This is a genomic window from Streptomyces dryopteridis (genome assembly GCF_049606955.1).
Classification (GTDB): Bacteria; Actinomycetota; Actinomycetes; order Streptomycetales; family Streptomycetaceae; genus Streptomyces.
On the sequence record NZ_CP187113.1, the window covers coordinates 3261650 to 3376992 of the forward strand.

A 115343-nucleotide genomic window follows, 5' to 3' on the forward strand; every position below is an offset into this window, starting at 1 on the left:
GCCCCTTTTCGGTCGCCGGTCGCCCCGCCCGCCTTTCCCCGTAGCCCCTTTCGGAAAGCCGCGCCGGGCGCGTTCCGTTTCACCCCCTCCCGCACACCCGTTCGCCCGGCCCGTCGCCACGCCAAGAGCCGTCGGGGACGGGCGGATAGCATGGCGACGTATCGTCCGGTACCCCTCGCGGACTGGAACGGAAGGTCCCGCCTCACGTGAACGCACCCCACCGGACGGAGCCGGGCGACGTATCCGCCCGCCCCGCCCGTCTGACCGTCGGCGTCGTCGGCACCGGTCGGGTCGGCCCGGCCCTCGCCGCCGCCCTGGCCCTCGCCGGGCACCGTCCCGTCGCCGCCTCCGGCGTCTCCGACGCCTCCCGCCGGCGCGCCGCCGCCCTGCTGCCCGACGTGCCCCTGCTCAGCCCGCCGCAGGTGCTGGAACGGGCCGACCTCGTCCTCCTCACCGTGCCCGACGACGCCCTCCCCGGGCTCGTCGCGGGCCTGGCCGAGACCGGCGCGGTCCGCCCCGGGCAACTGCTCGTCCACACCTCCGGCCGCTTCGGCACCGCCGTGCTGGACCCCGCCACCCGCGCGGGCGCCCTGCCGCTGGCCCTGCACCCCGCCATGACCTTCACCGGCACCGCGGTGGACGTGCAGCGACTGGCCGGCTGCGCCTTCGGCGTCACCGCCCCCGTCGAGCTGCGGCTCGCCGCCGAGGCCCTCGTGATCGAGATGGGCGGCGAACCCGAATGGGTGGAGGAGGAGGCCCGTCCCCTCTACCACGCGGCCCTCGCCCTCGGCGCGAACCACCTCGTCACCCTCGTCGCCCAGAGCATGGAACTGCTCGCCGCCGCCGGGGTCGCCCGCCCCGACCGGATGCTCGGCCCCCTCCTCGGCGCGGCCCTCGACAACGCGCTGCGCTCCGGCGACGCCGCCCTCACCGGCCCCGTCGCCCGAGGCGACGCCGGCACGGTCGTCGCGCACGTCGCCGAGCTGCGCGCCCACGCCCCCGCCATGGTCGACGGCTACCTCGCGATGGCCCGCGCCACCGCCGACCGGGCCCTGGCCAACGGCATGCTCCGCCCCGGCCCGGCCGCCGAGCTCCTCGGCGTCCTCGGCGCCGCCCCGACCGGCCCGGCCGCCCCGACCGGCGACGCCCCCGACACCCCCGAAGCACCCGAAGAAGGAGACGGCCCCGCGTGACCGCGCTGCTGCACACCGCCGCCGACCTCGCCGCCCTGCGCCCGCCCACCGGGCCCGCCGGCTCCGCCGACCGCGCCCGCCGCGCCGTCGTCATGACCATGGGCGCCCTCCACGAGGGCCACGCCACCCTGGTGCGCACCGCCCGCGCCCGGGTCGGCGCCGCCGGGCAGGTCGTCGTCACCGTCTTCGTCAACCCGCTCCAGTTCGGCGCCGGCGAGGACCTCGACCGCTACCCCCGCACCCTCGACGCCGACCTGGAGATCGCCCGCGCCGCCGGCGCCGACGTGGTCTTCGCCCCGGCCGTCGACGAGGTGTACCCCGGCGGCGACCCGCAGGTGCGGATCACCGCCGGCCCCATGGGCACCCGCCTGGAGGGCGCCACCCGCCCCGGGCACTTCGACGGGATGCTCACCGTCGTCGCCAAACTGCTCCACCTCACCGCCCCCGACCTCGCGCTGTTCGGGCAGAAGGACGCCCAGCAGCTGGCGCTGATCCGGCGGATGGCCACCGACCTGAACTTCCCCGCCGAGATCGAGGGCGTGCCCACCGTCCGGGAACCCGACGGGCTCGCCCTGTCCTCCCGCAACCGCTACCTCGCCGCCCCCGAACGCGACACCGCCCTCGCCCTGTCCCGGGCCCTGTTCGCGGGCCGCGACCGGCTCGCGGCCCCCGCCGCGCCCGAGGACGCCGACCTGCCGGGCGCCGTCCGCGCCGCCGCCCTGCGGGTCCTGGCCGACGCCGCCCACGCCGAGAGCCCCCTCGCACTCGACTATCTCGCCCTCGTCGACCCCCGGGACTTCACCGAGGTCCCCGCCGGTCACACCGGGCCCGCCGTGCTCGCCGTCGCCGCCAAGGTCGGCACGACACGGCTGATCGACAACATCCCCTTGGAGTTCGGAGCACACCCGTGAGCACCACCGGCAGAGCAGCGACGCCCCCCGACACCCGCATACGCCTGCACGCCCCCGCCCCCGGCTGGGCCGTCGAGGCCGACGTGGTCGTCGTGGGATCCGGCGTCGCCGGACTGACCGCCGCCCTGCGCTGCGCGGCCGCCGGCCGCCGCACCGTCGTGGTCACCAAGGCCCGCCTGGACGACGGCTCCACCCGCTGGGCCCAGGGCGGCATCGCCGCCGCCCTCGGCGAGGGGGACACGCCCGAACAGCACCTCGACGACACCCTCGTGGCCGGCGCCGGCCTCTGCGACGAACGCGCCGTCCGCCTCCTGGTCACCGAGGGCCCGGACGCCGTGCGCCGGCTCATCGACACCGGCGCCGTCTTCGACACCTCGCCCACCACCGGCGAGATCGAACTGACCCGCGAGGGCGGCCACCACCGGCGCCGCATCGCGCACGCCGGCGGCGACGCCACCGGCGCCGAGATCTCCCGCGCCCTGGTCGCCGCCGTCCACGAGGCCGGCATCGAGACCGTCGAGAACGCCCTCGTCCTCGACCTGCTCCAGGACGCCGAGGGCCGCACCGCCGGCGTCACCCTGCACGTCATGGGGGAGGGCGAACACGACGGGGTCGGCGCCGTCCACGCCCCCGCCGTGGTCCTCGCCACCGGCGGCATGGGCCAGGTCTTCTCCGCCACCACCAACCCGGCCGTCTCCACCGGCGACGGCGTGGCCCTCGCCCTGCGCGCCGGCGCGGAGGTCTCCGACCTCGAATTCGTCCAGTTCCACCCCACCGTCCTCTTCCTCGGCCCCGGCGCCGAGGGACAGCAGCCGCTGGTCTCCGAGGCGGTCCGCGGCGAGGGCGCCCACCTCGTGGACGCCGACGGGGTCCGCTTCATGCTCGGACAGCACGAACTCGCCGAACTCGCGCCCCGCGACATCGTCGCCAAGGGCATCACCCGCCGGATGCGCGAGCAGGGCACCACCCACATGTACCTCGACGCCCGTCACTTCGGCGCCGCCATGTGGGAACAGCGCTTCCCGACCATCCTCGCCGCCTGCCGCGCCCACGGCATCGACCCGGTCACCGAGCCGATCCCGGTCTCCCCGGCCGCCCACTACGCCTCCGGCGGCGTGCGCACCGACCTCTCCGGCCGCACCACCGTGCCCGGGCTCTACGCGTGTGGCGAGGTCGCCTGCACCGGCGTGCACGGCGCGAACCGGCTCGCGTCCAACTCCCTCCTGGAGGGCCTGGTCTTCGCCGAGCGGATCGCCGCCGACATCACCTCCCGCCCCCCGACCCCGGTCGGCCCGCCGGTGCCCGTGCCCGGCACCGGGCCGCTCCAGGACCCCAAGGCCCGCGCCACGGTGCAGCGCACCATGACCGACGGGGTCGGGGTGCTGCGCTCGGCCGGCTCCCTGCGGACCGCCGCCGAGGCCCTGGAGACCCTGCACGCCGACGCCGTCGCCGAACTCGACGCCCGGGGCGCCACCGCCGACCCGTGCGTGGAGACCTGGGAGGCCACCAACCTGCTCTGCGTGGCCCGGGTGCTGACCGCCGCCGCCCTGCGCCGCGAGGAGACCCGCGGCTGCCACTGGCGCGAGGACCGGCCCGACCGCGACGACGCCGACTGGCGCCGACACCTCGTGGTCCGGCTCTCCGACACCGAACGCCGCGCCCTCGTGGTCACCCGCACCGACACCGCCGATCTGCCGCCCGTCCGTCCCGCCCGTCCCCGAAGCCAGGAGCGCACCCCGTGAGCACCACCCCCGACCACACCCACGCCGACCTCCCCCTGATCCCCGCCGACTCCGAGCCCGGCGGCTGCGGCGACGGCTGCGGCTGCGGCGGCGCGGAGGAGGAGAGCGGCCTCGACCCGGCGCTCGCCGCCCTCCTCGTCGAGGCCGGCCTCGACCCCATCGAGGTCGAGGACATCGCGCACATGGCCCTGGCCGAGGACCTCGACGGCGGGGTCGACGTCACCACCGTCGCCACCGTCCCCGAGGACGCCGTGGCCACCGCCGACTTCACCGCCCGCGAGGCCGGCACCGTCGCCGGCCTGCGGATCGCCGAGGCCGTGCTCTCGGTGGTCTGCGAGGACGAGTTCGGCGTGGAACGGCACGTGGAGGACGGGGACCGGGTCGAGGCCGGCCAGGTGCTCCTCTCCGTCACCGCCCGCACCCGCGACCTGCTCACCGGCGAGCGCAGCGCCCTCAACCTGCTGTGCCGGCTCTCCGGCATCGCCACCGCCACCCGCCGCTGGGCCGACGTGCTGGAGGGTACCTCCGCCACCGTCCGCGACACCCGCAAGACCACCCCGGGCCTGCGCTCCCTGGAGAAGTACGCGGTCCGCTGCGGCGGCGGCGCCAACCACCGCATGTCCCTGTCCGACGCCGCCCTGGTCAAGGACAACCACGTGGTCGCCGCCGGCGGGGTCACGGAGGCGTTCAAGGCCGTCCGCGAGGCATTCCCCGAGGTCCCGATCGAGGTCGAGGTCGACACCCTGCACCAGATCCGCGAGGCCCTGGACGCGGGCGCCGACCTGATCCTGCTCGACAACTTCACCGTCCCCGAGACCGAGGAGGCCGTCGCGATCGTCGCCGGCCGCGCCGTGCTGGAGTCCTCCGGCCGGCTCACCCTCGACAACGCCGCCGCCTACGCCGCCACCGGCGTGGACCACCTGGCCGTCGGCGCCCTCACCCACTCCTCGCCGATCCTCGACATCGGCCTGGACCTGCGCGCCGCCGAGGACGCGGACGGGGCGGCGTAGGTCATGCTGCTCACCATCGTCGTCGGCAACAGCCACACCGTCCTCGGCCTGTTCGACGGGGAGGAGCTCGTCGAGCACTGGCGGGTGTCCACCGACGCCCGCCGCACCGCCGACGAACTGGCCGTGCTCTTCCAGGGGCTGATGGGCACCCACCCCATGCTCGGCACCGAGCTCGGCGACGGCATCCACGGCATCGCCATCTGCTCGGCCGTCCCGGCCGTCCTGCACGAACTGCGCGACGTCTCCCGCCGCTACTACGGGGACGTGCCGGCCGTGCTCGTGGAACCCGGGGTCAAGACGGGGCTGCCGGTGCTCACCGACAACCCCAAGGAGGTCGGCGCCGACCGCATCACCAACGCGGTCGCCGCCGTCGAGCTGTACGGCGGCCCGGCCGTGGTCGTGGACATCGGCTCGGCCACCACCTTCGACGCGATCTCCGCGCGCGGCGAGTTCGTCGGCGGGGTCATCGCGCCCGGCGTCGAGATCTCCATGGAGGCCCTCGGCGTGCACGGCGCCCAACTCCGCAAGATCGAACTGGCCCGGCCCCGGCACGTGATCGGCAAGAGCACCGTCGAGGCCATGCAGTCCGGCGCCGTCTACGGCTTCGCCGGGCAGGTGGACGGGCTGGCCCGCCGGATCGCGCGCGAACTCGTCGGCCCCAAGGGCGACCCGGACGCGGTGAAGGTCATCGCGACCGGCGGCTCGGCGGCGATGGTCCTCGGCGAGTCCGAGGAGATCGACGAGCACGAACCCTGGCTCACCCTGATCGGCCTGCGGCTGATCTACGAGCGCAACGCCCCCCAGTTCGACTGACCGGGCGCGCGGACGGGCGCGGTCGGGTGGTTTCGGAAGCGGTCGCACCCTTTCCGAAAACACCCGGTCGCGCCCGTCGCGCGTTCGGTCGAAACCGGCCAATCCCGGTGTGGGGCGCGCCCGTTGGACCTGATGGGTTAGCTTTGTCGTCCTTTCCCCATTCGAGCGAGCACGAGATCAGGGCGGGACGAATGCCTCGTGACACCGCGTACATGAAAGTCGCCGACGCCCTTCGGGACCGCGTTCAGGCCGGCGAGTGGAAGGTCGGGGAACGCCTCCCCTCACGCTCCCGCTTCGCCGAGGAGTACGGCGTGGGCCAGTCCATCGCCCAGCGCGCCATGGAACGCCTCATCATCGACGGCCTGCTGGAGGGCCGCGCCGGCTCCGGCACCTACGTGCGCCGCCCCCGCGAACGCCTGCGCATGTTCCGCTCCCGGGGCCGCGGCCTGTCCGGCCCCTTCCACGCGGGCAAGGCGGTCCGCGCCGAATCCCACTCCCGGGCCCGGGTCCCGGCCCCCGAACACATCGCCCACCGGCTCGCCATCGCCACCGGCGACCCCTGCGTGGTCACCCACTACGAGTTCCTCGCCGACGGCCGCCCGGTCGAGATCGCCGAGTCCTGGGAACCCATGGCCATCACCGACGGCACCCCCGTGGTGCTGCCCGAGATGGGCGTCCTCAAGGGAGCCGGGGTGATCAAGCGGATGCGCTCGCTGGGCATCGCGGTCACCCGCGTCCTCGAAGTGCCCCGCCCCGCCCGCGCCGACCAGCGGGCCGCCAACCTGCTCGGCATCAGCGTCGGCGACCTCGTCACCCGCATCGAACGCACCCACTACGACAAGGGCGGCCGGCCCGTGGAGACCGCCGACCTCGTGGTCGCCGACCGGCGCGCCGAACTCGCCTACGAGACCACCATCAAGGACTGAACGCCGCGCGGGGCGGGCGGGCGCCCGATCGCGCGCCCGCCCGCCCCGCGCGGTCCTCGCGGCTCAGTCCTTGCGGTACGGCCGGTACACCGTGAGCGCGCGCGGCACGGTCGACAGCGTCAGCTCCTCCGGCGCCATCGCGTACTCCCCGTCGAAGGCCAGCGGGGTCCCCGCCGGGATCCCCGAGACCCGCAGCGAGGCCAGCCGCGTCGCCAGGTGCGCCGGCGACCGGGTCAGCGGCCCGGCCAGGGCCGCCGCCAGCAACCGACTGCCCGGCCGCGCCCCACCGTGCACCAAGCGCAGGTCCATGCCCTCCTCGCGCAGACTCAGCCGCCGCCGAGGCGTCGGCCCGCTGCCGTGGTACGTCCCGTTGCCCGCGAACAGCATCCACACCGACCGCTCGCGCCCCGCGATCGTCAGGCGCAACGGGCGCTCCTTGCGCAGCACCTTCGCCGCCGCCAGCACCGCCGCCGGCCCGCCCCCGATCCGGGGCGCCCACCGCAGCCGGTGCCCGAGCAGCTCCGGGTACACCCCGATGCTGAAGGTGTTCAGGAACCAGCCCTGCTCCGCGCCAGAGGGCCCCGGCCGGAACCGGCCCGCCGCCACCCGCACCGCCTCCCCGCGCGCCACCGCCGCGCACGTGTCCTCGATGCCCGTCAGCCCCAGATCGGCCGCGAAGTGGTTCAGCGTGCCGCCCGGGAACACCGCCAGCGGACGCCCGGCCGCCAACGCCGCCGTCGCCGCCGCGTTCACCGTGCCGTCCCCGCCGCACACCCCCAGCACCGCGCACCGCTCGGCCGCCGCCGCCAGCTCCTCCGTCAGCTTCTCGCCCTCGCACTCGACGATCTCCGCCTCCGGCAGCCGCTCGCGCACCACCCCGAGGTCCACCTCGCCGGCCGAGCCCCCGCTCGTGTTCAGCACGAGCACCAGCCCGCGCCCCTCCGGCAGGGCGGGCGCGCCGAACTCCGGATGCGCCTCCCCGGGCGCCGTGCGCGCCCGGTCCGCCTCCCGCGCGATGCGCCGCACCACCCACGCCGCGCCCAGCCCGAGCGCGGCCCCGGCCGCCACGTCCGCCGGGTAGTGCACGCCGGTGTACACCCGCGAGAAGGCCACCGACCCCGCCACCGGCGCCAGCACCGCCCCCAGGGCCGGCGACTCCAGGGCCACCCCCGTCGCGAAGGCGAACGCGGACGCCGAGTGCCCCGAGGGGAAGGAGGTGGTCCACGGCTGCCGCTGCGGCCGCCGCGCCTGCGGTACCCCGTCGAAACCGGGCCGCGGCCGGCGCACCGACCACTTGCCCACCGTGTTGATCGTCGCCGAGGCCAGGGCCAGCGAGGCCGCGCCCCGCACCACCGCGCGCCGGGCCCGGGGGGTGCCGAAGACCAGCGCCCCGGCCGCGATCCCGCCCCACAGCACCCCGTGGTCGGCGGCCCGGCCCAGCCGGGGCAGCACCCGGTCCGCCCCCGGCCAGTGCCGACGGGCGACCTCGTCGAACAAGCGCCGGTCCCACCGGCCGATCGGACCCCGCCACACCGCGACCACGTACGTCCTCCTGACGACTCACGACCGAAAAGACGACCGAAGATCATCGGGCCGCCGCAGCGCACCTACCCCGTCGTCCCCCCTCTCAACGCGCGAGCCCCCCGACCTCGCTCCCGGGTACCGCCGTCCGGACCCAATGCACCCTCCCCACCGGCCACAACACGGCGGTTTTGTCCGATTAGCGCGTACCTTCGCGTCATGCCCACGCCCTACGGATCCCGCGGCGGAATGGCGTTCAGCGCCGCCGAGCTGCACGTGCTCCGGCGTTCCCTCGCCCACGCCCTCAGGCCCGACCCGGCCCCGCTCCCCGCCCCCGAGGTGCGCGAGACGCTGAGCCTCGCGAGATCCGTGGACGACGCCCTCGGCGAGGCCGAACGGCAGCGGGCCTTCCTCCTCGCCGACCTCGCCCGCTACCGGGCCGCCCTCCCCGGCAGCCTCAGCGGCTGGCTCACCCTGCTCCGCGAGGCCCTGGACAGCGGCTGCGAACCCGTCCCCGACGACCTCGCCGCCCTGCGCGCCCTGCGCGGCAACCCCGAGGCCGCCGCCCTCCTCGACCGGGTCCGCGCCGTCGCCGAACGCTCCGTGCGCCGCCGGCTGGCCACCGGCACCCTCGCCGTCGGCGCCCCCCGGGCCCGGCTGCTCGCCCTCACCGGCGGCCGCGAGGAGGCCGCCCCCGGCGTCGGCCCCACCCCCGGCCCCGGCGCCCCCACCCCCGCGCCCACCCCGCACCGCGAGCCCCGCACGCCCCGGGGCGCCGCCCGGGGGACGGCCGGCCCCGAACGCGCCCCCGAGCGCCCCGAGCGCCCCGTGCCCACCCCCGGCGAGGTCTTCCCGCGCCGCCGCCCGCAGGACCCCGGGACCCCCGAGGCCCCGCTGCCCGAGACCGCCGACCCGCGGCCCGAGCGCGGCCCCGAGGCCGTCGCGGCGGGCTGACCGGCCGCCCCGCCGCGCGGCGCCCCCACCGCCGCCGCGCCGGAGCGCCGGGACTACCCTGAGCCCCATGGACTACGTATCCGCGCTCGTTCCGCCGTTCGTGATGGCCGTGTTCTTCATCTTCCTGGTGCGCACCATCGTCAAGACCCAGGGCGGCGCCAACAAGAACAAGGAGGACGCGGCGGTGGACGCGGCCCTCGCCCGCGCGGAGTCCGCCCGCCAGTCCCAGGGCTGAGCCCCCCCCGGGGCGCCCCGACGCCCCCGACCCCCGCGCGCGGCGGCCCCGCCGGCCCCGCGCGCGGTTTTGTCGCGCGTTGCCCCCGAATGGACGGGCAATTCGCCTCTCCCGGCTCTATCGTGCTCATGTGCCTCGCCCCTTGGGAGAACTCGAAGACGCCGTCATGACGCGGGTGTGGCAGTGGAACCGCCCGGTCACCGTTCGGGAAGTGCTGGAGGATCTCCAGCGGGAACGGTCCATCGCCTACACCACGGTGATGACCGTCCTGGACAATCTCCATCAGAAGGGCTGGGTCCGCCGCGAGGCGGAAGGCCGCGCCTATCGATATACCGCCGTCTCCACCCGCCCCGCCTACTCGGCCGCACTCATGAACGAGGCGTGGGCGACCAGCGACAACCCGGCCGCCGCCCTCGTCGCGTTCTTCGGCATGATGTCGCCGGAACAACGCGAGGCGCTGCGCGACGCGGTCCGCATCGTCCAACACGACGAGGAGACGGAAGCCCCGGAAGCGCCCCCGGGACCTCCCGGGGAACTCGCGCCCGGACATCCGCCGGAACCCCCGCTCCCGGATCCGCCGGCCGGCGAATCCGAGACCGCCCCCGATCCCGTTCCCGAGCCCGGTGCCGAAGGGCCCCCGGAAGGGCGATAGCGTCCGCGCATGGAACCCAGTCAAGCGCCCGAATCGCGGATCGGTGCAGATGCAAAAGCGTTGGTGGTCCGCCGGGCCCGCACCGGAGATGTCACCGCGTTGCGCCGGCTCCTCGACCAGTACGTGGGGCAGCGGATCCTCCTCGACAAAGCGCCGGTGACGCTTTACGAGTCGATCCAGGAGTTCTGGGTCGCCGAACGGGTCGCGGACGGTACCGTCGTGGGCTGTGGCGCCCTGCACGTGATGTGGGAAGACCTCGCCGAAGTGCGCACGCTCGCGGTGGACCGGGAGCTGAAGGGCGCCGGCGTGGGACACCTCATCCTCGGACGCCTGCTGCGCACGGCCCGGGATCTCGGGGTGAGCCGGGTATTCTGCCTGACCTTCGAAGTGGACTTCTTCGCGAAGCACGGGTTCACCGAGATCGGCGAGAGCCAGACCCCGGTGGGCGCCGAGGTCTTCACGGAGCTGCTGCGTTCCTATGACGAGGGCGTCGCGGAGTTCCTCGGTCTCGAACGGGTGAAGCCGAACACCCTGGGCAACAGTCGGATGCTTCTGCACCTCTGAGCGGCCCGGAAGAGCGGCGATCGGAAGCCGTTCAGACCTCGATCGCGACCCGCCGGAGCACCTCTTTTCCCGTGGTCCCCCGGCCTGCTACCTATGTCCGAATCGCGTATGTTTCCCATCCGGTTGTGATCCTGAACCTCTCTGTGGGGTTTGTGTTTTCCCCGCGAAAGCGGTTTCCTTTCCGCGTACTGCATTTTCGATGAAAGGAAATCCGGTGGCACAGAAGGTTCAGGTCCTTCTTGTCGATGACCTCGACGGCGGCGAGGCGGACGAGACCGTGACGTTCGCGCTGGATGGCAAGACCTACGAGATCGATCTCACCACCACGAACGCGGAAAAGCTCCGCGGTCTGTTGGAGCCTTACACCAAGGGCGGTCGGCGTACCGGGGGCCGTGCCTCCGCGGGCCGTTCCAAGGCCGGTCGCGCGGCGTCCGCGGGCAGCCCGGACACCGCCGAGATTCGCGCGTGGGCCAAGGCCAAGGGCCTCAATGTGAACGACCGCGGCCGTGTTCCGCAGGAGATCAAGGAACAGTACGAGGCCGAGGTCAAGGGCTGATGTCGGAGCCGTCGGCGGAGTGCGGCGGCCGGGGGACGGCCGTCCGCGCGCCCCGACGTCCGGCCCACAGCCGGGCCCGGTGACATTCCCCGGCCGCCGCTCCGATCAGCCGCACCAGGTCGGGTCCGTCGGCAGCTCCCGGTCCCCGGGGGCCGGGCGAGGGTCGACCGGGTCCGGGCAGGGCGGGGAGCGCGTCCGTCAGGTCGCGCGGGTCGCCCGCGGGGGCCCGCAGCCACACGGCCCCACCGGCCGGCGCACGCTCCGGCCCGGGGCCCGTCGGGGCGGGCCACTCGATCCGGTCGCCGCGACCGCGGCCGATCAGGTCGAGACCCAGGCCGCCCCACTCCAGCCAGTCCAGCACCGCGCCGAGCTCCTCGGCCACCCCCGGCGCCACCAGGAACCAGATCCGGTCCCCGGCGCCGGACCGCACCACCGGCCCGGTGAGCACCGGGCGGCGCAGCAGGGCGGTGCCGGCCTCGGCCGGCAGCTCCAGGGCGTCGAAGAGGGTGCCGGTGGCCGCGGTGGGCCCTTCGGGGCCCGCGGGGGCGTTCGGCACGGGCGCGTCCGGCCGCACCGCCGGTCGGGTGATCCGCGTGACGGGCGGGCCGGCGGGTGGCGTCATGCCCGGAGCAACCGCGACGGGCGCCCCCGGGTTACGCCGCGGGGTGACGGTCCGCTTCCGTTCCGTGGCGGAATGTCGCGACGCGCCGCGGCGGGTTGTTCGCCCTCAGCGGAGAGGGGGTGGGAAGGGGGCATGGATTGTCCGCCCTTTCGGGTAGGACAGTCCCAGCGGATGCGGCCGACACGCTGATCCGAGAACGACCCGGGACGGTTGCCGTTCGCCATCGGCGTACACCTGAGATGGGTATCTGCTTGGCCTGCGGGAACATCGTCTCGCACCATCGGGTTGGAGCAGTTGTCGGCGGTTCGCGCCGGTTTTCCTCACCGACGTGGGGGTGAGCCGTGAACGGATGTCGGCAGTTGGAATGAGCTGTCCCGCCCCGCGGGACTAGCATGCGGAAGGACAGGGAGGGGACACGCCCCTTACTGCCCGACCGCTCTGAGGAGCGATTAACGATGTTCGAGAGGTTCACCGACCGCGCGCGGCGGGTTGTCGTCCTGGCTCAGGAAGAAGCCCGGATGCTCAACCACAACTACATCGGCACCGAGCACATCCTTCTGGGTCTGATCCACGAGGGTGAGGGTGTCGCCGCCAAGGCCCTGGAGAGCCTCGGCATTTCGCTTGAGGCGGTCCGCCAGCAGGTGGAGGAGATCATCGGCCAGGGCCAGCAGGCCCCGTCCGGTCACATTCCCTTCACCCCTCGTGCCAAGAAGGTGCTGGAGCTCTCGCTCCGCGAGGCCCTTCAGCTCGGCCACAACTACATCGGCACCGAGCACATCCTGCTCGGGCTGATCCGCGAGGGTGAGGGCGTCGCCGCCCAGGTCCTCGTGAAGTTGGGCGCCGACCTCAACCGGGTGCGGCAGCAGGTCATCCAGCTGCTCTCCGGTTACTCGACCGGCGGGAAGGAGGCGGCGACCGCGGGCGGTCCGGCCGAGGGCACCCCCTCGACCTCCCTCGTCCTCGACCAGTTCGGCCGCAACCTGACGCAGGCGGCCCGCGAATCCAAGCTCGACCCGGTCATCGGGCGCGAGAAGGAGATCGAGCGGGTCATGCAGGTGCTGTCCCGCCGCACCAAGAACAACCCGGTGCTGATCGGCGAGCCCGGCGTCGGCAAGACCGCCGTCGTCGAGGGCCTGGCGCAGGCCATCGTCAAGGGCGAGGTGCCCGAGACCCTCAAGGACAAGCACCTCTACACCCTCGACCTCGGCGCGCTGGTGGCCGGCTCCCGCTACCGCGGTGACTTCGAGGAGCGCCTGAAGAAGGTCCTCAAGGAGATCCGCACCCGCGGCGACATCATCCTGTTCATCGACGAGCTCCACACCCTCGTGGGTGCGGGCGCCGCCGAGGGTGCGATCGACGCCGCCAGCATCCTCAAGCCGATGCTGGCCCGCGGTGAGCTCCAGACCATCGGTGCCACCACGCTGGACGAGTACCGCAAGCACCTGGAGAAGGACGCCGCGCTGGAGCGCCGCTTCCAGCCCATCCAGGTCGCCGAGCCCTCGCTGCAGCACACCATCGAGATCCTCAAGGGTCTGCGCGACCGGTACGAGGCCCACCACCGGGTCTCCATCACGGACGAGGCCCTCGTCCAGGCAGCGACCCTGGCCGACCGGTACATCTCGGACCGCTTCCTCCCGGACAAGGCGATCGACCTGATCGACGAGGCCGGCTCCCGGATGCGCATCCGTCGGATGACCGCGCCGCCGGACCTCCGCGAGTTCGACGAGAAGATCGCGGGCGTGCGTCGGGACAAGGAGTCCGCGATCGACTCGCAGGACTTCGAGAAGGCCGCGTCCCTGCGCGACAAGGAGAAGCAGCTCCTCGCCGCGAAGGCCAAGCGCGAGAAGGAGTGGAAGGCCGGCGACATGGACGTCGTCGCGGAGGTCGACGGCGAGCTGATCGCCGAGGTCCTCGCGACCGCCACCGGCATCCCGGTCTTCAAGCTGACCGAGGAGGAGTCCTCGCGTCTGCTGCGCATGGAGGACGAGCTGCACAAGCGGGTCATCGGCCAGAAGGACGCCATCAAGGCGCTCTCCCAGGCGATCCGCCGCACCCGTGCCGGTCTGAAGGACCCCAAGCGTCCCGGCGGGTCGTTCATCTTCGCCGGCCCCTCGGGCGTCGGCAAGACCGAGCTGTCCAAGACCCTCGCCGAGTTCCTCTTCGGTGACGAGGACGCGCTGATCTCCCTCGACATGTCGGAGTTCAGCGAGAAGCACACGGTCTCGCGGCTCTTCGGTTCGCCCCCCGGCTACGTGGGCTACGAAGAGGGCGGTCAGCTGACCGAGAAGGTGCGGCGCAAGCCGTTCTCGGTGGTCCTCTTCGACGAGGTCGAGAAGGCGCACCCGGACATCTTCAACTCGCTGCTGCAGATCCTGGAGGACGGTCGCCTGACCGACTCCCAGGGCCGGGTCGTCGACTTCAAGAACACCGTCATCATCATGACGACCAACCTCGGCACGCGGGACATCTCGAAGGGCTTCAACCTCGGCTTCGCGGCTCAGGGCGACGTCAAGACCGGGTACGACCGCATGAAGGCCAAGGTCAACGAGGAGCTGAAGCAGCACTTCCGCCCCGAGTTCCTCAACCGTGTCGACGACACGGTGGTCTTCCACCAGCTCAGCCAAGAGGACATCATCCAGATCGTCGACCTCATGGTCGCGAAGGTGGACGACCGTCTGAAGGACCGCGACATGGGCATCGAGCTGAGCACCGAGGCCAAGCTCCTGCTCGCCAAGCGCGGCTACGACCCGATCCTGGGTGCCCGACCGCTGCGTCGGACCATCCAGCGCGAGATCGAGGACATCCTCTCGGAGAAGATCCTCTTCGGCGAGCTGCGTCCGGGTCACATCGTCGTGGTCGGCAAGGAGGGTGAGGGCGAGGAAGCCAAGTTCACCTTCCGCGGCGAGGAGAAGGCCGCGCTGCCGGACGCCCCGCCGATCGAGCCCGCCGCGGGCTCGGGGCCGGACCTCACCAAGGGGGCCTGACCCCCGGCCGCGCGCGGGAGACCGCGCGCGGCGCGCGTGACGACCACAGGGCGCCGCCCTTCGACCTCAGGGTCGGGGGGCGGCGCCCTGCGTCGTGCCCGGGGGCCGGTGCGCGGGGCCGGCTCCGGGGGCGGGATGGACCGTGGCGGGGGCGCGCGGGGACGAAATCCGGACTCCGGCAAAAGTCCCAAAGCGGATATCCGCAGGTCCCTCGGCGGTGACAAGCCGCACAGGGCAAAACGGGCCTACTACCGGCTCTCGTAGATCGAAAGGGACCTTCGGCACTGCTCTTCGCGCAGGCCGGCGCCCCGTCAACGGGTCGAGGACCCGGGACCCCGCTACGAGTCCGGGTAGTAATGAGGGGGTTTGGGAAGTCGGCGGGGCGCGGGTTACCAAAGATGAGCGCTCGGCACGCCACTGACGGTGCCGGGCGAATCCTTGCCCCCGAGCGAAGAGGTTCCCCATGTCCGCGAAGAGCCGCACCCCCAAGATCCGTACCGCCGTCGTCGCCGCCGGTCTCGGCGCCGCCGTGGCGCTGGGCACCGGGACCGCCGCCTTCGCCGACGCGAACCCCACCAACGTCGTGACCGCCCCCGCGGGCCTCGTCGCCGCCCAGGCCCAGGCCCAGGCCGCCGCCGCGGCCGGCGCCACCGGCGCCTGGATCAAGCCGGTCGCCCGCTACACGCTGTCGGCGACCTTCGGCAAGGGCGGCTCCATGTGGTCGCACAAGCACTCCGGCCAGGACTTCGCCGTCCCCGTCGGCACCCCGGTCAAGGCCGTGGCCGCCGGCACCGTCGTGAAGGCCGGCCCGAACGGCGGCGGCGACGGCCCCGCGTACGGCAACGCCATCGTCATCAAGCACGGCCCGAACACGTACTCCCAGTACGCGCACCTCTCGAAGATCCAGGTCCGGATCGGCCAGAAGGTCTCGGCGAACACCCAGATCGCCCTGTCCGGCAACACCGGCAACTCCAGCGGCCCCCACCTGCACTTCGAGATCCGCACCACCGCGAACTACGGCTCGGCCGTGAACCCGGTCAGCTTCCTGCGCAAGGCCGGCGTCACCGTCTGACCCGAGCAGGCCCCGCGGGCCGCCCTCAGGGCAGCCGGATGACGGGGAAGCTCCCGGTGCTGGTCGGGGCGTGCTCCGGCAGCCACAGCACCGCCACCGCCCCCGCCGCCTCTCCGGAGCGCCCGCCGGGGGCGGCCACGTTCCGGAAGGTCAGTCGGGCCCCCAGGACCCGTGCCTGGCCCGCCGCGATCGTCAACCCCAGACCGTGCCCCACCCCGGCCCGGTCCGAGGATCCGGTGCGAAACCGGCTCGGTCCCTCCCGCAGCAGTGCCTCAGGGAACCCCGGTCCGTGATCGCGGACCCGGACCACCCGGCCCTCCACGTCCACCATGACCGGCGGCCGGCCGTAGCGGGCGGCGTTCGCCAGCAGGTTCCCCAGGATCCGCTCCAGCCGGCGCGGATCGGTGGCCACGATCTCGTCCGCGACGATCCGCACCCCCGCCTCCGGCATCAGCGCGGCCACCCGCCGGCCCACGAACTCCCCGAGCGCGATCTCCTGGAGCTCGGCCCGTTCCGAGGCCCCGTCCAGCCGGGCCACCTCCAGCACGTCCTCCACGAGCACCCGCATGGCCTGGGCCCGGTCCCGCACGAGTTCGGTGGGCCGGCCCGGGGGCAGCAGCTCGGCCGCCGTCAGCAGGCCCGTGACCGGGGTGCGCAGCTCGTGCGCGATGTCCGCCGTGACCCGCCGTTCCGCCTCCAGCCGCTGCTGGAGCGCGTCGGCCAGGGCGTCCACGGCCCGCGCCAGGTCGTCGGTCTCGTCGCGGACCATCCCGCCGACCGCGTCCCGGACCCGTACGTCACGGTCCCCCTCGGCCATCCGTCCGGCCGCCGCCGCGGCCTTGCGCAGCCGGCGCGAGATCTGCCCGCCGATCAGCACCCCGAGCGCCGAGCCGCCGACCACCACCGCGACCGACCCGATCACCAGGGCCCGGTCCAGATCGCGCATGACCTCGGCGCTCTCGCTGAACTGGCTGTGCAGGGAGAGCACCTGCCCGTTGCCGAGCGGCACCGCCGCCCACACCTCGGGCAGCTTGGGGTTGCGCCCCTCCTGCACGAAGGTGCCCCGACGCCCGGAGCGCGCGGTGTCGCGCAGCTCGGCCGGCAGGTCCGGGTCGTTGACCTTGGCGCCCATCGGCGGCTTGCGGCCCACGTCCACGTTCCGGGCGATGAACTGCACCCGGTCCAGCTGCATGGTCCGCTGGCTGTTCAGCATCGAGACCCGCGCGGCGCTGTGCACGACCAGGCTCAGGGCCAGGGTGATCAGGGCGCCCACGGCCGCGATGGCGATGGCGATCTTCCAGCGGATCCCCGTACGCAGCGTGAAACCGCCAGGAGCGCCGCCACGTGGAGGCTTCATGCCTTGAGTTTGTACCCGAACCCGCGGACCGTCTCGATCCGGTCCTGGCCGATCTTGGACCGCAGCCGCTGCACGTGCACGTCGACCACCCGGGTGTCGCCGCCCCAGTCGTAGTCCCACACGCGCTCCAACAGCCGATCCCGGGAGAGCACGGTACCCGGCGCCGAGGAGAACTCCAGCAGCAGCCGCATCTCGGTCGGGGTCAGGGCCACCGGCGCGCCCGCGCGGCGGACCTCCATGCCCTCGGTGTCCACCTCCAGGTCCCCGAAGCTCAGCACGCCCCGGTCGACGCCGTCGAGCCCGTCGCCCGCGCCGCCCGGCCCGCCGGCCGCCCCGCCCGCGTGCCCGAAGCGGCGCAGCACGGCCCGGATCCGGGCCACCAGCACCGAGCCGTCGAAGGGCTTGGTGACGTAGTCGTCGGCGCCGGCCTCCAGGCCCAGCACCACGTCGATGGAGTCGGCGCGGGCCGACAGCATGATCACCGGAACGGTGGACTCGTCCCGGATCCGCCGGCACAGGCTCACGCCGTCCATGCCGGGCACCATCACGTCGAGCAGCGCGATGTCGGGCCGGTCGGCGCGGAAGGACTCCAGGCCCGACAGCCCGTCGGGCATGGCGGTGACGACGAAACCGTCGCGTTCCAACGCCAGGGTGGTCGCCTCGCGGATGACGTCGTCGTCCTCCACGAACAGCACGTGCGTCTCGGCCATGGGTCAGCCTCGTCTCGATCCGTCGGACAGGGGGTGCGGGAGATCCGCCGGGCCGGGGCCGGGGCGGGCAGGGGCGTGGTCAGCCCTTGGGGGTCGCGACCGCCGTGGGGGCGGGCCCGCCGTCGACCACGTTGCTGTAGTCGGTGTGCACCCGGTCCTGCTCGGTGAATTTCTCGCCACTCCAGTGATACGTGATCACATCCTCCCCGGAGGGGAAGGTGAGCGCGTCGCTCTTGGCGTACACCTGCTTGGTGAGGACCAGGGCCCCCCGGTCGATCTCGGCGTAGACCGGCGGCTGCTCGTCGGCGAACACGTTGACGTACCGCCCGCCGTCGGCGCGGTACACGTACGTGCCCACCCCGATCGCGTCGGCGCAGGACAGCACGTTGACGACCACGTCGTCCGTGCCGTTGTCGGTGATCTTCCCGTAGCTGACGTCCACCGGGAAGTCCTTGCCCGCGCAGGGCTTGAGGTCCCGTTTGACGGCGCCGCTGACCTTCGGGTCGGCCTTGAGGAGGGCGACGGCGTCCACCCGTTTGACGGGGCCCTGCGAGGAGGGGACCGAGGCGGCCCCGGGCCCGGGGGTCGGCGCGCTCTTGGCCGTCTCGCTCCGGGCCGGTCCGCCGTCGCGCAGCCCGGTCCCGCCCTGGGAACACCCGACCGCGAACAGCGCTGTGCCCACGAGGACGACCGTCCCCGTGGACATCAGCACCAGCGAACCCCTGTCGTTCAGGCCGCGCACCGCTCCCGCCCCTCGTAGCGCAAGGTGTGGTCACCGCGCTCCAACGCCCGCATGTCGAGGTCCCGGCTCTCCAGCTCCTGCCGGAGCCGGGCCAGGGCCCGATGCAAGGTGCTCTTCACGGTTCCCGCCGACATTCCGAGCGCCGCCGCAGTCTCCTCGGTGCTCATCTGTTCCCAGTGTCGCAGCACCACGACACTGCGCTGCTTGGGCGCGAGAACCTTCAGGATGTCCATGAGCAGGGCGCGGTCGGCGCGCTGGTCGGAGCCGTCCTCGACGCGGGCGTCGGGCAGCTGCTCGGTGGGGACCTCCTCCAGCTTGCGGGCCCGCCACCACTCGGTGCGCGTGTTGATCATGACGCGGCGGAGGTAGGCGTCGGCGAGGGACTTGTCGGCGATGCCGTCCCAGCGGCCGTAGGTGCGCACGAGGGCCGTCTGGAGCAGGTCCTGGGCGTCGGTGGGGTCGGGAACGAGCCGGCGCGCGCTGCGCAGCAGGGCGTCCTGTCGGGTACGGACGTACTCCTCGAACTCCAGCACCTCGCCGTGAGCCATTTCCGACCGCCTCCCGTTGTCCCGCCCGTTCGCCGGCGGCACCCGTGCCGCCCTTGCGGATTCGAAGGTACGGAGGGCGTGTCACGGGGCTGTGCGGTCTGGACTGCGGTGGGCGCACGGACGCCCATAGATTGTGTAACAGCCTCCCGAGCCCTTCTCGGGCCAGGGTTTCGAGGGTTCGAACGCCGACCGGCCGAAGAATGTCCGGCCGGCGTCCGTCCGGCTGCGGAATCAGTCGTTCACGGGGCCCTGGGGGAGTCGGTGGGTGCCGTCGGCGAGGGGTTCGACCAGGCCGTCGGCGACCAGTCCGTCCAGGGCGCGGGCCCGTTGCACCGGCTCGTCCCAGACGGCGTCCAGCGCGGCCGCGGGCACCGGCCCGGGGGCCTCGCGCAGCACGGCGAGCAGGCGGCCGCGGACCTGCCGGTCGGTGCCCGCGTAGGTCTGGCCGCGTCGGGCCGGGCCGGTGTGGGCGGGTTTCCCGGCGAGCCGCCAGGCGCAGGTTCCGGCCACCGGGCAGCTTCCGCAGTCGGGGGTGCGGGCGGTGCAGACCAGGGCGCCGAGCTCCATGGAGGCGGCGGCCCAGCGGGCGGCGGTGGCCTCGTCCTCGGGCAGCAGGGCGCGGGCGAGCCGGCGTTCGGCGGCGGTGGTGGCGTCGGGCGGGTACTCGATCCCGGTGCGGGTGCGGGCGAGGACCCGGCGCACGTTGGTGTCGAGGACGGGGTGCCGGCGGCCGAAGGCGAAGGAGGCCACGGCGGCGGCCGTGTACTCGCCGACCCCGGGCAGGGCGAGCAGGGCGGCGTGGTCGTCGGGGACGCGGCCGGCGTGCCGTTCGACGATCGCGGTCGCCGCGCCGTGCAGCCGCAGGGCGCGGCGCGGGTAGCCGAGCCGGCCCCAGGCGCGGACGGCCTCGCCGGGGGGTTCGGCGGCGAGCGCGGCGGGTTCGGGCCAGCGCTCCGTCCACTGCTCCCACATCGGCAGCACCCGGGACACGGGGGTCTGCTGGAGCATGAACTCGCTGACCATCACCCCCCAGGGGCCGGCTTCCGGGCGGCGCCAGGGCAGGTCGCGCGCGTGGACGTCGAACCAGGCGAGCACGGGCAGGTGCAGCTCACGGGCGTCGTCGCGAGCGTCGGAGCGGTCGTCGGAGGGGCCGGCGGGGGCGGCGGAGGTGTGGTTCATGGCCCCGGCATCCTGACACGTCCGGCCGGGTCGGTGCCGGGCCCGGGCGGGGGCGGGGGCGAGAACGAGCCGACCGCCGGTCCGTGGGGGGCCGGCGGTCGGGAGGGCAGGAGGGGCGTGCGGGGCTCAGTGCCAGGCGGGGGGCTGCTGCTGCGACCGGTAGGGGTTCGGCTCCTCCTGGGCCTGGCCGGGGAACGGCACGGGCGCCGGGCCCGCGAGCGGGCCCGCGAAGGCGCCGGGGGGCGGGCCGGCCACGGCCGGGGCGGCGACGGCCGACACGCGCGGCCCGGGGCCGGTGAACCACCTCAGCACCCCGACCCGACTGCCCCGCATCGTCTCCATCAGCCGCGCCCCGGGGCCCGTGAGCAGCACCATCAGCAGCGCGGACAGGGAGCCACCGAGCAGCAGGCCCATGGCCACGTCGTGCGGGTAGTGCACGCCCACGAAGACCCGGGAGAAGGCCATCACCAGCGCCATCGGGATGGTCAGCAGCGCGAGCCGGGGCAGGGCCACGGCCAGCGCCATCGCGGCGGCCCCGGCGATCGCCGAGTGGTTGCTGGGGAAGGACCAGTCCCCGGGCGGCGGGCAGGGCACGAGGGAGGCGGCCGCCCCGGCCACCGCCCGGCACGGGCGTTCCTCCGTGACCGTCGACTTCACCGCTTCGGAGGCCACGTAGCCGATCGCGGTGACCAGCGGGGCGAGCACGGCCAGGGCGAGCTGCCGGGACCCCTGGGTCCGGGCCCGCCACCACAGCACGATGTAGAGCGCGCCGAACACGAGCAGCCCCGCCTCGGTCCACACCTCGAATCCGGTCTGCACCCAGGCGGGGGTCGAGTGGGCGAAATCCAGGATGTCGCGATAGAGGTGGGAGCTGTCCATGGTGACCGACAGTACTCAAAGCGAAATGAGGGTTTCGTCAGCCCCTTGGCCTGTTCGGCCCCCGGCAGGTGCGACTCCGGGATGATCATCGGCACAGTGGGGCCCGGGATCGGCCCGGTGGGCGGCGTCCCGGCGTCCGGTTCTCGTAGAGTTCACGTCGTGGGATCTCTGCGCAATCCGGTCGGTCCGTTGCCCTCCACCATCTATTGGCGTCGGAGGGCCATTCTGGCGTCCGTCGCCGCCCTCCTGGCCCTGTTGATCACATGGCTCGTCAGTTCCTCGGGCGGCAGCGGCGATCAGGACGGGAAGAACGCCGACGGGGGCCCCGCCCCGGTCGCGTCCATCACCCCCGGGGCGCCCGGCAAGGGGCCGGCGATCAGTCAGGCCCCGGGCGGGCGGGACGAGTCGGGCGGCGGCGGATCCGGCGGATCGTCAGGAACGGGCGCCGGCGCGGGTGGTGACACCGGGTCGACGGGCGGCGCGGGCACGGGCGGCTCCGGCGGCGGCGCGGCCGACGAGATCGACCCCGGGGTGGTCGCCGCCGACCGGGTCCCGGCCAACCACCCGCTGCCCACCTGCCTGGCCTCCTCCGTCGACTGGGAGGTCCGCAGCGTGAAGAACGACTACGAGCCGAACGAGCGCCCGAAGCTGGAGCTGCTCGTGCGCAACAAGTCGGCCTCCCCCTGCAAGTTCGACCTCGGCCCCAAGCACGCCGTGGTGACGATCCTGCGGGCCGGTTCGGGCGGCGCCGAGGACGCGAAGGCGGTGTGGTCCTCCGACCACTGCCCGAAGAACCCCGTGCAGCTGTTCCTGAAGGTCGCGGGCAACGCGGAGACCAAGCGCACCCTGGACTGGGACCGCACCCCGAGCACCGCCGACCGCTGCACGGGCCCCTCGCCCTCGCCGCTGCCGGCCGGGGACGCGGACACCACCTACCTGGTCGAGGTGAAGGCCGGCGGGATGCCCGTGGCCCGCACCTCCTTCGTCCTGAAGAAGGACTGAGCCCCGACGCACCGCCGCCGCCCCTCCCGGGAGATCCGGGACCGGGCGGCGGTGTCGTGTCCGGCCGCCGGGAACGCGGGCCGGGCCGGGCTCAGACGTAGCGTTCGAGGATCGAGGACTCGGCCAGCCGCGACAGCCCCTCGCGCACGCTGCGGGCCCGCGCCTCGCCGACCCCGTCCACGGTCTGCAGGTCGTCCACGCTCGCCGCGAGCAGCTTCTGCAGGCCCCCGAAGTGCTCGACCAGCCGTTCGATGATCGCCCCGGGCAGCCGCGGCACCTTCGCCAGCAGCCGGTGCCCGCGCGGGGAGACCGCGGAGTCCAGGGTCTCCGGCGCCCCCGTGTACCCCAGGGCCCGGGCCACGATCGACAGCTCCAACAGCTCCGGGTGGGTCAGCGCGTCCAGCTCGGACAGGGCCTCCTCCACCGTGCGGGAACGCTTCGCCGTGGGCTCGGGCACGTAGTCCCGCAGCACCAGCTCCCGCTCCTGCTCGATGCCCACCGTCAACTCGTCCAACTGCAGGGACAGCAGTCGACCGTCCGTGCCCAGTTCGACCACGTACTCGGCGATCTCCGTCGCGATCCGGCGCACCATTTCCAGCCGTTGCGCCACGGCCGTCACGTCGCGGACCGTGACCAGGTCCTCGATCTCCAGCGCCGACAGCGTGCCCGCGACCTCGTCCAGCCGCAGCTTGTACCGCTCCAGCGTGGCCAGCGCCTGATTGGCCCGGGACAGGATCGCCCCCGACTCCTCCAGCACCCGCCGCTCCCCGTCCACGTACAGGGCGATCAGCCGCATCGACTGCGAGACCGAGACCACGGGGAACCCGCACTGCTTGGAGACCCGGTCGGCGGTGCGGTGCCGGGTGCCGGTCTCCTCGGTCGGAATGGACGCGTCCGGCACCAGCTGCACGCCGGCCCGCAGGATCTTCGTCAGGTCCTTGTCGAGGATCAGCGCCCCGTCGAGCTTGCACAACTCCCGCAGCCGGGTCGCGGTGAACTCCACGTCGAGCACGAACCCGCCGGTGCACATGGCCTCGACGGCCTTGTCCATGCCGAGCACGATCAGGCCGCCGGTGTTGCCGCGCACGATCCGTTCCAGACCGTCGCGCAGCGGTTGACCCGGGGCCACCGCGCTGAGCGAGGCGCGCACGAGCGCGTCGTGTCGGGAACTCGCGCCGGACTTTCCGGATGCTGCTGCCCCGTCCTTGGCTGCCACTGCACTCCTCCGGTCGCGGGTGGGGGTACCTCCCAGCCCCCTGGGGCTGGGGGAGTGCCGCCCTCGGCCGCGGGCACGAGGTGTGGCGGCGGCCCGGCGGACCAGCCCGAAGTCTACCGGCGCCACCCGTGCCCCCGCCGGGCTCGACCGCGACGGGCCCGTGCCGGCAAGGGCCCGGGAGCCGTGTGCCGACCCGACGACGGCCCCGGACACCCCGTCCCGCCCCCGGGGCACGCCGGTCGCGCGCCCCCGACCGGAACCCTCCCCACCGGGCGCGTCCCGTACTCCCCGGCCCCCGCACCGAGTCCGGGGCCCGGCCGCGAAGCCCCACGCCGGCGCCGGGGCGGACGGGTCCGGACGGTCCGGAAAACCGGCCGCGTGACGCCTTCGAGGCCGCACCGACACCGAACCGTCGCCGCACCGCGACCCCCGCGACCCCCGAAGAGGGCGCTCCGAGGGGTTCAGCCCCGCTCCACGCGCTCCCGACCGCCGCCGCCCGCGCCGTTCGCGGCGCCGTTCGCGCCGCCCGCCGCGCCGTTCGCGGAGCCGCTCGCGCGGCCCCGTCCGCGCGGCAGCACCCGCAGCGCGTCCCCGATGTCCGCGACCTCCAACACCTTCATCCCCGCCGGCACCTTCCCCGGGTCCGCCGGCACCAGCGCGTGCGTGAACCCCAGCCGGTGCGCCTCCGCCAGCCGGCGCTGCACCCCGGTCACCCGCCGCACCTCCCCGGCCAACCCCACCTCGCCGATCGCCACCAGGTTCTTCGGCAACGGGGTGTCGCTCGCCGCCGAGGCCAGCGCCAGCGCGATCGCCAGGTCGGCCGCCGGCTCCGACAGCCGCACCCCGCCCACGGTCGCGCTGTAGATGTCCCGCTTGCCCAGCGCCGTGATCCGCCCCCGCTGCTCCAGCACCGCCAGCATCATCGAGACCCGCGAGGTCTCCAGCCCCGAGGTGGTCCGGCGCGGGGACGGGATCTGCGAGTCCACCGTCAGCGCCTGCACCTCCGCCACCAGCGGCCGGCGGCCCTCCAGCGTCACCGTCAGACAGGTCCCCGGCACCGCCTCCGAACGCCGGGTCAGGAACAGCCCGCTGGGATCGGCCAGGCCCGTGATCCCCTCGTCGTGCAGCTCGAAGCAGCCCACCTCGTCGGTGGCCCCGTACCGGTTCTTCACCCCGCGCACCAGCCGCAGCCGCGCGTGCCGGTCGCCCTCGAAGCTCAGCACCACGTCCACCAGGTGCTCCAGCAGCCGGGGCCCGGCGATCGCCCCGTCCTTCGTCACGTGCCCCACCAGCAGCGTGGCCATCCCGCGTTCCTTCGAGGCCCGGATCAACGCCCCGGCCACCTCCCGGACCTGCGCCATCCCGCCCGGCGCCCCGTCGATCTCCGGGGAGGCCACGGTCTGCACCGAGTCCAGGATCAGCAACGAGGGCTTCACGGCGTCCAGGTGCCCGAGCACCGCCGACAGGTCAGTCTCCGCCGCCAGGTACAGGTGGTCGTCCAGGGCCTTGATCCGGTCCGCCCGCAGCCGCACCTGGCTCGCCGACTCCTCGCCCGTCACGTACAGGGTCGGGTGCGCCCGGCTCGCCGCCTTCGCCGCCACGTCCAACAGCAGGGTCGACTTGCCCACGCCCGGCTCGCCCGCCAGCAGCACCACCGCGCCCGGCACCAGCCCGCCGCCCAGCACCCGGTCCAGCTCGGGCACCCCGGTGGAGCGCGCCGTGGCCTGCCGGCCGTCCACCTGCGCGATCGGCAGCGCGGCGGTGGAGACCCGGCCGGCGGCCGTGGTCCGCACGGCCGTCACCCCGACCTCCTCCACCGTCCCCCACGCCTGGCACTCCGGGCAGCGGCCGAGCCACTTCGCGGTGGACCACCCGCATTCGGTGCAGCGGTAGGACGGGCGGTCCTTGGCGGACGAGCGAGAGGTACGGGCAGCCATGCGGCCAACGGTAACGGCCGCCGCCGACACCCCCGGCCACGTCCGGCTCCCGCGCAGGTCACGGGCCGTGCCGCCGGTTCACCCTTAAGGAGTAAATGTGCCCAGGGCATCACGGTCCGTCCCGGAGCGCGGCCTACGGTCGCCGAGTGAGCAGCAGCCAGCACGGCCCCACCGTCGACCCACACCCCGGCGCACGCCGGGCGCACGGACGCACGTCCCCCGACGGGACCCCGCCTCCGCCCTCGCGCCACGAGCCCTATCTCGACGGCCTGTTCACCTACTGCCTCTCCGTCCTGTGCGATCACGACGAGGCCACCCGCGTCCTCGGTGACGTGCTCGCCGTCGCCGAACGCCACCCCGGCCGCTGCCCCGACGAGAACGACCGCCGCGCCTGGCTCTACGCCCTGGCCCGCTGGGCCTGCCTGCGCGCCCTCGCCGAGCACCGACCCGCCGGCCGGGCCGCCCGTTTCGGCCGGACGCCCCGGCACGCGCCCGGCGCGCACGGCCCCCGCCGCCCCGCTCCCACCACCGCCCCGGGCACCCGTTCGACCGCGCTCCACGTCAACGCCGCGACCGCCCCCGACCCCGAGCTCGACCGCGCCGCCGAGGCCGAGGCCCGGGACCGGGCGGCGGCCGCCCTGATCGCCGCCGCCCCCCTCGACCCCTACGCCGAGGAGCCCCCGCCCCCGGACCCCGCCGCCGACGCGGCCCGCGCCGCCGCCGTCGACGCCGAGCTGCGCCGCGTCGAACTGGCCCGGCTGGCCTGGCCCGAGGCCGCCGGCACCAGCCCGCAGCAGCGCGAGGCCCTCGAACTCGCGGTCCGCCACCGCCTCGCCGTCCCCGAACTCGCCGCCGTGCTCGCCACCACCCCGGCCGCCGCCCGCGAGCTGCTCTCCGCCGCCGCCTGCGAGGTCGAACGCACCCGCGCCGCCCTCGCCGTGGTGGAGACCGGCGGCTGCCCGACCGTCTCCCGGCTCACCGGCGACAGCCAGGTCCTGCTCTCGGCCGCCCTGCGCACCGAACTGGTCCGGCACGTGGACGACTGCCCCCGCTGCCGCAAGGTCGCCGAACGCGTCGGCGCCGGCACCCCCTGGCCCGGCTCCGGCTCCACCGCCACCACCACCCTGCCGCTGGTCCCCGCCCCCCGTCCCGCCGTGCACGCCGCCCTCCTCGACGCCCGCCGCACCCGAGGCCAAGGCCCCCGCTTCACCCGGGGCGGCTTCCCCATGGACCCGCGCGACCGCGCCGCCCGCCGGGAACGGATCCGGGCCCGCGCCGTCACCACCACCGTGGTCGCCACCGTCGTCGCCGCCCCCGTCCTCGCCCTGTGGGCCGCCTACCGGGGCGACACCGGCCCGGTCCACCCCGCCGACACCGCCCGCGTCTCCGCCGGCGAGGCCGAGATCCCGCTGCGCGCCAACGGCGGCCCCTATCCCGCCTACGAGAACGCCGGCGCCGCCCGCACCGGCGTCGCCGGGGACCCGCTGCCCGACCCCGAGGTCTCCGTCCAGGTCCTGCGCCAGGCCGCCCCCGCCGAAACGGCCGCGGACGACACCCCCGGCAGCCCCGGCCGACTCCTCGTCGAGGCCGACACCGAGGGCGCCGTCACCCTGCTGCGGCTCCGCGCCGAAGGCGGCACCCCCGTCTCCTGGCACCTGTGGTCGGACGGCCCCTGGCTGCGCGCCGACCGCACCTCCGGCACCCTCGACCCCGGCGAATCGACCACCCTGCGCATCACCGTCGACCGCGCCGGTCAACCCGCCGGCCCGTGGACCGCGCACGTGGGCGTCGACCCGGCCGGCGCCGTCGTCGAGATCCGCGGCCGGGGCACCACCGCCCGACCCCCGACCGTGCGACCGCCCTCGCACCCCGGCGGCCGGCCCACCCCCACGGCCGACCGCCCCACCGACCCGCCGACCCCCACCGAACCCGCCACACCCCCGGCGAGCACCCCGCCCCCGGACCCCGAACCCACCACCGCGCCGCCCACCACGCCGCCGGCGGCCACGGACCCGCCGCCCACCCCCACCGAACCCCCGCCCGCCGGCACCCCCTGAACCCCGACCGGGCCCGCGCACCGGCCCCGGACTCGCGAACGGGCGGGACGCGCACCCCGTGGTGCCCGTCCCGCCCGTCCCGCCCGTCCCCGCGCTACGCCTTCGGCTTCGCCTTCTTGACCGGCACCGACACCGGCACCGGGTCCGCCGGGTGCGGAGCCATCGGCAGCAACGAGGCCAACCGCGCCTCGCACAGCCCCACCAGCACCTCGTACCCGGCCTTGCCCATCAGCTCGGTCAGCTCGGCCCGGTAGGACACGTACACCGGCTCCCCGGCCCCGTGCGCCGAACGCGCCGAGGTGCACCACCAGTGCAGGTCGTGCCCGCCCGGACCCCAGCCGCGCCGGTCGTACTCCCCGATCGACACCTGGAGCACCCGGGTGTCGTCCGGCCGCTCGATCCAGTCGTAGGTGCGCCGCACGGGCAACTGCCAGCACACGTCCGGCTTGGTCTCCAGCGGCTCCCGACCCTCCTTCAGCGCCAGGATGTGCAGCGAGCACCCGGCCCCGCCCGCGAACCCGGGACGGTTCTGGAAGATGCACGAGCCCTTCCACCGCCGCGTCTGCCGGTCCCCGTCGTCGTCGAGCTGGGTCCAGCCCCGCTCCGAGGAGCCCTCGTCGTGGAACTCCCACAGGTCGGGAGTGAGCCGCGCCACGTGCCCGGCGACCCGGGCCTCGTCCTCCTCGTCGGAGAAGTGCGCGCCCAGGGTGCAGCAGCCGTCGGCCGCCCGACCCGCCTTGATGCCCTGGCACCCGCTGCCGAACACACAGGTCCAGCGGGAGGTCAGCCAGGTCAGGTCGCAGCGGAACACCTGCTCCTCGTCGGCCGGATCGGGGAATTCGACCCAGGCCCGGGGGAAGTCCGTCCCCACCTCGTCGGGCAGCGCCGCGCCGGCGTCGGCCGCCGCGCGACCCTCGCCTTTACCAGCTTTGTCGCGCTTCGTCTTGGCCTTCGTCGTCTCTGGCACGAAACCAAGCGTATGCGTCCCTGGCCCCTCACCCGCCCGCAGCGCGCAGTAGCGTTTCGCACATGAGACTCGGTGTCCTCGATGTGGGTTCCAACACGATCCATCTGCTGGTGGTGGACGCGCACCCCGGCGCGCGCCCGCAACCCGCGCATTCGCACAAGGTGGAACTCCGCCTCGCGGAACTGCTCGACGCGGACGGCTGCGTCACGCCCGCCGGCGTGGAACGACTGGTGCAGACGATCGCCGGCGCCGTCCAGGCCGCCGAGGACAAGGGCTGCGAGGACGTGCTGCCCTTCGCGACCTCCGCGATCCGCGATGCCGGCAACGCCGACGAGGTCCTCACCCGGGTCAAGACCGAGACCGGCGTGGACCTCACCGTGCTCAGCGGCGCCGACGAGGCCCGCCTCACCTTCCTCGCGGTCCGCCGCTGGTTCGGCTGGTCCGCCGGCCGCCTCCTCGTCCTCGACATCGGCGGCGGCTCCCTGGAGATCGCCCACGGCATCGACGAGGAACCCGACGTGGCGGTCTCCCTCCCGCTCGGCGCCGGCCGGCTCACCGCCGCCCGCCTCCCCGGCGACCCGCCCGCCCCCGAGGACGTCCGCGCCCTGCGCCGCTACGTGCGCGCCGAGATCGCCCGCACCGTCGGCGAGATCACCCGGCTCGGCGCCCCCGACCACGTCGTCGCCACCTCCAAGACCTTCAAGCAGCTCGCCCGGATCGCCGGCGCGGCCCGCTCCGCCGACGGCATCCACGTCCACCGCGGCCTGAGCCGCAAGGCCCTGGAGGAATGGGTCCCGCGCCTGGCCGCCATGACCGGGGCCCAACGCGCCGCCCTGCCCGGGGTCTCCGAGGGCCGTGCCCCGCAACTCCTCGCCGGCGCCCTCGTCGCCGAGGCGGCCATGGACCTGCTCGGCGTGGACGACCTGGAGATCTGTCCCTGGGCCCTGCGCGAGGGCATCATCCTGCGCCGCCTGGACCACCTGCCGATCTGAGCGCGTCGGGGCGCGCGGACCGGGCGGGTTGTTTCACGTGAAACACGACCCCGGTCCGCGCGGCCGACCCGAACCCCGCCACGGACCCGACGGAGTGCCCGGTGTCCCGAGGGCCGGCCCCGTACCCTTGCTTCCGTGCCCGAACCCGTCCGGCCGAGGATCCCCGCAGCGAAGGTCGCGCTGTCCACCGCCTCCGTCTACCCGGAGACCACCGCGACCGCCTTCGAGATCGCCGCGCGCCTCGGGTACGACGGCGTCGAGGTGATGGTGTGGACCGACCCGGTCAGCCAGGACGTGGACGCGCTGCGCCGGCTCTCCGACCACCACGGCATCCCGATCCTCGCCGTGCACGCCCCCTGCCTGCTGATCACCCAACGGGTCTGGTCCACCGACCCGTGGACCAAGCTGGTCAAGGCCCGGGCCGCCGCCGAACGCCTCGGCGCCTCCACCGTCGTCGTGCACCCCCCGTTCCGCTGGCAGCGCCAGTACTCCCGCGATTTCGTCTCGGGGATCTGGCGGATGTCCGAGGAGACCGAGGTCCGCTTCGCCGTGGAGAACATGTACCCCTGGCGCTACCGCGACCGCGAGATGCTCGCCTACGCCCCCGAGTGGGACGTGACCAAGGACGACTACCGGCACTTCACGATCGACCTCTCGCACACGGCGACCGCCCGCGCCGACGCCCTCGCGATGATCGACCGCATGGGCGACCGGCTGGCCCACATCCACCTCGCCGACGGCTCCGGCTCCGGCAAGGACGAGCACCTCGTCCCCGGCCGGGGCACCCAACCCTGCGCCGAACTCCTCGAACGCCTCGCGACCACCGGTTTCACGGGACACGTGGTCGTCGAGGTGAACACCCGCCGCGCGATGTCCGTCGCCGAACGCGAGGCCGACCTCGCCGAGGCCCTCGCCTACACCCGGCTGCACCTGGCCGCCGCCCCCGCCGTGGACCTCTCCCGCCCCCGTTCCGCCGAGCACCGGCGCACCGGCCCGGCCCCCGCGCCCGACCCGCGATGAGCCCGGCGCCCGAGCCCCGCGAGGCCGCCCCCGCCGCCGGCCGGCCCCGGCGCGGCCCCGGCCGGCCCTCCCGCGCCGAGACCGAGGAGGGCCCGGGCACCCCGGAGCGGATCCGGCTCGCCGCGCGCGCCGAGTTCGCGGCCCGGGGTTACGACAAGACCTCCGTGCGCGGGGTGGCCAAGGCCGCCGGCGTGGACCCGGCCCTGGTGCACCACTACTTCGGCACCAAGGAGGACCTGTTCGCGGCGGCGGTGGAGACCACCATCGACCCGAACCTGCTGGTCCCCGCCGTGCTCGCCGGGGGACCGGACGGAATCGGTGAACGGCTGGCCCGCCAGTTCCTCGCGGTCTGGGAGAACCCCACCGCCCGCACCCCGCTGCTCGCCGTGATCCGCTCCGCCCTCACCCACGAGGCGGCGGCCGCGGCGCTGCGCAAGCTCGTGCTGCGCCGGGTGCTGGAACGGGTCGCGGCCGACCTCGACGTGCCCGACCCCACCCTGCGGGCCGAACTGGCCGCCTCGCACATGGTGGGCATCGCCGTGCTCCGCTACGCCCTGCGGATGGAACCGCTGGCCTCGGCCGATCCCGAGACCCTGGTGGCCCTGGTCGCCCCCACCCTCCAGCGCTACCTCACGGACCCGGGCGATCCCACCGCCCCGATCCGGCCGTCCCCCGTACCGCCCGTGCCCGAGGACTGAGCCCGCCGTCCCGGCATGCGGACACCCTGTCCGTATCCCGATCAACAGGCGTAGCCTCGACAGCGCAGAACGCACAACCCTCTTCGCACCGCGACTCACCGAAGGAGTGGCCTCCGATGCCCGAGCTGAGGTCCCGCACCGTCACCCACGGCCGCAACATGGCGGGCGCGCGCGCCCTGATGCGCGCGTCGGGCGTAGCGAGCGAGGACATCGGCAAGCCGATCATCGCCGTCGCCAACTCCTTCACCGAGTTCGTCCCCGGGCACACGCACCTCGCGCCCGTGGGCCGCATCGTCTCCGACGCGATCCGCGCCGCCGGCGCGATCCCCCGCGAGTTCAACACCATCGCGGTCGACGACGGCATCGCCATGGGCCACGGCGGCATGCTCTACTCGCTGCCCTCCCGCGACCTGATCGCCGACTCGGTGGAGTACATGGTCGAGGCGCACTGCGCCGACGCCCTGATCTGCATCTCCAACTGCGACAAGATCACCCCCGGCATGCTGATGGCCGCGATGCGCCTCAACATCCCGGTCGTGTTCGTCTCCGGCGGCCCGATGGAGGCCGGCCAGGCCACCCTCGTGGACGGCACCGTCCGCAAGCTCGACCTGGTCAACGCCATCGTCGACGCGGTCGACGAGTCGATCTCGGACGAGGACGTGCTCCGCATCGAGGAGAACGCCTGTCCCACCTGCGGTTCCTGTTCCGGCATGTTCACCGCCAACTCGATGAACTGCCTCGCCGAGGCCATCGGCCTGGCCCTGCCCGGCAACGGCTCCGTCCTCGCCACCCACACCGCCCGTCGCGGCCTGTACGAGGACGCCGGCCGCACGGTCGTGGAGATCACCAAGCGCTACTACGAGCAGGGCGACGAGTCGGTCCTGCCGCGCAACATCGCCACCCGCCAGGCATTCGAGAACGCCATGGCCCTGGACATCGCCATGGGCGGCTCCACCAACACGATCCTGCACATCCTCGCCGCCGCCCTGGAGGCCGGCCTGGAGTACGACCTGAAGGACATCGACGAGGTCTCGCGCCGCGTCCCGTGCCTGGCCAAGGTCGCCCCCAACGTGGCCCCCGGCGGCACCTACTACATGGAGGACGTGCACCGCGCCGGCGGCATCCCCTCCATCCTCGGCGAGCTGTACCGAGGCGGCCTGCTCAACAAGGACGTGCACTCCGTGCACTCCCCGAACCTCGACCAGTGGATCGCCGACTGGGACGTCCGTTCCGGCACCGCCACCCCCGAGGCCACCGAGCTCTGGCACGCCGCCCCCGGCTGCAAGCGCTCCGCCACCGCCTTCTCCCAGTCCGAGCGCTGGGACACCCTCGACCTGGACGCGGCCGGCGGCTGCATCCGCTCCGTCGAGCACGCCTACAGCAAGGACGGCGGCCTGGCCGTGCTGCGCGGCAACATCGCCGTGGACGGCTGCGTCGTGAAGACCGCCGGCGTCGACGAGTCCATCTGGACCTTCGAGGGCCCGGCCGTGGTCTGCGAGTCCCAGGACGAGGCCGTCGAGAAGATCCTCACCAAGCAGGTCACCCACGGCGACGTGGTCGTCATCCGCTACGAGGGCCCCAAGGGCGGCCCCGGCATGCAGGAGATGCTCTACCCCACCTCCTTCCTCAAGGGCCGGGGCCTGGGCAAGACCTGCGCGCTGATCACCGACGGCCGCTTCTCCGGCGGCACCTCGGGCCTGTCCATCGGCCACGCCTCCCCGGAGGCCGCGTCCGGCGGTGACATCGCCCTCGTCGAGGACGGCGACCGGATCCGCATCGACATCCCGAACCGCTCCATCGAGCTGCTCGTGGACGAGGAGACCCTCGCGGCCCGCCGCGCGGCCCTCGGCGGCGTGTACGCGCCCAAGAAGCCCCGCGACCGCAAGGTCTCGGCGGCTCTGCGCGCCTACGCGGCCATGGCCACCAGCGCCGACAAGGGCGCGGTCCGCGACGTGAGCCTCCTGGGCTGAGCGCCCCCGCGCGGCCCGCTGTTTCACGTGAAACGGGCCGCACCCCGCACCACCCGCACCCCGCCGGCCCACCGCCGGCGGGGTGCGCCGCGTTCGACCCCGGGCCCGGCCCGGCTCACCACCCGGCCGGATCGGCCCCGTCCACGGCGAACACCGAACCGTCCGGCGCCCCGCCGAACACCCGCCCGCCACCCGTCACCGGCGCCGGCACCGTCCCCGCGTACCGGTCCCCGGCCCGCCCGAGCCGCGGATCGGTCTGCCCGACCAGCCGGCCGTCGGCCACCGCCAACAGGCGCCCGTCGGCGGCCCCGAGGAAGACCCGGCCCGCGTCCCACACCGGCCGCGAACCTCCCGCGGCCCCGGTCTCCAGCCGCCACAGCTCACGTTCGGGCCCGACCGCCGCCACCGTCCCCCCGGCCCCGACCAGGTACGCGATCCCGTCCGCCCCCACCGTCGCCTCGCCCTGCGCCACCGGCACGCCGAGCAGCACGCTCCGGACCCCCGACCCACCGGCCGCCCCCGGCACCCGCAGCACCGCGTCCACCGCGCCCGCGCCGTCCCGTCGGGTCAACACCAGGGCCCCGCCCGCGACCCCGATCGGCCGCACCCGTCCCGAGACCGTCGAGGACCGCGACACCCGACCGTCCGCGAGGTCCACCACGGCGAGCGCGAGCCCGCCCCCGCCCGCCGCCGGCGTCCCGGTCCACGCGGTGCCCGCCGTCGGCCCCGGCAACCACACCGTCCCCGGCCCCCCGACCCGCCGCGTCCACAGGCTCCGCCCGCTGCCCGCGTCCACCGCCTCGGTCCGCCCGTCCGCCCCCGACACCAACACGACCGCGCCCACCGCCGCGACCCCACCGCCCACCGGCACCGGCCGCCGCCACCGCTCGGCCCCGTCCGCCGGCGCGAGCGCCCGCAACTCCCCGCCGCCGCCCGGCACCGCCAGCACCGACCCGCCGGCGAACAGCGGAGCCGGAGCCCCCGCCGCCCCCTGCGCCCCCGACCGCTCCGGACCCGCCGGCGCCGTCCACCGCACCCGCCCGTCCACCGGCTCCAGCCGCGACACCGCCCCGCCCGCCCCGGCGCAGAACAACCCGCCCTCGAACCACCCGCACGCCGGCGTCGACACCGGCCCCGACGCCCCGCCCCGCCCCGTCGTCCCCGCCCCGGGCACCACCGCCCACGGCACCACCGCCGACGCCGAGGGCCCGGCGGTCACCCCCACGCCCCGCCCCGAACCGCCCTCCGCCGACCCGCCGGTCCACACCAGGGCCCCGGCCACCGCGCCCACCGCGAGCACCACCCCGACCGCGCCCGCGACCAGCCGCCCCCGCCGGCCCCGCGGCCGGGGAACCGGAGGCTCGGCCGGGGACAGCGCCGGCCGCCGGTGCGTGTCCACCTCGTCGGCCGGCGGCGGAAGCGGCGGGGCCGGGGTCGCGGCCCGGGCCCCGAAGGCCCGGGTCTCCTCGTCGGTCGGGTACCCCAGCCCCCGGAACGCGGCGATCAGCTCGTCGGGGGTGGGCCGGTCGGCCGGCTCCTTGGCCAGGCACAGCTCCAGGATCCCCGCCACGTCCTCCGGCACCCCGGACAACTCGGGCTCGTCGTGCACCACTTGGTAGGCCACGATGTACGGGCTCTCCGAGTCGAAGGGCCCGCGCCCGGTCGCCGCGTAGACCAGCACCGCGCCCAGCGCGAACACGTCGGCGGCCGGCCCCACCTCGCGGGGCCGCTGGAACTGCTCGGGGGCCATGAACGGCGGGGTCCCGATCAACTTGCCGGTCTCGGTCCGCAGATCGCTGTCCCAGGGCCGCGAGATCCCGAAGTCGATCACCTTCGGCCCGTCGGCGGCCATCATCACGTTGCCCGGCTTCAGGTCGCGGTGCACGACCCGGGCCCGGTGGATGTCCCGCAGCCCCTCGGCCAGCCCGGCCCCGAGCCGCGCCAGCTCCCGCGCGTCGAGCACCCGCTCGCGGACCCGCGCCGAGAGGGTGGGGCCCTCGATGTAGAGGGTGGCCATCCACGGGCGGTCGGCATCGGGGTCGGCGTCGACCACGGGGGCGGTGAACGCGCCGCTGACCCGCCGGGCCGCCGCGATCTCCTGCCGGAACCGGGCCCGGAACTCGGGGTCCACGGCGTGCTGGGCGTGCACCACCTTCACCGCGAGCCGCAGCCCGGACGCGGACACGGCCAGGCGCACGGTGCCCATGCCGCCGGTCCCCAGCACCTCAGCCAACCGGTACTGGCCCGCGTACTCCGGTGTGGTCCGCCCGGCCCGCGTGGAACGCATCCCCCGATCACCCCCCGTCGGGGAGCCTAGTGGACAGATCCGGCCGGCTCCGAGGCCCCTGCTACCCTGCGCGAGTCGCAGAGCGCGACGCTCAAGGGGGAGCTTTCCGATGACCGCGCAGAACGCCGAACAGAACACCGAACAGAACGCGCCGCAGAACCTCGTCGCGGCCTCCGGGTCCCCGTACCCGACCTTCCCGATCGCACCCGGCACCTCGCTCAACGTCCGCAGCGGTCCGGGCACCAACTACGGCATCGTCGACGTCCTGCCCGCCGGCTCCACCGTCGGCATCCGCTGCCAGGCCCCCGGCACCACCGTGACCGGCCCGTACGGCACCAGCAACATCTGGGACTGCGTCGGCAACGGCCAGTACGTCTCCGACACCTACGTCAAGACCGGCCGCGACGGCTACGTCACCGCCCGCTGCGCCTGACCCGCGCCACCCCGGCCGTCGATGTTTCACGGGAAACACCGTTCGGCCGCAGAACGTGCGGACCGGGGTGACACGGGCGCGTCGCCCCGCCCCGCCCCGGCCCGCCGCCCACCCGCCGGGGGATAATCGCGGATGTGAGCGAAGAGCAGCAGAACGACCAGGCCCCGACCGAGCCGGCCCCGGCTGCCGCCACCGGCACCCCGCGCCCGGCCCCCGAGCGCCCCACCCCGGCCCCCCTCCGGTTCTACGGAACCACCTGGGTCGACCACAGCGGTGGATACGCCCTGCGCCGCGTCGGCCTCGCCCTCGGCTCCCTCGTCACGGCCTTCGCCGCCGCCCTGCTCCTGCGCCTCTCCTACCAGGGGCTGGAGATCGGCCAGGTCGGCCCCTTCCTCAGCATCTCCGTCGTGATCCTCTTCGCCATCGCGAGCTCGATCGCCTTCGGCAAGACCTGGGAGTCCTTCACCCGCCCGGTCCGGCCCTCCTCCGACGAGACCGCCCTCAAGGGCCTGAAGATCGTCGGCTTCATCGGCTCCCTCATCGCCTACTTCCTGCGCACCCTCATGGAGGCCCCGGGCGAGAAGCTGGCCCGCACCCAGTGGGAGAGCGCCGTCGCCGAGTTCGACCGCCGGCGCAGCAGCCGGACCGGCAACCCGGCCGCCCGCCGCCCCAAGCGCAAGCGCTGACCCACACGCACCACCACGCACCCAGCGGGGCCGTCCCACCGGACGGCCCCGCGGTCGTTGACGGGGCACCCGCGACGGGAGCATTATTCATCACATGATGAATAACCCTGAGAAGGGTGCCGTCGCCGCGATCCACGCCCACGCCCTCACCGTCCGCCGTGGCCCCCGCACCGTCCTCCACACCCTCGACTTCACCGTCCCCACCGGCCGCGTCACCGGCCTCCTCGGCCCCTCCGGCTGCGGCAAGTCCACCCTCCTGCGCTCCGTGGTCGGCACCCAGGCCCATGTCACCGGCACCCTCGACGTCCTCGGCCGCCCCGCCGGCCACCCCGCACTCCGCTCCCGCGTCGGCTACGTCACCCAGGCCCCCTCCGTCTACACCGACCTCACCGTCCGCCAGAACCTCGACTACTTCGCCGCCGTCCTGCGCCCCGGCCGCGCCGCCGCCCCCGCCCGCCGCGCCGAGGTCGACCGGGCCCTGACCGACGTGGCCCTCACCGACCACGCCGAGGCCCTCGCCGGGAACCTCTCCGGCGGCCAGCGCAGCCGCGTCTCCCTGGCCGTGGCCCTCCTCGGCGCCCCCGAACTCCTCGTCCTCGACGAACCCACCGTCGGCCTCGACCCCGTCCTGCGCCGCGACCTGTGGACCCTCTTCCACTCCCTCGCCGAGACCCGGGGCACCACGATCCTCGTCTCCTCCCACGTCATGGACGAGGCCGAGCGCTGCCACGACCTCCTCCTCATGCGCGAGGGCCGCATCCTCGCCCGCGACACCCCGGCCGCCCTGCGCGCCCGCACCGCCGCCCCCACCATCGAGGACGCCTTCCTCCGCCTCATCGACGAGGCCGCCGACGCCCCCACCGGCACCACCCCACGGGAGACCCGGTCATGAACGCCGCCCGCACCGCCGCCACCGCCGCCCGCGTGCTGCGCCAGCTCCGCCACGACCCCCGCTCCATCGCCCTGATGCTGCTGGTCCCGGTGCTGATGCTGGTCCTCCTGCGCTACGTCTTCGACGGCAGCCCCCGCACCTTCGACACCGTCGGCGCCTCCCTCCTCGGCGTCTTCCCCCTCATCACCATGTTCCTGGTGACCTCGATCGCGACCCTGCGCGAACGCACCTCCGGCACCCTCGAACGCCTCCTCGCGATGCCGCTGGGCAAAGCGGACCTGATCGCCGGCTACGCCCTGGCCTTCGGCGCCGTCGCCGTGGTCCAGTCGCTCCTCGCCACCGGCACCGCCCTGTGGCTGCTGGGCCTCGACGTCATCGGCCCGCCCTGGTTGCTGCTCCTGGTCGCCCTTCTCGACGCCCTGCTCGGCACGGCCCTCGGCCTGTTCGTCTCGGCCTTCGCCGCCTCCGAGTTCCAGGCGGTCCAGTTCATGCCGGCGGTGATCTTCCCCCAGCTGTTGCTGTGCGGGCTCTTCGCGCCCCGCGGCACGATGCAGCCGGTGCTGGAGGCCCTCTCGAACGTGCTGCCCATGAGCTACGCCGTCGACGGCATGACCCAGGTGCTCACGCACACGGAGATCACCGGCACCTTCGTCCGGGACGTGGTGGTCGTCGCGGGCAGCGCCGCCCTCGTCCTGGCCCTCGGGGCCGCGACCCTGCGCCGTCGCACGCCGTGACCCCGATGGGAGGATGAGGCCCCGCGACCGCGCGCACCGGCGCGCCGCACATGTTCGGCGAGGTGGAAGCCATGACCCAGACAGTCGCAGTCCTCGGCACCGGAAAGATCGGCGAGGCCCTGCTGAGCGGGATGATCCGCGGCGGTTGGCCGGCCGCCAAGCTCCTCGTCACCGCCCGCCGCCCGGAGCGCGCCGCCGAGCTGCACGAGCGCTACGGGGTGGAGGCCGTCCCCAACGACGAGGCCGCCAAGCGCGCCGACATCCTCATCCTCACGGTGAAGCCCCAGGACATGGGCAAGCTGCTGGACGAGCTGGCCCCGCACGTGCCCGCCGACCGTCTCGTCATCAGCGGCGCGGCCGGCATCCCCACCTCCTTCTTCGAGGAGCGCCTGGCCCCGGGCACCCCGGTGGTCCGCGTCATGACGAACACCCCGGCCCTCGTGGACGAGGCCATGTCCGTCATCTCCGCCGGCAGTCACGCCACCGCCGAGCACCTGGCCACCGCCGAGGAGATCTTCGGCGGGGTCGGCAAGACCCTCCGCGTCCCCGAGTCCCAGCAGGACGCCGCGACCGCCCTCTCCGGCTCGGGCCCGGCGTACTTCTACTACCTGGTCGAGGCGATGATCGACGCCGGGATCCTGCTCGGCCTGCCCCGCGCCCAGGCGCACGACCTGATCGTGCAGTCGGCGATCGGCGCGGCCGTGATGCTCCGGGACAGCGGCGAGCACCCGGTGAAGCTCCGCGAGGCCGTCACCTCCCCGGCCGGCACCACCATCAACGCGGTGGTGGAACTGGAACGGCACGGGGTGCGCGCCGCCCTCATCTCGGCCCTCGCCGCCGCCCGCGACCGCAGCCGCGAACTGGCCAACGGCAACGGCTGACCGAGCCCCGCACCCACGAAGGGGCGCCCCGCACGGCGCCCCCGTGAGGGCCGGGTGGAGGGGGGTTGACACAGGCGTGCGAACTCCGTAATGTTCTCCGAGTTGTCCGACGTGAGCGCCGACCCCGGTCGGTCCCCGGACAGCCATTCCGCACCACACATTCGAACGCACGGCCTTGGCGCCGTTCCGTTTTCATGCGTGCTTGCGAATGAGGGTTCCGCACTCGCGAGAGCGCGGCCGCCGATTAGGTTCGGGGGTCGGGAATCCGCTAGGGTCTCACTCGTCGGAACGGCCCAACAGCCGGAAAGACAAGCCCCGCTGACTGGGAGTCAGGCCGGAAACGGTCTGATAGAGTCGGAGCCGCCGGAAAGGAAATCGCGAAAGCGAGGAACTGGAAAGCGCCGAGGAAATCGGGCCGGAAACGGTGTGATAGAGTCGGAAACGCAAGAACGAAAAACAAGAGCAAGAACGAAGGAAGCGCCCGGAGGGCCCGGAAACGGGAACGAAGGAAGCGTCCGCACCTTGAGAACTCAACAGCGTGCCAAAAATCAACGCCAGATATGTTGATACCCCGTCTCTTCGGAGACGAGGTTCCTTTGAAAAGTCCTCGGACGATCCTCTTCGGATCGTGTGAGGCAACCACACAGCGAGGACGCTGTGAACAGACGGCCACATTCCGGCTTATGTCTGTTCCGCTCAACGCGAGTGGGCACCGGATTACCGGTAAACATTCACGGAGAGTTTGATCCTGGCTCAGGACGAACGCTGGCGGCGTGCTTAACACATGCAAGTCGAACGATGAAGCCCTTCGGGGTGGATTAGTGGCGAACGGGTGAGTAACACGTGGGCAATCTGCCCTTCACTCTGGGACAAGCCCTGGAAACGGGGTCTAATACCGGATACGACTCGGGAAGGCATCTTCTCGGGTGGAAAGCTCCGGCGAAGGATGAGCCCGCGGCCTATCAGCTTGTTGGTGGGGTGATGGCCTACCAAGGCGACGACGGGTAGCCGGCCTGAGAGGGCGACCGGCCACACTGGGACTGAGACACGGCCCAGACTCCTACGGGAGGCAGCAGTGGGGAATATTGCACAATGGGCGAAAGCCTGATGCAGCGACGCCGCGTGAGGGATGACGGCCTTCGGGTTGTAAACCTCTTTCAGCAGGGAAGAAGCGAGAGTGACGGTACCTGCAGAAGAAGCGCCGGCTAACTACGTGCCAGCAGCCGCGGTAATACGTAGGGCGCAAGCGTTGTCCGGAATTATTGGGCGTAAAGAGCTCGTAGGCGGCTTGTTACGTCGGATGTGAAAGCCCGGGGCTTAACCCCGGGTCTGCATTCGATACGGGCAGGCTAGAGTTCGGTAGGGGAGATCGGAATTCCTGGTGTAGCGGTGAAATGCGCAGATATCAGGAGGAACACCGGTGGCGAAGGCGGATCTCTGGGCCGATACTGACGCTGAGGAGCGAAAGCGTGGGGAGCGAACAGGATTAGATACCCTGGTAGTCCACGCCGTAAACGTTGGGAACTAGGTGTGGGCGACATTCCACGTCGTCCGTGCCGCAGCTAACGCATTAAGTTCCCCGCCTGGGGAGTACGGCCGCAAGGCTAAAACTCAAAGGAATTGACGGGGGCCCGCACAAGCGGCGGAGCATGTGGCTTAATTCGACGCAACGCGAAGAACCTTACCAAGGCTTGACATATACCGGAAACGGCCAGAGATGGTCGCCCCCTTGTGGTCGGTATACAGGTGGTGCATGGCTGTCGTCAGCTCGTGTCGTGAGATGTTGGGTTAAGTCCCGCAACGAGCGCAACCCTTGTCCTGTGTTGCCAGCATGCCCTTCGGGGTGATGGGGACTCACAGGAGACCGCCGGGGTCAACTCGGAGGAAGGTGGGGACGACGTCAAGTCATCATGCCCCTTATGTCTTGGGCTGCACACGTGCTACAATGGCCGGTACAATGAGCTGCGATACCGTGAGGTGGAGCGAATCTCAAAAAGCCGGTCTCAGTTCGGATTGGGGTCTGCAACTCGACCCCATGAAGTCGGAGTCGCTAGTAATCGCAGATCAGCATTGCTGCGGTGAATACGTTCCCGGGCCTTGTACACACCGCCCGTCACGTCACGAAAGTCGGTAACACCCGAAGCCGGTGGCCCAACCCTTGTGGAGGGAGCTGTCGAAGGTGGGACTGGCGATTGGGACGAAGTCGTAACAAGGTAGCCGTACCGGAAGGTGCGGCTGGATCACCTCCTTTCTAAGGAGCACAGTACCGATTGCAGGCGAATGTTCTGCACGGTCAGCTCATGGGTGGAACGTTGATTAGTTGGCACGGTCCGGATGGATCCCTCATCAGTACTGCTTCGGCGTGGAACGTGATGTGATTCGGAAAGATCGTGCTTGGCACGTTGTTGGGTCCTGAGGGTACGGCCACTTGTTGGTCTGCCTTCGGATTCCGGCCCCAGTGAACTCGAACCGTTTGGTTCGGGGTGGTGGGTGGCTGGTCGTTGTTTGAGAACTACACAGTGGACGCGAGCATCTGTGGCCAAGTTTTTAAGGGCGCACGGTGGATGCCTTGGCACCAGGAACCGATGAAGGACGTGGGAGGCCGCGATAGGCCCCGGGGAGCTGTCAACCGAGCTTTGATCCGGGGGTGTCCGAATGGGGAAACCCGGCAGTCGTCATGGGCTGTCACCCGCTGCTGAACACATAGGCAGTGTGGAGGGAACGAGGGGAAGTGAAACATCTCAGTACCCTCAGGAAGAGAAAACAACCGTGATTCCGGGAGTAGTGGCGAGCGAAACCGGATGAGGCCAAACCTGTGATGTGTGAGACCCGGCAGGGGTTGCGTCATGGGGGTTGTGGGAATGAGCTTTCACGATCTGCCGGTCGTGAGGCGAGTCAGAAACCGTATGGATAGGCGAAGGACATGCGAAAGGTCCGGCGTAGAGGGTAAGACCCCCGTAGCTGAAATCTGTACGGCTTGCTTGCTCATCTCCCAAGTAGCACGGGCCCCGAGAAATCCCGTGTGAATCTGGCGGGACCACCCGCTAAGCCTAAATATTCCCTGGTGACCGATAGCGGATAGTACCGTGAGGGAATGGTGAAAAGTACCGCGGAGCGGAGTGAAATAGTACCTGAAACCGTGTGCCTACAAGCCGTGGGAGCGTCGGAACGAGGCTTGCCTTGTTCTCGTGACTGCGTGCCTTTTGAAGAATGAGCCTGCGAGTTAGCGGTGTGTAGCGAGGTTAACCCGTGTGGGGAAGCCGTAGCGAAAGCGAGTCCGAACAGGGCGTTTGAGTTGCACGCTCTAGACCCGAAGCGGAGTGATCTAGCCATGGGCAGGTTGAAGCGGAGGTAAGACTTCGTGGAGGACCGAACCCACCAGGGTTGAAAACCTGGGGGATGACCTGTGGTTAGGGGTGAAAGGCCAATCAAACTCCGTGATAGCTGGTTCTCCCCGAAATGCATTTAGGTGCAGCGTCGTGTGTTTCTTGCCGGAGGTAGAGCACTGGATAGGCGATGGGCCCTACCGGGTTACTGACCTTAGCCAAACTCCGAATGCCGGTAAGTGAGAGCACGGCAGTGAGACTGTGGGGGATAAGCTCCATGGTCGAGAGGGAAACAGCCCAGAGCATCGACTAAGGCCCCTAAGCGTACGCTAAGTGGGAAAGGATGTGGAGTCGCAGAGACAACCAGGAGGTTGGCTTAGAAGCAGCCACCCTTGAAAGAGTGCGTAATAGCTCACTGGTCAAGTGATTCCGCGCCGACAATGTAGCGGGGCTCAAGCGTACCGCCGAAGTCGTGTCATTGCAGCGTTAAGCCCCAACGGGTGTTGTGATGGGTAGGGGAGCGTCGTGTGCCGGGTGAAGCAGCACCGGAAGGTAGTTGTGGACGGTTCACGAGTGAGAATGCAGGCATGAGTAGCGATACAAGAGTGAGAAACTCTTGCGCCGATTGACTAAGGGTTCCTGGGTCAAGCTGATCTGCCCAGGGTAAGTCGGGACCTAAGGCGAGGCCGACAGGCGTAGTCGATGGACAACCGGTTGATATTCCGGTACCCGCTTTGAAACGCCCAATATCGAATCCTCTGATGCTAAGACCGTGAAGCCGTCCTGGAGCCTTCGGGCAAAGGGGAGTGGTGGAGCCGTTGATCCAAGGTGGTAGTAGGTAAGCGATGGGGTGACGCAGGAAGGTAGTCCAGCCCGGGCGGTGGTAGTCCCGGGGTAAGGGTGTAGGACGCACGGTAGGCAAATCCGTCGTGCACATAGTCTGAGACCTGATGCCGAGCCGATTGTGGTGAAGTGGATGATCCTATGCTGTCGAGAAAAGCCTCTAGCGAGTTTCATGGCGGCCCGTACCCTAAACCGACTCAGGTGGTCAGGTAGAGAATACCGAGGCGTTCGGGTGAACTATGGTTAAGGAACTCGGCAAAATGCCCCCGTAACTTCGGGAGAAGGGGGCCACGTCTGGTGATGAGTCTTGCACTCTGAGCTGGGGGTGGCCGCAGAGACCAGCGAGAAGCGACTGTTTACTAAAAACACAGGTCCGTGCGAAGCCGTAAGGCGATGTATACGGACTGACGCCTGCCCGGTGCTGGAACGTTAAGGGGACCGGTTAGTGACCTTTCGGGGTTGCGAAGCTGAGAACTTAAGCGCCAGTAAACGGCGGTGGTAACTATAACCATCCTAAGGTAGCGAAATTCCTTGTCGGGTAAGTTCCGACCTGCACGAATGGCGTAACGACTTCTCGACTGTCTCAACCATAGGCCCGGTGAAATTGCACTACGAGTAAAGATGCTCGTTTCGCGCAGCAGGACGGAAAGACCCCGGGACCTTTACTACAGTTTGATATTGGTGTTCGGTTCGGCTTGTGTAGGATAGGTGGGAGACTGTGAAGCGGCCACGCCAGTGGTTGTGGAGTCGTCGTTGAAATACCACTCTGGTCGTGCTGGATGTCTAACCTCGGTCCGTGATCCGGATCAGGGACAGTGTCTGATGGGTAGTTTAACTGGGGCGGTTGCCTCCCAAAGAGTAACGGAGGCGCCCAAAGGTTCCCTCAGCCTGGTTGGCAATCAGGTGTTGAGTGTAAGTGCACAAGGGAGCTTGACTGTGAGACCGACGGGTCGAGCAGGGACGAAAGTCGGGACTAGTGATCCGGCGGTGGCTTGTGGAAGCGCCGTCGCTCAACGGATAAAAGGTACCCCGGGGATAACAGGCTGATCTTCCCCAAGAGTCCATATCGACGGGATGGTTTGGCACCTCGATGTCGGCTCGTCGCATCCTGGGGCTGGAGTCGGTCCCAAGGGTTGGGCTGTTCGCCCATTAAAGCGGTACGCGAGCTGGGTTTAGAACGTCGTGAGACAGTTCGGTCCCTATCCGCTGTGCGCGTAGGAATATTGAGAAGGGCTGTCCCTAGTACGAGAGGACCGGGACGGACGAACCTCTGGTGTGCCAGTTGTCCTGCCAAGGGCATGGCTGGTTGGCTACGTTCGGGAGGGATAACCGCTGAAAGCATCTAAGCGGGAAGCCTGCTTCGAGATGAGTATTCCCACCTCCTTGAGAGGGTAAGGCTCCCAGTAGACGACTGGGTTGATAGGCCAGATGTGGAAGCCCGGTAACGGGTGAAGCTGACTGGTACTAATAGGCCGAGGGCTTGTCCTCAGTTGCTCGCGTCCACTGTGTTAGTTCTGAAATAACGAACTCCCGTTTGCCGGTTGAGTTCAGAATTTCATAGTGTTTCGGTGGTCATAGCGTTAGGGAAACGCCCGGTTACATTCCGAACCCGGAAGCTAAGCCTTTCAGCGCCGATGGTACTGCAGGGGGGACCCTGTGGGAGAGTAGGACGCCGCCGAACAATTATTGTGGGGGAGCCCCGCACCTTATGGTGCGGGGCTTTTCCGCGTTTAAGGTGGTTTCGTGAGCAGCAGCGATATCGACCTCGTCATCTTCGACAACGACGGCGTGCTGGTGGACAGCGAGCCCGTCTCCAACACCATCCTCGCCGGGTACCTCACCGAGCTGGGGCACCCGACCAGCTACGAGGACTCCCTGCGGGACTACATGGGCGCCGCCGTGCACCGCGTGCACGACCTGGTGTGGGAGCGCACCGGGCAGCGGCTGCCCGAGGGGTTCGACGCCGAGCTGCACCGGCGGGTCTTCGCGGCCTTCGAGCGCGAGCTGAAGCCGGTGCCCGGCGCCGTCGACGCCCTCACCGCGCTCCGCGACGGCGAGATCCCCTACTGCCTCGCCTCCTCCGGCGGCCACCGGCGGATCCGGATCGGGCACCGCAGCGCCGGACTCACCGACTGCTTCACCGACGCCACGATCTTCAGCGCCGAGGACGTCGGCAAGGGCAAGCCCGCCCCCGACCTGTTCCTGCACGCCGCCGCCCGCATGGGCGTCGCCCCCGAACGCTGCCTCGTCGTCGAGGACAGCCGGCTCGGCGTGGCCGCGGCCAGGGCGGCCGGGATGCGGGTGCTCGGGTACACCGCCATGACCCCCGCCGAGGTCCTCGCCGACGCCGACGCCCACTTCTCCGACATGGCCGCCCTGCCCTCCCTCCTCGTCGCCCTCTCCCTCGAACTCCTGGAGCCCGCCGAACTTCCTCGGTGATCGCTCTACCCACCGGTAGGGCCCGGCCCTAGGCTGTGCCGCCATGACAGCAGCGGTGGTGGGCGCGGAACTGCGCCGGGGGCGGGCCGGGCTCGCGTTCAGTTTCCTCGTGCAGGGCGTCACCTTCGCCCTGCTCGTGACGCGGATCCCCGCGATCCAGAGCCAGTACGGGATATCCAACGGGCTGCTGCCCGCGTTCCTCGCGGCCGTGCCCGTGCTCGCGGGGGTCGCCAGCATCGGGACGGAGCACCTCGTCAAACGGGTGCCGCCCCGGCTCGTGCTGCGGTGGGCCCAGCCGCTCGTGCTGCTCGCCCTGCTCGGCGTGGGCGCCGGCCGGACCATGCTGCACGTGGCGCTCGCGCTCGGCCTGTTCGGGCTGGCCGTCGGGGCCCTGGACGCGTCCATGAACATGCTCGGGGTCTCCCTCCAGCGCGCGCACGGCCGCAGCATCATGCTCGGGTTCCACGCGGCGTACAGCCTCGGCGGGATCATCGGAGCGTCCGCGGCCTGGGCCGGCGCACACTGGGAGCTGTCCCTGTTCGTCTCCTACCTGCCGGCCGTGGCCCTGCTGCTGCCCGCGGCGTTGATCGGCAGCCGGTGGTACACGGACCCCGTGCGCGACGGGCGGGTGCCCGCCGAGGCGGAGGGCGCGGCGGCGGGCAAGGGCGCGTTCCGGGCCCTGTGGCCGCTGTGCCTGGTCATGGCGTGCGCGTACATCGGGGACTCCACCGTCTCCAACTGGAGCGCCACCTACCTGCACACCGTCCTGGGGAGCTCCGAGGCGCTCGCGACGGTGCCGTACAACGTGTACATGGTGACCACCCTGCTCGGGCGGGCCGCCGGGGACCTGGGGGTGCGCCGGTTCGGGGCGCCGGCCGTGGTGCGGGTCGGGACGGTGCTGGCCGCGCTGGGGTTCGGGGTGGTGGCGCTCGCGCCGGGGGCCTGGGTGGGGATGCTCGGGTTCACGCTGCTCGGGTTCGGGCTGTGCGTGATCGTGCCGCAGACCTTCGCCGCCGCCGGGCGGCTGTTCCCCGGGCGGGCCGACACGGCCATCGCCCGGCTCAACGTGTTCAACTACGTGGGCTTCCTGGTGGGCTCGCCGCTGGTCGGGGCGATCGGCGACGCGTGGAACTACCGGGGGGCCATGGTGGTGCCGATGCTCCTCGTTCTCGTCACACTCGGGTACACCCGCTCGTTCGGCGCGGAGGGCGGTCGGTACGGTGGCCCGCATGAGCGGCGGGCGAGCGTTGGTGATGTGGGACCGGGCGGTCACCGGGTATGACTTCGGGCCGGGGCACCCGATGGCCCCGGTGCGGCTGGAGCTGACCATGCGGTTGGTGCGGGCCCTGGGGCTGGACCGGGAGGTGGAGCTGCGGGCGGCGGCGCCGGCGGGTGACTCCACGCTGGCGCTCGTGCACCGCCCCGAGTACGTCGAGGCGGTGCGGGCGGTCTCCGCGGACCCGGGCTCGGCCGACGGGACCTGGGGGCTGGGCACGGTGGACGATCCGGCGTTCGCGGGGGTGCACGAGGCGGCCGCGCTGATCGCCGGGCAGTCGGTGACGGCGGCCGAGGCCCTGTGGGCGGGACGGCACGCGCACGCCGTGAACTTCGCGGGCGGGCTGCACCACGCGATGCCGGGCGGGGCCGCCGGATTCTGCGTGTACAACGACGCGGCCCTGGCCGTGGCCCGGCTGCTGGAGCTGGGGGCCGAGCGGGTCGCGTACGTGGACGTGGACGTGCACCACGGGGACGGGGTGCAGGCCGCGTTCTGGGACGACCCGCGGGTGCTGACGATCTCCGTGCACGAGCACCCCCGGACGCTGTTCCCGCAGACCGGCTGGCCGGAGGAGACCGGGGGGCCGGGGGCCGAGGGTTCGGCCGTGAACCTGGCGCTGCCGGCCGGGACCGGGGACGCGGGCTGGTTGCGGGCCTTCCACGCGGTGGTGCCCGAGCTGCTCGCCGAGTTCCGCCCCCAGGTGCTGGTCAGCCAGCACGGGGCGGACACGCACGTGGAGGACCCGCTCGCCCACCTCGCGGTGTCCCTGGACGGGCAGCGGGCGGTGCAGGAGGCCGTGCACGGGCTCGCCCACGCGCACGTGGAGGGGGCGAGGTGGCTGGCGCTGGGCGGCGGCGGGTACGCGGTCGTGGACGTGGTGCCCCGGTCCTGGGCGCACCTGGTGGGGATCGCGGCGCACCGGCCGGTGCCGGCCGAGACCATGCTGCCGGGGTCCTGGCGGGAGGAGGCGTACGCGCTGACCCGGCAGGCGGCGCCGTACCGGATGACGGACGGGGTCGAGGTGTCCTGGCGGGACTGGGAGGCCGGCTACGATCCCGAAAGCCGCCTGGACCAGGCGGTGTTGGCGACGCGGCGGGCGGTCTTCCCCTCGCTTGGCCTGTTGCCCTGAGCGGGGTGGGGGCGGGCCGGTGGGTCGGTCGGCGACAACCCGGCGTGCGGGGAACCGTGCCTTCGAGGGGTTTCTTTGGGCCAACCGTGCGCGAGCCGACCGGTTCTCGACCGCGGGCTCTCCCGATGCGGCAGCATCGAGGGCGTGTTGAGTGCCGACGCGTTGCGCGCGCATCTGCTGGCGGCCGGGCTGGCCGGATCGGTGCGGACCTCCCGTGAGGTGAGCCTGCGGCGCTACCGGCATTTCGCGGCCCGGGACCCCCGGGTGTTGCTGGGCCTGGACCCGGACCGGGACTGGCCGTTGGCGGAGGTGGTCGCGTTGATGGCGCGCCGCTGCGGGGGGTCGGCGGATCCGGCGGTGGCGGTCGGGGGCGCGACGATCGATCCGGACCGCACGATCGCGGGCCTGGACGCGCTCGCGGGCCGACTGCGGAAGGTGGCCGACACGGGGGGAACGGTGCTGTTCGGGACGGGGCACCCCGATCGACTGCTGGATTTCTACGCCGTATTGGCAAGGTCGGTCTCGGCGGCGGGGGGAGTGGTTCTCACCCCGGCACGGGGTCGGGATGTCGACATGACGACCCGGTTCGGCGTACGCACGCATCGTCTGGACTACGTAGGAGGTGTCGCGTTGGTGCAGGAAGGCGGCGCGCGACCGCGCGCGAGTCTCACCGGCGTACACTCCCACTCCCCGCTGCCGGTTCGACTCGTCCTGGGGGCGGCCGCGGAGGCCGGCGGGCCGCTGCCGGAACTCGTGGTCGGGGACCACGGATGGGTCTGCGGGGCAGGTCAGCTGGGTTTTGAGGCCGTCGGGCTGGCCGACGTGGACGATCCGGCGGTGTTCGTCGGCGTGGCCGAGGGGCGGGTCGCGGCGGTCGTTCCGGTTGAGGACGGGGCGGAGCCGGGGGCGTATCTGCCGCTCGCCGGCTATGTCCGCGGGCGGGCCGGACTGCCCGAGTGAGCCGGTGTCCGGCGCGCGGGTCGCAGCTCCCCTTCCCCACTCGTATCTTCCGCCCCTACTCTGGGGAGTGAGCGTGCGGCGACGGGCTGTAACCGGAGGGGAAGCCGGTGTCCGTCATGCGCGGAAGGTCAAGGTGTGTCATGGCAGCAGGCGATCGGCCTCTCAGCGAGGTGCAGTTTCTGACCGTGGCGGAGGTCGCCTCGGTGATGCGAGTGTCGAAGATGACCGTGTACCGGCTGGTGCACAACGGTCATCTGCCCGCGATCCGGGTGGGCCGGTCCTTCCGGGTCCCGGAAAACGCGGTTCACGAGTACCTGCGAGAGTCGTTCGTGGGGGTGGAGTCCGCGTGAGTCAGACCCCTCGGTGACCCTCGGATTACAACCACGGGCCTGCGACCGGTAGGCTAGGCCGACGTAGGTCGTGTGGGCCCAGACGCCCCGCACCGATGTTCCCGCCGACGCGGGGATGTTCCGAGTAGTGAGCGAGGGTAGTCGTGGGCTCTGTTATCAAGAAGCGGCGCAAGCGGATGGCGAAGAAGAAGCACCGCAAGCTGCTCAAGCGCACCCGCGTTCAGCGTCGTAACAAGAAGTAAACGGCGCTGTACGTGAACCATGGCAGCCCCTCCACCATCCTGGTGGGGGGGCTGACGTGCACCCGGGCCCGTTGCCGGGACACGGCAGTGTGGTGAGCCGATCGAGCGAGAGGGTGCGAGGGCGTGGGCAAGGTCGTGCTGGTGACCGGGGCGGCCCGGGAGCTGGGCGCCCGCTTCGTGCGGCGGGTGCAGCGGGACCCCGAGGTCGAGCGGGTGGTCGCGGTGGACGCCGTGACGCCGGCGTACCGACTGGGTGACGCCGAGTTCGTGCGCACCGACATCCGGCGGTCCTCGATCGCGCGGGTGCTCGCGGAGCACTCCGTGGACACGGTGGTGCACCTGGCCGTGACGGGCGGGATCGCCGGCGGCAGCGGCTCGCGCGGGGCCGTCAAGGAGACCAACGTCATCGGCACCATGCAGCTGCTGGGCGCCTGCCAGAAGACCCCGACGGTGCGCCGGCTGGTCGTGAAGTCCAGTACCGGGGTGTACGGCGGGACCGCGAAGGACCCGGCGGTGTTCACCGAGTCCTCGCAGCCGCGCGGGCTGCCGCCGGGCGGGTTCGCGAAGGACGCCGCCGAGGTCGAGGGGTACGTGCGCGGGTTCGCGCGGCGCCGGCCGGACGTGGCCGTGTGCGTGCTGCGGTTGGCGAACATCCTGGGGCCGTTCGCGGACTCCCAGCTCGCCGAGTACTTCTCGATGCCGGTGCTGCCGCGGGTGCTGGGCTACGACCCGCGGTTGCAGTTCGTGCACGAGGACGACGTGCTGGAGCTGCTGGCGCTGGTCTCCTCCGAGCGCGGCGGGCTCAACAGCGGCACGTTCAACGTGGCCGGGGACGGGGTGCTGCTGCTGTCGCAGTGCGCCCGCCGGCTGGGTCGGCCGACGGTGCCGTTGGTGCTGCCGGCGGTGACCTGGGTGGGTTCGGCGCTGCGGGTGGCGGGGCTGACGGACTTCTCGCCCGAGCAGATCCGCCTGCTGACCCACGGGCGGGTGGTGGAGACGGTCCGGATGCGGGAGGTGCTCGGATTCGTGCCCCGGTACACGACGGCGGGGACCTTCGAGGACTTCGTGGCCAGTCGGGGCCGGGGATTGTTGCCGCCGGACCGGGTGGGCCGGGCCGTGGACCGGGTGGCGGAGTACGTGGACGCGCAGCTCGCCGAGCGTGCGCACAGCCCCGAGGCGTGAGGGAGACAGACGCGGTGGCGGACGCCAAGGTCATTCCGTTCGACGAGGACCGCTCGCGGCGGGCGGCGGCCCGGCGCGGCCGGCCGGTGCCCGACGGCGGTGGTTCGGCGGCGCCGGCCGCGCTGCCGGAGGGCCCGGAGCCGGTGGCCGAGGAGTCGGCGCCGCCGGTGTCGGCGGCCGCGGCCCCGCAGGCGGCGGGGCCGGGGACGGCGGGGGCGGACGGCGGGTGGGAGCGGCGGCTCGCGGGCGGGCTGGCCTTCCTGCGGCGCCGGTTGACCGGGGACTACGAGGTCGACGAGTTCGGCTACGACAAGGAACTCACCGACCAGGTCCTGATGAGCGTGTTGCGGCCGGTCTTCGACACCTGGTTCCGGGTGGAGGTCAAGGGGATCGAGAACATCCCGGCCGAGGGCGGGGCGCTGATCGTCGCCAACCACTCGGGGACCCTGCCCTGGGACGGGCTGATGCTCCAGGTCGCCGTGCACGACCGGCACCCGGCCGGGCGCAACCTGCGGCTGCTGGCCGCGGACCTGGTGTTCACGCTGCCGGTGGTGGGGGAGGTGGCCCGCAAGGCGGGGCACACCCTGGCCTGCGCGGAGGACGCGCAGCGGCTGCTGGAGAACGGCGAGCTGGTGGGCGTGATGCCGGAGGGGTTCAAGGGGATAGGGAAGCCGTTCAGCGAGCGGTACAAGCTCCAGCGGTTCGGGCGGGGCGGGTTCGTCTCCACGGCCCTGCGGGCGGGCACGCCGATCGTGCCGTGTTCGATCGTGGGGGCGGAGGAGATCTACCCGATGATCGGCAACGCGCGGACGCTGGCCCGGCTGTTCGGGCTGCCGTACCTGCCGGTGACGCCGACGTTCCCGTGGCTGGGGCCGCTGGGGGCGGTGCCGCTGCCGACGAAGTGGACGATCCAGTTCGGGGAGCCGATCGAGACGGACGGGTACCCGGCGGAGGCGGCGGAGGACCCGATGCTGATGTTCAACCTGACCGACCAGGTGCGCGAGCAGATCCAGCACACCCTGTACAAGCTGCTGGTGCAGCGGCGCTCGGTGTTCTTCTAGGCACGCCGAAGGGCCCCCGACCCGGTGGGGTCGGGGGCCCTTCGGCGTGCGGGTCCGCTCAGTTCGCGTCGTCCACGCCGAGGCCGAGGCCGGGCAGGATGTTCGGGAGCAGGGGCGGGATGGTGATGTCCGGCTTGGCCGGGGGCGGGGTGCCGCCGCCGGGGTCGGCCGGGGTGCTGCCCGGGGCGGGCGGGTTGAGCAGGTCCTCGGCGCCGTCGAGGAGGCCGCCGCCGGTGCCGGGGGCGGCGTGGGAGGGACCGGACGGGCTCGGGGTGTCCGCCGGTGCCTGGCCGGTGCCGGGGGTGCCGGGGCGGTCCTGGGCGGTGCCGGGACGCGCGTCGGGGTGGGTGGGGGTGGCGGGGGCGGCCGGGGTGCCGGTGCCGCCCCGGGACTGCTCCGGGGGCTTGGGCAGGAGCCCCTGGAGCGGGGCCACGTCCTGGTCTATGGCCGCGAAGACCCCGGCCACCTCGTTGCCCACGTCGGCGAGCTGGACGGGGAGCTTCTCGCGCAGGGCCCCCCAGGCGTCCCGGTGGGAGCGCGCGAAGGAGGACAGGGTCTGCATGGGGCCGAGCGAGCCGTCCCGTTCGTAGGCGGCCTGGAGCAGGCGGTGGCCTTCGGCCGCGTCGTGCTTCATGCCGGCCAGGGCGCGGCGGATCTCGCCCAGGGATTCGTGGTCGAGGGCGCCGGAGCGGCCCCGTTCCATGAGGCGGCGGGCCTCGGAGAGCCGGCTGGACGCCTGGTCGAGGAAGAGTTCGCCCCGATCGGAGTCGTCGTCGGCCATGCCGAGCCGGAGGTCCTCCATGCCCCGTTTCACGGGGTAGAGGGAGTCACCCGGCAGGGCGTCGGTGCTGGCAGCGGCCACCCCGCTGAAGGCTCCCGCGGCCACACCGACCGTGAGGCCGCCGGCCGTGAGGCCCTTGGCCCAGCGGGAGCGCGGTCGCAATTTCCGGAGCGGGGTCGCCCGGTGGGCGCCGCGCCCGCGCTGCTCGGGCACCTGAGGGTCCGGGGCTGTGCCCGTGGCCCTCTCCTCCAGCACCATCGCCTCCATGGCGGCGACGAGCTGGGCTCGTTGCACCACTTTGACGTCGGCGTCCATCTGTGGGCGCGGCATGTCGCCGAGCGCACTCGCCAAGGTCAGCAACCGGTCGTGGTCTGCAGGTTCGGCAGGTGCCTCGGACTGCTCGGCCGCCGGGTCGGTTGTGGGCGGTTCGGACGGGGTCCGATCCTCCAGGGCCTGGGCGAAGGCGTTCGCCCGCCGGTGGGGAGAAACGTTGGCGATCACTGGCGGCACCTCCTCTCGTCATCACGGTCGACTCCCCAAGGTGTCCGGAAGGTTGCCGTCCTTGAGCACATCCACACGTTCGGGTGAGCGGCTTGGGGCGAGGCGTGTCCACAGGGAGCCTGCATTCCGCACAACGAGCGGCGCGGCAGTTGGGTTACGGACGAAGGATGATCGGACCACAGCGGCATCGAAGGGGTCACCAGTGTCGGGGAGGAGGGCATGGGTGGGGCGTGGGGGTGGTGCCGGTGGCGTCGGCGGGTGCGGTGCGCGGTGGGTGGCGCGTGCGGCGTGGGTGGTGCCGCGGGACCGGGCCGGCCCGGGGGTGCGGGGCGGGGCGGTCCGGGGCCGGTCCGCGGTGGGACCGGTCGGAACCGACTAGCGGGCGTCGTCCGGCAGGAGCCGGGCGAGGGTGCGGACCGCGCGGTACTGGAGGGTCTTGATGGCGCCCTCGTTCTTCCCCATGACGCGGGCGGTCTCGGCGACCGAGAGCCCTTGGAGGAAGCGGAGGGTCACGCACTCCTGTTGCTGGGGGTTGAGCTTGCGGACCGCCTCCAGCAGGGCGGCGTTGGAGAGGGCCTCCAGGACGGAGTCCTCGGGGCTGCGTTCGACCTCGTTGGCGTCGAGCATCTCGCCGGTGGTGACCTCCAGCCGGAAGCGGCTGGACTTGAAGTGGTCGGCGACGAGGTTGCGGGCGATGGTGACCAGCCAGGCGCCGAAGTCGCGGCCCTGCCAGGTGAAGGTCGAGATCCGGCGCAGGGCGCGCAGGAAGGTCTCGCTGGTGAGGTCCTCGGCCGTGGCCTTTCCGCCGACGCGGTAGTAGATGTAGCGGTAGACCGTGTCGCTGTACTGGTCGTAGAGCCGGCCGAACGCCTCGGCCTCGCCGGCCTGGGCGCGTTCGACGAGGTCCATCATGCGGGCGCTGTCGCTGTCCGCGGTCGGTCGGCGGGCGGCCTGGGTCCCCGTGCCGGCGGACGAGCCGGTCGCGGCGGCGCGACCGCGTCTGCCGACCGCCGCACCGCCGTCGGTGAGGGCGTAGCAGGGCCCGGCCGGGCCGAGACCGGCCGGGACCGCGGTGGCGAAGGCGGGGACGGCGAACGCGGTGGGGACGAGGCCGCGGACGTGGTCGAGGACCGTTGCGCGCAGCGTAGCCAGGCCCGAGGCGTCAACCCCGACAGGTGGGTACACGGGACTCCCAGAGGCAGAGCTTCCATCACGTGCGGTGCGGGACCGTTCACTCGTCGTGGCGACGAACGAACGGGGGCACGCGTTTGAGGAGAATAACGCTTCGTACAGGCAGCGCTACACCGAGTTGCTCAAATCACCGATTCCGACGCTTTCGTGCTCGGTTGAGGTCGGTTTCCGGTGCGCTGAGTGACCGTGTCCTGATCGTTTTTGCACGCGGAATGTCAGATTCCACGGCGGGAACTGGTTGATTCGGGCAGGCCGGAGTGAGCCGCCCGTGACGGGGGTAGGGCTGCGGGAATGTGCCCCCGACGGCGGGGCCGCGGGGGTTCGGGGCCGGTCGGGGCTACTTGCGGCGGCGGTGCAGGGCGATGGCCGCGGCGGCCCCGCCCGCGAGGGCGCCCACGCCGGCGGCGGCCGGCACGCCGACGGTCACGGCCTTGCGGCCGGTCCGGTAGTCGCGCAGCCGCCAGTCGTGGGCGCGCGCGTGCTTGCGCAGTTTCGTGTCGGGATTGATCGCATACGGATGTCCGACGAGCGAGAGCATCGGGATGTCGTTGTGCGAGTCGCTGTACGCGGCGCAGCGGTCGAGGTCCAGGCCCTCGGCGGCGGCCAGGGCGCGGACCGCCTCGGCCTTGGCCGGGCCGTGCAGGGGTTCGCCGACCAGACGGCCGGTGTACACCCCGTCCACGGACTCGGCGACGGTGCCCAGCGCGCCGGTCAGCCCGAGCCGGCCGGCGATGATGGTCGCCGTCTCGACGGGGGCGGCGGTCACGAGCCAGACCTTCTGGCCGGCGTCGAGGTGGGCCTGGGCCAGGGCGCGGGTGCCGGGCCAGATGCGTTCGGCCATGTACTCGTCGTAGATCTCCTCGCCGATGCTCATCAGCTCGGAGACCTTGTGGCCCTTGACGATGGACAGGGCGCTGTCGCGGGCGTCCTGCATGTGCTCGGGGTCCTCGACCCCGGCGAGCCGGAACCACGCCTGCTGCCAGGCGAAGCGGGCCAGCTCGCGGCGGCGGAAGAACTCGCGCTTGTACAGGCCGCGGCCGAGGTGGAAGATCGCGGCGCCCTGCATGACGGTGTTGTCGAGGTCGAAGAAGGCGGCGGCGCGGGGGTCGCCGGCCACCGGGAAGGCGGGCTCGGCGGGCTCGTCGTCCCCGTCCTCGTCCTCGGCGGCGTCCCCGTCGAGGTCCCCGTCGAGGTCCTCGTCCAGGAGGGTGAGGTCGGTGTAGTCGTCGAGGGGGGCCAGGTCGGCGTCGGCCGGATCGTCGGCGAGGGGGTCGGCCGGGTCCTGGTCGGTGCGGCCCAGGGCACGGCGCGCGGCCTGCGCCGCGGCCTCGCCGGCGAGCACGCTCCGCGCGGTGGCGGAGCGCCTACGGGGGGTGAGCCATCCGAGAGCGGCCATGACGCGAGCATAGCCACTGTGTTCGGGAGTTCCCGAACCGCGGGGACGCGGGGGCGTGAACTTCGGGGGGCGGTCGGACGAAGCGGGAGAATGGGCCCATGAGTCCGCTGCTGCGTCGCAAGGAAAAGAAGAATCCCGCCGAACGGGTCGTCACGTTGATCGGGAAGCCGGGCTGTCACCTGTGTGACGTGGCCCAGGAGGTGATCGAGAAGGTCTGCGCGGAGACCGGGAGCCGGTGGGAGAAGAAGGACATCTCCCAGGACGAGGAGCTGTACCGCCGGCACTGGGAGCAGATCCCCGTGGTGCTGGTAGACGGGGAGCAGCACACGTTCTGGCGGGTCGATCCGGAGCGGCTGCGGCGGGCGTTGGGGGCCTGACAGGTCCGGCGGTTACCATCGTGGGCGTTTTGTGGGGTCTCGGGGGCGAGTCGATGAGGAGTGTGTACGGTTTTGCCCCCTTCGTTGTGTGACCGTGTTCGTGGGCCTCGAGGTTGCGTCGTTTCGCGACCGGGTTGCGTGACCCCGGTCACTTTGCTCGGACAAAGCGGACACAATCTTTGTGCACGCGTTCACAAAGACATAGCCTGCATTCGACGGGGCGGCCCTGGGACAAGAGGCCGCCTGCAGCCCCGCTCATCCCGCAGGAGCACCGTGGCAACTGGCCGAACTCACCGACCGGCGACCCGCAGCCGAGGCATTCCCGAGGCCACCGTCGCCAGGCTCCCGCTGTACCTGCGGGCCCTCACCGCGCTCTCCGAGCGATCGGTGCCCACCGTTTCCTCCGAGGAATTGGCCGCCGCCGCCGGCGTGAACTCGGCCAAGCTCCGCAAGGACTTCTCCTACCTCGGGTCCTACGGCACCCGCGGGGTCGGCTACGACGTGGAATACCTCGTCTACCAGATCTCCCGCGAGCTCGGTCTGACCCAGGACTGGCCCGTCGTCATCGTCGGGATCGGCAACCTGGGCGCCGCCCTGGCCAACTACGGGGGCTTCGCCTCCCGCGGTTTCCGGGTCGCCGCCCTGATCGACGCCGACCCCGCGATGGCCGGCAAGCCGGTCGCCGGCATGCCCGTGCGGCACACCGACGAGCTGGAACGGATCATCGAGGAGAACGGCGTCTCCATCGGCGTCATCGCCACCCCCGCGGGCGCCGCCCAGCAGGTCAGCGAGCGCCTGATCGCCGCCGGCGTCACCTCCATCCTCAACTTCGCGCCCACCGTGCTGTCCGTGCCCGAGGGCGTGGACGTGCGCAAGGTGGACCTCTCCATCGAGCTCCAGATCCTCGCCTTCCACGAGCAGCGCAAGGCCGGCGAGGAGGCCGCCTCGGCCGCCGCCGTCGCCGAGGCCATGTCCGGCCAGGGCCCGGTCACCCAGGCCGCGCCCGGCGCCGGCGCGCCCGTGGCGCCCACCGGCCGCGCCGCCGTCGCCCCCCGCAAGGGCGGACCGGAGGGCGAGGTACCGGCGGTGATGCCGGCATGAGCCTCCTCGTCGTGGGCCTGAGCCACCGCAGCGCGCCCGTCAGCATCCTGGAGCGGGCCTCCCTCTCCGGCGACGCCAAGACCAAGCTGCTGCACGACACCGTGGCGTGCGAACCGGCCGCCGAGGCCGCCGTGCTGGCGACCTGCAACCGGATCGAGCTCTACGCCGACGTGGACAAGTTCCACGCCGGCGTCGCCGAGCTCTCCACCCTCCTGGCCCAGCACAGCGGGGTCGCGCTGGAGGAACTGACCCCTTATCTCTACGTGCACTACGAGGACCGCGCCGTCCACCACCTGTTCTCGGTGGCCTGCGGCCTGGACTCGATGGTGGTCGGCGAGGGGCAGATCCTCGGGCAGATCAAGGACACCCTGGCCCAGGCCCAGGAACTGCACACCGCGGGCCGGCTCACCAACGACCTGTTCCAGCAGGCCCTGCGGGTGGGCAAGCGCGCCCACTCCGAGACCGGCATCGACCGGGCCGGGCAGTCGCTGGTCACCTTCGGCCTGGAGCAGCTCGCCCGCGAGACCCCGGTGCCCGAGTGGGCCGCCGGCAAGCGGGCCCTGGTCATCGGCGCCGGCTCCATGTCCTCCCTGGCCGCGGCCACCCTGGCCCGGGCCGGGGTCGCCGAGATCGTCGTGGCCAACCGGACCGCCGAGCGCGCCGAGCGCCTCGCGGAGATCCTGGTTGCCTCGGGCACCGGGGTGCGCGCCCGCGCGGTGCTCATGAGCGAGGTCCCCGCCGAGCTGGCCCGCGCCGACGTCGCCGTGTCCTGTACCGGGGCCACCGGCCTCGTGCTGACCGGCGAGGACGTGGCCGCCGCCGTCGCCGACCGGCTCCTGGGCCACCCCGGCGAGGACGCCCCCGAATCGGCCGACGCGCCCGAGGACATCGCGCCCGCGGCCCCGGCCGCCCCCGGCGTGCCCGCCGACGTGGTGGCCCGACTGGCCGAGCTCAGCCGCTCCGGCGGCCGGATCTCCGACGCCGGCGCCGCCCGCACCCTCGCCGCCCAGAGCGAACGCGAGGGCTGCCCGGTCGGGCTCGACGCCCTGGCCTCCGACCCGACCCGCTCCGCCGACGGCCGCTCCGCGCTGGCCGGTGTGGACGCCGGGTCCCTCGAACTCCACGGCACCTGGGCCGACCAGGGCGAGGCCGCCGCCCGCCGGCAGCCCCGCGCCGCCGCCCGGGACCGCGCCGAGGCGGGGGTGCCGGTGCGCCTGGCCCTCCTCGACCTCGCGATGCCCCGTGACATCGACGCCGCCGCCCACCGGCTGCCCGGGGTGCGCCTCGTCGACATCGAGAGCCTCGCCGAGGCCGCCGCCGACGCGCCGATGGCCGCCGACGTGGACGCCGTGCGCACCCTCGTGACCGGCGAGGTGGCCGCGTTCGGCGCCGCCCAGCGCGCCGCGCACATCACCCCGACCGTGATCGCGCTGCGGGCCATGGCCGCCGAGGTCGTCGCCTCCGAGGTGGCCCGGCTCGACGGCCGGCTGCCCGAACTCGACGGCCGGCAGCGGGCCGAGGTCACGCAGACCGTGCGCCGCGTCGTGGACAAGCTGCTCCACGCGCCCACGGTCCGGGTCAAGCAGCTCGCGGGGGAACCCGGGGGCGCCGACTACGCCGAGGCGTTGAGGGAACTCTTCGACCTCGACCCGGGGGCGGTGGCCTCCGTCAGCCGGGCGGACGCCGGCGACCCGAAGAACGACACCTCAGGACGGGCATCATGAACTCAGGACGCGACGCGCGGCCGCTCCGCCTCGGCACCCGCCGCAGCAAGCTGGCCGTCTCCCAGTCCGGTCACGTCGCCGACGCCGTGCGCGCCGTGACCGGCCGGCCCGTCGAACTGGTGGAGATCACCACGTACGGCGACGTCTCCCGCGAGCACCTGGCGCAGATCGGCGGCACCGGCGTGTTCGTCGGCGCGCTGCGCGACGCGCTCCAGCGCGGCGAGGTCGACTTCGCCGTGCACTCGCTGAAGGACCTGCCCACGGCGCAGCCCGAGGACCTCGTGATCGCCGCGATGCCGCGCCGCGAGGACCCGCGCGACGCGCTGGTGGCCCGCGACGGGCTCCGCTTCGAGGAACTTCCCGACGGGGCACGGGTCGGCACCGGCTCCCCGCGTCGGATGGCGCAGCTCAACGCGTGGGCCCGGAACCTGGGCAAGCGCATCGAAACCGTCCCGATCCGGGGCAACGTCGACACCCGCATCGGGTTCGTCACCGACGGCGAACTCGACGCGGTCGTGCTCGCCGCCGCCGGCCTCAACCGGATCGGTCGCGGCGACGAGGCCACCGACCTCATCGCCGTGGACCACGTCCTGCCCGCCCCCGGCCAGGGGGCGCTGGCGGTCGAGTGCCTCGCGTCCAACGCGGACCTCATCGCCGAACTCGCCGTCCTCGACGACCCGCACACGCGGGCCGCGGTGACGGCCGAGCGAACCCTGCTCGCCGCCCTGGAGGCCGGTTGCAGCGCTCCCGTGGGCGCTTTCGCCGACCTGTTGGGCGACGGGCAGAATGCCACCGAGATGCGCTTGCGCGGAGTCGTCGGAACCCTCGACGGCGCCACGCTGGTGCAGCTGTCCACCACTGGTCCAGTGCCCGGGTCGTCCGAGGAGGCGACGGCGTTCGGCCGTGGCCTCGCGGACGAGATGTTGGCCAAGGGCGCGGCCGGTCTGATGGGGGAGCGAGTGCTTTGACCTCCACACATCCCACCACCACCTCCGCGTTCGCCGCACCCGTCGCCCACGGGCACGTCACCTTCCTCGGTGCCGGTCCGGGCGATCCGGGACTGCTGACGCTGCGGGCCGTCGAGGCCCTCGGCGGCGCGGACGTCCTGATCGCCGAACCCGACGTGCTCGACGTCGTGCGCACGCACGCGCGCGCCGGGGTCGACACGCCACAACTCACCGTCGTGGACGAGGCGTCGGCCGCCGCCGGGGTCCCGGTGATCCGGGACGCGGCCAATCTTGTCATGGAGGCCGCGCGGGCCGGCAGGCGGGTCGTCCGTGCCGTCAGCGGCGACCCCGGGCTCGACGGGAACGCGGGCGAGGAGATGCTCGCCTGCGCCGCCGAGGGGATCCCCTTCGAGGTGGTCCCGGGCGTGGCGACGGCCGTCGGCGTGCCCGCGTACGCGGGGGTTCCGCTGCGCGACAAGACCGGCACCGACGTGCACTTCCTGGACGCCCGGACCGCCTCCCCGCGCTGTTGGGCCGAGGCCGGGACGAGCGAGTCCACCCTGGTGGTCTCCGCGACCCTGGAGACGGTGGCGGCGGCGGCCGGGGAGCTGGTCTCCGCCGGGCGTTCCCCGCAGACCCCGCTGACCGTCACGGTCGCCGGCACCACCACCCGGCAGCGGACCTGGACCGCGACGCTGGGCACCATCGCGCAGGTCTTCAAGCAGGGCAAGATCCTGCCTTCCCCCGAGGGCGGCCGGCAGGTGATAGCCGTGGTCGGCGAGACCTGCGCGGTCGACCGCCGGGAGGAGCTGGCCTGGTTCGAGTCGAAGCCGCTGTTCGGCTGGCGGGTGCTGGTGCCGCGCACCAAGGAGCAGGCCGCGTCCCTCTCGGACCAGCTGCGCTCCTACGGCGCGGTGCCGCACGAGGTGCCGACCATCGCGGTGGAGCCGCCCAGGACCCCGCAGCAGATGGAGCGGGCCGTCAAGGGCCTGGTGACGGGCCGCTACGAGTGGATCGCGTTCACCTCCGTCAACGCGGTCAAGGCGGTGCGCGAGAAGTTCGAGGAGTACGGGCTGGACGCGCGGGCCTTCGCGGGCATCAAGGTCGCGGCGGTCGGCGAGCAGACGGCGGCCTCGCTGGTGGAGTTCGGCGTGAAGCCCGACCTCGTGCCCAGCGGTGAGCAGTCGGCGGCCGGGCTGCTGGAGGACTGGCCGCCCTACGACCCGGTCTTCGACCCGATCGACCGGGTGTTCCTGCCGCGCGCGGACATCGCGACGGAGACCCTGGTGGCCGGGCTGATAGAGCTGGGCTGGGAGGTCGACGACGTGACCGCGTACCGGACCGTGCGGGCCTCGCCGCCGCCGGCCGACACGCGGGAGGCGATCAAGGGCGGCGGGTTCGACGCGGTGCTCTTCACCTCCTCCTCCACCGTGCGCAACCTGGTGGGGATCGCGGGCAAGCCGCACAACGTGACCGTGATCGCCTGCATCGGGCCGGCCACCGCGAAGACGGCCGAGGAGCACGGGCTGCGCGTGGACGTGCTCTCGCCCGAGCCGAGCGTGGGCCGGCTGGCCGAGGCGCTGGCCGAGTACGGCGCGGCGCGCCGGGACGCGGCGAAGGCGGCCGGGGAGGCCGTGTACCGGCCCAGCGAGCGGCGCCCCGGGGCGCGGCGGCGGCGCACCACCACCTGAGGCGCGCGAGGTTTCACGTGGAACATCCGGCGGGGCCGGGTCGGGACGAGCTCCCGGCCCGGCCCCGCCGTCGTGTCCCCGGGGGAAGCCCGCGCGGTACCGGCCGACCCCCTAGTGCTGCGACCGCAAAGGTTCACCGTGTCACGGCGCCCGGCACGGCACCTCGCGGCGTTGTCGGACCACCGAAGTACGTCCGGTACTCCCGGCAGTCCTCCGCCTTGCGATGCACCGCACCGAACACCGCGACCCGGCAAACCTTCCCGGCCACAGCACTAGGCTGGACGGGCCGGCCGGGTTCGGCGGCGACGACGACGAAGCGAAGAGCGAAGAGGCGACACGAAGATGAGCGCGTACGGTTCCTTCCCCGGCTCCCGGCCCCGCCGGCTGCGGACCACCCCGGCGATGCGCCGGATGGTCGCCGAGACCCGTCTGCACCCCTCGGACCTGATCCTGCCCGCCTTCGTCCGCGAGGGGATCTCGGAGCCGTTGGCGATCTCGGCGATGCCCGGGGTGGTGCAGCACACCCGGGACACGCTGCGGAAGGCGGCGGCCGAGGCGGTCGCGGCCGGGGTCTCGGGGATCATGCTGTTCGGCGTGCCGGCGGACGAGAACAAGGACGCGCTGGGCACGGCCGGCACCGAACCGGACGGGATCCTCCAACTCGCGATCCGCGACGTGCGCGCCGAGGTCGGCGACGACCTCGTGATCATGTCGGACCTGTGCCTGGACGAGTACACCGACCACGGGCACTGCGGGGTGCTGGACGCGGAGGGCCGGGTCGACAACGACGCGACCCTGGAGCGGTACGCGGAGATGGCGCAGGTGCAGGCCGACGCGGGCGTCCACGTGGTGGGTCCCAGCGGGATGATGGACGGCCAGGTCGGGGTGATCCGGGACGCGCTCGACGAGACCGGGCACGAGGACGTGGCGATCCTGGCCTACACGGCGAAGTACTCCTCGGCGTTCTACGGCCCGTTCCGGGAGGCGGTGGGCTCCTCCCTCCAGGGCGACCGCAAGACGTACCAGCAGGACCCGGCGAACGCGCGCGAGTCGCTGCGCGAGCTGGCCCTGGACCTGGAGGAGGGGGCCGACATGGTGATGGTGAAGCCGGCCGGCCCCTACCTCGACATCCTGTACCGGGTCGCGCAGGCGGTGGACGTGCCGGTGTCCGCCTACCAGATCAGCGGCGAGTACTCGATGATCGAGGCCGCCGCCGAGAAGGGCTGGGTGGAGCGCGAGCGGGCCATCCTGGAGACCCTGCTCGGCATCAAGCGGGCCGGCGCGGACACGATCCTGACCTACTGGGCCACCGAGGCGGCCGGGCTGCTGCGGCGCGAGGGCTGAGCGGGACCGCCGCGCCCCGCCGTGCCCCTCGTGCGGGTCAGGCGGGGGCGCGGCGCGGGCCGGCGGCGGTGGTGAGCCGGCGCAGCAGCCATTCGAGGGGGCCCCGGCGCAGGTCGGAGCGGCGGCAGGCGGCCTGCCACAGCACGCAGCCGAGCAGGGCGCCGGCGCTGAAGCCGAGGAGCACGTCCCAGCCGCTCCACCCGTGGGTGAGGAGCGCGAGCACGAGGGCGTGGGCCACGTACACGGACAGGGCCATGGCGCCGACGGCGGCGAGCGGGCGCAGCAGGCGGGCGACGGGGGCGGAGCGGGCGGCGGCGGTGGCGGCGGCGACGAGGAGGGCGCCGGCGCCGATGTTGCCGAGGGTCTCCAGCGGGGTCTGGCTGTAGGGGCCGGCCAGCAGCAGCCATTCGGGGGCGGTGCCCGGGACGGCGCCGTACTGGGAGGCGAGGACGGCGGCCACGGGGTCGGCGGCGGTCAGGGCCCAGGGGTGTTCGGCGGCTATGGCGCGCAGGATTTCGGCGCGGGCGCCGAGGGGGCCGAGGGCGAGCCAGGACAGGCCGTGGCCGAGGAGGACGGCGGCGGCGCCGAATCCGGCCAGCCGGAGCGGGGCGCGCGGCTCGCCGAGGGCGAAGACGCGGCCGAGGACCATGCCGACCAGCACGTAGGGCAGGTAGGTGAGCAGGGGGTAGGCGCCGCCGAGGAGGAGTTCGCGCAGGGCGCCGGCGACCCCGTGCCAGCTGGTGAGGTCGGCGGGGACGGGGGTGGTGCCCCGGCCGCCGGTGCGGTAGCCGAGGTGTGGGCCCAGCAGGTGGGAGAGGACCGGGCCGAGGACGACGGAGGCGCCCGCGATCAGGGCCAGCCGGCGGGTCCGCAGCCGGGTGAGGGGTTCGGCGGCGAGGAAGTAGACGGCGTAGAAGGCCAGGATGACCAGGATGCCGGGGGAGAGGGCGGCGAGGGCGAGGCCGAGGGCGCCGAGGACGGCGCAGCGTATGAGGGTGGCGCGCAGGGGTGGGGCGGCGCCGGAGCCGGCGCGGGCCAGGCTGAGGGAGAGGCCGGCGATCAGGGTGAAGACGGCGGGGGCGCGCCCGTCGGCGAGGACCAGCAGCCAGCCGGCGCCCTCGGGGCGGGGCGGGGGGCCGACGTGGACGGCGAACATGCCGAGGACGGCGAGCCCGCGGGCGGCGTCCAGTCCGATGAGGCGACTCGTTCCCATGTTCGTGAAGAGGCCCACGGGATGGTCATGGTTCCGTAAAGGGACGATCAGGTGAACGGCGACGGGCGCCGGCCCGACCCGTGGGGGTCCGGCCGGCGCCCGTCGCGCGGGGTGCCCGTGATCAGAGGCGCTCGGGGGTGCGGATGCCGAGCAGGGCCATGCCCTTGGAGAGGGTGCGGGCGGTCAGGTCGCACAGGAAGAGACGGTTCTCGACCTGCTCCGGGGTCTCGGCCTTGAGGACCGGGCACTCGGAGTAGAAGCCCGTGTACAGGGAGGCCAGCTGGTACAGGTAGCCGGCCAGCTTGTGCGGGGCGTACTCGGCGGCGGCCTCGCCGACGAGGGCGCCGAAGGCGTCGAGGTGCAGGCCGAGGGCGCGCTCGGCGGGGACCAGGGCCAGTTCCGGGTGGGCGACGGGGCGGGCCTCGCCGGCCTTGCGCAGGATGGACCGGATCCGGGCGTAGGCGTACTGGAGGTAGACGGAGGTGTCGCCGGTCAGCGAGACCATCTGGTCCAGGTCGAACTTGTAGTCGCGGTTGGCGGAGGTGGACAGGTCGGCGTACTTGACGGCGCCGATGCCGACCTGCGCGCCGCGCTCGGCGATCTCGTCCTCGCCGAGGTCCTGGGCCTTCTCGCGGACCACGGCGGCGGCGCGCTCGACGGCCTCGTCGAGGAGGTCCACGAGGCGGACGGTCTCGCCCTCGCGGGTCTTGAAGGGCTTGCCGTCGGCGCCGAGGACGGTGCCGAACGCGAGCTGCACGGCCTTGACCCCGTCGGTGATCCAGCCGGCCCGGCGGGCGGTCTCGAAGACCATCTTGAAGTGCAGGGACTGGCGGGCGTCGACCACGTACAGCAGCGTGGACGCCTTCAGCTCGCCGACCCGGTTCCGGATCGCGGACAGGTCGGTGGCGGCGTAGCCGAAGCCGCCGTCGGACTTCTGCACGATGAGCGGGGTCGGGTTGCCGTCGGGGCCCTTGACGTCGTCGAAGAACACGCACAGCGCGCCGTTGGAGCGGACGGCGACGCCCGACTCCTCCAGCAGCCGGCAGGTCTCGGCGAGCATGTCGTTGTAGCCGGACTCGCCGACCACGTCGGGGTCGGCGATGTCCATGTCGAGCTTGTCGAAGACGGAGTAGAAGTAGATCTTCGACTCGTCGACGAACCGCTGCCACAGGGCGAGGGTCTCGGGGTCGCCGGCCTGGAGGTCGACGACGCGGGCCCGGGCGCGGGTCTTGAACTCCTCGTCGGAGTCGAACAGGGCCCGGGACGCCTTGTAGAGGCGGTTGAGGTTGGACATGGCCTCCTCGCCGGAGACGGCCGTGTCCTCGCCCTTGTGGTCCAGCTCGTGCGGGTGCTCCAGGAGGTACTGGATGAGCATGCCGAACTGGGTGCCCCAGTCGCCGATGTGGTGGCGCCGGATCACGGTCTCGCCGGTGAACTCCAGGATCTCGACCATGGCGGCGCCGATCACGGCGGACCGCAGGTGGCCGACGTGCATCTCCTTGGCGACGTTGGGCTGCGCGTAGTCGATGACGGTGGTGCCGGCCGTGTCGGAGGGGGCCACGCCGAGCCGGTCGCCGTCGGCGGCGCGGGCGGCGAGGGTCTCGATGATGGCGCGGTCGGAGACGGTGATGTTCAGGAAGCCGGGGCCGGAGACCTCGACGTCGGCGATCACGTCGCCCTTGTCGAGGGCGGCGACCACGGTGCCGGCCAGTTCGCGCGGGTTGGCCTTGGCCTTCTTGGCGAGGGCGAGGATCCCGTTGGCCTGGAAGTCGGCCCGGTCGCTTCGTCGCAGCAGCGGGTCGACGGCCGCGTCGCGGTCCGCCGGGAGGGCGGAGGCGAGGGCTGCCGCGACGCGCTGGTCGACGGAGGAAGCGAGGGAGTGGACCGAGGCCATGAGTTGCCGTTCCTGTGAGTGGTCGGGTCGGTGCCGGCGCCGGTGCGGGGCCGCCCGGTCCGCCGGGGCGGCGGGGTGGGGCGGCTCGCGCGCGTCGCGCGCGGCGGTCACGAGTATCCCACGCAGGGGCCTTCCGATTCACGGCGATAACGGCCGGGGCCGGTCGCCGGGCAACCCCGGGGCGGCCGTCGCCGTCTGGGAGAATGGGCAAAGCCAGCATTCGAGATAGAAGGACGTGTCGTGGCTCAGAGCAGCACCGAGACCGACTGGGTCTCCCGGTTCGCCGACGAGGTCATCGCCGAGGCGGAGCGTCGAGCACCCGGCAAACCGGTGGTCGTCGCGTCCGGACTCTCCCCCTCCGGCCCCATCCACCTGGGCAACCTGCGCGAGGTCATGACCCCGCACCTGGTCGCCGACGAGATCCGCCGCCGGGGCATCGAGGTGCGGCACGTCCTGTCCTGGGACGACTACGACCGGTACCGCAAGGTCCCCAAGGGCATCCCGGGCGTCACCGAGGAGTCGCACCTGCGGCACATCGGGCGCCCGCTGACCTCCGTGCCGGCCCCCGAGGGCTCGGCGCACCCGAACTGGGCGGAGCACTTCAAGGCCGCGATGGTCGAGGCGCTGGCCGAGCTGGGCGTGGAGTACGACCCGATCAGCCAGACCGAGCAGTACACCTCGGGCGTCTACCGCGAGCAGGTCCTGTTCGCGATGCGCCACCGCGGGGACATCGACGCGGTCCTGGCCCAGTACCGGACCAAGCCGAAGGCCGCGAAGAAGTCGCAGAAGCCGGTGGACGAGGCCGAGCTGGAGGCCGCCGAGGGCTCGGGCGCCGCGTCCGAGGACGACGGCAGCGCCGAGGGCGCCGAGTACTTCCCGTACAAGCCGTACTGCGCGCGCTGCGACAAGGACTTCACCACCGTCACCGCGTACGACGACGAGACCACGGAGCTGACGTACGTCTGCGCCGAGGACGGGTTCACCGAGACGGTCAAGCTCAGCGAGTTCAACCGCGGCAAGCTGGTCTGGAAGGTCGACTGGCCGATGCGCTGGGCCTACGAGGGCGTGGTCTTCGAGCCCTCGGGCGTGGACCACTCCTCGCCGGGCTCCTCGTTCCAGGTCGGCGGCCAGATCGTGCACATCTTCGGCGGCGAGCAGCCGATCGGCCCGATGTACGCGTTCGTGGGCATCAGCGGCATGGCGAAGATGTCCTCCAGCAAGGGCGGGGTGCCCACCCCGGCCGACGCGCTGGAGATCATGGAGCCGCAGCTGCTGCGCTGGCTGTACGCCCGTCGCCGCCCGAACCAGAGCTTCAAGATCGCCTTCGACCAGGAGATCCAGCGGCTCTACGACGAGTGGGACAAGCTGGAGGCGAAGGTCGCCGACGGTTCGGTGCTGCCGGCGGACGCCGCCGCGCACACCCGCGCCGTGCGCACCGCGGAGCGCGAGCTGCCGCGCACCGCGCGCCCGCTGCCGTACCGGACGCTGGCCTCCGTCGCCGACATCACGGCCGGGAACGCCGAGCAGACCCTGCGGATCCTGGCGGATCTGGACCCGAGCGACCCGCCGGCCTCCCTCGACGAGGTCCGGCCGCGCCTGGACCGGGCCGAGAACTGGATCTCCACGCAGGTGCCGGCCGACCAGCGGACCCTGGTGCGCTCCGAGCCGGACGCCGAGCTGCTGGGCTCGCTGGACGAGGACGGCCGCGAGTCGCTGCGGCTGCTGGTGGCCGGGCTGGACGAGAACTGGTCGCTGGACGGGCTGACCACGCTCGTCTACGGCGTGCCGAAGGTGATGGCCGGGCTGGCGCCGGACGCCAAGCCCACGCCGGAGCTGAAGGTCGCGCAGCGCACGTTCTTCGCGCTGCTGTACCGCCTGCTGGTGACCCGGGAGACCGGGCCGCGGCTGCCCACGCTGCTGCTGGCGGTCGGGGCGGACCGGGTGCGGACGCTGCTGGGCGCGTAGGGGATGTGACGAGGGCCCCTGCGCCGACTTCGGTCGGTGCGGGGGCCCTTCGGCGTGTCGGGGCGGGTCAGGCGATGTGCTCGCTTTCGAGTTCGCGCTGCCAGCGGGCCTTGATCTCGGGCATCAGGCGGCCGACGCGGGCCGTCTCGTGGGGTTCGAGGGGGCCGTGCCGCTCGGTGATGAGGTCGGCGAGTTCGCCGGGGGTGGGGATGACGTTGGTGGCGGCGACGCGGGTGCTGAACACCTCGTAGGCCAGTTCGCGCAGGTCGGCCTCGGTGCGGCGGTGCTCCTCCGGCGCGGGCGCGGGGGCCGGTTCGGGCGCGGGCCCGGTGGGGGCCGGGGCGGACTCGGCGCGGGGGGCGGGGACGGTGGGGCGGGGCTCGACGCCGGCCTCGGGCGCGGGGTGTTCCTCGGCGGGGGCCGGGTGCTCGGTCTCGGCCTCGGCCGTCGCGTGCTCCTCGCGCTGCTTGGGGGCGACGGGGGCCGCGAACCAGGCGCTGTTGTGGGCGGCCGGCATGGCGGTGGGGTCCACGGCGAAGGGGGCGGGCTGGTGCGGGCGGTGGTGCTGTTCGGCCTGCACGATGACCGGGGTGGGCAGGGGGTTGGGGATCTCCTGCGGGGCCGTCGCGGCCGGGGTCGCGGTCGGGGGTGTCGCGGTCGGTGCCGTCTGCGCCGTCTGCGCCCCGGGCGTCTCCCGCGGTGTGGCCTGGGGGAGGGCCGGCGCGGCGGTGGGTTCCGGGAGTTCGGCGGCCGGCGGGGCCGGCGGCAGCAGCACGGGTTCGATGCCGGCGGCGGCGAGTCCGGTGGCGGCGGTCTGTGAGAGCGGCACGCCGATCCGGGCCAGCCGGAGCGGGACGAGGGATTCGACGGGGGCCTTGCGGCGCCAGCCGCGCCCGAACCGGGCCTGGAGCCGGGCCTGGTAGATCAGCCGGTCCTGCTCCATGGTGACGGCCTGCTGGTAGGAGCGCAGCTCCCAGAGCTTCATCCGGCGCCACAACTTGAAGGTGGGGACGGGGGAGAGCAGCCAGCGCGTGATGCGGACGCCCTCCATGTGCCGGTCGGCCGTGATGTCGGCGATCCGGCCGACGGCGTGCCGGGCGGCCTCGACGGTCACCACGAAGAGGACCGGGATGACGGCGTGCATGCCGACGCCGAGCGGGTCGGGCCAGGCGGCGGCGCCGTTGAAGGCGATGGTGGCGACGGTGAGCAGCCACGCGGTCTGCCGCAGGAGCGGGAACGGGATCCGGATCCAGGTCAGCAACAGGTCGAGGGCGAGCAGGACGCAGATGCCGGCGTCGATGCCGATCGGGAAGACCAGCGAGAAGTCGCCGAAACCTTTCTTCAACGCCAGTTCGCGCACGGCCGCGTAACTGCCGGCGAAGCCGATGCCGGCGATGACGACGGCTCCGGCGATGACCACGCCGATCAGGATCCGGTGCGTACGAGTCAGTTGTATCGCGGCCACCCGCGATCCCCTCCCACTGGCGACGAGCTGTGAGAGCACAGCGTACGGCTGACCGGGTGTCAATCACCTCTCGGGGAGATCCCGGTTCGGCCGCCGAAGGTCCCGGGCCGGCGCGCGGCGGGTGCGTGCCCACCGCGTGCCGGCCCGGGACCGGCGGGCGTCACTCGCTGTCGGAGGAGGCCGAACCGCTCGGGGTCGCGGAGGGGGAGGCACTGCCGGAGGGCTTCGCGGAGGCCGAGCCGGAGGGCTTGGGGGCGTCGGACTTCGTGCCGCCGCCGCCCTTGCCGTCGATGACGCCGACGGCCTCCTTGGCCGCGCCGATCGCGTTGGCGAGCAGCTTGTCGTGGTCGGGCTCGGTGGCCCCCTCGAACGCGGCGCCGTTGTAGTCCAGGGACAGGACGATGTTCTCGACCCGGACCACGACGGTGGTGTTGAAGGACGGCGCGTCGTCCTTGGTGACGGTGTACGTGATGGTGGTGGCCTTGTCGCCGATGCCCGCCTCGGGGCTCTCCTTGACGCTCTTCGCCCCGGCGGTGCCCTTGGCCGTCGCGACCTGCTTGGCGAACTGCTCCTCGGCGCGCTTGTTGGCGCCGCCGAGGCCGTCGTGGGAGTCGTAGCGGACCAGGGACGCGGACAGCCAGCGGTAGTCGGAGCCCTTCAGGCCGTCCGACTCCAGGCCGTTCCACGAGCAGCTCGCGCGGGCGGCGAGGTCGTTGGACTTGGCGGGGGTGCCGCCCTTCTCCTTGGCGGAGGGGACCAGGTCGCCGATGCTCTTCGCCGAGAACAGCTTGCAGGGTTCCGGCAGCTTCGCGTACTTCGCCTTCTCCTCGGGCGCGGCCGAGGGGGCGGAGGAGGAGCCGGCGGCGTCGGAGGAGGCGGACTTCTCCTTCTTGCCCGTGTCCGAGGACTTCCCGGAGTCGGAGGAGCAACCGGCGACCGTGAGGATCACCGGGACGGCTGCGCAGGCGAGAACGCGGGTGAGGCGCGAGGCTGATCGGTGCATGGTTCCTTCATCCGAGAACGTCAAGGGGACCGTGCCACCGTAGCCCGATCGGGTGGCCGTCCGCTGACGAGGGCGTCCGCCGGCGCCCCGCGCGGGGGCCGGCGCGGACCGCGCCCGGGCCCCGTCCCAGGCCGCTCAGTCCTCCATGCCCTCGGCCAGCGCCTCGGCGAGTTCCCTGGTCAGGGCCTGTGTCTCGGCCGCTCCGGGGATGGCGCCGGGCAGCTTGGGGTGGATGCCGTACTCCACGGTGACGATCACGTTGGAGGTGCGGAAGACCACGCGGACCGTGCGCGACTGGGCCATGGACCCGGCCGCGTCCAGCCGGTCGTCGAGGAATGCCTCGGTGCCCAGGGAGTCGAGCCGGCGGGAGGCCAGGGGGCCGGCGCCGGCCGGGCCGGAGGCGGACGGGGCGGGCGAACCCGAGGCGGAGGGGGCGCCGCCCGAGCCGCTCGGCACGGGGGTCGGGGTGCCGCCCTCCTGCGGGTTCGCGCCGGGAGCCGAGGAGGCGGCCGAGGCCGAGGGCGCGGGCGAGGCGGGGGCGGTCGACGGGGGCGTCGCCGGCTCGGAGCCGCCGGGGGTGGGTTCGGCGGGCAGGCCGGCGTCGGTGAGCAGCCGCTCCCAGACCCGGTGGGCCTCGACCTCGTCGCCGACCGAGCGGTCGTAGGAGACGACCCGTTCGAAGGTGACGCGCAACTGCCGGGTGGTGTCGGGGCCCGCGGCGTTCCAGCGGCAGCCGACCCGGCGGTCCCCGTCGTAGGCGGTGTCGGGGGTGCCCGCGTAGAGCTGCTCGCGCTGCTCGGTGGTGTAGGCGTCCGGGGCGGGCACCATCCGCTTCACGCTCTTGGCGCCGACCGCCTTGCAGGGGGAGGGCAGCACCCGGTACTTGCCGGGGGCGGCGGCGGAGGTGCCGCCGTCGCCGGGCTTGGAGTCGCCGGTGACGTCGCCGGTGTCGCCGCCGGCGGAGCAGCCGGCGACCAGGGCGCCGACCGCGGCCAGCGCCACGAGAGGGGACAGGGCGGCGCGGCGTGTGCCCGGCTTGCGCAGCACGTGGAGGGGCTCCCTTCGCAGGTCCCGCGACGGGCGGGGGAAAAACGCGTTGCCCGACGCGGTGGGCGGTGAACACCATGTGTACCGCACGCGTCCGCGCCGTCGCCCGGTCCCTGCCCTGTTCGGGGGCCTGGGCATGGCCTTTTCGCGTATTCGGACTTTTCTGTTCTGACAGGGTAGTGGGGCAATCGAATGGTGGGCTTGTCATGTCCTTTGTAGAAGTGCCGGGAGCGCGGGTTCCGATCCGGATGTGGACCGACCCGCGAACCGTGGAGGAGCGAGCCATGGCGCAGCTCCACAACACGGCCGGCCTTCCGTGGATCAAGGGCCTGGCCGTCATGCCGGACGTGCACTACGGCAAGGGCGCCACCGTCGGCTCCGTGATCGCCATGAAGGACGCGGTGTGTCCGGCGGCGGTCGGCGTGGACATCGGCTGCGGCATGTCGGCGGTGCGGACCTCGCTCACGGCGGAGGACCTGCCCGGGGACCTGTCGCGGCTGCGGACGCGGATCGAGGCGGCCATCCCCGTCGGCAAGGGCATCCACCGCGAACCGGTGGACCCCACGCGGCTGTACGGGGTGGACGCGGACGGGCTCGACGACCTGTGGGAACGCTTCGACGGGATCGCCGACGCGGTGAAGTTCCGGCGGGACCGGGCCGCGCGCCAGCTCGGCACCCTGGGCACCGGCAACCACTTCGTCGAGTTCTGCCTCGACGACACGGGCGCCGTCTGGCTGATGCTGCACTCCGGCTCGCGCAACGTGGGCAACGAACTCGCCGAGCACCACATCACCGTGGCCCGGGGGCTGGAGCACAACCAGGGCCTGGTCGACCGGGACCTGGCCGTCTTCCTCGCGGCCACCCCCGAGATGGAGGCGTACCGCTCCGACCTGTACTGGGCGCAGGAGTACGCGACGTGGAACCGGGCCGTGATGATGGCCCTGTTCAAGGAGGTCGTGCGGCGCGAGTTCCGCAAGGCCAAGGTGTCCTTCGAGCCGGAGATCAGCTGCCACCACAACTACGTGGCGGAGGAGCGGTACGAGGGGATGGACCTGCTGGTGACGCGGAAGGGCGCGATCCGGGCCGGGGACGGGGAGTTCGGGATCATCCCGGGGTCCATGGGCACCGAGTCGTACATCGTGCGCGGCCTGGGCAACGAGGCGTCGTTCAACTCGGCCTCGCACGGGGCGGGTCGGAAGATGAGCCGGACGGCCGCGAAGCGGAAGTTCACCACGCGGGACCTGGAGGCGCAGACCCGGGGGGTGGAGTGCCGCAAGGACGCGGGGGTGGTGGACGAGATCCCCGGCGCGTACAAGTCGATCGGGCAGGTCATCGAGCAGCAGCAGGACCTGGTGGCCGTGGTGGCGCGGCTCAAGCAGGTGATCTGCGTCAAGGGCTGAGGCCCGGACGCGGTGGACGCGGACGCGCTGGACGCGGGCGGTGCGTGGCGGGGGTTCCCGGCCGGGCGCCGCCCGTTCGCGTGCGGGCGGAAGTGGGGGTGGGGGGTTCCGGGGGTGTCGGGGTGGGTTCACGGGGATGTGCGCCGGCGTGGGCGGGGGCGGTGGTGACACGGGGGGTTGACGGGCGCAGTTGGTCTAGACCATCTTGTGCCGCATGACGATCGGCACGCGGGCGTCCCGCGTATTGGCGGCGCTGTGCGTCGCGTTGGCGACCGGCCTCGGAGCGGCCGGTTCCGCCCAGGCCAAGGTCGGCCTGCCCCCGGTGGTGGACCACGTCCCCACCACCGACAAGGTCGTGTTCATCACCGTCGACGACGGCTGGAACCACGACCCGGCGGCGGCCGAGATCCTCACCCGCGAACGGGTCCCGGCCTCCCTCTTCCTGCTGCCCGGCGCGTTCTCCTACGACCTCGGCTACTACACCTCGCTCGCCGAACAGGGCCGGGTGGACTTCGAGAACCACACCGTCAACCACCCCGACCTGACCACCCTCGACGCGGCCGGCAAGGACGCCGAGGTCTGCGGGGCCGGCGAGCAGGTCGCCGCGACCTTCGGCCGGACCCCCAAACTGCTGCGCCCGCCCTACGGGGCCGTCAACGACGAGGTGCGGCTGGCCGCGAAGGCGTGCGGGGTCAAGGCACTGATCACCTGGACCCACGACTTCACCACCTGGGGCGACACCCCGCCGCCCACCCCGCAGCTCAAGGCCGGGGACATCGTGCTGCTGCACTTCACCCCCGGCCTCGCCGGGGACCTGCGGCGCGCCCTCGACGCGGCGAAGGCGGCCGGGCTCAAGCCCGCCGCGCTCACCCCGCGCCTGAAGACGGCCGGGATCCTCTAGCCGATCGCCCGCCCCCCCTCGACGGTCCGTCGGCGTGCTCAGAGCTCGCGGTGCACCTTGGTGTTGCTGGCCTGGGCGCGCGGACGGACCACCAGCAGGTCGATGTTCACGTGCGCGGGGCGGGTGACGGCCCACACCACGGTCTCCGCCACGTCCTCGGCGGAGAGCGGCTCGGCCACCCCCGCGTAGACCTTCGCGGCCTTCTCGGCGTCGCCGCCGAAGCGGGTGGTGGCGAACTCCTCCGTCTTCACCATGCCGGGGGCGATCTCGATCACGCGCACCGGCTGCCCCACGATCTCCAGCCGAAGGGTCTCGGCGAGCACCCGGGCGCCGTTCTTCGCGGCCACGTAGCCGGCGCCGCCCTCGTAGGTGGAGTGGCCGGCGGTGGAGGACAGCACCACGACGGTGCCGTCGCCGGAGGCGGTGAGCGCGGGCAGCAGGGCCTGCGTCATGTGCAGCGTGCCCAGCACGTTGACCTCGTACATCGTGCGCCAGTCGGCCGGGTCGCCGGTGGCGACCGGGTCCGCGCCCAGGGCGCCGCCCGCGTTGTTGACGAGCACGTCGCAGCGGTCGAGGGAGGCGGCCAGGGCGTTCACGGCGGCCCGGTCGGTGATGTCGAGGGGGTGGGCGTCGGCGAGGTGCCCGGCCTCGCGGATCTCCTTGGCCACGGCGTCGAGCCGGTCCGCGCGCCGGCCGACGAGGACCACGCGCAGCCCCTCGGCGGCCAGGGCGCGGGCGGTGGCCGCGCCGATCCCGGAACCGGCGCCGGTGACCACGGCGGTGCGGACGGAGGTGGTGCTGCTGCTCATGGTGCTTCTCCTCGACGGTGGGGGCGGGGCGCGTGCCGCAGGTCGATCGTACGGTCGAATTCCGGCCGGCGGCGGGGCGGCCGACGGGGCCCGGGAGCACGGGGGTCAGCGCTCCCGGGGCGCGTACATGATCAGGGCCATGCCGGCGAGGCAGACCAGGGCGCCGATCACGTCCCAGCGGTCGGGCCGGTAGCCGTCGGCGACCATGCCCCAGGCGATCGAGCCGGCCACGAACACCCCGCCGTAGGCGGCGAGGACCCGGGCGAAGTTCGCGTCGGGCTGGAGGGTGGCGACGAATCCGTACAGGCCGAGGGCGATGACGCCGGCGCCGATCCAGGCCCAGCCCCGGTGTTCGCGCACCCCCTGCCAGACCAGCCAGGCACCGCCGATCTCCAGGAGGGCGGCGAGGGCGAAGAGGGCGATGGAACGCAGCACGGTCACCGGAGCACGGTAACCGGAGCACGGTGACCGGGCCCGGGCCGGCGGGGGGCGCGCGGGTGGGGGCGTGCGCGGGCGCGGATGGGTGCGTGCGGATGGGGGCCGGCTTGCCCACGTTCGTGTGATGGTCCGATGGCCCGCCCGGGGCCTTGGCTACGGTCCGCCGCGTGGAGGTGGTCCCTGTGGGCGGTGTGGTCCGAATGGTCGGGGCGGTCGGCGACGCGGTGCGTCGGACGGTGCGCGGTGTGGTGCGGCGCGGCCGGGTGGGGGTGACGGCGGGCGCGCTGCTCGCCGGTTCCCTCGTGCTCGCGCCGACGGCGGTGGCGGCCCCCGGGGCCGTCGGGGCCGGGAGCGGGCGGGAGGCGGCGGCCGACCTGGACTATCACGGGCGGGTGGTGCTCGCGCAGGGCCGGCTCACGGTGTGGCTGGTGCCGGAGAACCGCGGGCCGGTGGGGGTGGAGAACGCCACCGTGCGGTTCCGGTTCTCGGCGGCGCCCGGGCCGCGCCAGGAACTCTCGGAGGGGTGCGCGCGGACCGGGGCGCGCGAGGTGGTGTGCGAGACGGGCGCGCTGCCGGCGCACGGCACGGGCCGGCACATCGGGCTGGTCATGCGGCTGCGGGAGCGACCGGCGGAGGTGACCGTGCGGATCGACACGTGGTGGAACGGCGGCCCGGGGGAGGGCCGGCACGGCGGGGACGAGCAGGTGGTGCTGGCCCTGGACACGGGGGACGCGTACGCGTTCTGAGGTCGGCGTGCCGTGGCGGGGCCCCGGCCCGGTCGGGCGGGGCCCCGCCGTGGGCTCAGGGCAGCAGCCGGCGGTCCAGGGCGGCCGTCAGCTCGGCGGTGTCGGGGTCCCGGTGGGACCAGGCGAGGTAGCCGTCCGGGCGGACCAGGGCGGCGGCCGAACGGGCCGGATCGGCCCAGTGCGCGTGCCGCAGACCGGCGCGGTCGGGGGCGGCCGTGTCGGGCGGGGTGATCAGCAGGAAGTCGGTGCCGTTCAGCTGTTCGTGCAGCCGGCCCTCGGCGAGCAGCACGTCGGGGGCGCGGCGCCCGGCGGGCCGGCGGGAACCGGCCGGCGGCGGGTAGGAGATGCCGAGGCCGGAGACCACGCCGAGTCCGGGGCGACGGGCGAGTTCGGCGGCGTTCAGCACGCGCGCCCCCAGGTCGCGGGCGGCCCGGACGGCGGGGGAGTCGGCCAGGGCGAGCCGGACCAGGGCGCCGCTGGCCCGCAGCACGAGCCGGCCGACGGGGTGGCGCTCGCGCTCGTAGCTGTCGAGCAGGGCCTCGGGGTCGGGGGCGCGGCCGGTGAGCACGGCGGCCAGCTTCCACGACAGGTTCGCGGCGTCCTGGAGGCCGGTGTTCATGCCGAGGCCGCCGGCGGGGGAGTGCACGTGGGCGGCGTCGCCGGCGAGGAAGACCCGGCCGACGCGGTAGTGCGGGGCCTGGCGTTCGTCGCTGTGGAAGCGGCCGGACCAGGTCGGGTCGTGCATCCCGTGGTCGGTGCCGAGGGCCTCGCGCAGGATCGCGCGCAGCTCCTCCGGGTCCACCGGGTCGCTCTCGGCGGGCCCGCCGGCCGGGCCCTGTTCCCGGCGCCGTCCGATCACCCGGTAGCGGCCGTCGCCGAAGGGCACGACGAACGCGAAGGCGCGTTCCGTGGCGTTGACGGTGAGCAGGTCCTCGGGGGCCTCGTCGAGCCGCACGTCGGCCAGGACCATGGAGTCCACGACGGTGGCGCCGGGGAAGGGCAGGCCGAGGCCCTCGCGGACGGTGGAGCGGTGGCCGTCGGCGCCGACGAGGTGGCGGGCGTGCCGGGTGAGGACCCGACCGTCGGGGGCGCGCAGGGTCAGTTCGACGCTGTCGAGGTCCTGCTCGAAGTCGAGGAGTTCGGTGTCGTAGAGGAACTCGACGCCGGCGTCCCGCGCGCGGGTCTCCAGCAGGCGCTCGGTCTCGTACTGGGGGGTGATCAGCACGAAGGGGAACCGGGTCCGGTGCCGGGCCAGCGAGGAGAGGGGCAGCTCGAAGGAGTCGAACAGGCGCAGGGCGTCGAGGCGCCGGCCGGTTTTGACCAGGTCGTCGGCGAGGCCCCGGTTGTCGAGCAGTTCGAGGGTGCGGGCGTGCACCGCGAAGGCCCGGGTCAGGTTGGGGGCGGTGCGGGGCCGGCGTTCGACCACGGTGACGTGGAGCCCGGCGGCGGCGAGGTCGCCGGCGAGCAGCAGCCCGGTGGGGCCGGCGCCGACGACCGCCACGTCGATGTCGGCGGGCCCGGTGCCGGGGGCGCCGGGGCGGGGCGGGAACGGCGCCGGATCGGGCACGGGATCCGGCCCGCCCTCGGCGCCGGCCCCGGTGTCGCCCTCGGCGACGGGCGGCGCGGCGGCGGGCCGCTCGGCGGGTTCGGGCAGGGGGTCGGCCACCGGGGCGGCGGCCTCGACGGGCCGGCCGGCGGCGGGTTCGTCGGCGGGTTCGTTGACGGGTGCGGACGTGGCATCGGTCATGAACCAGCAGTCTGCCGGCCGTACCCCGCCCGGACAGCCCGTGTTACCGGACGGCTCGATCGACGCTCGGTCCGAAACGGCTCAGGGCGTGCTCGACGATCGCCTCCAGCCGGGCGTGGTGGGCGCCGCGCCAGTACACCCGCGCGCAGTCGCCGCATTCGGCGAACACGTCGTACGAGCGCTGGGTGCCCCCTTCGAGCCGGTCGCCGACGCTGTCCTTGTCGGCGGGGCGCAGGGCGCCGTTGCAGGCGGTGCAGCGGGTCCACGGCAGCAGCGGCGGCGCGAACCGGCTGAGCACGTCGTCGAGCTGCTCCTCCGGGTCGTCGCTGTACACGTACGCGCCCGCGTGGATCTCGCGGCGCCGCAGCAGGCCCCGGTCCCGCGAGAGCAGCACCCGCCGCTCGGCGGCCGACCGGGCCGCGAGCGCCGGGTCCCCCGGGTCCTCGCTGTCGTAGGCGGCGTCGACGCCGAGCAGCCGCAGTCGCCGGGCCAGGGTGCCCAGGTGCACGTCGAGCAGGAACCGGGGCGCGGGCTCCCCCTCGGGTCCGGGCGTCGGGTCGGCGCCGTCGAGGGGGGCGCGGCGCACCGGCGGGAACACCTCGACGAGCTCGCCGCCCCGGGGCACGTGCGCGAAGGACACGGCCGCGCCGTCCACGAGCAGCCGGCCCACCTCGGTGAGCGGCACCCCGGCCGATTCGACCACGTGCCCCACGCTGGAACTGCCGTCCACGACGGTCGCCACGCGCGGCAGGCGCCGGGCGGGCGGGGCGAACAGCAGGAGTTCGGGGGCGAGGGCGAGTTGGATCTCCGAAGCGGTCACACCCCCAGAATGCCGGCCCCCACCTCACCCACCCGAGCATTTTCCGGCCCGCTCACCGGGTGCGCCGAGGACGGCCCGCTACGGCCAGACCAGGCAGTAGGGCTGGTGGCCGGCCTCGTGGAGGCGGTGGGAGAAGTCCTGCCATTCGTGCAGCAGGCGGTAGACGTTGAACGCGTCCGAGGGGCCGCCCCGGTCGGGGACGGTGGACCAGATGAACGCCGCCGCGCCCACCGACTCCTCGCCGACCCCGCGCAGCGGGTCGACCACGGTCATGGGCAGCTTGACGACGGCGTAGTCCGGGTGCAGGACCACGAGTTCCAGCGGCGGGACCTTGTGCAGGGGTATGCCCTGGATGCCGGTGAGGACCATCGCGGCCATCGTCTCCGGCTTGATCCGGGTGAACATGCCGCCCTGGCCCAGTTCGTCGCCGCCCAGTTCCTCGGGCCGCATCGAGATCGGCACGCGGGCGGCGGTCGCGCCGTCCGGGGCGCCGAAGTACTTGTACGTCACGCCCATGCCGCGCCCCCCGGGCCCGCCCGTCTCGTACTCGGTGCCGGGTTCGGAGGGGTGCCGGTGCTGGTGGGGGAGGGCGGCTTCGTGGCCGGAACCGGAGGTCTCGGCGCCGCGCCTGCGGTGCCGGCCCCGACGGTGGGCACGCTCGGGGCCCAGCCCGTCGGTACCCTCGCCCGCTCCACCACCGCGTTGCATATCTCCACCCGACTGGTCTTGCCTGTCACGGCCATGCCCGTACCGGCTCCGCGGCCCCCGCCACGCAGCCTGATCATCATGGCAGTGACCTCCCCCGGGACGGCGCGGTGAAACGCCCGGCCGCGAGTCTGTCCCCGCCTCTGAGACCATGGCTCGTGTGAGCTACCCGTACACGTATGAAGCCCCAGTTTCGCAGACACTGTTCGACCGCGCGTCCGTTGTGACTCCCGGCGGCGTGAACTCTCCGGTGCGCGCGTTCCGCGCCGTGGGGGGTACGCCCCGGTTCATGGTGTCCGGTAGCGGTCCGTACCTCACCGACGCCGACGGACGCGAGTACGTCGACCTCGTGTGCTCCTGGGGACCGATGATCCTCGGGCACGCGCACCCCGAGGTGGTCGGGGCGGTGCAGGCGGCCGTCGCGCGCGGCACCTCCTTCGGCACCCCCGGTGAGGGGGAGGTCGCGCTGGCCGAGGAGATCGTCGCCCGGATCGAGCCGGTGGAGCAGGTGCGCCTGGTGTCCTCCGGCACCGAGGCCACCATGTCGGCGATCCGCCTCGCGCGCGGGTTCACCGGCCGCGCCAAGGTCGTGAAGTTCGCCGGCTGCTACCACGGTCACGTGGACGCGCTGCTGGCCGCCGCCGGCTCGGGCCTGGCGACGTTCGCGCTGCCCGACACCCCCGGGGTGACGGGGGCGCAGGCCGGCGACACGATCGTGCTGCCCTACAACGACCTGGACGCGGTCCGTGCCGCGTTCGCCGCGCACCCCGGCGAGATCGCCTGCGTGATCACCGAGGCCGCGCCCGGCAACATGGGCGTGGTCACCCCCGGTCCCGGCTTCAACCAGGGCCTGGCCGACCTGTGCCGCGAGAACGGCGCCCTGTACATCTCCGACGAGGTGATGACGGGCTTCCGCACCAGCCGCGCCGGTTGGTACGGGGTGGACGGGGTCAGGCCCGACCTGATGACCTTCGGCAAGGTCATGGGCGGCGGCTTCCCGGCGGCGGCCTTCGGCGGTCGCCGCGACGTGATGGCGCACCTCGCGCCGGCCGGCCCGGTCTACCAGGCGGGCACCCTGTCGGGGAACCCGGTCGCCACCGCCGCCGGTCTCGCGCAGCTGCGGCTGCTGGACGACGCGGCCTACGCGAAGGTCGACGCCGTCTCCGAGCGGGTGCGGGGCATGGTCTCCGAGGCGCTGACGAAGGAGGGCGTGGCGCACCGGGTGCAGACCGCGTCCAACATGTTCTCCGTGTTCTTCACCCCCGACGAGGTGCGGAACTACGAGGACGCCCGGACGCAGGAGTCCTTCCGCTACACGGCGTTCTTCCACGCGATGCTCGCGAACGGCGTGTACCTGCCGCCGTCCTCCTTCGAGTCCTGGTTCGTGTCGACCGCGCACGACGACCGGGCGATCGAGCGGATCGCCGAGGCCCTGCCGGCCGCGGCCCGCGCCGCCGCCGAGGCCACGGCCGAGGGCGGTGCCGCGTGAGCGCCCGCGACATCACCGTCGTGCACCTGATGCGGCACGGCGAGGTGCACAACCCGGACGGCGTGCTCTACGGCCGCCGCCCCGGCTACCACCTGTCGGAGCTGGGCCGGAAGATGGCCGACCGGGTCGCCGACCACCTCGCGAACCGGGACGTCACGCACGTGGTGGCCTCCCCGCTGGAGCGGGCGCAGGAGACGGCCGAGCCGATCGCCGCCTCGCACGAGCTGGAACTCGCCACCGACCCGCGCCTGATCGAGGCCGCGAACGTGTTCGAGGGCAAGACCTTCGGGGTCGGGGACGGCGCGCTGCGCAAGCCCGGCAACTGGAAGCACCTCACCAACCCCTTCCAGCCCTCCTGGGGCGAGCCGTACATCGAGCAGGTCGTGCGGATGATGGGCGCCGTCGAGGCGGCCCGGGACGCGGCGCGCGGGCACGAGGCGGTCGCGGTCAGCCACCAGCTGCCGATCTGGATCGTGCGCAGCTTCGCCGAGAAGCGCCGGCTGTGGCACGACCCGCGCCGCCGGCAGTGCACGCTGGCCTCGCTGACCTCGTTCACGTACCAGGGCGACACCCTGGTGTCCGTGGGCTACAGCGAGCCGGCCCGCGACCTGGTGCCCTCGCACCTGTTGGCGGGTGCGAAGCCGGCGAAGGGCAAGTCGAAGGCGTTCGGCGCCTGAACCGCGCCCGGGTCGCCGTCCGACCCACCCCGTCCACAGGCTGTGGACAGGGTGGACGGGGACCCGGGACCGGGCTGACCAGGGGCCAAGGCCCCTTGCGGGGGGTGCGGAAGATCCGTAAAACACCCATGCGAAACTTTTCACATGAGCCTTAGCCGCGCCCCCCGACGCCGACGCTCGATCAGCGCCCGCGTCGCCCTCCTGACCGCGGCCACCCTGACGGGTGCGCTGACCCTGACCGCCTGCGGGGACGGAGGCGGCAAGGCGGCCGGTTCCGGTGGCAACTACGTCGCCGGGCCCTCGGGCGTCTCCGTCGTGGCGGCGGGCGACCGGGTCGCGGCGCCGGAGCTGGACGGGCCGACCGTGGACGGCAAGACCCTGAACACGGCCGACCTCAAGGGCAAGGTCGTGGTCCTCAACGTGTGGGGCTCTTGGTGCCCGCCGTGCCGGGCCGAGGCGCCCTCCTTCGCGAAGGTGTCGAAGGAGTTGGCGGCGGCGAAGAAGGACGTGGCCTTCGTCGGCATCAACACCCGTGACAACTCGACGCAGAACGCGGCCTCCTTCGAGGCCAACTTCGGCATCACCTACCCGAGCCTGTTCGACCCGGACGGCAAGCTGCTGCTGCGCTTCCCCAAGGGCACCCTGAACCCGCAGTCGATCCCCTCCACCATCGTGCTGGACAAAGAGGGCCGGATCGCGGCGCGGACCCTGACGGCGGTCAGCGAGGAGACCCTGCGGGGGATGATCGACCCGCTGCTCGCGGAGAAGTGATGACGGCCGCCCCCGCCGACCTCGTCGGCGCCCTCACCCTGGCCGAGGCCGCCACCGGGGTCAACGAGACCGTGCTCACCGGCGCGCTGCTCGTGGCCCTGCCGATCGCGCTGCTCGCCGGCCTCGTCTCCTTCTTCTCCCCCTGCGTGCTGCCGCTGGTCCCGGGCTACCTGTCGTACGTGACGGGGGTCTCGGGCGCGGACCTCGCGGAGGCCCGGCGGGGTCGGATGCTGGCGGGCGCGAGCCTGTTCATCCTCGGGTTCACCGCCGTGTTCGTCTCCGGCGGGGCGCTCTTCGGCTACTTCGGCGAGACCCTCCAGGGGAACCGGAGGATCATCTCCCAGGTGATGGGCGGGCTGGTCATCCTGCTCGGCCTGTTCTTCATGGGACTGATCCCGGGCCTGACGATGCGGGAGTTCCGCTTCCACCGCAAACCCACCGCCGGGCTGCTGGGCGCGCCGCTGCTCGGCGTGCTGTTCGGCGTGGGCTGGACCCCGTGCATGGGGCCGACGCTGGCGGCCGTGAACACCCTGTCGCTGCAACAGTCGAGCGCGGGCCGCGGGGCGCTGCTGACGGTCGCGTACTGCGTGGGCCTGGGCCTGCCGTTCGTGGTGGCCGCGCTCGCGTTCCGCAAGGCGCTGGGCGCGTTCGGCTGGGTGAAGAGGCACTACGCCTGGGTGATGCGCATCGGCGGCGGCATGTTGGTCCTGACCGGCCTGCTCCTGGTCACAGGATGGTGGGACACCATCGTGACCGACATGCAGAGCTGGACGCAGAGCTTCACGGTCGGGATCTGAGGACACGAGGGCGGATGAACAGCACCGACGACAATCCTGTCGAGAACGACCGCGCGGGCGACGTGCCCGCGCCCCGGGACGCGGATTCCGCTTCCGGCGAGGCCGCAGGCTCCGAGGGCGCCGGCTCCGAGGGCGAGGGCTCCGAGGGCGGTGACCGGGACGCGGCCGTGGCCGCGCAGTTGTCCACCGCGCCCGTGGAGGAACCGGCCGGCCCGGCCCCGACCGGCATCGGCGTGCTGGGCTGGGCCCGCTGGACCTGGCGCCAGCTCACCTCGATGCGGGTGGCGCTGATCCTGCTCCTGCTGCTGTCCCTGGGCTCGATCCCGGGTTCGCTGATCCCGCAGACCGACGTGGACGCCTCGAAGGTGGAGGTGTGGAAGGCCGAGCACGGGTTCTGGGTGCCGCTCGCCGAGAAGCTCCAGCTCTTCGACGTGTACACCTCGTTCTGGTTCTCCGCGATCTACATCCTGCTGTTCGTCTCCCTGATCGGCTGCATCCTGCCCCGCACCTGGCAGTTCGTCGGGCAGTTGCGCGGCCGGCCGCCGGCCGCGCCGGGCCGGCTGGACCGGATGCCGGTGTACGCGAGCTGGCGCACCGAGGCGAGCCCGGACGAGGCGCTGACGGCCGCCCGCGAGGTGCTGGGCGGACGCCGTTTCCGGGTGGAGCGACGGGCGGAGACCCGGGGCCGGGGCGCGGGCAGGGGGCACGTGGCCGGTGAGAAGGGCTACCTGCGCGAGGCCGGGAACCTGATCTTCCACGTGGCGCTGATCGTGATGCTGGTCGCGTTCGCCTGGGGCAAGCTCTACAAGTCCGAGGGCGGCAAGCTGGTGCTGCGCGGCGGCGGTTTCGCCAACACGCTCACCCAGTACGACGACTTCAAGTCCGGCAGCTTCTTCGACACCGGCGACCTGCCGCCGTTCTCCTTCACCCTGGACCGCTTCGACGCGACCTACGAGGAGACCGGCCCGCAGAAGGGCACCCCGCGGACCTTCCGCGCGTACGTGACCCTGCGCGAGGGCGCCGACGGCGCGCCGCAGAAGCGGGAGATCGAGGTCAACAAGCCCCTCGACGTCGAGGACGCCAAGATCTACCTGCTGGGCCACGGCTACGCGCCGGTGGTCTCGGTCACCGACCCCAAGGGCAAGGTGATCTTCAAGAGCCCGGTGCCGCTGCTGCCGCAGGACGCGAACCTCAGCTCGCGCGGCGCCGTCAAGGTCACCGACGGGTACACCGACCCGAAGGGCAAGAAGGAGCAGCTGGGCTTCGTGGCCTACCTGCTGCCGACCTTCGGCGGCAAGGGCACGGGCATGGTCTCGCAGTTCCCCGACACCAAGTTCCCGGTGCTCGCGCTGAACGCGTGGCACGGCAGCCTCGGTGTGGACTCGGGCCTGCCGCAGAACGTCTACCAGCTCAACACCGACAAGATGAAGCCGTACCTCGACGCCGAGGGACAGCCGCTGAAGCAGCTGATGCTGCCGGGCGAGACGATGACCCTGCCGAACGGCGCGGGCACCGTGAAGTTCGAGGGGCTAGAACGCTGGGCCACCTTCCAGGTCTCCCAGCAGCCCGGCAACGGCCTCGCACTGACCGGCGCGATCGCCGCGATCGCGGGCCTGGCCGGTTCGCTGTTCATCCGGCGCCGCCGGGTGTGGGTGCGGGCCGCGACCGGACCCGACGGGGTGACGCTGGTGGAGATGGCGGGCCTGGGCCGCAGCGAGTCCGCGAAGCTGCCCGAGGAACTCACGGCGCTCGCCGGGGCACTGCACGAACGGGTGCCCACGGCCCCGCCGGCGCCCGAGCCGGAGCCCGAGCCCGACGAGCGGCACGGACAGGGGGCGGGGCCGCAGGCCGGTACCGCCCGCACGACAGGAACACGAGCAGGGGAAGGGGAGCGCGCATGATGACGCTCGCAGCAGCGACCAACGAGAACTTGGCGCACATCAGCAACGTGCTGATCTACTCGTCGATGGCGGTCTACACGCTCGCCTTCTTCGCGCACATCGCCGAATGGGTCTTCGGCAGCCGCAGCAAGGTGGGCCGCACGGCCGCCGCGCTGACCGGCGCCGCGGGCACGGCCAAGGCCGGGGCGGCGGCGCCGGCGGTCACGATCCGCGGCAAGGCCGGCTCGGCCACCGCCGTGCTGGACAAGCCCACCGTGGTCACCCGCGCCGGCTCCGGGGAACGCGAGGTCCCGGACGGGCCCGGCGCGGCCGGCGGCACCGTCCAGGGCGACCTGTACGGGCGGATCGCGGTCTCGCTGACCGCGCTCGGCTTCCTCGTCGAGGCGGGCGGGGTCGTGGCCCGCGCCATGTCCGTGCAGCGGGCCCCCTGGGGCAACATGTACGAGTTCTCCATCACCTTCTCCACGGTGGCGGTGGCCGCGTACCTGGTGCTGCTGGCGCTGAAGAAGAACGTGCGCTGGCTCGGCCTGATCCTCGTGACCACCGTGCTGCTGGACCTCGGCGTGGCCACCACCTGGCTGTACACCGACTCCGACCAGCTCGTGCCGGCGCTGCACTCGTACTGGCTGTGGATCCACGTCTCCACCGCGATCATCTGCGGCGCGGTCTTCTACATCGGCGCCGCCGGCACCGTGCTCTACCTGTTCCGCGACTCCTACGAGGCGAAGATCGCGGCCGGCGGCACCCCGGGGAAGTTCGCGTCCTCGGTGCTGGAGCGGTTCCCGTCGGCGTCCTCGCTGGACAAGTTCTCGTACCGGATCAACGCGGCCGTCTTCCCGCTGTGGACGTTCACGATCATCGCGGGCGCGATCTGGGCGGGCGACGCGTGGGGCCGCTACTGGGGCTGGGACCCCAAGGAGGTCTGGTCCTTCGTCACCTGGGTCGCGTACGCCGGCTACCTGCACGCCCGCGCGACCGCCGGTTGGAAGGGCCGCAAGGCCGCCTACCTGGCGCTGTTCGCGTTCGCCTGCTGGATCTGGAACTACTACGGCGTCAACATCCTGCTGAACGGCAAGCACTCCTACGCCGGCGTCTGAGCCCCCGGGCCCGGACCCGCGACGGTGCCCCGCACCCCGCCCGTGTGAACGGGGGGTGCGGGGCACCGGTGCGTTTCAGGGGCGGGGGCCGCCGGGTTCCGTGCCGCCGGGTTCGGTGCCGCCCTCGCCCTCGGCCTCGCCGTCCCGTTCCCGCTGCCGCTTCTCGCGGTGCTCGCGGCGCTGTTCGCGCTCGCGTTCCTCGCGCAGGGACTTCAGGAACTCCGGGTTGTCGTCGGGCGCGACCCACTGTTGCCCGCCGCGACCGCCCCGGCCCCCGCCGCCCGCGAACCCGCCGAGGCCCCCGGGACCGGCGGTCGCCCGCTTCTTCCCGGCGAAGATCCACACGATCGGGCCGACGATGGAGAACAGCAGGATGATGATCACCCAGACCACCTTCGGAAGGTGCTTGACCTCCTCCTCCGGCGTGTTCAGGCAGTCGATGAAGGCGTAGATGGTCAGCGCGATGATCAACAGGAACGGCAGATAGCGCAGCACGGCGGCGGCTCGACTCCCGGGCAGTGGCGGCGGGCCCTGGCCGGGCCCGGTGACACGTCCAGGGTAGTTGGTGGCCGATACTTGACCGCATGGCTTACGACGATCTTCGCTCGCTGCTCCGGGCCCTGGAGCGGGAGGGCGACCTCAAGCGCATCAAGGCCGAAGTCGACCCGTACCTGGAGGTCGGCGAGATCGTCGACCGGGTGAACAAGGCGGGCGGACCGGCCCTGCTGTTCGAGAACGTCAAGGGCTCGGCGATGCCGCTGGCCATGAACGTCTTCGGCACCGACCGCCGACTGCTCAAGGCCCTGGGCCTGAAGTCGTACGGCGAGATCAGCGAGAAGATCGGCGGGCTGCTCAAGCCCGAGCTGCCGCAGGGCTTCGTCGGGATCCGCGAGGCGTTCGGCAAGCTGGGCTCGATGGTCCACGTGCCGCCGAAGAAGATCAAGAACGACGCGGCGCCCGTGCAGGAGGTCGTGCTCACCGGCGAGGACGTGGACCTCGACGCGCTGCCCGCGCTGTTCACGTGGCCCAAGGACGGCGGGTCCTTCTTCAACCTGGGCCTGACCCACACCAAGCACCCCGAGACCGGGGTCCGCAACCTCGGCCTGTACCGCCTCCAGCGCCACGACAAGCGCACCATCGGCATGCACTGGCAGATCCACAAGGACAGCCGCAACCACTACGCGGTGGCCGCCGAACGCGGCGAGCGGCTGCCCGTGGCGATCGCGTTCGGCTGCCCGCCGTCCGTGACCTACGCCTCCACCGCCCCGCTGCCCGGCGACATCGACGAGTACCTGTTCGCCGGGTTCGTCGCGGGCAAGCGGATCGAGATGGTCGACTGCAAGACCGTGCCGCTCCAGGTCCCCGCGCACGCCGAGGTGGTGCTGGAGGGCTGGCTGGAGCCGGGCGAGATGCTGCCCGAGGGCCCGTTCGGCGACCACACCGGCTTCTACACCCCGCAGGAGCCCTTCCCGGCGCTGACCATCGACTGCGTCACCATGCGCCGCCGGCCGCTGCTCCAGTCCATCGTCGTGGGCCGCCCGCCCACCGAGGACGGGCCGCTGGGCCGGGCCACGGAACGGTTCTTCCTGCCCCTGCTCAAGATCATCGTCCCGGACATCGTGGACTACCACCTGCCCGAGGCCGGCGGCTTCCACAACTGCGCGATCGTCTCGATCGACAAGAAGTACCCCAAGCACGCCCAGAAGGTCATGCACGCGATCTGGGGCGCCCACATGATGTCCCTGACCAAGCTGATCGTGGTGGTGGACAAGGACTGCGACGTCCACGACCTGCACGAGGTGGCCTGGCGGGCCCTGGGCAACACCGACTACGGCCGCGACCTGACCGTGGTCGAGGGCCCCGTCGACCACCTGGACCACGCCTCCTACCAGCAGTTCTGGGGCGGCAAGGCCGGCATCGACGCCACCCGCAAGCTCCCCGAGGAGGGCTACACCCGCGACGGCGGCTGGCCCGACATGGTCGAGTCCGACCCGGCGACGGCGGCCCTGGTCGACCGCCGCTGGAAGGAGTACGGCCTGTGAGCGGCGCCGCCGTGCCCGCGGCCTCCGCCCCGGCCCCCGGCCCGCGCCCCGAGGCCCCCGGCAAGGTCAAGGCGTTCCTGCGGCTGGTGATGATCGAGCACTCGGTGTTCGCGCTGCCCTTCGCGTACATCGCGGCGCTGACCGCCATGTTCACGGTGGACCGCCGGGTGCACTGGGTGGAACTGCTCGTGGTCACCGTCTGCATGGTGGGCCTGCGGACCTTCGCGATGGCCGCGAACCGGATCATCGACCGCGAGATCGACGCCCGCAACCCGCGCACCGCCGGCCGCGAGCTGGTCACCGGCGCGGTCTCGGTGCGGGCGGCGTGGACGGGCGCGCTGATCGCGCTCGCCGTGTTCCTCGGCGCCGCGGCCCTGCTGAACCCGCTGTGCCTGATGCTGGCGCCGGTCGCGGTGGTGCCGATGGTGGTCTACCCGTACGGCAAGCGGTTCACGGACTTCCCGCACGCGATCCTCGGGATCGCGCAGGCGATGGGCCCGATCGGGGCCTGGCTGGCGGTCACCGGCAGCTGGTCCTGGGACGCGGTGGTGCTCGGGCTGGCGGTCGGCGTGTGGATCGGCGGCTTCGACCTGATCTTCGCCTGCCAGGACGTGATGGCGGACCGGGCCGAGGGCGTGCGCTCGGTGCCGGCCCGCTTCGGGGTGCCGGCGGCGCTGTGGGGGGCGCGGGTCTGCCACGCGGTCACCACCGGGCTGCTGGTCTGGTACGGGCTGCTGACCGGGGCCGGGGCGCTGTTCTGGGTCGGGCTGGCGGTGGTGATCGGGGCGTTCGTGTACGAGCACTCGATCGTCCGCCCGCACGACCTGTCGCGGCTGAACCGGGCCTTCTTCACCGTGAACGGGTTCATCGGCATCGCGCTGTTCGTGTGCGCGCTGGCGGACCTCGTGGTGCGCGGACTCGGCGTCTGACGTCGCCTCCGCGACGTGGCCGATAGGCTCGGGACCATGACTGAGGGCAAGCGCACCCCGTGGGTGGTCGGGGTCTCCGGGGCGTCGGGAACGCCGTACGCGGCGGCGGTGCTGCGGGGGTTGTTGGCCGCCGGGGAGAGCGTGGACCTGGTGGTGAGCCGGGCCTCGCGGCTCACCCTGTTGGACGAGACGGGGATCGCGTTCCGGGACGCGCACTGGCGGGAGGACCTGGCGGCGTGGCTGGCGCGCGGGGCGGACGGGAAACCGGACACGTTCGCGGCGTCGGTCGGGTCCGCGGACGCCTTCGCCGACGTGCGGTACTGGGCGGCCGGGGACCTGGCGGCCGGGCCGAGCAGCGGCTCGTACCCGGTCAAGGGGATGTTGATCGTGCCCGCGTCGACGGCCTGCGTGGCCGGGGTGGCGCTGGGGCTGTCGAAGGACCTGTTGCAGCGGGTGGCGAGCGTGACGCTGAAGGAGCGGCGCCGGCTGGTGGTCGCGGTGCGCGAGACCCCGTTGAACGGGCAGACGCTGCGGCACCTGGTGGCGCTGGACGAGGCGGGCGCGGTCGTGCTGCCGGCCTCGCCGGCGTTCTACGCGGGGGCCGTGCACATCCAGGACCTGGTGGACTTCGTCGCGGGGCGGGTGCTCGACGCGGCGGGGGTGGCGCACGGGCTGTACCGGCGCTGGGACGGGGAACTGGGCGGCGCGCTGCCGACGGCGAGCGCGGCGGACACGGGCGGTGCGGGTGCGGTGGGCGTGGTCGGCCCCGGAAACGACGGAGCCGACGGTGCCGGATGATGCGCGGCGCCGTCGGCGTACGTACGTCGGCCGGACGCGGGGCGGTGGTCGGACCTCGTCGTCGAGGTCGGACGTCGCTCCGGCGCCGGGCCGGTGGGGTGTCTAGCGCTTGTTCGCGGGACGCGGCGCGCGGGCCTTGTCCACGCGCTGCGCGGCGGCGGGCTGGTGGGCACGGGATCGGTTGGCCAGCTCCTGAAGCTGTCGCATGTGGGCGTAGGCCATCTCGATCGTGTACACGGTGAACCACTCCTGAAGATCGTCATTGATCTAGTTGAAAGATTCACAGGGTGTTGACCCTGTGCGCCTTTGATTCTATACGTAGACTTGCTGAATCGCCGAATAATGGAAGGCCCCAGACACATGGACGCGGTGGACAGGCAGCTCATCCAGGCACTCCGGGAAAACGGACGCGCCTCCTACGCCGAACTCGGTCGGCTCGTCGGGCTCTCCGGCCCGAGCGTCACCGACCGGATCAACCGCCTGGAGACCGCCGGGGTCATCACCGGCTACCGCGCCACGGTGGACTCGGCCTCGCTGGGCATGGGCGTGACCGCCCTCATCGGCATCTCCCTCTCGGACGCCGCCGACCACGAGGACGTGGCCCGTCGGCTGCGCGACCTCACCGAGATCGAGGACTGCTGGTTCATCGCCGGCGACGACTCCTACATGCTCAAGGTGCGCGCCGGGGACGTGGACGGGCTGGAGCGGATCATCCGCAAGCTCTCCTCCACCAAGGGCGTCTCGCGCACCCGCACCACGATCGTCCTCTCCACCAAGTGGGAGAACCGGGTCGGGGAGCTGCCCGAGGACGCGTGAGAGTACGGTGGGCCGGGTGACCGCGGCCCGGCCCTCGTGGCCCGGGCGACGCGGGCGCGCGGGCGGTACAGGCAGTACGGCCAGGCAAGACGGACAAGACGACAGGGCACGGGAGGCGACCGGCTGATGGACGCGGGGCTCAAGCGGGAGCTGGAGGAGAAGGTTCGCTCCGGCGAGCGGCTGACCCGGGAGGACGGCATCGCCCTCTACGCGTCGGACGACCTCGCGTGGCTGGGCGGACTGGCCCACGAGGTGCGCACGCGCAAGAACGGCGACGTGGTGCACTTCAACGTCAACCGTCACCTCAACATGACCAACGTGTGCACCGCCTCGTGCGCGTACTGCTCCTTCCAGCGCAAGCCGGGGGAGAAGGACGCGTACACGATGCGCATCGAGGAGGCCGTGCGGCTGGCCAAGGAGATGGAGGGGGAGAACCTCACCGAGCTCCACATCGTCAACGGCCTGCACCCGAACCTGCCGTGGCGCTACTACCCGCGCTCGCTGTCGGAGCTGAAGAAGGCGCTGCCGAACGTCTCGCTCAAGGCGTTCACCGCCACCGAGATCCACCACTTCGAGAAGATCTCCGGGCTGCCCGCCTCCGAGATCCTCGACGAGCTGATCGACGCCGGCCTGGAGTCGCTGACCGGCGGCGGCGCCGAGATCTTCGACTGGGAGATCCGGCAGCACATCGTCGACCACGACACCCACTGGGAGGACTGGTCGCGGATCCACCGGCTCGCGCACGAGAAGGGGCTCAAGACCCCGGCCACCATGCTGTACGGGCACATCGAGGAGCCCCGGCACCGGGTGGACCACGTGCTGCGGCTGCGGGAGCTCCAGGACGAGACCGGCGGCTTCCAGGTCTTCATCCCGCTGCGCTACCAGCACGACTTCGTGGACATGAAGGACGGCAAGGTCCGCAACCGCCTCCAGGCCCGCACCAGCATGGCCACGGGCGCGGAGGCGCTGAAGACCTTCGCGGTCTCGCGGCTGCTGTTCGACAACGTGCCGCACGTGAAGGTGTTCTGGGTGATGCACGGCGTGCTGACCGCGCAGCTCGCGCTCCAGCACGGCGCCGACGACATGGACGGCTCGGTCGTCGAGTACAAGATCACGCACGACGCCGACGACTACGGCACGCCGAACAAGCTGACCCGCGAGGACCTGCTGGAGCTGATCCAGGACGCGGGCTTCCGGCCGGTGGAGCGCAACACGCGCTACGAGATCATCCGCGAGTACCCGGGGCCGGACGCGGAACGCCGCGAGTCCCCGCAGCCGATGCGCCTCTGATCACGCTCACGAGCGCGCTCGCGAGCGCTGTCACGCGCGCGCCGGCCGGCGCCGTCGACGGGCCCCGTTCCCCGGGTGGGGGGCGGGGCCCGTCCACGTGTCGGAAGGGCCGGCGGAGTGTCAGAGGTAATGCTTAATCTTGCCCTGTGACCATTACCGAATCGCGGGGCGTCACGGCCGGGACCGAGGCCCGGTCCGCCGCCGCCCCCAGCACCCTGCCGCTGACCTTCACCTTCGAACCGGCCGTCGACGAGCCGCTGCGCGCCGGCCTGCTCGACCTGTGGGTGGACGTCACGAACGCGGGCGGGGCCGTCGGCTTCGTCGGCCCCGTGGACGCCGCGACCGTCCGCCCCACCCTCGCCCGCCAACTCGCCGCCGTCGCCACCGGAGACTCCCGCCTCCTCGTCGGCCACGACCCCGACGGCACGGTCCGCGCCATGGCCGTCCTCACCCACAACACCCACCACCTGCGCCGGCACTGGGTCTGGGCCTACTGCGTCATGGTCCACCCCGACCGGCAGGGCGGCGGCCGGGGCCGGGCCCTGATGACCGCCCTCGCCGACGCCGCCCGCACCCTGCCGGGGGTGGAGGCCATCCGCCTCGGCTGCCGGGGCGGGCTCGGCCTGGAGACCTTCTACGCGGCCTGCGGCTACCAGGAGGTCGGCCGCGTCCCGGCCGCGATCCGCGTCGCGGAGGGCGACGACCGCGACGACGTCACGATGCTCCTGCGCCTGCGCTGACGCGCCGACGGGGGAACCGGGAAGAGGGGGGAAGCGATGTTCGCGGGTGCCGCGAAGAAGGTGGTCGACCACAGGGCGGTGGCCCGGGTGTTGATCCGGGGAACGCTCACGGACCAGGAGCTGTTCGAGCAGGCACTGACGGCCGCCGAATGGCCGTTCTTCGACAAGCGGGGGCGACAGGCGTCGTACACGGAGGACACCCTGGCCTGGTACACCGTCGAGGTCCGGTTCGCCGGGTCCCGGTTCCGCGCCGTGACGGGGGCGCGGGAACGCCTCCAGGCCCTCGTGGACGGGGCCCGGCTCGACGGGGTCGTCCAAGCCGTGGACCTGGTGGAACGCGACCGCCCGGACCTCCCGCAGTGGTCGGCGTACCAGGCCGTTTCCGAACTGCCCGCCGGCGCGGGCCCCCTTCGGCGGGCGCTCCGGCACTGCGAGTCGTGGGCGGTGCCGCTCGGGCTGCGGGACACCGGTCGGCAGGTGCACGCCGCCCGGATCGGCGAGGCCCGAGCCCTGGGCGCGCGCCGCCTGCCGGGCGCGGAACCGCCGGGGCCCGCGGCGTGGGACATGCGCTCACCGCAGCACGGTGCGGCGCGGGGTGCCGAACGACCGTTGAGCCCGGCACGGGCCGTTGACCGTCAAATGCGCCTACTCCAGGTGCCCGCTCTTTTCGCGTACCTGTGTGGAGTGTCGGTAGCAGTTTCGCGGGCAGCTCCCGGCGGTGGGCTCGTTTTCGAGGCCGCCCTCCTCGTGGTGCTTGTTCCGGTTGCTGCATGCATTATCAGGAAGATGAGGCGTGGTTCCTCCATGCCAGGGGCAGTGGTCACGAGCTCGCTAGCGATCGGTCTTTTCGCCGCAGTCGGCCACAGCATGGTGGTGGCCGCGCCCACATCCGGAGACCGTGCCTGGATGTGGGCGGTGGGATTGGCGATCGCCTACGTTTTGTTCGTAGGTATCTGGATGCTGGCGCGACAGGGCTCCTGGAGTCGTGTGCTGCCTTGGCTCGTCCCGGTCCTGATCCCGTTCACGCCGGTGTTGCTGCCGGGGATTGGCCTTTTGCTTCCCGCCTATTATTTGGACAACTTCAATCTCGATGCGGAGGACGTCGAAATTCCGTTGCTGTTCAAGTTCGTTGCCGGGATCAAGCTCCTGTGGGCAATGAGTCCCTGGCTGATCGTGCCGGCGCTGCTCGGATATGTGAAGCACCTTCATGCCTGGGTGCGCGATGCGTGGATGGCGCGCGCCATGGGGATGTTCCTGTCCAGCGCTTTCCTGCTCATAGGGTTGTTTTCTTTTGGGACGGGTCCGGCTGCGGAGGCGGGTGCGCGAACGGTTCGCGCCGCGAAGACCGGAGGCGACCCCGTGCCCTACTACGGCATCGACCCCGAGTGGGTGTGCGTGCGGCCCGTCGTGGACCTCGACAAGCTGCCCAGCGACGGCGGGATCGTCGATCCGGGGCGGGCGTACCTCGCCATCGGGGACGCCGGCGGGACCGTCGCCCTGTGGGACGCGGCGGCGGGGACGGCGGTGAAGGTGCCCATGGGGCGGCTGCGGATCGTGCCGACCGACACCCCCCGGGCGGGTTGCCGGTGAGCGCGACGTGCTTCACTGGTGGGGCATTACCGGACGCATGGAGAGAGAAGGGGTCCCCGTGTCCCTCAAGTCGAACGCCACGCTGCGCTACTCCGCGCTGAGGATCGGCATTTTCGTCGCCTGCTTCGGCTTGGTCTGGGGTCTGATGGCGCTCGGCGTGATCCCCATGGCGGCCAACCAGGGCAACCTCGCCTGGGTGCTGATGCTGGCGATCGTGATCTCCGCGCCGCTGTCCTTCGTGCTGCTGCGCAAGCAGCGCGACGAGATGTCCGAGGTCATCTCCGACCGCGTCTCCTCGGCGAAGGGCCGGCTCAAGGCCAGCCAAGGCCAGGAGGACGTGGCCGACGACGCGGCCCGCACCAAGGCCTGAGCCCACGCCGGGCCCCGACCGACCGTGAGCCCGTCGGCGTGGGCACTCAGCACCTCGCGAGGCACGTGCGCGAGCAGCGCGCCCGCCCCCGGATCGACGTAACGCACCACCGAACGGCACGCCGATCCGCTCCCGCGCCCACCGTTCAGCCGGCGAGGACTCCGGGTTCGGGGCTTCGGGCGGACCGCGTGAGGTGGCCGGGTCCGCGCCCCGGTCGGACCGGTCGAAGGGTTTGGGCCCGGGGGCGGCGGTCGGGCCGAGTGTGAGGGCTCGGCTCGGGGCCGGCGTGTCGAGGCATGCCCACACTCCCTGCGGGAACACGGTCTTGCCCGCCGCGCCCGCCGGCACCACCCCTCCCCGGCACCCCCGTTACCGTCTTCGTGGCTCCGCAATGGAGCTACCGGCCTTCGGGTCTGGCATGACTTCCCCCCTGTTGCGGTTGATGATCCGGGGGGTGGTGTCACCGGACCCTGAGGCATCGACGGACCGCTGATGAGGGGCTTGAGCACAGGCGTGACCCGAGCCGGAGGAGCTCTCCGCAATGTGGATGTGGCAGTGCGGTGCCCAGGCAAGGCCGGACGAGAGCGTGAGTGGAGAGGCATGCACTGCCCAACACGGAACCCAAGCTCCGCGAGCTCTTCGCGAAGTCGCAGGCCGAGCATGGAACGGTGTTGGTCGTGGTCGACCAGCCGCCCTCGATCGGGGCCCTCCCGCCGGCCGTGGCCCGGGACATGGGGGGCGAGGTCGCCGGCCTTCCCGGCCTGACGACGCGACGGATCGCCGACCTCTACCCTGGCGAGGCGAAACCCGATGCGAAGGACGCGTTCGTCATCGCCGACGCCGCCCGCGCGATGTCCCACACGATGCGGGTGATCGACGGCGAGGCGACCAGGGTCGCGAACCGCCTGTACGGCCTGCTGACCCAGTTCCATCCGTCCCTGGCACGGTACTGGGACCGAGGTTGCAGCACCCTGCAGTCCTGACGCCGCTGGAGCGGTTCGGGTCACCGACACAGATACGCAAGGCGGGCCGACGGCGGCTGGTCACGGTGCTGCGGCCGAAGACGCCGCGGATGGCCGAGCGGCTGGTCGAGGACATCTTCGCCGCGTTGGACGAGCAGGCCGTGATCGTTCCGGGGACCGAGGCGGCCGCGTTGATCGTCCCGAGCCTGGCCGGGTCCCTGACCGCCGTGCTTGAGCAGCGGAAACCACTGGCGGGGCTGATCGAGGAACTCTTGGAGGCCCATCCTCTTTCGAAGGTCCTGAGGTCGATGCGGGTAGTCGGCGTAAGGACCGGCGCCCGCATCCTGATCGAGGTCGGCGACGGCAGCACCTTCCCGACCGCCGGCCCCTCGCCGCCTACGCCGGTCTAGCCCCTGCCGCCCGGAGTTCCGGCCCGTCAATCCGCGGCGAACAGCCCTCCAGACGGGGAACCAAGCAGCTCAAACGGCCTTCTTCCTCTCCCCGTTCGCCGCCCTGGGCGGGCAAGCATCAGCCCCAGGCCCTGCGCTGCCTCGCCAGACGCCGGCCGACGCCCTCTTCGCGATGCTCCGCGACCGATCCTTCTGCGAACCTCAACCCGTCCGGGCGGCTTGAGACCTTCTTGCCCTCGGCCCCAGCTCATGGTCGGCTACGGCCATGGGGGACGAGAATTCCGGACACCTGGCACTCATCCGTCGCTGGCTCGCGGGCGAAACCGTCTACAACACGGTCGGCATCAAGATCGTCAGTGGCCCCTTCCGCGGACGGACCAAAATTGTCGAGCTCGACCAGTCAGGACTGCCACCCGAAGGCTTCCGAGGTCGCCCCGGTCAAACACCAGGCCCCTGGAACCCCACCGCCAAACACCTCTACCTGGCGGTCCGAGCCCCCGACACCTCTGCGGGCTGGATCTACGAGTACGCAGGCATCGACACAGCGGCGGACCCCTGACGCACGTTACGCCGCCACCAGGGCACCCCACCAGCTTGATCAAAGAGGTAGGGGCACCCCCAGGCAGCGGCGCCGCCTTCGGCGGCCGATGCGGACAGACCATGGGCGCGATCCGGTCGAGCTCGTGGCAGAGCGTGGGCCTGCCGTGCGAACCCGGCGGAGTCCGGCGACAGGCGCACGGCGAGCACCTGCACGGCAGGCTGCCGCACGGCGGGGGCTCCTGCACCGTGAGCGTTCGCACGGCGAGCACCCGCACGGCGAGCACCCGCACGGCGAGCACCCGCACGGCGAGCACCCGCACGGTGAAGTGCCGCACCGGCCGGTCTGCCGGGAAACCCGGCGGCCGTGGGGCCCGCGCCCGACCCTGCTCGTCGGTGTCCGGGGCGATGACGAGTTCCACCAGCGCCGGATCGGCCATGGTGGTGTGCGTGCCGGGCCGTGGCACTCGGCCCGTTCCACGGCGGCACCGCCCGCGAGTGCCAACCGTTCCGGCGGCGCCGCGTCCAAGGGGTACGGGGGACCGGGGCCGCTCTGACCAGACCCGCCCCACCTCGTCGAGCAGGGCCGGCGAGCCCTCGGGCAGGGGCGTGGCCTGCGGGGTCCTCGCGGCTACGGATCTGTCGTCGCGGTGGGTGCGCAGCACCTCGTCTGCGGTGTGCACGCGGGTCCCGATCGGCACTTCGCCAGTCCCGTCGAGGCCCCGGGCGAGAGCCGAGAGCCGACTCGCTGGCGGGGCAGGGTGTTGTGGAACGTCACGTTCCCGGATGGGCCCCCCTCCGCGTGCGGGTCCCGTTCGGTCAGGCGTATCGCCGGTGCCTCCATGGCCGCAGGCCGCGGGACAGGTGTCGGGCCTGTGCGCGGACCGGCCTGTGACGGTGACGGCCGGTGGCCGTGGCGCCGGGCCGGGCGCGGCCAGGGTGACCGGCGTGGACCCCGAACTCGCAGTCTTCGTACCCTCCCTGCCCCCCGCTCGACCTGCGCGATCCGGCGGCGCGCCGCCGGCCTCGCCGCCGCGTGCCCCGCCCCCGACACCTCCGGGCTCGTGATCACCGACCGCGCCGCCCCCGTTCTCGGCGCCCCTGACGGGCCGCTGCGCGTGTACCGGCGGGACGGGGAAGCCGGGACGAGGGGTGCGGTGCTCTGGTCGTACGGCGGCGGGGGTGTGTGCGGGGACTTCCACTCCGAGGGCCCGCTCACCGTGGCCCTTGCGCGGCTCACGGGGCGGGTGCCGGGTGCCGGGGGGGTGCCCCTATCTCTTTGGTCAAGGGAAACGAGGCTGCGTTGGGTCGTGGAGCCGGGCAGCATGGCGGTGTGGCTGATCTGCTGTGGGATGACGTGAGCTGTTTCTTCGACCCGGACCTCATGGGGTCGCTGCCTGATCTGCGGGTCCCGGATGCCTCGGTGGAGGACTGGCAGGCGGTCCTCGATCTTGTCGAGGCGAGGGGCTGGAAGTGCCAGTACTCCGAAGGCGAGAGGGTGCTTCCGGTGCCTCGGGCCGAGAGCGTGCTGTCCCGCCCGGCCGATGCTGAGTGCGCGGACCTGCGGGTCTGGCCGACTGCCGATGTGCTGGCGATCTTCCGTTTCCATGACGACGAGGTCATCGACTTCGACGTTGACCTGCGGGAGTTGCAGGGGCAGGAGCGACTGGATGTGTTCTGTGGCTTCTTGCGGGAGATCGGGCGCCGGTTGGGCAAGCCGGTCCTGATGGATCCGGAGGGCGACTACGGCCATCCGGTGCTCGGATTCGATGTTGAGGCCGACCGAGTCGTCCTCCTTGCTGAGCCGCTGGTCATGTGATCGCGGTCGCGGGCCGGGATTCGTAGAAGGTGCCGTCGCGGAGCATCGCGAAGAGGACGTCGGCCCGGCGCCGGGCAAGGCAGAGCAGAGCTTGAGTGTGGTGCTTCCCTTGGGCGATCTTCTTGTCGTAGTAGGCCCGCGATGCCGGGTCGCCCAGGGCCGCGAACGCGGAGAGGAGAAGGCTCTCTTGAGCTGCTTGTTCCCTCTTCGGGAGGGCTGTTCGCCGCGGATCGAGGACCCGGAACTGCGGGTCGCGGGGCGAGTCCGGCGTAGGCGGCGAGGTGGCCGGCGGTCGGGAAGGTGCTGCCGTCGCCGACCTCGATCAAGATCCGGGCTCCGGTCCTGACGCCGATGCCGGGCATGGACGTCAGGACCTTCGAAAGAGGGTGGGCCTCCAGCAGTTCTTCGATCCGTGCGGCCAGCAGTTTGCGCTGGTCAAGGACGGCGGCCAGGGACCCGGCCAGGCTCGGGACGATCAGCGCTGCCGCCTCGGTCCCCGGAACGGTGACGGTCTGCTCGTCCAGGGCGGCGAAGATCTCCTCGACCAGCCGCTCGGCCATCCTCGGCGCCTTCGGACGTAACAGGGTGATCAGGCGGCGTCGGCCGGCCTTGCGGATCTGGGCCGGCGACCCGAACCGCTCCAGCAAGGCCAGAACGGCAGGGTGCTGCAACCGCGGCCCGAGCACCCGCTCCAGCGAGGGACGGATCTGGGTCAGCAGGCCGTGGATCCGGTTCGCGACCCTGGTCGCCGCGCCGGCCAGGTCGTCGTCGAAGCCCACGATCATCTCCAGCTCGGCGATCGTCTCGTCCTCGCCGTCGATCGCCCTCAGCGTGTGAGGCATCGCGCGGGCCGCGTCCGCGATGATGAACGCGTCCCTGGCGTCGGTCTTGGCCTCGCCCGGGTAGAGGTCGGCGATCCGCCGCATTGTCAGCCCGGGGAGGTAGGCGACGGGGCAGCCCATGTCCCGGGCGACCGCGAGCGGTAGGGCCCCGATCGAGGCGGGCTGGTCGACCACGACCAGCACCGTTCCGTGCTTGGCCTTCAGCTTGGCGAACAGCTCGCGGAGCTTGGGCTCGGGCAGGCGCTTGTCGAAGGCCTTCTTGCCGGCCGGGGTGACTGCGGTGGCGTGGTGTTCGCCCTTTCCGACGTCCAGGCCGAGGAAGACGTCGATGTCGCCGGTGTCGATCACGCGCAAGCCCCTCCATCACGCTTTCGTCCGGCCTTGCCTCGGCACCGAGCTGCCACATCCACGTTACGGAGAGCTTTCCGGTCTTGGGTGAAGCCGGTGCTCAAGCCCCTCATCAGCGGTCCGTCGATGCCTCCGGGCCCGGTGACACCACCCCCCGGATCATCAACAACAAGGGGGGAAGTCATGCCGGACCCGAAGGCCGGAGGCCCCATTGCGGAGCCACGAAGACGGTAACGGGGGGGCTGGGGTTGGTGGGGCTGGGGGTTGGGGGTTGGGGGGCGTTTTCTCGGGTGAGGTGTTTTGGTGGTTGCCGGGGGCGGTGGCCGGGGTCTGTGTGGGGCCTCGTGGTGTGAGGGGTGGCTTGGGGGTTTGGGGGTTTGCCCTTGTGTAGGGGGTGAACGGGGTGGGGGGTGTCCAAGGGGTGAAACGGAAGCCGTGGGGTGGCGGGGTGCGCTTGATCACACGGGGTGGGAGGGCCCGGTGGGGGGAGATCTTCGCGCCGGCCGGGGTTTGTGGCGTGATTTCGGCGTTTTTCCGGATGCCCGAACGGGGTACCTCGGAGGGCGGAGGGGCCTCCGTGTGTCAGGGGGTCAAAGAACCGCTTTGAGATTCCCAAAGGAGAAGTGTTAGCTTATTCAACATGTTGACTGCACCCGCGCCCCTGACTGCCATGAGCACCCAGCTCGTGGCGCGCCTGCACGTCGACCTCTGCCGCCGCGTGTCCGCGGCCTGTTGTCGTCGTCGCTGTTGTCGCTGACCAGTCCCCGACTGAGCGTCCAGCGCCCCCGACAGCGGTCCCGGCCGGCCCCTTCGGCTGCCGCACCGCCATCCGCAGAAACGTTTCCCCGCTTTCCTCGTGCGTCATCCCCGGAGTGTGTCCGTGTCCGCTAACACGCAGGCCGACCTCGCGAAGCCCGCGAAGCCGTCCTTCAAGTTCCCCTTCTGGGCCCAGATCATCACCGGTCTGGTGCTCGGCGTCCTCTTCGGTTGGATCGCCCGCAGCCAGGACGTGAGCTGGCTGTCCACCACGCTGGAGCAGGTCGGCGACCTGTTCATCCAGTTGCTGAAGCTGGCCGTCGCCCCGCTCGTGTTCTTCGCGATCCTGGTGTCGATCACCAACCTCCGCAAGGTGAACAACGCGGCCCGCCTGGCCTCCCGCACCCTGCTCTGGTTCATGATCACCTCGCTGATCGCGGTCGCGATCGGCCTGGCCATCGGCCTGCTGACCAACCCGGGCTCCGGCACCGGTCTCACCCCGGCCGACGGCAAGCTGCCCAAGCGCACCGGCTCCTGGATCGACTTCCTGACCGGCATCGTCCCGACCGACGTGATCACGCCGTTCACCGAGCTGAACGTGCTCCAGATCGTCTTCATGGCCGCCGTGGCCGGCATCGCCGCCCTGCAGCTCGGCGACAAGGCGCAGCCCGTCCTGAACCTCTCTCAAGCCGTGCTGGAGCTGCTCCAGAAGGCCCTGTGGTGGGTCATCCGCCTGGCGCCGCTCGGCACCGTCGGCCTCATCGGCACCGCCATCGCCACCTACGGCTGGGACCTGCTCGGCAAGTACGCCACCTTCACCGTCGACGTGTACGTCGGCTGCGCCCTCGTGATGTTCGTGGTCTACCCGCTGCTGCTGGCGACCGTCGCCAAGGTCAACCCGCTCAAGTTCTTCAAGGGCGCCTGGCCGGCCATCCAGCTCGCGTTCGTCTCCCGCTCCTCCGTCGGCACCATGCCGGTCACCCAGAAGGTCACCGAGCGCCTCGGCGTCCCGAAGGACTACGCCTCCTTCGCCGTCCCGTTGGATAGTATCAGTTAACCCACTTGTACGCTGACCTGCGGAAACGCGCCCCAGACGCCCCCCGGACCGCTTCCGGCAGGGGCTCTTGTTGTATCTGGGGGCAGACAGCCGGAAGCCCCGGCCACCTGTCACGCGGACGGGTGGTCGGGGCTCTAAGATGGGCTCAGGGCCCCCGGACAATACGACTGTCCGGGGGTTCTTCGGCTATCGCCCGTACGGGCATCTGATGCCAGGGCGGGGGCAGGCCACCAGGGCGCGGGAGACGTAGCGGCCGGTCTTGGAGTAGTAGCCCCACACAGCGTCAGCGCCCCGGCTCAAGTCATCGTCCACGTACTTCATGCGCTCATCTAGTGAGAAACTCTCTTCGGACAAGTACACGTGCTCTTCGGCCCCCGCACGCATCCACGCGGACGCCTCTTTTGCGCCTGCCGGGGTGTTTTCGAATGTCTCTGCCACGTGGCGGGCGGGCTTCATGAGCCAATGCGCGATTTCAAGGGGCGGGGTCGGCTGGTTGGGATCGGTCCTGATGTTGTCGGCAGGTCGTTCATGACCGGTCCACGCGAATCCATGCCAGTGGTTTGCAACGTCCATTTGGCCAGCCTTCCCAAAGAGAGGGGCCGATTCCCCAACGTTCAGGGAATCGGCCCCGGTTCACGTCAGTCCTGAGCGTACCGGCTCAGGGTCAGTACTGGCGGCCGTCGTCGCTGTCGCCCGTGGTCGGGTTGCCGCCCCCGCCGTCCGAGTCGCTGCTCTCGTCGTCGTCGCCGCCCCGGAGGATGACCCACTTGTTTTCAACGTCGATCATGTGCCTTGCCCTTCTCTCGTTGGGTGGTGCATGACTTTCGGGTGTTACTTACCGCTCCGGGGGCCTGTGCCGATAGCACCTTCCTGTGCACCTGGAGCGGTACCCACTCTGTGAGGAATGGGGTCTTGCCCGCCCCTGCCGGAATGCGAATACGCCGTGGGGACAACATTTCGCGGGAAGGTCCGGCAGGGACGGAATCTAGGGAGGAGTCATCAGGCTTCCTCTAGTACTGGCGCGCCGGAAAGGGTGCACAGAGTGTTCCCGTCTCCGGCTGTGTGCCGTGCAAGCCTGTGGTGGGCATCCAGGTACACAAGACGCTCACATTCAGAAGAGGGGCAACGGAGGGTACGAATCTGGCCCGTTCTGTCATCGCGAAAGAAGTGCTTTGCGAAGTGGCCGGTAGCTCGCGGATCAGCGAGCGCAACCACGATGTTGGGCGGTCCGCCTGTACTCGTCATCGGCGCATCACCAGCGTTGCCCCCAGGAAGAGACCGATGGACCCGCTGACTACGCTGATGAAGACCGGGCCAGCGAAGGAAGCCACACGGTCGTAGGCGCGGCGTGCTGCCGACCGGCCCTTACGCACTCGGCGCACGGGACCTTGCACGGCCGGATTGCTTCCGATGCTGGCACGTGCCGGGTGATCGGTACGGCCATTCATGCGCTCCCTTTCCGTTGCCTTTTCCACGCATGCCGTGAGAAGCCCGGGAAGGTGGTCCTTTATGGCGCGGGCTTCCTTGTCGGCAAGGATTTGCGCGAATCCGGCGTCAAGCTCGGCGCGCTGATCCGGCGTGAGCTTGAGGAAGAACAGTTCTTCGGCTTTCATGCCTGCCCCCGCTCTCGTTGCTGCCATGCCGTGATCACGTCGTCATCGGTGGCGTACGTGAGCTTGCTGGGGTCGGCATCCCAGTTGTCTCCGCCACCAACCGGCCGTAGGCGGAGCCTGCCGTCTACGGGCCCCAGCACGCGCCCCACGCGCCCCGTGGCGCCGTCAACCACAACGTCCCCTTCCTCAGGCGCATGCGGATGCTGACGGGCCGTCTCAGGGGCGTTCATGGCAACCGCCTGAGTGCGGCAAGGGTGCGTACCAGCCCACGGACGTCAGAGTCTCGGGCGATCAACGGCGCGTCCAACCAGTCCGGCCGTAGGCGGAAGAAGTCGCGCCGCGCTATGGCTTCGGCCAGCTCCGCCGTGCCGTGCGTGCGCCTGCTGGGGGTTCTGGTGGTGCTGGTCATGGTCGGGTGCCGTGCCTTTCGGTCGGTCCGTGCAATTGCATGACTCTCACTCACACCATGGGCCTGAGCCCCTAGTCTGACTACGGGCCACCTAGTGGAGTTGAAGGGACTAGGGCGCATATGCCAGCGAAACAGGAAGCCGACCCGTTCCACAGCCCCGCCCACTGGATCGGGTACGTGGTGCAGCAGTCGCGTACGAGCAAGACGCGTAGGGCGGCAGGCGCGGCGCTTTCGCAGTCCGCGTTAGCTGTGGAGACAAACACCAATCAGACCCGGATCAGCGAGCTTGAACGGGGCCTGGTGCCGCCGGACGTACCGCTTGCGCGTGAGCTTGAACGGGTCCTTGACCTACCGCCGGACGCTCTTGTTGCCGTCGTGCGGCAGATGCGTGACACGAAGGTTCGGGACTATGCCCAGCCGTACATGCGGCGTCTGTTCGACGCGGAAGCGATCTATCACGTGGGTATCGCGACGGTTCCGGGCACACTCCAGACGGAGCGCTACACAGCCGCACTGATGGCCTCAGGCATGGTCGGCGCGCATCCCGAAGATGTCCGCTCCCTGGCACATGAACGCTGGGAGCGCGCGCAGGAAATACTGACCCGTTCCGACCCGCCGCACGTGACCGTGATCCTGTACGAGGGGGTACTACATGCCGAGCTTGGCGATCGGTCCGCCGTCGCGGATCAGCTTGAGTACCTACTCAAGGTGGCGAAGCTGCCGCACGTCAGCATCCGCATTCTGCCCTTCTCGGCACCTGTGATTGCTGGCCTGTTGACGTTGCTCACCTTCGACCGGGGCGCTGGGCGTGCCGCCTACACAGAGGGGCATGCATGCGGGGCCCACACCGAAGAACCGGCCGATGTAGCAGAGTCTCAGCGGGTCTATGATCGGCTGTCAGAAGAGGCGGAACGCCCCGCCCGGTCTCTGGACATGATCCGCGAAGCACTGGAGCGCATGACATGAATGCCAACGATCTCACCGGATGGTTCAAGTCCTCGTACAGCGGGGGCGTCAATGACTCCTGTGTGGAGATCAACCCTTCTGCTGCCCCCGTCATCCTGGTCCGTGACAGCAAGGTCACTGACGGACCAGTCCTCAAGGTGTCGGCTGGCGCCTTCGCCGCACTTGTTGGCCTGGCCCGCACGGACGTCTGACGCTGCCCAACTCTCCACCTGAGCCCCGTCTCTCCACCCCCTTCGGAGAGGCGGGGCTCTTCGCTACCCTCAGTAGAATTTTGAGGCCCAGCCGGCCGCACCGTCGGGGGTGCGAAACGGACATTCACGCACATGACAGGCGCCGCGGAATTGACTCTCTGTAATATGGGCCCGGTCAAGGCATGGTCTCGCTTTTGAGACAGGACTAGAAGCCTTGTACGTCCGTCTGGCAGGCTCGCAGAGCGAAGCCCTACCAGGGCACTGAACCTGTCCTGGTAGGGCTTCTGTCACGCCGCTAGGGCCCCCACGGGCCAATGCGTCCAAGGCTCAGCGGCCGGTACGAGTCGGCCCGTCTCTGGGGACTCTTTCCACTCGTAGTGGCCCATGAGTTCGCCTGTCGGCACGGACCGAACCAGAACACGGAAGTGTCCCGCCGGGTGGCCCAGCAGCAGACGCGCGGCCATGGTCGAGTAGGTGACCAGAGCGCGCATCAGTTGGTCTTCGGTGTTCAGCCAGTCGTATGCGTCCCCGAACCCTGCCCCGGGCGTACGCCATCCCCGATCCATGCTGAACACCTGAACCGTCAGCACCGCATTCGGTGCTGTCTTGCTCCCCATCATTCAACCCCCCGGTTGCGGAGACAGAAGAGGGCCGGGCGTACCTCCCGTGCGCGCCCGGCCCCTGGTGGTGACTAGTCGTTGGCTAGTCCCACTCGATGTCTTGCGGTGCCATCGGCGCTGATTCCGTCGGGGCCGGATTGACCGGCACTGAATCCCAACGGGTGTCAGCAGATGCGGCGGCGGTTCCGGTGAGGACCAGGACCGCGCTGCTGGCCGCTAGGGCCAGTGCTGCTATGACCCGCTGTGGCTTGGAGGGGTGCATGTCAGTTCTCCTTGTGATGTTCGCGTACTACCTAACGTGAGCAAATTGTGAGGCGTGGCTTTGCGCACATTTGAGCGACATAACCGTTTGAGCTGCCATGATGGCAACCGGTTTTGCCGTACGCATATGCGTTCGAGTCACGTTCTGTAGTTTGCCCTGTACGGGTGAACGCGCTCAAGGGGACGCGGGCTAGACGGTTCTCAGTCAGAAAGTTTCTAGGGGGTGAATATGTCGGCAAATGCGGACAAGAGCCGACGTAGGCCGCTTTTGTCAGATACCGCATGGGAGTTGGTACTCCGACTGCGCGCCGGACAGAAGGCGCGGCGGGGTGAGGCGGGACTAGATGAGCTCACTGCCGCCGGTCTTGCGGTATGGGAGTCAGGGGCAGGCGGGTACATCGCGACAGACGCGCGCCACGCTGAGCGTGCCTACATTCAGCGCATGCATCGTGAGAGCAGAGCGGCGCTCAGGAACGCGGAAGCAATGCAGACGCTCAGTGAGGAATTGCGACGCGTAGCCATATCTGACGAAGAGTCAGGCGTGCGGGTCCTTTCGCATATTGATACGGTCAAAATGGAAATCGGCGCTGCCGCCGACGCTGCCGAAGTATCCGTATTCACGTCACACCCCAAAGTGCGTTTTGCCGACACCCTTACGAACGCATGGGCTACAGGCAGGGTCCTGGTAGAGCGTGGCCTTACATTCAAAACGATCTACTTGGACAACGCGCGCACTCGCCAACCTGAACAAGAGTACGTCGCGAAGATGACCGCCATAGGCGGTGAGATCAGAACCGCACTTCCCCCCTTTGAGCGAATGATCATCTTTGATGAGCGACTGGCATTCCTCACAGACCATGAGGGTGATCAAGAAACCAAGCCTGCCGTCATGGTCACACACCCCAGCCTTGTGCGGTTCATCGTGAACGTCTTTCATCAGCAGTGGGACCGGGCTGAACCGTGGGATGTGGAAACGGTGTCAGGAGTAACCACGCTGCGGACGCGGGGAATCCTCAGGCGCCTTTCTGCGGGCATGCCGGTTAAGGCCATTGCTCAAGCCCTCAAGATCTCCCCCGCAACGCTCTATACGGACATGAAAGCCCTCAGGGAACACCTGGGGGTGGAAACGGATTGGCAGGTTGCTATGTGGTGGGCGACATCCGAAGAGGCCCGCAAGGAGCGTGAAAGGGACAGATGAGTAAAGGCTTACGAGGAAACGCGAAAGGGACCACCTACTGAATTAGTAGGTGGTCCCTCTGTCGTTCTGTAGCTAGAGCGCGTTCACTCGCTCAATCCACTTGCGCGCCCCTGATCGCTCCGCAGTGCTCCATTCCTTCCCGTCGCTGACGATTGCCCTTGCGTACTCAGTGAAGCGGTCCAGCGTGGCCCGTGTGCCCTGTACGGCCTTGCTGTAGCTCTTACCGTGGCGCTTGATCTTGCCGCCCTCAAAGGCAAGGCGAGCGGCCTTGCTGAGTTCGTCTGAGTCGCAGATTCCGGCGGCAAGGCCGGAGCAACTGACGAACTCGACGAACGCACCCGGCATGGCTACCGTGTGGAGCACTTCACCCGATACGACCGGGTGAAAAGCGGCGGCAACCTCTTCGGCCGTGGCGTACTCAGCGGCAATCGCTTCGTTGGCTTCGAACGCAACCGGCACGTAGTCCGCGCTGCCATGGTCGGCAGCGTTGCGCACTCGGCGCAGTAGGTCAGCCGCTACGGTGAGCGGCAGCACCCCAGAGAACTCAAGCCCCTCAGCCCAAACGGTCCAGCCCGCCTCGGCCTGCCTCAGTTCACTCATTCCCAACCCCTTCGTCCGTCCTGCTCTGACTTGGCCGACCATACGCGAAGGGTCACCTACTAATCTAGTAGGTGACCCCAACTCGTTTGAGTGACTAGCTCACGCGTTGGCGTTCGTCAGCCAGACACGTCCCTGGTTCGCTGCCCATGTGCGTCCATCGTTGTCCGTCTGCTCTTCGTAGTTGGACACCAGCCACTCAACGGCGCTTCGCCAGTTGACCGACGTGCCCAGAGTGGGCCCCTCGTTCTTCACGGTCTCGTAAACCTCCTTGGCCGTCTCGGGGGTCGGATCAGTGCCGATCATCTCGCCCAGACGCACCAGGAACGCCGTACGGTCTGCCTTGTTCGCCATGCTGAAACCTCTTCTGTGGTGTTGTGGGGGCCGGTAAGGGCCCCCGGGCGATACGACCACCCGGGGGCTTCCTGCTCAGTAGCGATACTTGCTGCGGTCGATGTTGTCGGAGTAGCTCACAAGCTGAATGTTGACGTACTGGCCGGATGCCCGTCCGATGCAGCGAACCGCGTCAAGCTCATCAGCGTACGTGTGGGTGATCTCTTCCGTGACGTTCGTCTCCGGGTCGGTGAAGTTAAAGGTGACCGAGTAGGGGCCGTAGGGCTCAAGGTGGGCCGGAACCTTAACGCTCACTGTCTTGCCTTCCGTTCGGGGTTGTTCTTACGAGGAAGACACTACGGGTTCGGAACCTTCCGATCAAGTCTATTCGGCAAAGAGGCACCTACTAAATTAGTAGGTGGTCCGCTTGAACTCCCTTACCCATGCGCGCTCTTCACGTCGCCGCTGCTGCCCCTTGTCGTAATGGTTCGGGTCGTGGCCGTGGCAGCAGTACCACTTAGGCTTTTGGGTCCATCGGGACCGCGCCATCATGCGACGGATCATTTCGGTAACACTCCTTTACCAAACGAAGGGACCACCTACTACTTAAGTAGGTGGTCCCCATGGAAGTGGTTACGCCTGAGCATCACCGGCTAGGAACTGGGCCACGCCTAGAACATCCTCAGGGAAGTACCCCGCAGGCCATGCGTATGTGTCCAGTAGGGCCCGTGCGGCACGCCATATGTCGGACCGGTCGGCAACGTACTCCGCTGCCCGCTGAGCCTCGCCCGTCAGCTTAGGGGGCTTGAAGTAACTCACCAGCGCGGACGCGGGGAAGTGAAGCGGCCAAGCTCGGCGTCAAGACGCTTTGCAGCCTCGGCGCGGGCAGCATGCACGCCGATCGGGTCCGGCTTGATGCGCGCGGTCTCACTCGCCTCTATGAGCCACAGTCCGAACGCGCGGGCCTGAGCCGGGGTCATCCTGGCCCGGTCGCCCGGGACGGCAACCGAAACGAAACCCTCTTCCTTGTCTGTGAACCAAGCCAGGATTCGGCCGGTCTCCGCGCTGAGCGTGGCTTCGGTCTTCTTGATGATGTTCAGCATGTCGTCTCTCTCCGGTGTGTTCGGGGTTCTATCGGGGCTTGGGTGCGAGTGATTCCACTCAGACTGTTTCACCCTTGAGGTACAGCTCAGCGAAGCGAGCGTGACCCTTGGCGCGGTTCTGCCGGACCTGAGCCTTGGGCATGTCCAGCCACGCGGCAAGCATGTCTTCGTTGTCCGTACCGAAAGCCATGGGGGCAGGGGTTATGCCGTAGGTGCCCCGGATGACGTCACCCTTGCGCTTGCCCATCTTGTCCAGCGTCCGGCGCACGCGCACGCGGGCTTCCTTCCGGCGGGCAGACTCGATGTCCGAAGCGGTCGCAAGGTCTTCCGGTACGCCGTACGTGCTCACGATGGTGTCCCCAAGGGTGCGGTCTTCCCCGCCCTCAGAGTCGGCGCCAATCGGGGCGTCCAGCGAGTCAGTGCCCTGCCAAGCCATACGGGCCGAGTAGGCACGCTCAGGGGACATACGACGGTCACCCATGAAGTCAGCATCCTGCACAAGCCGTTCAGCCTCGTACGGGTCACCGGCGGCAGCGCTCAGGGCCGTCTCAAAGAACTTGCTTGTGGTAGTGCTGACGCCCTGCCGGGTTTCTTCGCGACGGGCGGCACTGATAGCGCCGGAGACGTGCCGGTCAATGTAGGTGAAGAACTGCGCGGGGTCTTCGCCCTCAAAGGTGGAGATCACTTCCCACACGGTTACGCGGCCAACCTGGGCAAGCTCTTCGGCAAGGCTGTGGTTAACGCTTCCGCCGCTCGCAGCATGCTTGCGGGCAATCTGAATGACTCGCTCTTCCGTCTCCCGAATCAGGTGGGTTACGGCGTCAAGGTCATTGTTCTTCGCTGCGGTGATCTGCTCAGCGGTGATGTTCAGCATGGGGACTCTCCAACACGTTCCGGTGGGTTCCCTGGCCCTTGGGGGCGAGGGATTCCAGAACGGGGCTGTGAGAGCCGCTGATCAGTTGTGAGCTAGGCCACAGTCGGTTTTAGGCACGGGGGTGCCACGGAAACCGAGCGTGAGACAACGACAGACCTAGCCCCGTCTGGGGTGCTGACGGGGCTTGATCAGGGCCGTTCGTCTTTGCTGAACCTGAACCTAGGAGCAAAGAGAGGCGGGGAGCGCGGGCATTATCAGGCAGTGATTTCGACCTAGCGCATTTCGCCGGGAAGAGATCACCCTTAAGAGGTAAAGCCCCTACTCCTTAAGTAGGAGTAGGGGCATGGTTTGGTGACGAGTAAGTCTCGACCACCTACTAATTCAGTAGGTGGTCAGTAGTCGGCTCCGTACAGAGAGCCCCATGAACGCTTCCCAATCTCCGCTTCCGCTTCGATGGGTACGCCGAAGAGTTCGAACGTCATGCATCGCTCAATCTCGCGCGCGATGTCTGCTGCATCCCCCTTTGGGACGCTTGCCAACACTTCGTCATGGATAGGCAAGCGGAGGTAGTCCAGTAGACCGGCTTCCTGCATGTTCAGCATGGCTTGCCCCAAGACATCCCGGGCTGTGGACTGGCAGGCGTAGTTCACAACGGCATATGTGCGGTCACGGTCCAGGGGGAGACGTCGCCCCGTTGCCGACACGTGAACCATGCCGGTCTGGAAAGCCTCGCGCTGCCACCGGACGGAAGCCCGCTTGACTTCCGGGTATACGCGGTCATATGCGGCCATTGCCGCACGCACTTCGTCTACAGGCGCACCGGTCTGCCGCTGAATAGTGGCAAGCCCACCCCCGTACACCTTGCCGAACGCAATTCCCTTAGAAATCTTGCGGTGCTTGTCGGTGAAGTCCGGGCCGAATACCATCCGTGCCGTGAAGGAGTGGAGATCCTCCCCGTTTCTGATTGCCGATTTCATCTGCTTGACGTCGGCAAGCGCGGCCAACACCCTAAGCTCAACTGCCGCAAAGTCAGTGGACACCATGACGTGTCCCTCTTCGGCAAGTAGGGCCCGCCGGATTGTCTGGTCAGAAGACGGCAAGGTCTGCAAAGCCGGGCGCGTGATAGACATCCTGCCCGTGCGTGCAGCCATGGAATGCACGAATGGGTGTATCCGGCCGTCCGCATCCACGGTCTCAAGGAACGTGTCCGCGTAGGTAGTGCACCACTTGCCCGCACGCTTGGCCCTGAGCACAGCATCGGCAAGAGGGTTCGGCGTGCGCATGTGTACACGCTCCCACTGCATAGACATGTCAGCGAGGGAGAGCAATACGGCCTTGTCCACCTTGACGTTGCCGGATGCCGTGGTCTCAGTCAGGGTCTCGCCCATGCCCATGAGCGCTTCGGCAATCTGCTTGGTTGAGTTGACGTTCTCAACCCCGTACCGGCGGGCAACGTCGTTGTACTCCGCCTCTTCCTCGCGCAGGATGCCGGATAGAGTGGTGACGTAATCGACGTCAAGCACCATGCCTTTGCGCTGCATCACTGCGCAGATGCGGGCTATGTGGTGCTCGTACTCAACAAGCACATCCCGCACCCCTAGCCGGTCAAGCTCAGCAGCAAGGATGGGGGCGAGACGGGAAGTCAAGATGACGTCCAAGCCCGCGTAAAGGTTGTAAGTGGGGTGCCTAAGGTCAATGCCTGCCCACCCGGTTGCCTTGGTGAGCCCCAGGGAGCGGAAGATGGCCGTAAGGTCCCCCTGAGTATCAGGGGCGGACCGGTCTACGTAGTAGCCGCTGAGCGGCTTGAGGCCGGTCCCAATTCCACCTTCTTGGGGTTGGCGCGGGTCCACCAATCCGGCCAGTAGTTTCGTGTCCACCGTACGCGGGGCGAGGGACTCAAGAGAGACACCCGCATGCCGGTCCAACACCAGCCAATCAAATGGAGCGTTGTGGATGCGGAAGCGCTGGACCACGCGAAGCGCGTACAGGGCGGCACTGACGAAGTAGCCCCCCAACTCCCAATGGATGACCCACGCGTTGTGCGCGTCGCCAAACTGAATCGTCCTCAGGCGGTAGCCGGTTGAGAACAGATCAAGACCCGTGGTCTCAGTGTCCAGCGCTACGGGCCCTTGCGCGTCAGCCTCAAGCACCCATGAGCGGAAAAGGTCTAGGTCCCGCTCATCCTCCGGCACGTGAACCGTGACGGTCTCGCCTGCCACGTTGTGACGGTAAATCTGCATTGCTGCCCCCCAGAGACAACTAAGGGGGATCACCTACTAATTCAGTAGGTGATCCCCCAATGGACGGGCGGATACGGTTACTTGGCGAAGATGCCCGGACCGGTAGCAGCAGGTGACTGACCGGCAATCCGGCAACCCACAAGCGCAATGCCCTTGTTGGTCTTCTTGCGGGTTACCCCGCGCTCTTCCATGGCGGTGTAAAACGTCGTGCGCGTCCAACGCTCACGTCCGGGGAGGTTCTCAGCCTCACACCACTCAAGGTAGAGATTGAACGCGTCATTGCCCGGCGTCTGGCACATGTCGTCACACGGTTCAAGCGCACCCGGATAGAACCCCGCGAGTGCATCGCTGGTCTCTCGGTATTCCTTGACGGCGCGCATAATGACCGACGGGTCTTGTAGCCCACCGGCGTACCACTCAACTGCACCCCGCACAGCCCACCGTGCGATTCCCTCAGCCTCAGCCATTAGCTTTGCGTCAAGGGTGTGATCCCGCTCATGGGGAGCGAACCAGCGCTTAAACGGAATCATCTTGACGCGTCGCCAAAGCCCCTCATCCTGCCCGCGAAACTTGGGCTTATGATTTGTCGCCAACATCAACAGGAAGGACGGCTTGAACTCAAAGTATTCCTGCCGGAGAAAGCGCGCGCTGATCATGTCTTTTCCGGTGACGCGCTTGAGAATCGCTTCCGACATGGGCTTGCCTGACTCGCCCTCGCTTGCCATGACCAACCGTGAACCCCTCAGGGCGGCAATGTCGTTGGGGATGCCCCCTGACCCGCGCTCTTCGAAGGTGGCAAACGGCGTGGTCTTGCTGACCGTACGAAAGACGTGCGTAAGAGTGTCGGTCAAGACTGACTTGCCGTTGGCGCCCTTGCCCCACAGGACCGTGAAGCACTGCTCAGACACGTTGCCGGTTATGCCGTACCCGACCAACCGGCGCATGTACGGCGAGAGTTCGGGGTTACCCGGGAAGATTTCCTCAAGGAAGGATTCCCAGCGCGGGCACTCCGCCTGAGGGTTGTAGTTGATATCCAGCGCGTAGGTAAGCATGTCTTCCTTGCGGTGCGCATGCATGGCGCCGGTCCGTAGATTCACGGTCCCGTTCTTAAAGCTCAGCAACTCAGGGCGTGCGTCGAATTCGGAAGCGTCCACGTGAACGGACGGCACGGCCCTAAGTTCGCGCATGAGGGCATCAATGTTCCGGGTGAGAGTGAAGCCCTTAGCCACCTTCCGCAGCGCCTCACCCGGGTCAACCTTCGCTTCCGGGTCCTTATCCCGGGTCCGCTCAGCGGCGGCAACCGTGAGGGCTGCACCCATGTAATGGATTGCCTGCCTTACGCGGGTCTCGCTGCGTTCCCACACGGCCCCGTTCCATACGTAGTAACCAAGCCCCGCAGCGAACTTGATATGTCCACCCGTGAAGGCAACCAACGCATGCGCGTTCAGCACGTCCGAAGAGCCGTAGCGTTCGGCAAGCTCAGACATGAGGCGGACGGCCCTAGCCGCTTCGTCTGCGTCTGGCACAAGCGCGCCGGTCTCAGCGTCCACCAGGGCCGACCCGCGCTTACCGGCGACCGGCTGAGCGGTCTTCACGGCGTGGTGCAGAGCATCGGGGAAGCGTCGCCCCCCGACCCGTTCCCTCCAGTCGGTCAAGTCTGCTTTCTCGTAAGGGATTTCAAGGGTGAAGACGTCCACCCCGTGAGCGGCAAGCCCGTCCGCCAGACGCGACGTGAAGCCGGTACCGGCCTTGTCGTTGTCGCCGCAGACGATGACCTGAGACCCGCGCAGACCGGCGGCAAGCTCAGCGATGATCTCTGAGCTATGCGAGAGGGAAGCCCCCCGGATAGCCACAGCGTCATAGCCCACAGAAACCGCTGTGAGCGCGTCTCCGGGCCCCTCGGTAACCAGAGTGACCCCGTAGCCACCCTGACCCCGGAAAACCCCGTACGGGGCCCACCGTGCCCCCTCAGGGTTGCTAAGGGATATCCATCGGCCGGAACACTGCCCCGTGATATCCCGCCCCTGTAGCCCCCGGGCCACCCCAGCAAAGTCCCTCAGGGGGACAGTCAGTCGGGGGTAGGCCAGGAAGGAACGGGACCGGTAGGGGAAGCTGTGGCCGGTGCCATCGTCCACCCCAAGCATGAGTTCGGCAGCGGACTCAAGGTCGAGCCCAAAGCGTCGATCAAGGTAGGCAAGCGCGTCCCCTGCCGTCGCGCTGCCGTAGTCACCCAAAGCAAGAGATGTTGCGTCCACGTACGCGGCAAGGGCGGCAGTGTGGCCAATGCCGACAAGCGCAGGCTTTTCCTTGGGGACGGTCAGACCCTCGCCGGTCGCGTTGAAGAGGTGACCCCACGTCAGTCCAACGGACTTGATGACGTCCTCAGTCTCACAACCGGCACGGCATGTGATCCGTACCTTTCCGTCATCCCCGCGCCAGACGCGCAGCGAGGGACGCGAATCCCCGTGTGCCGGGCAGAGCGCGAGGTAGCCCCCATCCGCCTCTTCGCTGACGTCGTTGAACCGGGCCAGTAGATCAGTGAACTTCAATGTTCGCTCCTTCGTCACCGGCCCTTGGGTGCGAGGGATTCCACTTCGGCCCCGTAACTTTGGGTGATTACCGCGGGGCCCGGCATGTCCGTTTCTGTCCACTTACGCCCGTGCCGGCGAGGGGCCGGAATTTCACTGTGGGTTACGATTCCTTCGTATGTCCTCTAGCAGTAGGGCAAAGTCCGCAACTTCGGTCGTGAAGTACCAACGGCCGGTGTTCAGCCCTCGGGTTGAGACCGTGAAGGAGTAGCGGTCAGCAAAGGGACGGGAGCGCATGCCAAGCGACAGACGCACCCGCGTCCACGTGCGCACGGTGAAGTGAACCTTGCCCCGCCGGACGTTCAGCCGTGCCGACTTCACCACGGCTACCCCGTACGGGAATCCGGCATGACGGGCTTCAACTTCCGCTTGCCGCAGGAACGTTGGCACGGCCGGTGACTTGACGTTCTTGCACTCAAGGATGAACGGCACGGCGTGCACGTCCCCTACGTCTGCCGCACCCTCTTGCGCCGGTCGCCGGACGTTCAGCGCTGAGAACGGGTCAAGGAACTTCCCGAACTCATCCACCAGTCCTAGCCGGTCATTGAGGTAATCACGCACGGCGGATTCCCACCCGGTCCCCTTGGCCTTGTTGGGGTTAGCCATGACGACTCGCAAATAGAGCACCCGCCGCGAATCCCACATTGAAAACGGCAAGGAAGAGTAGGCCCAACACGTATGGGTTCACTTGCGAAACCTCTTCCACGCGGACTCAATGAGTATGAAGAGCACGTAAAGAACGAACCAGGATGCGAGGAACACCGTGCACAGCCACAGTGCGAAGAGTGCGTACATGAACGCTATGTATTCCACTAGCGCACCCACCTAGCGTCAGCACCACGGGAAACCGCCTCAGCGATGACGAAGACGTACCGCCCCCAATCCCGTCGGTTCCACACCCCGCCCTCAAGCCAGAGAGTGTCACCCGTTCCCATAGTCCGCACGTCCCCCATGGCGGGGGCAGCGTCCGGCGAAAGAGTCTTGTCCATGGTCCTCCTTAGGCCACCTACTGAATCAGTAGGTGGTAGCAAAGAGGGGCCGGGCAGCATCACATGGATACCACCCGACCCCTAGGGTTCGGTCTAGCGTGTGGATTCGTCGGCTACGTCCGCCAGGACAAGCCGGACGTGTTCCGCAGAGATCCACTCGGCGCGCAGAGAACGGCGCTTCGTGAAGCCCGACTCTGTGCCGGTGGGCCGCACCTTGAGCATGGGGCGCAATCGGCCCCCCTCAAGGCGTGTAGTCACCTTCTGAATGATTGCGTCCGTGACGCGCACGCGGTTCCCCTGCCGGGCCGCGTAATTGATTAGATCGCCCGGGTATAGCTCTTCGCCCGCGTAATCCGTAACGACTCCC

General features: G+C 71.2%; 98 protein-coding genes, 3 rRNA genes and 3 pseudogenes. 66 read left to right on the forward strand and 38 right to left on the reverse strand.

The features are described 5' to 3' along the window. Nucleotides 1–206 precede the first annotated feature (206 nt). The 6 genes from ACN20G_RS13930 (at nt 207) to ACN20G_RS13955 (ending at nt 6595) form a co-directional block, all read left to right on the forward strand. On the forward strand, nt 207–1193 hold the full coding sequence (locus ACN20G_RS13930; protein WP_424213096.1) for a Rossmann-like and DUF2520 domain-containing protein: 987 nt from the start codon (nt 207–209) through the stop codon (nt 1191–1193). After that, nucleotides 1190–2104 carry a pantoate--beta-alanine ligase gene (panC, locus tag ACN20G_RS13935; RefSeq protein ID WP_424213097.1) on the forward strand — a complete coding sequence of 305 codons (915 nt, stop codon included), beginning with the start codon at nt 1190–1192 and terminating at the stop codon, nt 2102–2104. The genes ACN20G_RS13930 and panC overlap by 4 nt, the downstream gene beginning before the upstream one ends. Next, nucleotides 2101–3846, forward strand: a complete 1746-nt coding sequence (locus ACN20G_RS13940) for an L-aspartate oxidase (protein ID WP_424213098.1) — start codon at nt 2101–2103, stop codon at nt 3844–3846. The genes panC and ACN20G_RS13940 overlap by 4 nt, the downstream gene beginning before the upstream one ends. After that, nucleotides 3843–4856, forward strand: a complete 1014-nt coding sequence (gene nadC / locus ACN20G_RS13945) for a carboxylating nicotinate-nucleotide diphosphorylase (RefSeq protein ID WP_424213099.1) — start codon at nt 3843–3845, stop codon at nt 4854–4856. The genes ACN20G_RS13940 and nadC overlap by 4 nt, the downstream gene beginning before the upstream one ends. 3 nt (nt 4857–4859) lie before the next feature. Further along, nucleotides 4860–5669, forward strand: coding sequence for a type III pantothenate kinase (locus ACN20G_RS13950; RefSeq protein ID WP_424213100.1), 810 nt, complete (start codon nt 4860–4862; stop codon nt 5667–5669). A 191-nt stretch (nt 5670–5860) separates the two neighbouring features. Beyond that, nucleotides 5861–6595: a GntR family transcriptional regulator gene (locus tag ACN20G_RS13955; RefSeq protein WP_424213101.1), complete on the forward strand. Its 735-nt coding sequence runs from the start codon at nt 5861–5863 to the stop codon at nt 6593–6595. A 63-nt stretch (nt 6596–6658) separates the two neighbouring features. Here ACN20G_RS13955 and ACN20G_RS13960 read toward each other — a convergent pair whose 3' ends face one another. Beyond that, entirely contained in the window at nt 6659–8137 is a 1479-nt protein-coding gene (locus ACN20G_RS13960; protein WP_424213102.1) for a bifunctional phosphatase PAP2/diacylglycerol kinase family protein, read from the reverse strand. 198 nt (nt 8138–8335) lie between these two features. On the opposite strand from ACN20G_RS13960, the gene ACN20G_RS13965 reads away from it, so the two are divergent. The 5 genes from ACN20G_RS13965 to ACN20G_RS13985 all read left to right on the forward strand — a co-directional run bounded on the left by ACN20G_RS13965 (nt 8336) and on the right by ACN20G_RS13985 (nt 11077). Continuing rightward, nucleotides 8336–9070, forward strand: coding sequence for a hypothetical protein (locus ACN20G_RS13965; protein WP_424213103.1), 735 nt, complete (start codon nt 8336–8338; stop codon nt 9068–9070). Nucleotides 9071–9137: 67 nt separating this feature from the next. Further along, nucleotides 9138–9305 (forward strand): hypothetical protein, encoded by a 168-nt coding sequence (locus tag ACN20G_RS13970; RefSeq protein WP_424213104.1) that lies wholly within the window; start codon nt 9138–9140, stop codon nt 9303–9305. Between the two features lie 130 nt (nt 9306–9435). Beyond that, on the forward strand, nt 9436–9957 hold the full coding sequence (locus ACN20G_RS13975) for a BlaI/MecI/CopY family transcriptional regulator (RefSeq protein WP_424213105.1): 522 nt from the start codon (nt 9436–9438) through the stop codon (nt 9955–9957). A 9-nt stretch (nt 9958–9966) separates the two neighbouring features. After that, a complete protein-coding gene (locus ACN20G_RS13980) occupies nt 9967–10521 on the forward strand; it encodes an amino-acid N-acetyltransferase (RefSeq protein ID WP_424213106.1) in 555 nt (184 codons plus the stop codon). Nucleotides 10522–10735: 214 nt separating this feature from the next. Further along, entirely contained in the window at nt 10736–11077 is a 342-nt protein-coding gene (locus tag ACN20G_RS13985; protein WP_424213107.1) for a histone-like nucleoid-structuring protein Lsr2, read from the forward strand. On the opposite strand, the gene ACN20G_RS13990 is transcribed toward ACN20G_RS13985, so the two are convergent. Continuing rightward, on the reverse strand, nt 11067–11699 hold the full coding sequence (locus tag ACN20G_RS13990; RefSeq protein WP_424213108.1) for an SCO3374 family protein: 633 nt from the start codon (nt 11697–11699) through the stop codon (nt 11067–11069). The genes ACN20G_RS13985 and ACN20G_RS13990 overlap by 11 nt on opposite strands. A 455-nt stretch (nt 11700–12154) precedes the next feature. On the opposite strand from ACN20G_RS13990, the gene ACN20G_RS13995 reads away from it, so the two are divergent. Beyond that, a complete protein-coding gene (locus ACN20G_RS13995) occupies nt 12155–14683 on the forward strand; it encodes an ATP-dependent Clp protease ATP-binding subunit (protein ID WP_424213109.1) in 2529 nt (842 codons plus the stop codon). Between the two features lie 463 nt (nt 14684–15146). Further along, the gene (locus ACN20G_RS14000) at nt 15147–15755 is read left to right on the forward strand and encodes a M23 family metallopeptidase (RefSeq protein ID WP_424213110.1); all 609 of its coding nucleotides are present in this window, start codon (nt 15147–15149) and stop codon (nt 15753–15755) included. Between the two features lie 25 nt (nt 15756–15780). Here ACN20G_RS14000 and cseC read toward each other — a convergent pair whose 3' ends face one another. From cseC to ACN20G_RS14030, 6 genes are all read right to left on the reverse strand, one after another. Further along, nucleotides 15781–17220, reverse strand: a complete 1440-nt coding sequence (gene cseC / locus ACN20G_RS14005; RefSeq protein WP_424215499.1) for a two-component system sensor histidine kinase CseC — start codon at nt 17218–17220, stop codon at nt 15781–15783. Beyond that, on the reverse strand, nt 17109–17822 hold the full coding sequence (cseB, locus tag ACN20G_RS14010) for a two-component system response regulator CseB (RefSeq protein ID WP_424213111.1): 714 nt from the start codon (nt 17820–17822) through the stop codon (nt 17109–17111). Before cseB ends, cseC begins: the two co-directional genes overlap by 112 nt. A 79-nt stretch (nt 17823–17901) precedes the next feature. Continuing rightward, complete coding sequence (locus ACN20G_RS14015) at nt 17902–18528, reverse strand: hypothetical protein (protein ID WP_424215500.1); 627 nt, start codon at nt 18526–18528, stop codon at nt 17902–17904. Nucleotides 18529–18551: 23 nt separating this feature from the next. Then, a complete protein-coding gene (locus ACN20G_RS14020) occupies nt 18552–19112 on the reverse strand; it encodes a SigE family RNA polymerase sigma factor (protein ID WP_424213112.1) in 561 nt (186 codons plus the stop codon). A gap of 231 nt (nt 19113–19343) precedes the next feature. Continuing rightward, on the reverse strand, nt 19344–20291 hold the full coding sequence (locus ACN20G_RS14025) for an A/G-specific adenine glycosylase (RefSeq protein ID WP_424213113.1): 948 nt from the start codon (nt 20289–20291) through the stop codon (nt 19344–19346). Between the two features lie 126 nt (nt 20292–20417). After that, nucleotides 20418–21170 (reverse strand): phosphatase PAP2 family protein, encoded by a 753-nt coding sequence (locus ACN20G_RS14030; RefSeq protein WP_424213114.1) that lies wholly within the window; start codon nt 21168–21170, stop codon nt 20418–20420. Nucleotides 21171–21329: 159 nt separating this feature from the next. Here ACN20G_RS14030 and ACN20G_RS14035 point away from each other — a divergent pair, with 159 nt between their 5' ends. Then, nucleotides 21330–22172, forward strand: coding sequence for a hypothetical protein (locus ACN20G_RS14035; RefSeq protein WP_424213115.1), 843 nt, complete (start codon nt 21330–21332; stop codon nt 22170–22172). A 91-nt stretch (nt 22173–22263) separates the two neighbouring features. On the opposite strand, the gene disA is transcribed toward ACN20G_RS14035, so the two are convergent. Continuing rightward, on the reverse strand, nt 22264–23388 hold the full coding sequence (disA, locus tag ACN20G_RS14040; protein WP_424213116.1) for a DNA integrity scanning diadenylate cyclase DisA: 1125 nt from the start codon (nt 23386–23388) through the stop codon (nt 22264–22266). A 461-nt stretch (nt 23389–23849) separates the two neighbouring features. Then, a complete protein-coding gene (radA, locus tag ACN20G_RS14045) occupies nt 23850–25325 on the reverse strand; it encodes a DNA repair protein RadA (RefSeq protein WP_424213117.1) in 1476 nt (491 codons plus the stop codon). A gap of 146 nt (nt 25326–25471) precedes the next feature. Between radA and ACN20G_RS14050 the strand changes: the two genes are divergently transcribed. Beyond that, nucleotides 25472–27382, forward strand: a complete 1911-nt coding sequence (locus tag ACN20G_RS14050; RefSeq protein ID WP_424213118.1) for a BACON domain-containing protein — start codon at nt 25472–25474, stop codon at nt 27380–27382. A 94-nt stretch (nt 27383–27476) separates the two neighbouring features. On the opposite strand, the gene ACN20G_RS14055 is transcribed toward ACN20G_RS14050, so the two are convergent. Then, a complete protein-coding gene (locus ACN20G_RS14055) occupies nt 27477–28349 on the reverse strand; it encodes a hypothetical protein (protein ID WP_424213119.1) in 873 nt (290 codons plus the stop codon). A 62-nt stretch (nt 28350–28411) separates the two neighbouring features. Here ACN20G_RS14055 and ACN20G_RS14060 point away from each other — a divergent pair, with 62 nt between their 5' ends. The 4 genes from ACN20G_RS14060 (at nt 28412) to ilvD (ending at nt 33029) form a co-directional block, all read left to right on the forward strand. Continuing rightward, entirely contained in the window at nt 28412–29341 is a 930-nt protein-coding gene (locus ACN20G_RS14060) for a Ppx/GppA family phosphatase (RefSeq protein WP_424213120.1), read from the forward strand. A gap of 135 nt (nt 29342–29476) precedes the next feature. Further along, complete coding sequence (locus tag ACN20G_RS14065) at nt 29477–30361, forward strand: sugar phosphate isomerase/epimerase family protein (RefSeq protein WP_424213121.1); 885 nt, start codon at nt 29477–29479, stop codon at nt 30359–30361. Then, nucleotides 30358–31059 (forward strand): TetR family transcriptional regulator, encoded by a 702-nt coding sequence (locus tag ACN20G_RS14070; RefSeq protein WP_424213122.1) that lies wholly within the window; start codon nt 30358–30360, stop codon nt 31057–31059. The genes ACN20G_RS14065 and ACN20G_RS14070 overlap by 4 nt, the downstream gene beginning before the upstream one ends. 116 nt (nt 31060–31175) lie before the next feature. Then, nucleotides 31176–33029: a dihydroxy-acid dehydratase gene (ilvD, locus tag ACN20G_RS14075; RefSeq protein WP_424213123.1), complete on the forward strand. Its 1854-nt coding sequence runs from the start codon at nt 31176–31178 to the stop codon at nt 33027–33029. 115 nt (nt 33030–33144) lie between these two features. Here ilvD and ACN20G_RS14080 read toward each other — a convergent pair whose 3' ends face one another. Beyond that, nucleotides 33145–35316: a protein kinase domain-containing protein gene (locus ACN20G_RS14080; RefSeq protein ID WP_424213124.1), complete on the reverse strand. Its 2172-nt coding sequence runs from the start codon at nt 35314–35316 to the stop codon at nt 33145–33147. A 109-nt stretch (nt 35317–35425) separates the two neighbouring features. On the opposite strand from ACN20G_RS14080, the gene ACN20G_RS14085 reads away from it, so the two are divergent. From ACN20G_RS14085 to ACN20G_RS14160, 16 genes are all read left to right on the forward strand, one after another. Continuing rightward, nucleotides 35426–35749, forward strand: coding sequence for a peptidase (locus ACN20G_RS14085; protein ID WP_424213125.1), 324 nt, complete (start codon nt 35426–35428; stop codon nt 35747–35749). 134 nt (nt 35750–35883) lie between these two features. Then, a complete protein-coding gene (locus ACN20G_RS14090; protein ID WP_424213126.1) occupies nt 35884–36435 on the forward strand; it encodes a hypothetical protein in 552 nt (183 codons plus the stop codon). A gap of 94 nt (nt 36436–36529) precedes the next feature. Continuing rightward, complete coding sequence (locus ACN20G_RS14095) at nt 36530–37327, forward strand: ABC transporter ATP-binding protein (protein WP_424213127.1); 798 nt, start codon at nt 36530–36532, stop codon at nt 37325–37327. Continuing rightward, nucleotides 37324–38061 (forward strand): ABC transporter permease, encoded by a 738-nt coding sequence (locus tag ACN20G_RS14100; RefSeq protein ID WP_424213128.1) that lies wholly within the window; start codon nt 37324–37326, stop codon nt 38059–38061. Before ACN20G_RS14095 ends, ACN20G_RS14100 begins: the two co-directional genes overlap by 4 nt. A gap of 71 nt (nt 38062–38132) precedes the next feature. Continuing rightward, nucleotides 38133–38942, forward strand: coding sequence for a pyrroline-5-carboxylate reductase (gene proC / locus ACN20G_RS14105; protein WP_424213129.1), 810 nt, complete (start codon nt 38133–38135; stop codon nt 38940–38942). Between the two features lie 730 nt (nt 38943–39672). After that, nucleotides 39673–41193, forward strand: a 16S ribosomal RNA gene (locus tag ACN20G_RS14110). A gap of 286 nt (nt 41194–41479) precedes the next feature. Further along, nucleotides 41480–44599 (forward strand): 23S ribosomal RNA (locus tag ACN20G_RS14115). 76 nt (nt 44600–44675) lie between these two features. Next, nucleotides 44676–44792, forward strand: a 5S ribosomal RNA gene (gene rrf, locus ACN20G_RS14120). Together the 16S, 23S and 5S rRNA genes form the textbook arrangement of a ribosomal RNA operon. A gap of 62 nt (nt 44793–44854) precedes the next feature. Beyond that, nucleotides 44855–45550, forward strand: a complete 696-nt coding sequence (locus tag ACN20G_RS14125) for an HAD family hydrolase (RefSeq protein ID WP_424213130.1) — start codon at nt 44855–44857, stop codon at nt 45548–45550. A 43-nt stretch (nt 45551–45593) separates the two neighbouring features. After that, a complete protein-coding gene (locus tag ACN20G_RS14130; RefSeq protein WP_424213131.1) occupies nt 45594–46832 on the forward strand; it encodes an MFS transporter in 1239 nt (412 codons plus the stop codon). Beyond that, nucleotides 46804–47955 carry an acetoin utilization protein AcuC gene (locus tag ACN20G_RS14135; protein WP_424215501.1) on the forward strand — a complete coding sequence of 384 codons (1152 nt, stop codon included), beginning with the start codon at nt 46804–46806 and terminating at the stop codon, nt 47953–47955. The genes ACN20G_RS14130 and ACN20G_RS14135 overlap by 29 nt, the downstream gene beginning before the upstream one ends. Before the next feature lie 144 nt (nt 47956–48099). After that, nucleotides 48100–48915, forward strand: coding sequence for a phosphatase (locus ACN20G_RS14140; RefSeq protein WP_424213132.1), 816 nt, complete (start codon nt 48100–48102; stop codon nt 48913–48915). A gap of 140 nt (nt 48916–49055) precedes the next feature. Continuing rightward, entirely contained in the window at nt 49056–49265 is a 210-nt protein-coding gene (locus tag ACN20G_RS14145) for a helix-turn-helix domain-containing protein (RefSeq protein ID WP_351882483.1), read from the forward strand. Nucleotides 49266–49408: 143 nt separating this feature from the next. Further along, nucleotides 49409–49507, forward strand: a complete 99-nt coding sequence (locus tag ACN20G_RS14150) for a 30S ribosomal protein bS22 (RefSeq protein ID WP_003948845.1) — start codon at nt 49409–49411, stop codon at nt 49505–49507. Nucleotides 49508–49630: 123 nt separating this feature from the next. Further along, nucleotides 49631–50689, forward strand: coding sequence for an NAD-dependent epimerase/dehydratase family protein (locus ACN20G_RS14155; protein WP_424213133.1), 1059 nt, complete (start codon nt 49631–49633; stop codon nt 50687–50689). A gap of 14 nt (nt 50690–50703) precedes the next feature. Further along, nucleotides 50704–51750, forward strand: a complete 1047-nt coding sequence (locus tag ACN20G_RS14160; protein ID WP_424215502.1) for a lysophospholipid acyltransferase family protein — start codon at nt 50704–50706, stop codon at nt 51748–51750. A gap of 58 nt (nt 51751–51808) precedes the next feature. On the opposite strand, the gene ACN20G_RS14165 is transcribed toward ACN20G_RS14160, so the two are convergent. From ACN20G_RS14165 to ACN20G_RS14175, 3 genes are all read right to left on the reverse strand, one after another. Further along, entirely contained in the window at nt 51809–53032 is a 1224-nt protein-coding gene (locus ACN20G_RS14165; protein WP_424213134.1) for a DUF5667 domain-containing protein, read from the reverse strand. 375 nt (nt 53033–53407) lie between these two features. Beyond that, nucleotides 53408–54217, reverse strand: a complete 810-nt coding sequence (locus ACN20G_RS14170; RefSeq protein WP_424213135.1) for an ECF subfamily RNA polymerase sigma factor, BldN family — start codon at nt 54215–54217, stop codon at nt 53408–53410. A gap of 343 nt (nt 54218–54560) precedes the next feature. After that, the gene (locus tag ACN20G_RS14175; RefSeq protein WP_424213136.1) at nt 54561–55619 is read right to left on the reverse strand and encodes an HAD family hydrolase; all 1059 of its coding nucleotides are present in this window, start codon (nt 55617–55619) and stop codon (nt 54561–54563) included. Nucleotides 55620–55717: 98 nt separating this feature from the next. On the opposite strand from ACN20G_RS14175, the gene ACN20G_RS14180 reads away from it, so the two are divergent. From ACN20G_RS14180 to hemB, 6 genes are all read left to right on the forward strand, one after another. Further along, nucleotides 55718–55996 (forward strand): glutaredoxin family protein, encoded by a 279-nt coding sequence (locus tag ACN20G_RS14180; protein WP_424213137.1) that lies wholly within the window; start codon nt 55718–55720, stop codon nt 55994–55996. Nucleotides 55997–56269: 273 nt separating this feature from the next. Continuing rightward, a complete protein-coding gene (locus ACN20G_RS14185; RefSeq protein WP_424213138.1) occupies nt 56270–57097 on the forward strand; it encodes a redox-sensing transcriptional repressor Rex in 828 nt (275 codons plus the stop codon). Then, complete coding sequence (locus ACN20G_RS14190; RefSeq protein ID WP_424213139.1) at nt 57094–58821, forward strand: glutamyl-tRNA reductase; 1728 nt, start codon at nt 57094–57096, stop codon at nt 58819–58821. The genes ACN20G_RS14185 and ACN20G_RS14190 overlap by 4 nt, the downstream gene beginning before the upstream one ends. Continuing rightward, the gene (gene hemC / locus ACN20G_RS14195; RefSeq protein ID WP_424213140.1) at nt 58818–59789 is read left to right on the forward strand and encodes a hydroxymethylbilane synthase; all 972 of its coding nucleotides are present in this window, start codon (nt 58818–58820) and stop codon (nt 59787–59789) included. The genes ACN20G_RS14190 and hemC overlap by 4 nt, the downstream gene beginning before the upstream one ends. Beyond that, nucleotides 59786–61459, forward strand: a complete 1674-nt coding sequence (locus ACN20G_RS14200; RefSeq protein WP_424213141.1) for a uroporphyrinogen-III synthase — start codon at nt 59786–59788, stop codon at nt 61457–61459. The genes hemC and ACN20G_RS14200 overlap by 4 nt, the downstream gene beginning before the upstream one ends. Nucleotides 61460–61801: 342 nt before the next feature. Further along, on the forward strand, nt 61802–62803 hold the full coding sequence (gene hemB, locus ACN20G_RS14205) for a porphobilinogen synthase (RefSeq protein WP_424213142.1): 1002 nt from the start codon (nt 61802–61804) through the stop codon (nt 62801–62803). A 37-nt stretch (nt 62804–62840) separates the two neighbouring features. Here hemB and ACN20G_RS14210 read toward each other — a convergent pair whose 3' ends face one another. Together ACN20G_RS14210 and argS are read right to left on the reverse strand one after the other, a co-directional pair. Continuing rightward, complete coding sequence (locus tag ACN20G_RS14210; protein ID WP_424213143.1) at nt 62841–64016, reverse strand: DUF418 domain-containing protein; 1176 nt, start codon at nt 64014–64016, stop codon at nt 62841–62843. 121 nt (nt 64017–64137) lie between these two features. Further along, nucleotides 64138–65910 (reverse strand): arginine--tRNA ligase, encoded by a 1773-nt coding sequence (gene argS / locus ACN20G_RS14215; protein ID WP_424215503.1) that lies wholly within the window; start codon nt 65908–65910, stop codon nt 64138–64140. Between the two features lie 240 nt (nt 65911–66150). On the opposite strand from argS, the gene lysS reads away from it, so the two are divergent. Beyond that, nucleotides 66151–67875 carry a lysine--tRNA ligase gene (lysS, locus tag ACN20G_RS14220; protein WP_424213144.1) on the forward strand — a complete coding sequence of 575 codons (1725 nt, stop codon included), beginning with the start codon at nt 66151–66153 and terminating at the stop codon, nt 67873–67875. Nucleotides 67876–67942: 67 nt separating this feature from the next. On the opposite strand, the gene ACN20G_RS14225 is transcribed toward lysS, so the two are convergent. The 3 genes from ACN20G_RS14225 to ACN20G_RS14235 form a co-directional block, all read right to left on the reverse strand. Beyond that, complete coding sequence (locus ACN20G_RS14225) at nt 67943–69340, reverse strand: DUF2637 domain-containing protein (RefSeq protein WP_424213145.1); 1398 nt, start codon at nt 69338–69340, stop codon at nt 67943–67945. A 160-nt stretch (nt 69341–69500) separates the two neighbouring features. Continuing rightward, nucleotides 69501–70343: a DUF3558 domain-containing protein gene (locus ACN20G_RS14230; protein WP_424213146.1), complete on the reverse strand. Its 843-nt coding sequence runs from the start codon at nt 70341–70343 to the stop codon at nt 69501–69503. Between the two features lie 135 nt (nt 70344–70478). Further along, the gene (locus ACN20G_RS14235) at nt 70479–71390 is read right to left on the reverse strand and encodes a DUF3558 domain-containing protein (protein WP_424213147.1); all 912 of its coding nucleotides are present in this window, start codon (nt 71388–71390) and stop codon (nt 70479–70481) included. 206 nt (nt 71391–71596) lie between these two features. Between ACN20G_RS14235 and ACN20G_RS14240 the strand changes: the two genes are divergently transcribed. After that, nucleotides 71597–72790, forward strand: coding sequence for an RtcB family protein (locus ACN20G_RS14240; RefSeq protein ID WP_424213148.1), 1194 nt, complete (start codon nt 71597–71599; stop codon nt 72788–72790). 214 nt (nt 72791–73004) lie between these two features. Next, on the forward strand, nt 73005–73691 hold the full coding sequence (locus ACN20G_RS14245) for a polysaccharide deacetylase family protein (protein WP_424213149.1): 687 nt from the start codon (nt 73005–73007) through the stop codon (nt 73689–73691). Between the two features lie 38 nt (nt 73692–73729). Here the strand turns inward: ACN20G_RS14245 and ACN20G_RS14250 are convergent, their stop codons facing one another. Next, nucleotides 73730–74500, reverse strand: a complete 771-nt coding sequence (locus ACN20G_RS14250) for an SDR family NAD(P)-dependent oxidoreductase (RefSeq protein WP_424213150.1) — start codon at nt 74498–74500, stop codon at nt 73730–73732. 105 nt (nt 74501–74605) lie between these two features. Further along, a complete protein-coding gene (locus ACN20G_RS14255; protein WP_424213151.1) occupies nt 74606–74941 on the reverse strand; it encodes a YnfA family protein in 336 nt (111 codons plus the stop codon). 164 nt (nt 74942–75105) lie between these two features. Here ACN20G_RS14255 and ACN20G_RS14260 point away from each other — a divergent pair, with 164 nt between their 5' ends. After that, nucleotides 75106–75684 carry a hypothetical protein gene (locus ACN20G_RS14260; protein ID WP_424213152.1) on the forward strand — a complete coding sequence of 193 codons (579 nt, stop codon included), beginning with the start codon at nt 75106–75108 and terminating at the stop codon, nt 75682–75684. A 55-nt stretch (nt 75685–75739) separates the two neighbouring features. Here the strand turns inward: ACN20G_RS14260 and ACN20G_RS14265 are convergent, their stop codons facing one another. The 3 genes from ACN20G_RS14265 to ACN20G_RS14275 form a co-directional block, all read right to left on the reverse strand. Beyond that, on the reverse strand, nt 75740–77431 hold the full coding sequence (locus ACN20G_RS14265) for an FAD-dependent monooxygenase (protein WP_424213153.1): 1692 nt from the start codon (nt 77429–77431) through the stop codon (nt 75740–75742). A gap of 43 nt (nt 77432–77474) precedes the next feature. Next, on the reverse strand, nt 77475–78251 hold the full coding sequence (locus ACN20G_RS14270; protein ID WP_424213154.1) for a Mut7-C RNAse domain-containing protein: 777 nt from the start codon (nt 78249–78251) through the stop codon (nt 77475–77477). A 78-nt stretch (nt 78252–78329) separates the two neighbouring features. Further along, nucleotides 78330–78959 (reverse strand): hypothetical protein, encoded by a 630-nt coding sequence (locus tag ACN20G_RS14275; protein ID WP_424213155.1) that lies wholly within the window; start codon nt 78957–78959, stop codon nt 78330–78332. 148 nt (nt 78960–79107) lie between these two features. Between ACN20G_RS14275 and hemL the strand changes: the two genes are divergently transcribed. From hemL to ccsB, 6 genes are all read left to right on the forward strand, one after another. Continuing rightward, nucleotides 79108–80445 (forward strand): glutamate-1-semialdehyde 2,1-aminomutase, encoded by a 1338-nt coding sequence (gene hemL, locus ACN20G_RS14280; RefSeq protein ID WP_424213156.1) that lies wholly within the window; start codon nt 79108–79110, stop codon nt 80443–80445. Nucleotides 80446–80474: 29 nt separating this feature from the next. Beyond that, nucleotides 80475–81122 (forward strand): histidine phosphatase family protein, encoded by a 648-nt coding sequence (locus ACN20G_RS14285; protein ID WP_424215504.1) that lies wholly within the window; start codon nt 80475–80477, stop codon nt 81120–81122. 144 nt (nt 81123–81266) lie between these two features. Further along, on the forward strand, nt 81267–81893 hold the full coding sequence (locus ACN20G_RS14290; protein ID WP_424213157.1) for a TlpA family protein disulfide reductase: 627 nt from the start codon (nt 81267–81269) through the stop codon (nt 81891–81893). Then, nucleotides 81893–82690, forward strand: coding sequence for a cytochrome c biogenesis CcdA family protein (locus ACN20G_RS14295; protein ID WP_424213158.1), 798 nt, complete (start codon nt 81893–81895; stop codon nt 82688–82690). The genes ACN20G_RS14290 and ACN20G_RS14295 overlap by 1 nt, the downstream gene beginning before the upstream one ends. A 14-nt stretch (nt 82691–82704) precedes the next feature. Beyond that, complete coding sequence (resB, locus tag ACN20G_RS14300; RefSeq protein WP_424213159.1) at nt 82705–84591, forward strand: cytochrome c biogenesis protein ResB; 1887 nt, start codon at nt 82705–82707, stop codon at nt 84589–84591. Further along, nucleotides 84591–85688 carry a c-type cytochrome biogenesis protein CcsB gene (gene ccsB, locus ACN20G_RS14305; RefSeq protein ID WP_424215505.1) on the forward strand — a complete coding sequence of 366 codons (1098 nt, stop codon included), beginning with the start codon at nt 84591–84593 and terminating at the stop codon, nt 85686–85688. Before resB ends, ccsB begins: the two co-directional genes overlap by 1 nt. A gap of 75 nt (nt 85689–85763) precedes the next feature. On the opposite strand, the gene ACN20G_RS14310 is transcribed toward ccsB, so the two are convergent. Continuing rightward, nucleotides 85764–86183, reverse strand: coding sequence for a PLD nuclease N-terminal domain-containing protein (locus tag ACN20G_RS14310; RefSeq protein ID WP_424213160.1), 420 nt, complete (start codon nt 86181–86183; stop codon nt 85764–85766). Between the two features lie 89 nt (nt 86184–86272). On the opposite strand from ACN20G_RS14310, the gene ACN20G_RS14315 reads away from it, so the two are divergent. From ACN20G_RS14315 to ACN20G_RS14325, 3 genes are read left to right on the forward strand one after another with little or no spacing between them, the layout of a single operon-like run. Beyond that, nucleotides 86273–87730, forward strand: a complete 1458-nt coding sequence (locus tag ACN20G_RS14315) for a menaquinone biosynthesis decarboxylase (protein WP_424213161.1) — start codon at nt 86273–86275, stop codon at nt 87728–87730. Next, a complete protein-coding gene (gene mqnP, locus ACN20G_RS14320; protein WP_424213162.1) occupies nt 87727–88659 on the forward strand; it encodes a menaquinone biosynthesis prenyltransferase MqnP in 933 nt (310 codons plus the stop codon). The genes ACN20G_RS14315 and mqnP overlap by 4 nt, the downstream gene beginning before the upstream one ends. A gap of 36 nt (nt 88660–88695) precedes the next feature. After that, on the forward strand, nt 88696–89457 hold the full coding sequence (locus ACN20G_RS14325) for a UbiX family flavin prenyltransferase (RefSeq protein WP_424213163.1): 762 nt from the start codon (nt 88696–88698) through the stop codon (nt 89455–89457). A 102-nt stretch (nt 89458–89559) separates the two neighbouring features. Here the strand turns inward: ACN20G_RS14325 and ACN20G_RS14330 are convergent, their stop codons facing one another. Further along, entirely contained in the window at nt 89560–89694 is a 135-nt protein-coding gene (locus ACN20G_RS14330) for a hypothetical protein (RefSeq protein WP_424215695.1), read from the reverse strand. A gap of 123 nt (nt 89695–89817) precedes the next feature. On the opposite strand from ACN20G_RS14330, the gene ACN20G_RS14335 reads away from it, so the two are divergent. From ACN20G_RS14335 to ACN20G_RS14370, 8 genes and pseudogenes are all read left to right on the forward strand, one after another. Then, nucleotides 89818–90273, forward strand: a complete 456-nt coding sequence (locus tag ACN20G_RS14335) for an Lrp/AsnC family transcriptional regulator (protein WP_424215506.1) — start codon at nt 89818–89820, stop codon at nt 90271–90273. A gap of 126 nt (nt 90274–90399) precedes the next feature. After that, nucleotides 90400–91563, forward strand: a complete 1164-nt coding sequence (gene mqnE / locus ACN20G_RS14340) for an aminofutalosine synthase MqnE (protein ID WP_424213164.1) — start codon at nt 90400–90402, stop codon at nt 91561–91563. Nucleotides 91564–91778: 215 nt separating this feature from the next. Continuing rightward, nucleotides 91779–92303: an N-acetyltransferase family protein gene (locus ACN20G_RS14345; protein WP_424215507.1), complete on the forward strand. Its 525-nt coding sequence runs from the start codon at nt 91779–91781 to the stop codon at nt 92301–92303. Nucleotides 92304–92339: 36 nt separating this feature from the next. Continuing rightward, nucleotides 92340–93893, forward strand: a complete 1554-nt coding sequence (locus ACN20G_RS14350) for a hypothetical protein (protein WP_424213165.1) — start codon at nt 92340–92342, stop codon at nt 93891–93893. Nucleotides 93894–93951: 58 nt separating this feature from the next. After that, nucleotides 93952–94263: a DUF4229 domain-containing protein gene (locus ACN20G_RS14355; protein WP_424213166.1), complete on the forward strand. Its 312-nt coding sequence runs from the start codon at nt 93952–93954 to the stop codon at nt 94261–94263. A 605-nt stretch (nt 94264–94868) separates the two neighbouring features. Beyond that, nucleotides 94869–95858: pseudogene (locus ACN20G_RS14360) on the forward strand (IS110 family transposase); the annotation flags it as partial. A 42-nt stretch (nt 95859–95900) separates the two neighbouring features. Further along, nucleotides 95901–96194, forward strand: a complete 294-nt coding sequence (locus ACN20G_RS14365; protein ID WP_424213167.1) for a hypothetical protein — start codon at nt 95901–95903, stop codon at nt 96192–96194. A gap of 1311 nt (nt 96195–97505) precedes the next feature. Beyond that, nucleotides 97506–97991 (forward strand): hypothetical protein, encoded by a 486-nt coding sequence (locus ACN20G_RS14370; protein ID WP_424213168.1) that lies wholly within the window; start codon nt 97506–97508, stop codon nt 97989–97991. Here the strand turns inward: ACN20G_RS14370 and ACN20G_RS14375 are convergent. Next, nucleotides 97984–99181: pseudogene (locus ACN20G_RS14375) on the reverse strand (IS110 family transposase). The gene ACN20G_RS14370 and the pseudogene ACN20G_RS14375 sit on opposite strands and share 8 nt — an antisense overlap. An 874-nt stretch (nt 99182–100055) precedes the next feature. Here ACN20G_RS14375 and ACN20G_RS14380 point away from each other — a divergent pair. Beyond that, nucleotides 100056–100976: pseudogene (locus tag ACN20G_RS14380) on the forward strand (dicarboxylate/amino acid:cation symporter); the annotation flags it as partial. Between the two features lie 682 nt (nt 100977–101658). Here ACN20G_RS14380 and ACN20G_RS14385 read toward each other — a convergent pair. Both ACN20G_RS14385 and ACN20G_RS14390 read right to left on the reverse strand, forming a co-directional pair. Next, entirely contained in the window at nt 101659–101781 is a 123-nt protein-coding gene (locus ACN20G_RS14385; RefSeq protein ID WP_424213169.1) for a hypothetical protein, read from the reverse strand. A gap of 454 nt (nt 101782–102235) precedes the next feature. Then, the gene (locus tag ACN20G_RS14390) at nt 102236–102607 is read right to left on the reverse strand and encodes a hypothetical protein (RefSeq protein WP_424213170.1); all 372 of its coding nucleotides are present in this window, start codon (nt 102605–102607) and stop codon (nt 102236–102238) included. A 529-nt stretch (nt 102608–103136) separates the two neighbouring features. Here ACN20G_RS14390 and ACN20G_RS14395 point away from each other — a divergent pair. The 3 genes from ACN20G_RS14395 (at nt 103137) to ACN20G_RS14405 (ending at nt 106252) form a co-directional block, all read left to right on the forward strand. After that, complete coding sequence (locus ACN20G_RS14395; RefSeq protein ID WP_424213171.1) at nt 103137–103982, forward strand: helix-turn-helix domain-containing protein; 846 nt, start codon at nt 103137–103139, stop codon at nt 103980–103982. Beyond that, a complete protein-coding gene (locus tag ACN20G_RS14400; RefSeq protein ID WP_424213172.1) occupies nt 103979–104173 on the forward strand; it encodes a DUF397 domain-containing protein in 195 nt (64 codons plus the stop codon). Before ACN20G_RS14395 ends, ACN20G_RS14400 begins: the two co-directional genes overlap by 4 nt. Nucleotides 104174–105496: 1323 nt before the next feature. Beyond that, complete coding sequence (locus ACN20G_RS14405; RefSeq protein WP_424213173.1) at nt 105497–106252, forward strand: LuxR C-terminal-related transcriptional regulator; 756 nt, start codon at nt 105497–105499, stop codon at nt 106250–106252. A gap of 72 nt (nt 106253–106324) precedes the next feature. Here the strand turns inward: ACN20G_RS14405 and ACN20G_RS14410 are convergent, their stop codons facing one another. From ACN20G_RS14410 to ACN20G_RS14445, 8 genes are all read right to left on the reverse strand, one after another. Further along, the gene (locus ACN20G_RS14410) at nt 106325–106852 is read right to left on the reverse strand and encodes a hypothetical protein (RefSeq protein WP_424213174.1); all 528 of its coding nucleotides are present in this window, start codon (nt 106850–106852) and stop codon (nt 106325–106327) included. Nucleotides 106853–106951: 99 nt separating this feature from the next. Further along, nucleotides 106952–107203, reverse strand: a complete 252-nt coding sequence (locus tag ACN20G_RS14415) for a hypothetical protein (RefSeq protein WP_424213175.1) — start codon at nt 107201–107203, stop codon at nt 106952–106954. A gap of 75 nt (nt 107204–107278) precedes the next feature. After that, entirely contained in the window at nt 107279–107497 is a 219-nt protein-coding gene (locus tag ACN20G_RS14420) for a hypothetical protein (RefSeq protein WP_424213176.1), read from the reverse strand. 500 nt (nt 107498–107997) lie between these two features. Then, nucleotides 107998–108285 carry a hypothetical protein gene (locus ACN20G_RS14425; protein ID WP_424213177.1) on the reverse strand — a complete coding sequence of 96 codons (288 nt, stop codon included), beginning with the start codon at nt 108283–108285 and terminating at the stop codon, nt 107998–108000. A gap of 58 nt (nt 108286–108343) precedes the next feature. Beyond that, nucleotides 108344–109159: a hypothetical protein gene (locus tag ACN20G_RS14430; protein ID WP_424213178.1), complete on the reverse strand. Its 816-nt coding sequence runs from the start codon at nt 109157–109159 to the stop codon at nt 108344–108346. A 392-nt stretch (nt 109160–109551) separates the two neighbouring features. Next, nucleotides 109552–111378 (reverse strand): DNA polymerase, encoded by a 1827-nt coding sequence (locus ACN20G_RS14435; RefSeq protein ID WP_424213179.1) that lies wholly within the window; start codon nt 111376–111378, stop codon nt 109552–109554. A 98-nt stretch (nt 111379–111476) separates the two neighbouring features. Then, nucleotides 111477–113948: a phage/plasmid primase, P4 family gene (locus ACN20G_RS14440; RefSeq protein ID WP_424213180.1), complete on the reverse strand. Its 2472-nt coding sequence runs from the start codon at nt 113946–113948 to the stop codon at nt 111477–111479. A gap of 132 nt (nt 113949–114080) precedes the next feature. Continuing rightward, complete coding sequence (locus ACN20G_RS14445; RefSeq protein ID WP_424213181.1) at nt 114081–114593, reverse strand: hypothetical protein; 513 nt, start codon at nt 114591–114593, stop codon at nt 114081–114083. Nucleotides 114594–115343 lie beyond the last annotated feature (750 nt).

Coding starts and splice junctions, on each gene's coding strand:
- ACN20G_RS14100 (WP_424213128.1), top strand. CDS start 37,324: ATGAACGCCGCCCGCACCGCCGCCACCGCCGCCCGCGTGCTGCGCCAG.
- ACN20G_RS13980 (WP_424213106.1), top strand. CDS start 9,967: ATGGAACCCAGTCAAGCGCCCGAATCGCGGATCGGTGCAGATGCAAAA.
- ACN20G_RS13990 (WP_424213108.1), bottom strand. CDS start 11,699: ATGACGCCACCCGCCGGCCCGCCCGTCACGCGGATCACCCGACCGGCG.
- resB (WP_424213159.1), top strand. CDS start 82,705: ATGAACAGCACCGACGACAATCCTGTCGAGAACGACCGCGCGGGCGAC.
- ACN20G_RS14275 (WP_424213155.1), bottom strand. CDS start 78,959: ATGCAACGCGGTGGTGGAGCGGGCGAGGGTACCGACGGGCTGGGCCCC.
- ACN20G_RS14095 (WP_424213127.1), top strand. CDS start 36,530: ATGATGAATAACCCTGAGAAGGGTGCCGTCGCCGCGATCCACGCCCAC.
- radA (WP_424213117.1), bottom strand. CDS start 25,325: ATGGCTGCCCGTACCTCTCGCTCGTCCGCCAAGGACCGCCCGTCCTAC.
- ACN20G_RS14285 (WP_424215504.1), top strand. CDS start 80,475: ATGCGGCACGGCGAGGTGCACAACCCGGACGGCGTGCTCTACGGCCGC.
- ACN20G_RS14230 (WP_424213146.1), bottom strand. CDS start 70,343: ATGCACCGATCAGCCTCGCGCCTCACCCGCGTTCTCGCCTGCGCAGCC.
- ACN20G_RS14295 (WP_424213158.1), top strand. CDS start 81,893: ATGACGGCCGCCCCCGCCGACCTCGTCGGCGCCCTCACCCTGGCCGAG.
- hemC (WP_424213140.1), top strand. CDS start 58,818: ATGAACTCAGGACGCGACGCGCGGCCGCTCCGCCTCGGCACCCGCCGC.
- ACN20G_RS14190 (WP_424213139.1), top strand. CDS start 57,094: ATGAGCCTCCTCGTCGTGGGCCTGAGCCACCGCAGCGCGCCCGTCAGC.
- ccsB (WP_424215505.1), top strand. CDS start 84,591: ATGACGCTCGCAGCAGCGACCAACGAGAACTTGGCGCACATCAGCAAC.
- ACN20G_RS14145 (WP_351882483.1), top strand. CDS start 49,056: ATGGCAGCAGGCGATCGGCCTCTCAGCGAGGTGCAGTTTCTGACCGTG.
- ACN20G_RS14265 (WP_424213153.1), bottom strand. CDS start 77,431: ATGACCGATGCCACGTCCGCACCCGTCAACGAACCCGCCGACGAACCC.
- ilvD (WP_424213123.1), top strand. CDS start 31,176: ATGCCCGAGCTGAGGTCCCGCACCGTCACCCACGGCCGCAACATGGCG.
- ACN20G_RS14210 (WP_424213143.1), bottom strand. CDS start 64,016: ATGGGAACGAGTCGCCTCATCGGACTGGACGCCGCCCGCGGGCTCGCC.
- ACN20G_RS14445 (WP_424213181.1), bottom strand. CDS start 114,593: ATGGCTAACCCCAACAAGGCCAAGGGGACCGGGTGGGAATCCGCCGTG.
- proC (WP_424213129.1), top strand. CDS start 38,133: ATGACCCAGACAGTCGCAGTCCTCGGCACCGGAAAGATCGGCGAGGCC.
- ACN20G_RS14410 (WP_424213174.1), bottom strand. CDS start 106,852: ATGAGTGAACTGAGGCAGGCCGAGGCGGGCTGGACCGTTTGGGCTGAG.
- ACN20G_RS14025 (WP_424213113.1), bottom strand. CDS start 20,291: ATGAACCACACCTCCGCCGCCCCCGCCGGCCCCTCCGACGACCGCTCC.
- mqnE (WP_424213164.1), top strand. CDS start 90,400: ATGGACGCGGGGCTCAAGCGGGAGCTGGAGGAGAAGGTTCGCTCCGGC.
- ACN20G_RS14070 (WP_424213122.1), top strand. CDS start 30,358: ATGAGCCCGGCGCCCGAGCCCCGCGAGGCCGCCCCCGCCGCCGGCCGG.
- ACN20G_RS13950 (WP_424213100.1), top strand. CDS start 4,860: ATGCTGCTCACCATCGTCGTCGGCAACAGCCACACCGTCCTCGGCCTG.
- ACN20G_RS13970 (WP_424213104.1), top strand. CDS start 9,138: ATGGACTACGTATCCGCGCTCGTTCCGCCGTTCGTGATGGCCGTGTTC.
- ACN20G_RS14060 (WP_424213120.1), top strand. CDS start 28,412: ATGAGACTCGGTGTCCTCGATGTGGGTTCCAACACGATCCATCTGCTG.
- ACN20G_RS14385 (WP_424213169.1), bottom strand. CDS start 101,781: ATGATCGACGTTGAAAACAAGTGGGTCATCCTCCGGGGCGGCGACGAC.
- ACN20G_RS14395 (WP_424213171.1), top strand. CDS start 103,137: ATGCCAGCGAAACAGGAAGCCGACCCGTTCCACAGCCCCGCCCACTGG.
- cseB (WP_424213111.1), bottom strand. CDS start 17,822: ATGGCCGAGACGCACGTGCTGTTCGTGGAGGACGACGACGTCATCCGC.
- ACN20G_RS14130 (WP_424213131.1), top strand. CDS start 45,594: ATGACAGCAGCGGTGGTGGGCGCGGAACTGCGCCGGGGGCGGGCCGGG.
- ACN20G_RS14290 (WP_424213157.1), top strand. CDS start 81,267: ATGAGCCTTAGCCGCGCCCCCCGACGCCGACGCTCGATCAGCGCCCGC.
- ACN20G_RS14240 (WP_424213148.1), top strand. CDS start 71,597: ATGTCCTTTGTAGAAGTGCCGGGAGCGCGGGTTCCGATCCGGATGTGG.
- ACN20G_RS14085 (WP_424213125.1), top strand. CDS start 35,426: ATGACCGCGCAGAACGCCGAACAGAACACCGAACAGAACGCGCCGCAG.
- ACN20G_RS14180 (WP_424213137.1), top strand. CDS start 55,718: ATGAGTCCGCTGCTGCGTCGCAAGGAAAAGAAGAATCCCGCCGAACGG.
- ACN20G_RS14030 (WP_424213114.1), bottom strand. CDS start 21,170: ATGGACAGCTCCCACCTCTATCGCGACATCCTGGATTTCGCCCACTCG.
- ACN20G_RS13955 (WP_424213101.1), top strand. CDS start 5,861: ATGCCTCGTGACACCGCGTACATGAAAGTCGCCGACGCCCTTCGGGAC.
- ACN20G_RS14325 (WP_424213163.1), top strand. CDS start 88,696: ATGACTGAGGGCAAGCGCACCCCGTGGGTGGTCGGGGTCTCCGGGGCG.
- ACN20G_RS13965 (WP_424213103.1), top strand. CDS start 8,336: ATGCCCACGCCCTACGGATCCCGCGGCGGAATGGCGTTCAGCGCCGCC.
- ACN20G_RS14175 (WP_424213136.1), bottom strand. CDS start 55,619: ATGGCCGCTCTCGGATGGCTCACCCCCCGTAGGCGCTCCGCCACCGCG.
- ACN20G_RS14135 (WP_424215501.1), top strand. CDS start 46,804: ATGTGGGACCGGGCGGTCACCGGGTATGACTTCGGGCCGGGGCACCCG.
- ACN20G_RS14020 (WP_424213112.1), bottom strand. CDS start 19,112: ATGGCTCACGGCGAGGTGCTGGAGTTCGAGGAGTACGTCCGTACCCGA.
- ACN20G_RS14400 (WP_424213172.1), top strand. CDS start 103,979: ATGAATGCCAACGATCTCACCGGATGGTTCAAGTCCTCGTACAGCGGG.
- hemL (WP_424213156.1), top strand. CDS start 79,108: ATGGCTCGTGTGAGCTACCCGTACACGTATGAAGCCCCAGTTTCGCAG.
- ACN20G_RS13995 (WP_424213109.1), top strand. CDS start 12,155: ATGTTCGAGAGGTTCACCGACCGCGCGCGGCGGGTTGTCGTCCTGGCT.
- ACN20G_RS14015 (WP_424215500.1), bottom strand. CDS start 18,528: ATGTCCACGGGGACGGTCGTCCTCGTGGGCACAGCGCTGTTCGCGGTC.
- ACN20G_RS14415 (WP_424213175.1), bottom strand. CDS start 107,203: ATGGCGAACAAGGCAGACCGTACGGCGTTCCTGGTGCGTCTGGGCGAG.
- ACN20G_RS14405 (WP_424213173.1), top strand. CDS start 105,497: ATGCATCGTGAGAGCAGAGCGGCGCTCAGGAACGCGGAAGCAATGCAG.
- ACN20G_RS14390 (WP_424213170.1), bottom strand. CDS start 102,607: ATGAAAGCCGAAGAACTGTTCTTCCTCAAGCTCACGCCGGATCAGCGC.
- ACN20G_RS14335 (WP_424215506.1), top strand. CDS start 89,818: ATGGACGCGGTGGACAGGCAGCTCATCCAGGCACTCCGGGAAAACGGA.
- ACN20G_RS14425 (WP_424213177.1), bottom strand. CDS start 108,285: ATGCTGAACATCATCAAGAAGACCGAAGCCACGCTCAGCGCGGAGACC.
- hemB (WP_424213142.1), top strand. CDS start 61,802: ATGAGCGCGTACGGTTCCTTCCCCGGCTCCCGGCCCCGCCGGCTGCGG.
- ACN20G_RS14245 (WP_424213149.1), top strand. CDS start 73,005: ATGACGATCGGCACGCGGGCGTCCCGCGTATTGGCGGCGCTGTGCGTC.
- ACN20G_RS14315 (WP_424213161.1), top strand. CDS start 86,273: ATGGCTTACGACGATCTTCGCTCGCTGCTCCGGGCCCTGGAGCGGGAG.
- ACN20G_RS14365 (WP_424213167.1), top strand. CDS start 95,901: ATGGGGGACGAGAATTCCGGACACCTGGCACTCATCCGTCGCTGGCTC.
- ACN20G_RS14000 (WP_424213110.1), top strand. CDS start 15,147: ATGTCCGCGAAGAGCCGCACCCCCAAGATCCGTACCGCCGTCGTCGCC.
- argS (WP_424215503.1), bottom strand. CDS start 65,910: ATGGCCTCGGTCCACTCCCTCGCTTCCTCCGTCGACCAGCGCGTCGCG.
- ACN20G_RS14250 (WP_424213150.1), bottom strand. CDS start 74,500: ATGAGCAGCAGCACCACCTCCGTCCGCACCGCCGTGGTCACCGGCGCC.
- ACN20G_RS14080 (WP_424213124.1), bottom strand. CDS start 35,316: ATGCGTTCCACGCGGGCCGGGCGGACCACACCGGAGTACGCGGGCCAG.
- ACN20G_RS14430 (WP_424213178.1), bottom strand. CDS start 109,159: ATGCTGAACATCACCGCTGAGCAGATCACCGCAGCGAAGAACAATGAC.
- ACN20G_RS14350 (WP_424213165.1), top strand. CDS start 92,340: ATGTTCGCGGGTGCCGCGAAGAAGGTGGTCGACCACAGGGCGGTGGCC.